The following is a 115,343-nucleotide window of genomic DNA, read 5'->3' on the forward strand; positions in this document are numbered from 1 at the left end:
TCCGCCCAGTGGCAGGCCGAACTCTGGCTCCCCAGCTGGCGCTGACCCCATGCGACGCCCTTGACGCTTGGAAGGGGGCTTTCCTTCACTCGGAGTGGAGGAAAGCCCCCTTCCAAGCGCAAGGGGGTGTGGCGGGGGGCGTCGGGATGGGACCTTCATGACGAATCCTGGTCCAGCAGCGACGCCAGGATCGTGATCACGTCGCCGTGCAGCGCGTCGACGTCGAGGCTGTCATCGCCCTCGATGCGCTGCACGGCGGTCAGCAGCGCGGCCAGGCCGCCGTTGCGGGTCATGCACGTGCGGACGATCGCGCGCACGTCGGTGCGGGCGCGGGGACTGCGCGGGATGGACACGCGGATCTGCATCGGCAGCTCCTCGACCACGTCCCGGCGGGCCAGGTCGTCCACCATGGACGGCACCTTCAGGAACGCCTCGGCCAGCGCGTGCAGGGCCTCGTCGGGGGAGCTGTGCAGCTCGTGCTGGGGCCAGCGGGACCGGGTGGCGTCGAGCAGCGTCGGGGACTGGCGGATCGCCTGCACCAGTTGGCCGACGAGCCGTTCGCCGCCGGGCACGACCCGCACCACACCGTCGTCGGCCTCGATCACCAGCGGCAGCCGGTCCGGCTTGGGGACGACGGCCTGGACGACGCCGCCACGCAGCCAGCCGACGGCCTCGGTCTCCTTGGAACTGACCTGCACCTCGGCGAAGCTGCCCGGGGCGGCGGCGGGCTCGCCGAGCACGACCTCCCGGTAGAAGTGGTCCGACACGATCAGCGCCAGCGGCGCCTCGCCGCGTTTGAGGGCGTCCCGCACCGGGTGGCTGTCCACCAGCCGGCAGGCGTGGATCACCGCCGCCGCCGACGCGCCGGCCTCGTCGAAGAACACCTGACCGTGGTGCAACGCCACCCGCAGGCGGATCTGCGCGCCGTTGGCGTAGCGGCTGTTGTGTTCGCGCAGCAGCTCCTCCAGCGCGGCCGGCAGCCGCCGCACCAGCTGGCTCTCCGGGATGTCGGGCGGGATGAACACGACCACGCCGTCGCCGGTGTCGTTGTGGTAGCCGGCCTGGTAGTCGTGCCCCAGGGCGCCGAGCGTGGCGACGAGCATGTCGCGCAGGCCGGTGCGGACGATCCGGCGGTGGTCCTCCGTGCGGTGGCCACCGCTGAAGCTCTCCACGTCGACCACGAGAATCGCGCGGTACACCGAAGGCTGACGCTGCGACATCCGTGTCGTGCCCTCCCAACAACTACTCTTGCCGAACACCATAGGGGAGGTGATCGCGCTGACCGGTCCGGCCGGCACGTTCTGGGGGCGGCTGTCACCGGCCGAGCAGGCCGCGTTCGCTGCCGCGTCGACGCGCAGCACGTTCGCGGCGGGCGAGGTGATCGTCGGCCAGGGGGAGCAGACCAAGCAGGTCTACGTGGTGCTCTCCGGGCACATCAAGGTCATCGCCGGCGCGGCCGCGGGGCACGGCGTGATGCTGGCCGTCTGCGGGCCCGGCGAGGTGCTGGGGGAGATGTCGGCCATCGACGGCGAGCCGCGCTCGGCGACGATGACCGCCATCGACGCCGTGGATGTGTTGCTGCTGCCCGCGGTGCGGTTGCAGGGGCTGTGCGACGCGCATCCCCGGATCGCCTGGTCGCTGCTGGAGGTCATCGCGCGGCGGCTGCGCGAGACCGACCAGCAGCGGGCCGAGTACGGCGGGGGCAGCACCATGCAGCGGGTGGTGACGCTGCTGCTGGACCTGGCCACCCGGTTGGGCAGGCCGGGGGTGGGCGGCGTGCACATCGCCTCGCCGTTCACGCAGCAGGAGTTGGCGGAAACGGCGTCGACGTCCCGGGAATCGATGGCCAGGGTGCTGCGGGAACTGCGCGAGGAGGGAACCATCACCACCGGCCGCGGCCAGTTCGTCATTCACCGGATCGAACGGCTGCGGGAGCTGGTCCGCTAGGGTTTTCGCAGGTCAGGCCCCAGTTGTGCCGTCGACGGCCTCCCGGATCAGATCCGCGTGCCCGTTGTGGCGGGCGTACTCGTGAATCATGTGGTGCATGACCAGCCGCAGGGAGACCCATTCCTCCCAGCGCGGCTGATACGCGGTGACATCGAGCGACTCGGCCGCCCGCTCGATTCGCCGCGATTCCTCCACCTCGGATTCCCAGGCGGCGAAGGCCTCGTCGCGGGTGGCCGTGGCGGCGTCGTAGGCCACCTGGTAGTCGTGGCTGTCCGAGTAGACCAGCCCGACCGGCTCGCCCTTGATCAGCTTGCGGAACCAGGTCCGCTCGACCTCGGTCATGTGCCGCACCAGTCCCAGCAGCGACAGCGTCGAGGGCGGGCTGGCCTGACGGCGGAGCTGCTCGTCGGACAGGCCCTCGCACTTCATGGCCAGGGTGGCGCGGTGGAAGTCGAGGAAGGCGCGCAGCGTCTCGCGTTCGTCGCCGCGCAGCGGGGGTTCGGGTCGGTCGTCGGTCACCGGGACAGGGAACCACAGCGGCCGGCGAGCCACGGGCCCGACGTGGCGGCGGGCCGGCGAACCGCGGGTGTCCGGCGTGCAAGTGCACGGCGAAATTTCCTCGTGAAGTTCCGTTCTGTGTCATGTGACGCAGAACTCCACGTCAGAGGGGTCTACAACTGTCTTACCGGCCGGATCGGCCGGTGGAGGAGGGGACCAGAGATGAGCACGCTGCACGAGGAGCGCCGACCCTACAACCGAGTCTTCGCCCGAGTCGTCCTGACCGTCTTCTTCACGGCGGTGCAGCTGTGGGCCGCCGTGGTGCTGCTGACCCAGCTGCACGTCGAGGGCGTGGCCGCGGTCGCGCTGGCCATGGTCATGGCGGCGGCCGTGCTGGCGGTCATCTACGGCTGGCAGGAGGTGCGCGCGGCCGGCCGGCAGCAGACCGGCGGCGACGAGCTCTCCCGGCGGGTCCGCCGCAGCCGCGACAACACCCGCTTCATGGACGACTTCTATCCCGTCGAGCAGCGCCAGCGTCGCCAGGAGGAGCGCGACCGGCTGGCGGTCTAGAGCCGGGGGGAGAGGCCACCCGCTTCGAGGTTCGGGGCCCGGGGCGGGTGAGCAGCAAGAGGGGGAACAAGTCCGTGGCGCTTCCTGTCGGGGCAGGAAGCGCCACGGCGTTTCTGCCTTTTCGGCCCCGGTTCGTCGGCAGTTCGTGGAATCCTGCCCGGAATCGGGACCGCCGAGGTTAATCTCCGCCAATGCAGTTGCCGTGGCGGACGTCCGCTCGCACCGGCCTGAGCAGTGGAAGTTCCGTCGTGGTGGCGACGGTGACCGGCCTGCTTCTGGCTTTTGTCGCCGCATCGGCCGTGTTGAGCACGGTGAGCACCGGCAACGCCGCGCTGAGTTACCAGGTCGGCCGGTCGTGCCCGCAGTCGCTGGCGGTGGCGGTCAACGGCATCGCCACCCCCGCGCCGCTGGTCGCCAAAGTGGCGCAGGATGCCCGGGAAGTCGCGGCGCAGCAGGGATTCCCGCAGACGTTGGTCGGCGCGTACACCCGGACGTTCCATCCCAACCTCGGCGACCGCGCCACGCCCTGGCTGCGGTTCGGCTTCCGCGACGACGCGACCGGCAACCTGCGCGTGGTCCAGGGCGGCGCGCCGAACGGCCTGTGGCTGGCCCGGAGTCCGGCCCAGGACGCGCACATCGGCCTCGGCCCGCTCAGCCCGGCGCTGCCGCCGGTGACGGCGATCTACTCCGACATCCAGGAGCCGGTGCCGGACTTCTGGTGCAGCGAGGTCGCCACCGTCTTCTACAACCTTCAGGCCGCCGACGGCGCCAGCTCGACCACCGCCTTCCTGCCGACGCTCGACGACGTCGTCAAGATCGGCCGGCCGTTGGACACATCGGTGCGGTTCCCGGTGGCGATCCCGAAGACGCTGGCCGAGGCCCGGGATCTGGCGGCGCGCAGCGCACGCCTGGCCGACGCGCTGCGGGCGAAGTTCGCCGCCGACGGATTGACCGCCTACGCGCCGGTGCGGCTGCCGTTCGCGTCGGCCCTGGCCGAGGCGGAGAAGGCCCAGGCCAACGTGATCGCGTTCGTGTTGCCGCTGACCGCGATCAGCCTGCTGGTCGGTCTGGTCGGCGTGGCGGCGATCGCCGCGCAGTGGTGCCAGCGCCGCCAGACGGTGCTGCGGCTGCTGTGGGCTCGGGGCAGTTCGCCGATGGCCTTGGGGGCCAAGGGGTTGCTCGAACTCGGTGGGCCGCTGCTGGTCGGCGCGATCGCCGGGCTGGTGGTCGCGCGGGCGGCTTTGCCTTGGTACGCCCCGGTTGCCGCGCTGGATCCGGGCACGACGACGTGGGCCGCCCTGGTGGTGTTGGGCGCCGTGGTGGCGGCGGTCGCGGTCGTGACCCTGACTGCGGCCCTGCGCACGCACCGCATGTTCCAGGCCCGGGCCCGCCGGCGGATGCCGCGGGTGCTCAAGCTGATCCCGTTCGAGCTGCCGGTCGCGGTCGCCGCGGTGTTCTCCTGGCTACGGCTCACGGCCGCGACCCCCAAAGCCGGCGTGGTGACGGTGCCGGTCGACGCCTTCGCGCTGGCGTTCCCGGTGCTGGTGGTCGTGGTGATCGCCGGCATCGCGGCCCGGCTCGGCCGGCTGCTGCTGGCCTGGTCGCACCGGTTGAGCGTGTGGAAGCTGCCGTCGGTGCAGCTGGCTGTGCGGCGGCTGGCGGCGGCCAGCACGGCGGCGACCGGCGTGGTGCTGGTGGGGGTGCTGGCCGTCGGCACGCTGGCGGTCGGCGACAGCGTGAACCGGGCCGAGCAGAACGCGTTGGCCAGCAAGTCCGGCAATCTGTTGGGGGCTGTCACCTCCGTGCAGATCTCCACCACCTTCGGCCAGAGCAGCGCCTCGTTACCGTCCACTATGGACGGTCATGCCACCGTGGTCGGCGTGGTCGACAAGGGCGTGAGCAACATGGTCGCGGTCGACCCGGCGACCTTCGCCGACGGCGCGTGGGTGGATCCCGACCGACGCGCGGAAATGCTGGGCCTGGTCGGTCGACTCGGCCACGGCGCGGCGATCGCCATCGGCGGCGCGCCAACGGGATCCGTGTCCGTGCCGGGGTTCGCGCCGCTGCACACCATCGGCAAGCTGCCGTACTTCCCGGGCATGCCGGGCAATGTCGGCTACGTGGCGGCACGGTCGGACAACACCAGCGCGGCGGAGATCAACTCCTTCTTCCTGTGGTCCGGGCAGGATGCCGACACCGTGCTCGGGCAGTTGGCGGCGGCGCACATCGACCACATCGGGTACCAGACGGCCGCGATGGCCCTGGACGCGCTGCCCTTCTACACGGTGTCCTGGACCTTCGGCTACATCGAATCGGTGGGTGCGCTGCTGGCCGTGATCGCCGCGGCCTCGCTGCTGCTGGCCGTCGGCGCGCGGCGCAAGCAGACGGCCCTGTCCGGCGCGCTGGCGACGCGGATGGGGCTGCGGCCGGCCACGCTCATCGTCAGCCACCTGCTGGAGTTCGGGGCCGTGGCCGGGGCGGTGCTGCTGGCCGGGGTGACGGTCGGGCTGGCGACGGTGGCGGTCTCGGCGGCCCGGCTGGATCCCGCGCCGTGGCTGCGGCCGCTCGTGACACTGCCGGATTCGGCTACGTTTGTGGTGATCGCGGTGGCGGCCGGGCTGGCCGTCGTGGCGGTGGCGGGGTGGATCGCGGTGCGCGGCGTGCGCACGGCCCGAGTCGGGGAGCTCATTCGTGGCTGATGTCCTTGTCGCCCAAGGAGTCGGCGTCGACTACCCGACGCCCGCCGGCGCGGTGACGGCGATCGACGACGTGACGGTGTCAGTGCCGGACGAGGGCATCACCGTGTTCGCCGGGCCGTCCGGCTCCGGCAAGTCGACCTTGCTGCGGGTGCTGGCCCTGGTGGAGCGGCCGACCCGGGGCGTGGTCGAGCTCGGCGGCGAGGCGGTCAGCGGGCGGTCCCACCGTGAGCTGCGGGCGTTGCGGCGCAAGACGATCGCGCTGATGTTCCAGAGCCCGCTGGAGAATCTGCTGCCGGAGCTGACCGCCACGCAGAACGTGATCGCCGCGGCGCAGAGTGCTGGGCGCAAGATCGACCCCGGCCTGCTGGATGTCGTGGGCCTGACGGGCATGGGCGACTACCGGGTGCCGGCGCTGTCCGGCGGCCAGCAGCAGCGGCTGGCGCTGTGCTGCGCCCTGGCCCGGGAGCCCAAGGTGGTGCTGGCCGACGAGCCGACCTCGCAGCTGGACGACACGTCGGCCGGGTTGGTGTTGGAGTCGTTGAAAGTGTTGGTGGAACGGGGAGTTCCGGTCGCCGTGGCGTCCCATGACGACCGGCTGACGTCGTTGGCCGACCGCGTGGTGCGGATGAGTTCTGGTCGAGTGGATTCTGGTCGAGTGGATTCTGGGCGGGTGGCGTGATGGCCCTGGTAGCCAACGGGATCGGCCGGTCCTTCCGGCAGGTCGAGGTGCTGCGTGGGGTGGATCTCGCCGTCGCGCCGGGGGAGTTCGTCACCATCGGCGGGCCGTCCGGCTCCGGCAAGAGCGCGCTGCTGTCCATCCTGTGCGGGTTCGACCGTCCCGATGTCGGCCGTGTGCTGATCGGGGACGTCGAGCTGGACGGCGCGCCGAGCTGGCAGCACTGCGCCGTGCTGCCGCAGGCCCTCGGGTTGGCCGGCGAGCTGACCCTGGCCGAGAACACGGCGTTGCCGTTGCTGCTCACCGGATCCGCGGAGGCCAGGTCGCGCAGCCTGGCCGTGCTCACTGAGCTCGGCATCGGCGATCTCGCCGACCGGTACCCGAACGAGGTGTCCTACGGGCAGCAGCAGCGCGCGGCGCTGGCCCGGGCGATCGTGGTGGAACCGGCCGTGCTGCTGGTCGACGAGCCGACCGCGCACGTCGACCACGTCAGCGCCGAAGTGGTGCTGGGGGTGCTGCGTCGGGTGGCCGACCGGGGCACGGCAGTGATCGCCGCGACGCACGATCCCCGTGTGCACGCGGTGGCCGACCGGCGGCTCCGGCTGGACAAGGGCCGGCTGGTGGCGTAACCAGGAAGGCATGCGGGAGGCGATGCGGCTGGTCGGCGGTTCGCGGCGGATCACCGTGCTGACTGGGGCCGGGGTGTCGACCGCGTCCGGCATCCCCGACTTCCGCGGCCCGAACGGCGTGTGGACCAAGGATCCCGAGGCCCAGCGGCTGTCCTCGTTGCAGGACTACCTCGCCGATCCCGAGGTGCGGCAACGGGCTTGGCGCAGCCGGGCCGTGCATCCGGCCTGGACCGCCGAACCCAACGCGGCCCACCGGGCGCTGGTCGACCTCGAACACTCCGGGCGGCTGCGGTCGTTGCTGACGCAGAACATCGACGGCCTGCACCAGCGGGCCGGCTCCTCGGCCGACCTGGTCGTCGAGCTGCACGGGTCGCTGACCGAGACCGAATGCCTGAGCTGCGGCGATCGCCGGCCGATGGCCGAGGCGCTGGACCGGGTCGCGCACGGCGAGGCCGATCCGCCGTGCCGCGTGTGCGGCGGGATCATCAAGTCGGCCACCATTTCCTTCGGCCAGGAGCTCGACCCCGACGTGCTGCGGCGGGCCCAGCGGGCGGCCCTGGACTGCGACCTGTTCCTGGCCGCCGGCACCTCGCTGACCGTGCACCCGGCCGCCGGGCTGGTCGGGATGGCCGCGCGGGCCGGGGCCCGGGTGCTGATCGCCAACGCCGAGCCGACCCCGTACGACGAGATCGCCGACGCCGTGGTGCGGGCCCCGCTGACCGAGGCGCTGCCCGAGCTGGTGGCCGCTGAAACGATCGAGCCCACGGGTCGGCTGTCGACATGGGGCGATCCCGCCACTTGGTAGATAGGGTGCAGTGATGCGGGTCCCACTCACCGTCAGTGACTTCCTGGACCGTGCTGAGACGGTCCTCGCCGACAGCGTCGCGATCGTGGACGAGCCGGCCCAGCCGGCCGATCCCGTCGCCACCACCACCTACCGCGAGCTCGCCGGGCGGGTCCGCGCCTGGCAGGCCGGCCTGGACGCGCTGGGCGTCGGCGAGGGCGAGCGGGTCGCCGTCGTCAGCCACAACTCCGCGCGGCTGATGGAACTGCTGCACGCCGTGCCGACCAGCGGCCGGATCTGCGTGCCGGTCAACTTCCGGCTGCGGGCCGACGAGATCGCCTACATCGTCGAGCACAGCGGCGCGTCCGTGCTGCTGGTCGACCCGGAGCTGGACGAGTCGCTCAAGGCCGTCACCGCGCGACGCCGGTTCGTGCTCGGGGCCGAGACCGAGCAGCTGCTGCGCTTCGACACCGAGCCGCGGCCGTGGTCGGCGCCGGACGAGGACGCCACCGCGACGATCAACTACACCTCCGGCACCACCGCGCGGCCCAAGGGCGTGCAGCTGACCCACCGCAACATCTGGACCAACGCCGTCACCTTCGCCATGCACACCCGGGCGTGGGAACGCGACGTCTACATGCACACCCTGCCCATGTTCCACTGCAACGGCTGGGGCATGCCCTACGGGCTGACCGGCGTCGGCGCGCGGCACATCGTGCTGCGCAAGGTCGACGGGGCCGAGATCCTGCGCCGGGTCGACGAGCACGGCGTGACTCTGATGTGCGGGGCGCCGGCGGTGTGGAACGCCGTGCTGGACGCCGCCCAGACCTGGACCGGCGAGATCCCCGGTCGGGACAAGGTGCGCATCGTGTGCGCGGGCGCGCCGCCGCCGACCCGGACCATCGCCCGCGTGCAGGACGAACTGGGCTGGGAGTTCCTCCAGATCTACGGCCTGACCGAGACCTCCCCGCTGCTCACGTTCAACCGGACCCGCCCGCAGGACCTCGACCTGCCGCCGCTGGAGCGCGCGGCCAAGCTGTCCCGAGCCGGCGGCGCGGCGCTGGGCGCGCGGATCGCCATCTCCGACAGCGGCGAGGTGCTGGCCCGGTCCAACGTCGTGCTGGAGGGCTACTGGGAGAACCCCGAGGCCACCGCCGACGCGCTGGAGGGCGGCTGGTTCCACACCGGCGACGGCGGCTCCATCGACGAGGAGGGGTATCTCGTCATCTCCGACCGCCGCAAGGACGTGATCATCACCGGCGGCGAGAACGTGTCGTCCATCGAGGTCGAGGACTGCCTGTTCAGCCACCCGGCGGTGGCCGAGGTCGCGGTCATCGGCGTGCCGGACGAGAAGTGGGGCGAGACGATCAAGGCCCTGGTCGTGGTGGCCGAGGGGGCCTCGGTGGACGAGGCCGGGCTGATCGCCCACTGCAAGCAGCGGCTGGCCGGCTACAAGGCCCCCACCTCGGTCGAGTTCCGCGAGTCCATTCCCCGCACCGCCACCGGCAAAATCCAGAAGTACAAGCTCCGCGAGCCCTACTGGTCCGCCCACACCCGCAAGGTCAACTGACCCCACCCCCGGCGAGTCGCGCTCAGGGACAGACCGAATGCCGGCCTCAGGCCGGCATCCGGTCTGGTGGAGAGCGCGGCTCGCGGGGGTTCTGCGCCGAACGCTGGTGTGTGCTGATACTTTCGGTGTATTCGCATTTTCGGTCGATCCTGTCTATTTTACGTCTTGTTGGGCTCAGCTATAGGCATGGTTGACCTCGGGGGTGCTCGCCTTTCCTGAACGCCCTCGGCGACATCAGTGTTTTCCCCAGTCGCCCGTGCCCATTCCTCCTGCGCCGAACCGGTTACGCCGCATGCTCCCGCCGGAAGTGCGAACAACGGGGAGCGGTCTGTGCTGTTATCAGATGGAAGAGCGGCGGACACGTCCGTCGCCGAGACGAGGACGGCGACGGCGGCTTTCGCCGTGCTGCCGGTCACGATCATCGCCGGCGCGCTGGGCGTCGTGCTGCTGGCGATCAGCGGTCGCTACGGCTACTTCGGCGACGAGCTCTATTTCGTCGCCGCCGGACGTCATCTGGACTTCGGTTATGTCGACCAGCCGCCGCTGGTGCCTTTCCTGTCACTGATCGCCGACACGATCGCGCCGGGAAACGTCGCCGTGCTGCGGATTCCCGCAATTCTGGCCACGGTCGCCGGCGTCGTGGTGGCCGCGCTGACCGCCCGGGAGCTTGGCGGCCGGCGCCGGGCCCAGGTCATCACCGCGGCCGCCTACGCCCTGGCGCCGGTGGTCGACGTCGGCGGCCATCTGCTCGCCACCACCAGCGTCGACCTGTTCGGCTGGACGGTCATCACCTGGCTGCTGGTGCGGTGGTTGCGGCTGCGGGAGGACCGGCTGCTGCTGTGGGCCGGCCTGGTCACCGCCGTCGACCTTCAGTCCAAGTACCTGGTGGTGTCCTTCTGGGTGCTGGCTGGCGTCGCGATCCTGTTCGTCGGGCCCCGGGACATCTTCCGCAGCCGGCTGCTGTGGCTCGGCGCCGGCATCGCCGTGCTGACCGCGATGCCGTCGCTGCTGTGGCAGGCCGGCCACGGCTGGCCCCAGGTCGACATGGTGCACGAGGTCGCCCTCGAGCAGGAGAACGGCGGCAGCGGCAACGCGGGCGGGTTCCTGCTCGCGTTCGGCGGGACCGTCGGGGTCATCGGCGTGCCGCTCGGTCTGTACGGCCTGTGGCGGGCGATTCGCCTGCCCCAGTTCAGGTTTCTCGCCATCGTCGCGGTGGCGCTGATCGTCGTGTTCATCGTGATGGCCGGCCGGCCGTACTACGCCGCCGGCATCCTGCCCGTGCTGTGGGCGTTGGGCGCCGTCGGCCTGGACGGCCCACGCCGTCGTTGGGTGCCGTGGGTCGCGTGGCCGGCCGCCGCGCTGTCGGTCGTGATGCTGGCGCAGACGTTGCCGGTCGAGCCGCGATCGCTGCGCGGCGTCGACGACTCCGTGGACGCCCTCGACGTCGAGAGCGTCGGCTGGCCGGAGGTGACCGACGACATCGCCGCCGCCTATCGCGCGCTGCCCGCGGACGTGCGGCGGCACACCGCCATCGTCGGCGACTCCTACTGGGTGGCCAGCGCGATCTCCCTCTACGGGCCGTCGCGCGGCCTGCCCGCGGTCTACAGCCCCAACCGCGGCTTCTGGTACTTCGGCGTGCCGCCGGAAAGCGCTACCAACGTGCTGTACGTGAATTCCGCCTTCGACACCGACACGACCATGCGCCAGCACTTCGCCAAGGCCACCCAGGTGGCCACCGTGGACAACAGGCAGGGCGTGGACAACATCTACGAGGGAGCGCCCATCACCCTGCTGGTCGGCCGGGACGAGCCGTGGTCCGCGCTGTGGCCGCGGCTGCGCAACCTCTGAGGCATTGGGCCGTTCGTGTGACACAAGTGGCTGATGATGGGTGAGTTTTGCACGGGATTTGTGGCGTTGGTGGGGCACGAGTGGCACAGTGATCTCGTGCCCGGTTGACGCCGTTCAGTCCAACGCTGCTGCTCCGAACGGCTCATCCCGTGAGGAGGTGTGCGGTGGTGCGAACATCCGTGGTGGCCACGGTGGTGCTGGCCGTCCTGGTGGGAGCGGCCGCGCCCGGGGCGGCGGCGCCCCCGCCGCCGGGCAACCCGTCGGACTCGGACATCAACGCGGGCAAGGACCAGGTCAGGGACAAGGCGGCCAAGGTCGGCGACCTGACCAACCAGCTGGCGGCCGCCGACGCCCGACTGTCGGACCTCCAGGACCAGGTCGAGGCCCGGATGGAGGAGGTCAACAAGGCCCGGGTCGATCTGGAGACCGCGCAGGCGGCGGCCCAGCAGGCCCAGGACGAGGCCTCGGCGGCCAAGGTGGAGGCCGACGCGGCGGCCAGGTCGATGGACGACGCCCGCAAGCGGCTGGACGAGTTCGCGGCGGCCAGTTTCTCGCAGGGCAGCGCCGTCGGCGGCTTCTCGGCCCTGTTCGACGCGACCAGCCCGGGCAACCTGCTGGCCCGGGTGCAGATGCTCAACGCCGTCAGCGAGTCCGAGCTCAAGGCCATGGACGTGGCCCAGCGGGCCGACGTGGACCGGGCCAACAAGGACTCGTCGGCGCGTAAGTCCCTCGAGGTGGCCAAGCAGAAGCAGGGCGAGGCCGACGCGGCCAAGCGCAAGGTGGACGCCGCGATGGCCGCCGCCGTGGCCGCCCGGCAGCAGGAGGCCGATCAGGAGAAGCAGCTCCAGTCGGCCAAGTCGGACATGGAGAACCAGCTGTCGGCGGCCCAGGCCAACGTCAGCGATCTCCAGTCGCAGCGCCAGCGCTACGACGACTGGGAAGCCGAGAAGAAGAAGGAGGAGGCGGCGGCCGCGGCTGCTGCCGCCGCCGCGGCCGCGTCCCGGCCGGCCCCGCAGCGCCCCGCCCCGCCGCCGGCCTCGGTGTCGGTGTCCGCCCCCGGCCGCGCCGCCGCCGTGATCGCCCGGGCCATGGCCGAGCTGGGCATGCCGTATGCCTGGGGCGGCGGCACGCCCAGCGGCCCCAGCCGGGGCATCAGCGACGGCGGCGGCGACGCCGACTACTTCGGCGACTTCAACAAGATCGGCTTCGACTGCTCGGGTCTGATGGTCTACGCCTTCGCCGGCGTCGGCGTCTACTTGCCGCACTACAGCGGGTACCAGTACTACGCCGGCCGGCACGTGCCGCTGTCCCAGATGGCCCCCGGCGACATGCTGTTCTACGGCAATCCCAGCAACATCCACCATGTGACCATGTATATCGGCGGCGGCCGCATGATCGAGGCCCCGTACTCGGGTTCCTATGTGCGGGTCGTTCCGGTGCGCTGGGGCGAGATCATGCCGTACGCCACGCGGGTGCTCTGACGGCCGATCATCGCCAGCGGCGTGAGCAGGATCAGGCCGCCCGCGGCGGCGATCGCCTCTCGCGGTCCGATCAGCGCGGCCAGCAGGCCCCATCCGGCGGTCATCGCGGCCGTGCTGACCTTGGTCGTGACGGACCAGGCCGACAGGACCCGGGCCACCGTGTCCGGCGTCGAGTGCTCCAGCCGGGCGGTCGCCGACACCGGGGCGTAGACGCTGCACGACGTGATGATGCCGAGTTCGAGGGCGATCACCAGCAGCAGGCCGGGCAGCCCCGGTCCGACAAAGGCCAGCCCTGGCACCCAAAGCACCCGGATCACGCTGCTGGTCAGCAGCACCCGCCGTTGGCCGAACCGCGCCACCAGCGGCCGGGCCAGGCGTGCGCCGATCAGGCCGCCCAGGCTCGGCAGGCCGAACGCCAGGCCGTACTGCCATGGCGTGAAGCCCAGGTCGCCGAGCATCAGCACCGCCAGCAGCGGGGCCGTGGCCATCAGCAAACCGTTGAACAGTCCCGAGTTCAGGAACAGCGGCCGCAGCACCGGATGCCGCAGGATGTGCCGCCACCCGTCGAGGATCTCGTTGAGGCTGATTCGCGCCGCCCGCTCCGGCTTCGGCTCTCGGCCGCGAATGGCCCCAATCCCCAGCGCCGACACCAGAAAGCTCACCGCGTTGGCCGCGATCGTCGTCATCGGCCCGAACGCCCCGATCGCCAGCCCGCCCAGCGGTGGCCCGACCGCGACGGCCGCCCAGTTCGTGGCCTCGAACCGCCCGTTGGCCTGGAGCAGATGTTCCTTGGCCACCAACGACTTCAGGAACGCCCCGCTGGCCGCCGTGAACACGATGTCGGCCGCCGCCGCCACCACCGACACCACCACGAGCTGGCCAAAGGTCAGTCCTCCCACCAGATATGCCGCCGGCAGCGTCAGCAGCGCCAGGAACCGCAGCAGGTCCGCCCCCACCATGACCGGCCTTTTTGGCCGGAACTCCACCCATGGCCCCAGCGGCACCGCCACCAGCGCCCCCACGGTCAGTCCCGCCGCCGCCAGCAGCGAGACTTCCGCCGGTGTGCTGTGCAGCACCAGGATCGCCACCAGTGGAAAGGCGTCGAACGCGAACCAGGTGCCCACCGCGCTGGCCGCGTACGCCGCCCACAGATATCCGAAATCCCTACCCATGGCCGCCATCTTCACGGCCTCGCGCCGTTCTGGCGCGCCGACCACCCTCACCCCGCCCTCCCCGAGCTCCGCCGCCACCTCACCGTCAACTGGACCGCCAGCTGGGCCCGCTAGCCTCAGCCCGCCTTCCGCCACCGCCCGTGTCCGTCGCTGAACACGGGCAGCCCCTCGTTGATCTCCACCGTCCAGTCGCTGTGGTGGACCAGTCGATGACAGGCGCTGCACAGCAACACCAGATTGTCCAGACTGGTCGGCCCCCCGTCAGCCCATTCCACCACATGATGCGCATGGCATTGCCGAGGTTTCCTTCCACATCCCGGAAACGCGCACCCCTTGTCCCGGATGATCAACGCTCTGCGTATCGCGTTGGGGATTGTCCGGCTGGCCCGTCCGATGTCCAGCACCTCGGACCTGGCCCCCAGCACCACCCGCAGGATCGTGCTGTCACAGGCGATCCTGCGCACCGAGGCCGCGTTGAGCGGCCCCATGCCCGCCAGCTCGGCAGTGCCCCGCTGCTCCTGAAAGTCCGTCCACGACATGGTGAGGGCGATGTGCGGCTTCTCCCCGCCCTCCTCGGGCAGGTCCTTGCAGCCGGCCGCCAGCTCGAGGATCTCCACCAGCGCGTCGCCCTGCCGCTCGGCGGTCGTGCGCGGGTCCTCAGCCGATGTCGGCTTGGCCAACGGGCTGATCAACGCCTCCAGCAACGCCAGGCTCTCCAGGTCGAGGAACCCGTCGATGTCCCCGCCGTTGCGGCGCTTGCGGATGGTCAACGTCCGCTTGGGCTGGGCCGACTCCCGGTCATCAGGCGCTTTCCCGTCCTGGTCCAGCAACACCAAGATCCGCTGGGCGACGTCCTTGAACTGGCCGAGGTCGAGCGTCGCCGCGTATCGCACCAGCGCCGCCTCGACCTTCTCCCGGTCCGGCTCCGGCGCCTCGGCGAGCGTCTTGTCCATGACGACCAGATGCTGCCTGCTCAGCAACGCCTCGGCCGCCACCTCCCGGACCGCCTCCCGCTGAAACAACTCCGCGTGCCGCACCAGCTCCCGGGCCTCACCCCGCGTGATCTCCCAGTCCACCGTCAGATCCGCGACCAGCGCCGCCCGATCGTCCTTGGTTCGGTTGGTGCGGTTCCACAACTCCCGCACATCCTCGACCTGCCCCAGGTAGTCGGCCCTACGCCGCCGCTCCCGCCTCTTCCCGTCACTGCGCAGCGCTCCATCGCTCAGCCGCCACCTCTCGGCGTCGACTGGCAATTCCGGGTTCGCTGACATACCCCCATCTTACCACTCCCCAGAGACCAATCCCCTTACCAGACAAGGACTACCCGATCGTGTCCACCCTGAAGATTCCTTCAGGAAAGCGCTTTCCAATCTTGAAAAGCGCCACCCTTAAACGGCAACCGAACAAGGAAAGCCGCGCCCCCTCCCACGTCCCAAGCCCTCTGTAAACCGCACCCCCCACCCCCCTGCCACCGCGCCACGGACCCCACCCCCCGCTTCACTCGCGGCAACCGAGGTCTGCGCGGTGGACGGTTCAGTGACAGCGAGAGTGTGTTCGGCGAGGGGAAGTTTGGCGTGGAGGAAGGGATCGCCGGATTTGGCCCGTGGCGGAGTTGGTTGTGTGGGGGTGGGTGGGGACCAAAAGCCAACCACCCAAACGGCAACGGGTGGGCCCACCTCAAACCCGAAACCCCCCAACCCCGAACCCGAACCCCGAACCCGAACCCCGAACCCGAACCCCGAACCCGAACCCCGAACCCGAACCCCGAACCCCAAACCCCGAACCTCAAACCCCGAACCTCGAACCCGAACCCCAAACCCCGAACCTCAAACCCCGAACCTCGAACCCCGAACCCTGAACCCCAAACCCGAACCCCAAACCCCCAAACCCAACCCCTACAGCGCCCGGACGATGTCCTCCACCCGCTGCTTGGCGTCCCCAAAAAGCATCTTGCTGTTGTCCTTGAAGAACAACGGGTTCTGCACCCCGGCATAGCCAACAGCCATGGAGCGTTTGAACACGATGACGTTCTGGGCTTCCCACACGTGCAGCACGGGCATGCCGGCGATGGGGGAGCCGGGGTCGTCGGCGGCGGGGTTGACGGTGTCGTTGGCGCCGATCACCAGGACGACCGAGGTCTGGGGGAAGTCGTCGTTGATCTCGTCCATTTCCAGGACGATGTCGTAGGGGACTTTGGCTTCGGCCAGCAGCACGTTCATGTGCCCGGGCAGCCGGCCGGCCACGGGGTGGATGCCGAACCGCACGTCGACGCCGCGTTCCCGCAGCTTGCGGGTGAGGTCGGCCACCGGGTACTGGGCCTGGGCCACGGCCATGCCGTAGCCGGGGGTGATGATCACGGATTCGGCTTCGCGCAACAGTTCCGCGGTGTCGTCGGGGCTGATCTCGCGGTGTTCGCCGTCGATGGCGGTGAAGGTGCCGGCTTCGACGCCGAAGCCGCCGGCGATCACCGAAATGAACGAGCGGTTCATGGCCTTGCACATGATGTACGACAGGTACGCGCCGGATGAGCCGACCAGCGCCCCGGTGACGATGAGCAAGTCGTTGTCCAGCAAGAATCCTGACGCGGCGGCGGCCCAGCCGGAGTAGCTGTTGAGCATGGACACCACCACCGGCATGTCGCCGCCGCCGATGGAGGCGACGAGGTGCCAGCCCAGCAGCAAAGCAACAACCGTCACGGCGGCCAGCACGGGCAGGCTTGGGGTGATGACGAAGAGGACCGTCAGCACGAAGAATGCCACGATGGCGCCGAGGTTGAGGAAGTGGCGGCCGGGCAGGGTCATGGGCGCGGACTTGATGCGGGCGGAGAGCTTGAGGAACGCCACGATGGAGCCGGTGAAGGTGACCGCCCCGATGAACACGCCGATGCACACCTCGGCATGGTGGATGCCGGGCAGGTCGCCGGCGTCGCCGTCGAGGTAGCCGTTCCAGCCGACCAGAACCGCCGCCAGACCGACAAAACTGTGCAGCAGGGCGATGAGTTCCGGCATGCCGGTCATCTCGACCACCCGGGCCCGCCACAGGCCGATGCCGCCGCCGGCGGCCATGGCCACCACCAGCAGCACGATGCCGGTGACGGCCATTCCCTGTAGCGCCAACACAATGGTGGCGACCAGGGCCAGGGCCATGCCGGTGATGCCGAACAGCACCCCGTTGCGGGAGGTCTCGTGCTTGCTCAGCCCGGCCAGGCTGAGCACAAAAAGCAGTGCTGCGACGAGATACGCGGCCTGAGCCGCCGTGGCCACGGTCATGGGTCAGCTCCTCGTGAACATGCTGAGCATGCGCCGGGTGACGGCGAATCCGCCGAAGATGTTGATGCTGGCCAGCAGCACGGCGGCCGCGGACAGCACGGTGACGACCACGTTGCTGTGGCCGATCTGGAGCAGGGCGCCGACGACGACGATGCCGGAGATGGCGTTGGTGACCGACATCAGCGGCGTGTGCAGGGCGTGGTGCACGTTGCCGATCACGTAGAAGCCGATCACCACGGACAGCGCGAACACGGTCAGGTGACCGATCAACTCGTTGGGGGAGAAGCCGACCAGCAGGAACAGGGCCAGCGCGGCGGCGGCCACCACGACGTGCCGGGCCCGGCCCGGCTGCTGCTTCTCTTGTTGTGGCTCAGGGGTTTTCGAGACCTGCGGGGCCGGCGCGGCGCTGACGCTGATCTTGGGCGGCGGCCAGGTGGTCTCGCCCTCGCGGACCACGGTCATGCCGCGGATCACCACGTCCTCGAAGTCCAGCACCACTTCGCCGTCCTTGCCCGGCGTCAGCAGCTTGAGCAGGTTGACCACGTTGGTGCCGTACAGCTGCGAGGCCTGGGTCGGCAGCCGGCCGGCCAGGTCGGTGTAGCCGATGATGGTCACCCCGTTGTCGGTGACGACGGCCTCGCCGGCCACGCTGCCCTCGACGTTGCCGCCCTGCGCGGCGGCCATGTCGACGATCACGCTGCCGGACTTCATGCTGGCCACCTGCTCCCGGGTCAGCAGTCGCGGCGCGGGCCGGCCGGGGATGAGCGCGGTGGTGATGACGATGTCGACGTCCCGGGCCTGTTCCGAGTAGATCTCGGCCGCCCGCCGGTCGTACGCCTCCGAAGTGGCCTTGGCGTAGCCGTCGGTGCTGGCCTCCTGCTCCACGTTCACCGCGAGGAATTCGCCGCCGAGCGACTTCACCTGTTCGGCGACCTCGGCCCGCGGGTCGGTGGCCCGCACGACCGCGCCGAGGCTGTTGGCGGTGGCGATGGCGGCCAGCCCGGCGACACCGGCCCCGGCGACAAGGACCTTGGCCGGCGGCACTTTGCCGGCGGCGGTGACCTGGCCGGTGAAGAACCGGCCGAAGACGTTGGCGGCCTCGATCACGGCCCGGTAGCCGGCGATGTTGGCCATGGAGCTGAGCACGTCCAGCGCCTGGGCCCGGGAGATGCGGGGCACGGCGTCCATGGCCAGCACGGTGATCGGCCGCTCGGACAGGGTCTGGACCAATTCAGGCCGTAATGCCGGGCCGATCATGCCGATCAGGGTGGCGCCGTCGTGCAGCGACTCGATCTCGGGCTCGGTCGGCGGGTTCACCTTGATCACGACATCGGCCGCCCAGGCCTCGCCGCGGTCGGCGATCCGGGCCCCGGCCTGCGCGTACGCCTCGTCCCGGAAGCTCGCGGCGATCCCGGCCCCCGACTCGACGAGCACCTCGTAGCCGAGGGCGGCCAGTTGGCGCACGGTCGCCGGCGTGGCCGCCACCCGCGTCTCGCCGGCGGCGGTCTCGGTGACCACGCCCAGTGTCCGACCCATCACGGCTCCCGTCTGTCGCTCGACCCCCCGGTCACGATCCTTGTCGTCATCTTCGTTCAGCATGACCGCTCCGCGGCGGTTTTCGGTTCACACGTGAATGGGATTACCAAGGTTTTCCTCGGTGACGGCGGTTCAATCGTTGCCTGGGCGTGATGTTTCCGTTTACGTTCCTTCTAGCGCGGCCAGTCCTGGTGCCAGCAGCAGTGACGCAGCCAACACCAGGCCGCCGATCACCAGCGGCGCGCGGACGCCCAGCGCGGTGCCGAGAATGCCGCCCAGCGCCGCCCCGACCGGCCCGCCGCCCCACCCGATCAGCCGATAGGCGCTCGTGACCCGGCCCATCAGCTCGCGCGGCACGAGCCGCTGGCGGATCACCACCACCTGCACGTTCCAGAGCATGATCCCGAAGCCGCCGAGGGCGTAGCCGACACCGACCACCGGCGCCGACCAGGCGAAGCCCACCAGCAGCAGGGCGGCGGCGACCACGCCGATGGACAGGGCGAGCCCCGGGCCGAGGCTCAGGCTGCGCCGGACCCAGCCGGCGGCGAAGCTGCCGAGCAGGCCGCCGGCCGCGCCGGCGGCGAGGACGACGCCGTAGACCGCCGCGGGACCGTGCAGGACGTTGACGATGAGCAGCACCAGCACGGTGGTGCCCATCTGGAGCGTGAGGTTGGCCAGGCCCAGCTCCAAAGCCAGCAGGCGCAGGCCCTTGTGCCGCCACAGCCACCGCACGCCTTCGGCGATGTCGGCGCGGATCGTCGTCGTCACGGCGGAACGGACCGGGGCGTGCCGGGCGCGGATGGCGAAAACCAGGCCGGCGGCGGCAATGAAGGTGACCGCGTCGACCACCAGCGGCGCGCCGGCGGAGACGGCGAACAACGCGGCCCCGACCGGCGGGCCGAGGAATTGGAAGCTGACCAGCTGGCCGGCCTGGAGGCGGCCGTTGGCCTGGGGCAGCTGGTCGGGCTCGACGAGATCGGCGATGAACGACGCGGAGGCGTTGTCGAACACCGCGCCCGCGCTGCCCAGCAGGAACGTCATCGCGGCCAGGCCCCACAACGGCGGCGTGGTCGTCAGGACCCAAACGGCGAAGGCGGCGACCACGAGTCCGCGGGCGAGATCGATGCGCCACATCAGGTTCCGGCGATCGTGCCGGTCGGCCAGCGCCCCGCCGAACAGCGAGAACAGCACGATCGGCACGGTTCCGGCGAAGGTCACGATGCCCACGGCGGCCGGCGTCGGCGACAGCGACGCGGCCAGCAGCGGCAGCGCCGCGGTGCGAATTCCGTCCCCCAGCAGGGAAGTCGACGCGGCCGCCCACAACAGGCGGAAGTCGGTGCTACGAACCAGTGCCCCCATGCCGAGTCAGCCTACGTCACGCTGCTCCGAGCTTCCCGGCGCATTGCCGCCGAATCGGGCCGCTGCCCGCCGCGCCGGCCAGGCCGCGCCCACGGCCTCGTAGCGGCGCACCGCCTCGGCCAGGGCGGCCTCGCCCTGGGGACGACTACCGTTGTGGGACAACAGAACGGCCAGATCCTCCAGGGATTGGGCCAGCTCGACCGTACGGCCGACCTTGCGATAGTGGGCCACGGCTTGCTGCACCAACGCCCAGTCCCCGGTCGCCAGGCCACGGCAGCGCAGCAGCGCGGCGGCGGCCCGAGCCGGCACGACCTCCCGCTGGGCCTCGCCCTCGCAGATCTCCAAGGCCCGCTTGACGATTCCGTCGTCCCCGGCCTGCAACGCCAGCCGCACCACGTCCGGCAGCCACTGGTGGCGCAGCATCATCGGCGCGTAGCGGGGATCCAGCACCGGCTCCAGCGCGATCAGGGCGGCGTCGACCCGGCCGTCCCGCTCCGCCGCCTGGGCCTCGGCCATCAGCAGGAAGTCGCAGTTCTCCCGGTCGGCGCTGGTGAGCATGGGCAGCTCGTCGGCGGCGGCGAGATGGGCCGACACCTCGGCGCCGTCGTCCCGCAGGGCGGCGATCAGCGCGGCCACGCCGTGCGAGAGCAGCAGCAGCGGGCTGCTTTCCCGCAGCCCCAGGAAAGCCAGCTCCGGCCCGGTCTGGGTGAGCACCGACAGCTCGACCAGGGCCTCGCTCCAGCGACCGGTCCAGTAGTGGTTGACGGCGGTGGACATCGGCAGGCCGCCGGGCAGCTGGAACCGGTGCACCAGGCCGCGCACCGAGGCCAGCGCCTGGTCGGCCTGGTCGAGCCGGTCCAGGTTCTGGAGGCTGAACACCCGGTTGTCGAGCAGGCTCAGGTGCAGGTGCGCGAGCCCGGGATCCTCGGCCACGACGGCCAAGGCCTCGTCCACGTACCGCAAGGCCTGGGCGTGGTCGCGGGCGATGGACTGGAACAACCACAGCGCCTGCAGGGCATATGCCACGGCGAAGCCGTCGCCGGCCCGCTCGCCCCGGGCGATGGCCGCCGCCGCGGTGGTCTTGGCCAGGTCCATGTCGCCCAGCCCCATGCCTTCCCGGACGGACAGCAGGGCCTGGCAACGGGCCTGCCACACCGGGGAAACCTCGGGCGCGTCGACCGCTTCCCGAAGCGCGGCAACGGATCGGACCTCCTGGCCGCGGCGATAGTGCACCACGGAACGGATCCACTGCATCTCGCCGGCCAGGTCGGGATCCCGGGTCAGCGCCAGCACGGAGCGGACCTCGTCCTCGGGCAGCTCGCCGCGCCAGTACAGCACGCGGGCCAGCGCGGCGGTCAGCTCGATGTGCCGGGGATCGTCCTGCTCGCAACTGGTGACGACCTTGCGCAGCAGGTCCAGGCCGATGTCCGGGGCCCGGTGGGCGACGCGCTCGCCGTGCCGGAGCATCCAGTCGATGACCCACGAGTCGACCGCCACCGGGGCCGCGACCAGCTGGCGCGCAACGGTTTCCATCGACGCGCCGGCCCGGTCCAGCCGCTCGGCGGCCTGCCGGTGCAGCACGGTGCGCACGGTCGGCGAGGTCGCGTCGTAGAGGGCCTGGCGGATCAGGGCGTGCCGGAAGCCGTAGCGATCACCGTTGGCCAGCAGCACTTTCGCCGAGGCGGCTTCCTCCAGCGCCGGCCGCAGCTGCCCGGCCGGCCGGCCGAGGATGACCGACAGGTCGGCGACCACAAAGTCGTTGCCGAGCAAGGCCGCGCGCCGCAACACTTCCGCGGTCGTGGAGGACAGAAAGCCCAGCCGGTGGGTCAAGGCCGACGACAGCGAGGTCGGCACCGACACGTCGTCCCCGGTCGACACCTCGGCGTGCCCGGCGGACACAGCTATATGACGGTCTCGCAGTAAAGCTTCCGCCAGTTCGCCGACGTACAGGGGATTTCCGGCGGCGCGGTCGGCCAGGCCCAGCAGCCCGGCCCCCGGCACGCCGCCGACGATGCCGGTCAGCATCTCGGCCACCTCGGGCTCGGCCAGCGGGGCCAGTTGCAGCACCGCGCCGCCCTGCCGGGCCACGACCTCGCGCACGCCGTCGAGCACCGGGGTCCGCGGCACCGGCCGCAGCGCGCCGACGAGCAGCAGCGGCAGTTCCGTGGTTTCCAGCGCCAGCCGGCTGAACACCAGCAGGCTGGCCTCGTCGGCCCACTGGATGTCGTCGGCCACCAGCGCCAGCGGCCCCTCGGCGCACATCTCCTGCACGATCGCGACGAGCTCGTTGACCACGGCCAGCGTCGGATCGCCGCCACCAAGCGGATCCCGGCTGGATTGGGCCTGCCGCATCATCTCGGCCACCCGGGCCCGCGCCGGATCCGGCGAATCCGCTTCCACGCCAAGGCAATCCAGCATCAGCCGCAACGGGAAGCGACTGGCCAGCTCGTCGCCGGCGCCCCACACCAGCTGCACGCCCTCGTCCTCGCAGCCGGCCATGCCGGTGGTCAGCAGCTCCGACTTGCCGATGCCGGGCTCGCCCTCGACCAGCAGCACGCCGCCCCGGCCCGCCGCCACGTCCTGCACGGCCGCCCGCAATGCCGACAGCTCGTGGTCACGGGCGACGAACGTCCGGGCCCGGGGCCGAGGCCGGGCGGCCCACCAGGCCGCGCGGCGGGGAACCCGGGCCGGCGCGGGCGCGTCGGGCGCGGCCAGCGCCGGGTCGTTGGTGAGGATCTGCTGGTGGATCTCGGCCAGCTCGGGCCCCGGCTGGGTGCCGAGCTCCTCGGCCAGCACCCGGGACGCCGCCCGGAACTGCTCCACCGCGTCGGCCTGCCGGCCGACCCGGTACAGGGCGGTCATCAGCAGCCCTCGCAGGCCTTCGTGCAGCGGGTTCTCCCGGACCAGCGCGGTCAGCTCGGCCACCAGCTCCGCGTGCTGGCCGCCGGCCAGCCCGGCGGCGGCCCGGATCTCCAGCAGGTCGAGCCGGTCGGACAGCAGGCGGTCGCGCAGGCTGGCCGCCCACGGGCCGGGCAGGCCGGACAGCGGTTCGCCGTGCCACAGCGCCAGAGCCTGGTCCGCGGCCTCGACCGCCGCCGCCTGATCGTCGGATTCCGAGGCCCGCTCGGCTTGCCGCTTGAGGGCGTCGAACTCGTGCAGATCGACGGCGTCGACCCGAAGCAGGTAGCCCGGCCCCTCGGACAGCAGCACCGACGAGGCGGCACGGCTGCCGCGATCGGGCTCCATGGCCCGGCGCAGGCCGGAGACGTAGGTGTAGATGCTGCCGTCGGCCGAGGTCGGGGCCTCATGGCCCCAGATCGCGTTGATGAGGTCCTCACGGGACACCGCCCGGCCGGCGCGGGAGGCCAGCACCGAGAACAGCACCCGCTGCCGCGGCGCGCCCAGACGCAGCTCCTCGCCGCCGCGCCGCACGAGCACCGGGCCCAGTAGTTCGGCCCGAAGCGCCTGCTCAGCCACCGTGCTCCTAACCCGCTCCCCGTGAATGCCCGGACACCTTACCCATCAGATCGGGTCGGGAGTCCACTCCCAGCTTCTGCATGATGCGCGAAACGTGCGCCTGCACGACCCGTCGGGACAACGCCAGCTCGGCGGCGATCTCCGGGTTGGAGCGGCCGGTGGCGACCAGTTCCGCGACCCGCAGCTCGTCGCCGACCAGCGAGTCCCAGCCGGCGATGGTGGGCTGGCCGGTGGACACGCCGGCCCGCCGGATGCCGAACTCCCGCAGCCTCGACTCGGCCCGCCGGATGTCCCAGGACGCCCCGAGATCGGCGTAGACCAGCAGCGCCTCCTGGAAGGTCTGGCGGGCCCGGTCGACCTCGCCGCGCCGCCCGAGCAGCACGGCCGCGTCCTCGCAGGTGGCCGCGAACTCCACGCGACGGCCGACCTCCCGGTAGCGCTGGGCGACCGCCAGCAGCGGCTCGGGATCGCCGTCGATCAGCGCCGCGCACCGCTGGGCCGCGTTGGCCGCCCGGATCGGCACGTTCTCCGAGGACGCCTCGGCCTCGGCCACCCGCAGCGCCTCGCGGGCCACGTCGGGCGCGCCGGCGTCCACCGCCAGCCGGGTCAGGTCCGGCAGCCACTGGTGGCGCAAGGTCATCCGACCGTAGGACGAATCCAGGATCGGCTCGTACGCGGCGATCGCGGCGTTCAGGTCGCCGTCCTGCTCGGCGGCCATGGCCCGGGCGGCCAGCGAGAAGTCGCTGTTCTCCTGATCACCCGGGGCGATCACCGGGTACGAGGACGCGGTGTGCAGATGCGCGTGCAGCTGTTCGCTGTCGCCGCGGTGGCCGGTGATCATCGCCGCCGTGCCGTACTGGAGCAGCGGCACCCGGGAGCGCAGGTCGAAGATCGTGATCACCGGCTCGTCGCCGATGATCGAGTCCAGCTCGGCCAGCGCCTCGTCCCAGCGCCCGAGCCAGTAGTAGTGCACCGCGGCCCCGATGTGCACCCGCCCGGACGGCCGCCCGCTGCGGCGGACCATGGCCTGGGTGCGGGCGACGGTGTCGGTGCCGTCGTTGAGCCGGTCCAGGTTCTGCAACGAGAACAGCCGCGCGCCAAGCAGGTTGATCTGGAGGTCGACCAGGTCCTGGTTGCCGGTCGCCGCCGCCAGCGCGTTGTTCACGTGCACAAGCGCGGCGGAATGGTTGCGGCGCACCGATTCCACGTACCACAGCTCGTGTTCGGCGGCGGCGATCGCCGGCGCGTCGTTGGTCTCGGTCGCCTGTTCCAGGGCCGCCGCCGCGGTGGCCTCGGCGGTGTCGAGGTCGTCAAGGCCGGTCCGCTCGAACTGGGCCCGCAGGGTGTCGTGCCGCGCCACCCAGAAATCCGGCGCGGACGGATCCTTCGCCGCCGCACGCAGATCCGCGATCGCCTGCGCCACGTCGCCGCGACCGTAGGTCAGGCAGGCCAGGATCCACCGCATCTCCGCGGCGTGGGCCGGATCCCGGGTCATGTCCAGCAGCGCGCGGGCCGCCGCCTCCGGCTGCCGGCCCAGCCGGAACTCCCAGCGGACCTGGCTCACCATCAGCACTTCCCGCTCCTCGCGGGCCGGCGTCGTGCTCTCCAGGGCGGCGTCCAGCAGTCGCAGCGCCAGCTCCGGATCGCGCCCGGCCACGGCCTCCACGTTGGCCAGCAGCCACTGCACCGACCACGGATCGAAGGCCCCGGCGGCGGCCAGCTGGGCGGCGGTTCGCTCCACCGGCGCGCCGGCGTGGGCCAGCGCCTTGGCCGACTCCCGGTGCAGCGTGGTCAGCACGCCGGCCGACCGCTCGCCGTACAGCGCCTGCCGCACGGCCGGATCCCGGAACGCCAGGCGGTTTCCGGCGTCCACCAGCAGTCCGGCGTCGGTGGCCTCCTCGATCGCGCCGACCAGATCGGCCGGCGTGGAGCCGACGATCGCCGCCAGGTCGGCCAGGTCGAACTCGACGCCGAGCAGCGCCGCCCACCGCAGCCGGTCCAATGCCGTGGGGGACAGGAACTCCAGCCGCCGGGTGGCCACCGCCGCCGTCGCGCGGCGCGTGTCGAAGCCGCTGGACGGGTCGATGTCGGCGACGCCGTCGACCGTGCGCAGCACCTCGTCCCGCAGCAGGCCGGCGACCAGTTCACGGATGTGGAACGGGTTGCCGGCGGCCCGGTCGACCAGCCCGCGCAGCACCGGGCCGAGCGACGCGCCGATCAGATGCGCGACCAGCTCGTGCACGTCGTCCTCGTGCAGCGGGCCGAGCGCCAGCGTGCGGCCGCCGGCCAGGTCCACGTGGTGCGCGGTCGGGTTGGTGCGGCGGGCCCCGACCAGCAGCAGCGGCAGCTGCTGGGTCAGCCGGGACAGCCGGTGCCAGGCCAGCAGGCCGGGCTCGTCCAGCCACTGCACGTCGTCGATCACCAGCACCAGCGGGGCGTCCGCGCACGCCTCGTCGACGAAGGACAGCAGCCGGCTGATCGGGGCCAGCGGCCCCTCGCCGGACAGGTCCTCGCCCAGCGCCCACACCACCCGGCAGCCGGCCACCGGCGCGTCGGCCAGGCCGACCGCCAGCAAGGCTGACTTGCCGATGCCCGGCTCGCCCTCGATCAGCACGCAGCCGCCGGCCCCGTCGGCCAGCGCCACCACCAGCGCCCGCAGCCACCCCGTCTCGCGCTGCCGGCCCACGAACCGGGCCGGCGCCTCCGGCTGCCGGGTCGAGGTGGCCAGCTGCTCATGCTGCGAGCCGATGCCCGGGATCGGCACCTTCTGCCTGGCCCGGATCCGGTCGTGGATGTCCTGGAGCGCCGGGCCGGGATCCAGGCCCAGCTCCGTCACGAGGAACTCTCGGGCGGTCTCGTACTCGGCCAGCGCCTCGTCCCGGCGGCCGGCCCGGTGCAGGGCCACCATCAGCAGGCCGTGCAGGCCCTCCCGGCGCGGGTGCTCGCGGGCCAGTCCGGTCAGCTCGGCGATGGCCGTGGCCTGGTTGCCCAACGCCAACAGCAGCGCGCAGCGCCGTTCGAGGGTGGCCAGCCGCAGCTCGCCGAGCCGGGCCCGGTGCAGCTCCGCGAACGGGCCGGCCAGACCCGAGAGCGCCTCACCTTGCCACAGCTCCAGCGCCGCCGTGACCGCCCGCAGCTGGCCGCCGAGGTCCTCGGCCGAGGTGCGCAGCTCGTCGAAGCGGGTCACGTCGAGCTGCTCGCGGTCCACCCGCAGCGCGTAGGAGGAGCCAACCGACTCCAGCAGGTGGTCGGCCGGCTGCTTGCCCCGGCGCACCTGCTCCTGGAGGGATCGCCGCAGGTCGGAGACGTACGTGTGCAGGATGCCGACCGCGCGGGCCGGCGGGTCCTCGCCCCAGATGCCGTCCACCAGCTCCTCGCGGGTCACCGCCCGCCCAGCCGCCAGCGCCAGGATCGCGAAGACCGCCCGCCGGCCGGCGGAGCCGAGATCGACCTCCTGGTCGCCGCGCCAGGCGCGGACCGGGCCCAGCAGCTGGACCCGCAGTGGAGCGGTCACGCCCGGGCGTCCCCGGGGTGACTGGCGGCGGTGCGACAGAGCATGTGCGGAGTGTAGCCACCGCCCCGTCAATGTCGATGCCGCCCAATGGATTGATCACACCGGACGGGTCCGGCGACGCCCACCCGCGACAAGCAGGCAAAACGCGCGGATGGACGAAACCGGACAACCTTCTGGCCGTGTCGCGCGTGAACCCTCGGAGACTCAACTGATCCAAGGGGGCACTGCATGGGGTGGAAGACGCTCGGCGCCGTGGCGGCGGCCGTGATCGCGACCGTGGCCACCGCGACGCCGGCGCTGGCCGACACGCCGCACTGGGAGGTCAGCGCGCTGCCGCTGCCGGCGGAACTGGAGAACGCGCCGGGCTACGTGCTGGCGTCGGACCGGCACGGCGGCTACGCGGCGATCATGTTCGCGGACAAGGGCCACGACCTGGTCACCTGGAAGAACGGCAAGGTGACCGACCACGGCCTGCTGCCGGAGAGCGGCTTCGGGTTCGTGTTCGGCGAGAGCGACAACGGCACGGTTCTGCTCGGCGCGTCCACCGAGACCTCGGAGACGCACCTCTACACGGCCGATGCCACCGGCTACCACCCGGTGTCGCTGGGGCAGTACAAGGGCGTGCTGTCGGCGGCCATCGGCCCCCGTGGCGACATCGCGGTGCAGGTGGCGGATCCGGCCGGGCCGGTGTCCTCGTCGGTGGTGCTGTACTGGTCACCGCTCGGCCCGGTCGGCCCGAGGCCGCTGCCCGGCGCGTTGCCGAACTCGACCGTGACGGCGATCGACGAGGACGGCACCGTGTTGCTCGCCGACGACGCCGGCCCGTATCTGGTGCGCGCCGGCGCTTCCCGCCGACTGGCGATTCCGTCGGGATATGAGCGCCCGTGGGCGCGCACCATCCGCCACGGGGTCGTGGTCGGCGGCGCGGTTCCGACCGAGCTGCCGGGACCGCAGGCGATGGTGTGGACCGCGCCGGGCTATGCGGCGGCGCTGTTGGACCACGGCGCCTCGGCGAATGACGTCAACACTTCCGGGCTGATCGCCGGTGCGGAGTTCGAGCTGGCGGTGCCGGCCGGTCCGGCGGCGGTGTGGCAGGGCACGACGTTCCTGACCGAACTGCCGGTGCTCGACGGCACTCGCAAGGCGTCGGCCCGATTCGTCGACGAAGACGGCACCGTTGCCGGCTGGTCGTCGCCGGGCGATGTGGACGACGGCGGGCGGCCGGTCGTCTGGCGGCTAGTGTCCTCTGTGTGACGGACTTCGCCGCGGTGCTGCTGGCCGGGGGCCGTGGCCGACGGATGGGCGGGGTGCACAAGCCGGCATTGGTGGTCGCCGGCCGCACCCTGCTCGACCGGTCCGTCGCCGCGGTCCGGCCGGCGGACCCGATCGTGGTGGTGGGCCCGCAGACCCCGACCGAGCATCCGGTGCGGTGGACCCGCGAGGACCCGCCGGGCGGTGGTCCCGTGGCCGGGCTGGCCGCCGGGCTGAAGCTGATCGACGCTCGAACTGTCGTGGTGCTCGCGGCGGATCTGGTGGGTGTCACGGCGGACACGGTGGCGCGGCTGCGTGATGCCGTGCGCGCCGACGGGGCGGTGCTGGACGACGGCCACCGGCAGTGGCTCATCGGCGTGTGGCGGACCGAGGCCCTGCGTAGAGTGCTTCCCGAGAACCCGGCGGACGCGTCGCTGCGTTCGGTGCTGGGGGCGTTGGACTACGCCTGCGTGGCGGCGGAGCCGGGGGAGACCGTCGACGTGGACACGCCCGCCGACCTGGCCAGGGCTGCTTCACAGCACCCACACCGGTGATCGGGTTACCTACCGTCGGAGCACGCCGTTCATCTAGGAGGTCCGCACGTGGCCGAGCCCGTTACCGCCGAGGGCACGCCGCCGAACACCCCGGCTCGGGACGCCCAGCTGCTCGAGCGCACGGTGTTCGAGGTCAAGCGGGTGATCGTCGGCCAGGACCGGCTGGTCGAGCGCATGCTCGTGGGCCTGCTGGCCAAGGGGCACCTGCTGCTGGAGGGCGTGCCCGGCGTGGCCAAGACGCTGGCCGTGGAGACCTTCGCCAAGGTGGTCGGCGGCTCGTTCAGCCGGGTGCAGTTCACCCCGGACCTGGTGCCCGCCGACATCCTCGGCACCCGCATCTACCGCCAGACCAGCGAGACCTTCGACGTGGAGCTGGGCCCGGTGGTGGCCAACTTCGTGCTGGCCGACGAGATCAACCGCGCGCCGGCCAAGGTGCAGTCGGCGATGCTGGAGGTGATGGCCGAGCGGCACGTGTCGATCGGCGGCCAGACCTTCCCGATGCCCGACCCGTTCCTGGTGCTGGCCACCCAGAACCCGATCGAGAACGAGGGCGTCTACCCGCTGCCCGAGGCCCAGCGCGACCGGTTCCTGTTCAAGATCGTCGTGGAGTACCCGACGGCCGAGGAGGAGCGCGAGATCGTCTACCGGATGGGCGTCGCGCCGCCGCAGCCGCAGCAGGTGCTCGGCACCGACGAGCTGGTCCGCCTCCAGGACGTGGCGGCCAAGGTCTTCGTGCACCACGCCCTGGTGGACTACGTGGTGCGCCTGGTGCTGGCCACCCGCTCGCCCGGCGACCACGGCCTGACCGACGTGGCCGGCTGGGTCGCCTACGGCGCCTCCCCGCGCGCCAGCCTCGGCATCGTGGCCGCCGCCCGGGCGCTGGCCCTGGTTCGGGGCCGCGACTACGTGCTGCCGCAGGACGTCGTGGACGTGGTGCCGGATGTGCTGCGCCACCGCCTCGTGCTGTCCTACGACGCCCTGGCCGACGGCGTGCCGCTGGACCACATCGTGGCCCGCGTGCTCCAGACGGTGCCGCTGCCGCAGGTCTCCGCGCGGCCGCAGGCCGGCCAGCCGGTGGTCGGCGCGGGCCCGCAGGGCCAGCCGCCGTTCCAGCCGCACCTCGGGCCGATGCAGCCGCCCGCGCCGGTCGGTAGGCCGTGACCGAACCTCGCCCCCGCTGGGCTCCTCCCGTGCTGCGGGAGGAGAAGCTGGAGTCGGCGCTGCGCACGCTGGAGCTGGACGTGCGCCGCCGGTTGGACGGCCTGTTGCAGGGCAACCACCTGGGCCTGGTGCCCGGGCCGGGCACGGAGCCGGGCGAGGCGCGGCCGTACCAGCCGGGCGACGACGTGCGCCGGATGGACTGGGCCGTCACAGCCCGCACCACGCAGCCGCACATCCGGGAGACAGTCGCCGACCGTGAGCTGGAGACGTGGCTGGCGATCGACCTGTCGGCCAGCCTCGACTTCGGCACCGCCGCGTGCGAGAAGCGCGACCTGGCCGTCGCCGCCGTGGCCGCGTTCACGCACCTGACCGGCGGTGGCGGCAACCGCATCGGCGCCGTGCTGTCGACCGGCGAGGAGATGGTGCGACTGCCGGCGCGGGGCGGTCTGGCCCACGCCCGCACCCTGGTGCGGCGGGTCGCGACGACGCCGCGCGCGCCGGAAGGCGTGCGGGGCGACCTGGTGGCGCTGCTGGAGCAGCTGCGCCGGCCGCCGCGCCGCCGTGGGCTCGCGGTCGTGATCTCCGACTTCCTGGGCGATCTGTCGTGGCAGCGGCCGCTGCGCGGGCTGTCGGCCCGGCACGACCTGGTGGCCGTCGAGATCGTCGACCCCCGGGACGTCGACCTGCCCGAGGTCGGTCTGGTGACCCTGGTGGACCCGGAGAGCGGCCGCCAGCGCGAGGTGAACGCCTCGCCGCTGCTGCGCCGCCAGTTCGCCGCCGCGGCGGACGAGCACCGCTCACAGGTCGCCGCCGGGCTGCGGCAGGCCAACTGCGCGCACCTGGTGCTGCGCACCGACTCCGACTGGATCGCCGACATGGTCCGGTTCGTGGTGGCACGCAAGAGGCGCTGGTCCGGGGGAGTGGCGGGGTGAAGGAGCTTGCGGATTCACCCATCGACACCGCGAGCCGGCGAACGCCGCCGCCGAGCCCCGGCGAGGCGGTGGCACAGTGAGTTTGACGGGTTTTACCGACCCGCTCTGGCTGCTGCTGATCGCGGTGGTGGCCATCTTGGTGGTGGCGTACCTCGTCGTGCAGCGATTGCGCCGTAGGGACGCTCAGCGCTACACCAACCCCGAGATGCTGCCCCGGGTCGCGCCGCGTCGGCCGGGCTGGCCCCGGCACGTGCCGGCGGCTTTGCTGGCCGTCGGCCTGATCCTGCTCAGCATCGCGCTGGCCGGGCCCACGGCCGAGCAGAAGGTGCCGCGCAACCGGGCCACGGTGATGCTGGTCATCGACGTGTCGCTGTCCATGAACTCCAAGGACATCCCGCCGTCCCGGCTGGCCGCGGCCCAGCAGGCGGCCAAGTCCTTCGCCGACCAGCTGACGCCGGGCGTGAACCTGGGGCTGATCGAGTTCGCCGGCTCGGCCACCACCCTGGTCGCTCCGACCTCGGACCGGCAGCAGGTCAAGACCGGCATCGACTCGTTGAAGGCGGCCGAGGGCACCGCCACCGGCGACGCCATCGCCGCGGCCGTGCAGGCCATCCAGTCCTTCGGCAAGCTGATCACCGGCGCCGACGGGCCGCCGCCGGCCCGCATCGTGCTGCTGTCGGACGGCCGGGAGAACAACCCCGCCGACCCCAACGCCCCGCGCGGGGCGTACACGCAGGCCAAGGCGGCCAAGACGGCGCAGATGCCGATCTCCGGCATCTACTTCGGCACCCGCGGCGGCACCGCCGACGTGGAGGGGCAGGCCGAGGACGTGCCCGGCGACCAGCAGGCCATGCGGCAGATCGCCCAGCTGTCCGGCGGGGACGCCTACGACGCGGCCAGCGCCGGCCAGTTGCAGAACGTCTACAGCAACCTGGCCTCGCAGATCGGCTACGAGACCAAGCAGGTCGACGCCAGCCAGCCGTGGCTGGCCCTGGGCACCCTGCTCTCCCTGCTGGCGGTGGCCGGCTCCATCCTGATCAGCCAGCGGATCACCTGACGACGCCGGGAAAGGGCCGTTCCTGGCGCATGGGGGGCGCTGAGGGGCAGGCCAATCTGTCACGTTCACCAGAAAGTCGATCTTGATCTTGCGGCGGCCCGGCTCCGTCTCCGATGATGCCCCGATGGGGCGCTGCCTGTGACGAGATGGAACCGCCCCGGCGGACTTCGCGGCTACTCGATCCTGTGGGCCGGCCAGATCCTGTCGGTCAGCGCCGCCCGCATGGTCAATTTCGGTTTCGGCGTGTGGCTTTTCCTACGCACCCACAGCGCGGTCGACCTGTCGGTGATGACCGGCGCCGCGTTCGTGGCCACGATGCTGGTCAGCCCGTTCGCCGGCGCGGCCATCGACCGGCTGCCCCGGCGGCTGACCATCGCCGTCGGCGACGCCGGCACCGTGGTGGTGCTGGGCACGCTGCTGGCGCTGTTCGCGATGGACGGCGTGCAGGTGTGGCAGCTGTTCCTGGCCAACACGGTCATCGGCGTGCTGGTGGCGTTCGAGGTGCCGGCCTACACGGCCACGATCTCGGTGATGGTGGCCAAGGAGGACCTGTCCCGGGCCAACGCCATGCGAACGATTGCCGACTCGGTGCAGAACGTGGTCGCCCCCACTTTGGGGGCGATTGCCTTGCAGTGGCTGGGAATCGACCTGGTGGTGCTGATCGGCGCGCTGGCCGGCCTGGTCGCCGTGGGCACCGTGTTCCTGGTCCGCATCCCGCAGCCCGACCGCACCGCCGCCCGCGCCGACGGCTGGTGGCACGGGGCGTGGGTCGGCTTCCGCTACATCGCCGCCCGGCCCGGGCTTGTCGGCCTCCAGCTGACGTTTTTCGTGGTCAGCATGCTGTCGGTGATGGGCTGGCAGGTGCTGACGCCGATGGTGCTGTTACGCACCGGCAACGACGAGCTGGCCGCCGGTCTGGTGCAGACCGTCGGCGCCGTCGGCGGGGTCGTCGGCGGGGTGATCATGCTGTTACGGCCGCCGCCGGTGCGGCCCGTGCGCTCGATGCTGCTGGCGGTGCTCGTGTACTACTCGCTGGGCCGGATCGTGCTGGGCATGGGGGACGGCATGGTGTGGTGGGCGGCCAGCTGGTTCTGCTCCTGGATGTGCATGCCGTTCCTGCGCGGCAACATGGACGCCATCTGGCAGGTGAAGGTCGACCCGGCCATGCAGGGCCGGGTGTTCGGGGCCCGGCAGGTGATCGACAACCTGGCCCTGCCGCTGGCCCTTGCGGTGATCGGCCCGCTGGCCGACTCCGTGCTGGAGCCGGGCATGCAGCGCGGCGGCGCGCTGCTGCCGCTGTTCGGCTCGCTGGTGCCGGGCGGCCCCGGCGGCGGCATGGCCCTGGTCTTCTTCGGCACCGGCGTGCTGGGCGTGGTGGTCGGCCTGTGCGGCTTCTTCGTGCGCGTGGTCCGCGACGTCGACATCGACCTGCCCGATCACGACGCCCTCCCGGAGCTGGTGAGCCTCCCTCGATAGGGGGACGCCGGTTGCCGGCCCGTCCGGGCAGGATCACCCTCCGAGACATGACGAAGGCGGAGCGGCGCACGGCGGTGGGCGGATTCCTCTGGATTGTCGCGATGGTCCAGTACTTCGTCGCCCAGGTCGTGGTCGAGGCGCAGTGGCGCACCCCCTACAGCTGGTGGGACAACTACATCAGCGACCTGGGCAACACGGCCTGCGGCCAGTTCATGGCCAACTACGTGTGCTCGCCGCTCAACGGCGTCATGAACGCCTCGTTCATCATCGCCGGCCTGCTCACGGTGGCCGGGATCGGGCTGATGCGGTCGATGTGGCCGGCGACCGGCATGGCCTCGCTCGGCGTGCTGCTGTGGATCCTGGCCGGCGCGGGCAAGGTGCTCGTGGGGGTGGCGCCGGAGAACGAGAACCTGGCCCTGCACATGATCGGCGCGCTCAACCTGCCGCTGGGCAGCGTGGCCATCCTGTTGCTGGGACTGGCTTCCCGGCGCACCGGGCTCGGCGTGTTCGGCATCGTGATGGCCCTGGTCGGGCTGGCCGGCCTGGCCCTGTCGATCTTCGCGCCGGACCTGATCGGCGTCGGCGGGGCCGAGCGACTGGCCGGATATCCCGGGAATCTCTGGCTTTTTGTCGTCGGCGCCGCCGCGCTGCTGCCCCGGCGCGAGCAGGCCTCAGCCGAGGTGCTCACGCAGGTGTCGTAGCTGCCGCTCGATGTGCCCGCGCGGCGTCTCGTGCACGCCGAACGGGGACACCGCGATCTCCTTCGGCGCCCGGATCTCGTTGTACGCCGCGAAAACCGTGGACGGCGGGCAGATCATGTCCATCAGCCCCACGCTGAACAGGGTGGTCGCGGTGATCCGCCGGGCCAGCAGCGCGCAGTCCACGTGGCGCAGCGTCTCCAGCGCCGCCGGCACCATGTCCACGTGCTGGGCCAGGAAGTCCGCGACCTCGGTGTACGGCGACTTCGGCCCGATGCGGATCGCCCGGTGCAGGTCGCACAGGAACGGGATGTCCGCGTGGCACACCCGGACCCGGCCGCCGGCCAGCGCCGCCGCCGCGATCGCCAGCCCGCCGCCCTGGCTGGCCCCGCCGACCGCGATCCGATCCGGATCCACACCGTCCAATTCGGACGCCACGTCGACCGCGCGCACGGCGTCCACGAAAAGCCGGCTGTAGTAATAGGTTTCCGGGTCGGCGATGCCCCGGGTCATCACGCCCGGCACCTCCGGCCCGGCCGGCGACCGCCCCGGGTCGCCGGTCGCGCCGACCGTCCACCGCGCGCCCTGGCCCCGGGTGTCCATCACCAGCACGGCGAATCCGGCGGCGGCCCACAGCGTGTGCTCCAACGGCAGCCCGCGTCCGCCGCCGTAGCCGATGTACCGCACCACGACCGGCAGCCGCTGGCCCTCGGTCCCGGCCGGCCGCAGGTGCCAGGCCCGGATCCGGTCACCGCCGTCGCCGGAGAACTCCACGTCCCACACCGGCGTCGGCCCGTAGGCGAGTTCCTCGTGCCGCACCAGGGTTGTCGGCTGCGCCGCCGCCCGGGCGCGCTCGATCCGGCCCGCCCACCACGCGTCCAGGCCGTCCGGTTCGGTCGCGGTCACCCTGTGCTCGGCCAGCTCCGGTTCCGAGAGGTCGAACAGGGGCATGCGTTCCTCCTACTGGCAGCAGGTCTTGTCCTTGGGCGAGTATCGCAGCAGCACGACATCGCCGACCTGGGTGCAGCCGAGGAGTCTCATCCGGGCCGTCGGCCCGCCGGGATAGTTGGCGGGGCGCAGGAAGCGCGGGGCTTCGGCCTGGCCTACCACCAGCGGCGCCACCGCGACGTGCAGCTCGTCGGCCAGGTTCAGCGCCACCAGTTGCGTGTGGACGGTGCCGCCGCCCTCCACCATCAGCCGGTCGATGCCGCGTTCGCCCAGCCGCGCCAGCACGGCGTGCCAGTCGAACACCGCGCCGGTGCTGACCACCTCGGCCCGCGGGCCCAGCCGGTCCCGGACCTTCTCGGCCGCGGAGTCCACCGTGAACACCAGCTTCTCGCCGCCGCAGCCCCACACCGCCAGATCCGGGTCGAGATCGCCGGAGCCGGTGACGATCACCTTCATCGGGTACGCCGGCAGCCCCCGGGCCTCACGGTGGGCCCGGCGCTGCTCGGAGCGCACGATCAGTCGCGGATTGTCACAGCGGATCGTGTTGGCGCCCACCAGGATCGCGTCCACATCGGCCCGGACCGCGTCCACCCGGTCGAAATCCTCCGGACAGGACAGCAGCAGCCGCTGGCATCCGGTGTCGTCGAGGTAGCCGTCGATGCTCACGGCCGCCGACAGCACGACATACGGCAGTTTCATGGGCCTCAACTCACGAGACTGGACAACGTGATGGTGTGTCCGGTGTGGTCCACCTTGGCCCGCAGGTAGCGCAGGTTGCTGTCGGTGGCGAACACGCCGGTCGGCACGCGGCGGCGCACCGTGACGCCGAGCTCGCGCAGCTGCTCGGCCTTGTCCGGGTTGTTGGAGAGCAGGTCGATCTTCTGCACGCCCAGCGCGGCCAGCATCTGCGCGGCCGCGGTGTAGTCGCGGCCGTCCTCGGGCAGGCCCAGCGCGGTGTTGGCGGCGTAGGTGTCCAGGCCGTTGTCCTGGAGGGCGTACGCGTCGAGCTTGTTGTAGAGGCCGATGCCGCGGCCCTCCTGGCGCAGGTAGAGCAGGACGCCGCCGGCCACCGAGATGCGCTCCACGGCCTCGCGCAGCTGCGGGCCGCAGTCGCAGCGGGCCGAGCCGAACACGTCGCCGGTCAGGCACTCGGAGTGCGGGCGCACCAGGGGAGTGCCGGTCGTCGGGTCGCCGAACACCATGGCCACGTGCTCCAGGCCGTCGGCCAGGCCGTGGAAGGTGACCGCCTCGGCGGTGACGGAGAACCCGTCGCCGAACCGGAGCGGGATCCGCACGCGGGTGCGGACGGTTGCCTCGGCGCCGCTCGTCGACATGGTGGACTCCGATCTGCCAGTGGCCGGGCTACGACCGATTGCATGTTCAAATTTCAACAACATCGCGGCGGCCCGGATGGTTTCCCGGCGGGGTGTGACCTGTGTCGCATTTGTCACGGCCAGGTGAAGCATCGCCGAGCCTAACTCCTCTCTGTCTGTCCAAGGACACGATCACGGAACCCGGCTGGTTCATCCCATGGTCAGGGAATTCACTTGCGCCTGCGCGACGAGTGCGGTCGCGACGGTCCCGCTGGGAGGGTCGTGCGGCCAGGTGGCGGCCGGTTTGCGTGATGTTCGACGGATGTGCCCGGCCCTCGCGCCGCCTACCCGCCTTCCATGCCACATGTGGCCCAAAAAGGGGCTCTTGGTATGCATGTGGGGGGTGGGTGATGGGCGAGGTGGGGGCGGGGGTCAGCGGAGGATGGCGGCCAGCATGACGCCGCGGATCTCGGCGGCGATGTCGGCCACCGGCCATGGCGGCCGGTGGGCCTGCCATTCCCGCAGCAGCCCGGTGATCGCGCCGACCAGGGCGATGGCGGTGAGGCGGTAGTCCCGGTCGGGGGCGACGCCGTTGGCGGCGGCGTGCCGGGCCTCGGCCTCGATGAAGTCGGCCCAGCGGGTGACCCAGTCCTGGTGCTGCCGCTCGAGTTCCTCGCTGACGCCGACCGCCTCCACGTAGTTCAGCCGCGGCAGCCGGGGATCGGCGGTGACGCTGGCGACGAAGGCGTCCAGCAGCACGGTGATGCGCACGACGACGTCCTGCGACTCCAGCTCGGCCAGGGCGGCCCGGACCCGGTCCAGGGCGGTGGAGTTGATCAGGTCGTGCAGGGTGAGCAGCACCTGCTCCTTGCCGGTGAACTCCTCGTAGAAGTTGCGGGTGGACACGCCGGCCTCGGCGCAGATCTGGACGATCTTGGTCTGCCGGTAGCCGAGCGTGGTGAACAGGTGCAGGGCCGCCTCCAGCAGCCGCTGCCGGCGCTGGGCCCGGCGCTGTTCGGAGGCCACTCCGGCGTAGCCGCGTCTGGCGATGGCCGACTCCTCACCCGCGTGACAAAAACTGGTAACCGGGATTGCCAGATTACCGGAGCCACCCCTACCTTGTGAAAATCCTGATTACCACTTCAGCTCGGAGGCAACGATGCTTCGCCGAGTGTTAGCGCCGCTGCTGTGCATGGCCCTGGTGGCGGTCCCCGCCGTCGCCCACGCCGACCCGCGACCGCCGGCGCCGTCCCAGGACCCCTTCTACACGCCGCCCTCGCCGCTGACCGGCGCGGCCGGCGACCTGATCCGGCAACGCCAGGTCGACTGGTACCCGGAGCCGTTCCGCGTGTTCGCGGCCCCGGTCAAGACCTGGCTGGTGCTCTACCGCTCCACCTCCGCCACCGGAGCCGCCAACGCCGTGTCCGGCCTGGTTCTGGTGCCGCCGATCCCGTGGACCGGCCCCGGCCAGCGGCCGATCCTGGCCTACGCCATGGGCACGCAGGGGCTCGGCGACGAGTGCGCGCCGTCCTACCACCTGCGGACCGGCACCGAGGTGGAGATCGCATTCCTGGCGCAGGCGATGCTCAAGGGCTACGCCGTCGCCGTCACCGACTACGAGGGCCTGGGCACGCCGGGCACGCACACCTACGCCGTCGCCCAGTCCGAAGGCCACGCGCTGCTCGACGTCGCCCGCGCGGCCAGCAAGGTCGCCGGCGCCGGGCTCAGTCCGTCCGCGCCGGTCGGGGTGTTCGGCTACTCCCAGGGCGGTCAGGCCGCGGCCGCCGCCGGCGAACTCCAGCCGTCGTACGCGCCGGAGCTGCCGGTGGCCGGCATCGCCGAGGGCGGCGTGCCGGCCGACCTGAGCGAAGTCGCCGCCTACAACGACGGCAACGCCGGCTTCAGCCTCGTCGCCGGCGCGGCCGTCGGCCTCGCCACGGCGTATCCCGAGCTGCCCTTCGCCGATGTGCTCAACGCCAAGGGGCGCGAGGTCGTGCAGAAGGTCGAAACCTCCTGCATAGTCGAGCTCGCGCTGGCCGATCCCTTCGGGCGCCTCAACGATCTCACCACCGTGCCCGACATGATCAAGGATCCGCGCTGGCAGGCCCGCCTGGCCGAGAACCGCCTGGGCGCCCGCCGGCCCGCCGCCCCCGTGCTGCTCTACCACGGCACGCTCGACGAGCTGATTCCCTTCCACGTCGGCGAAGAACTCCGCTCCCGCCTCTGCGCCCTCGGCGCTTCCGTGCAGTGGCAACCGGTTCCGCTCGCCGGCCACATCGTCGCCGTCAGCGCCTACGGCACCGCGGCGCTGAACTGGCTCGGCGACCGCTTCGCCGGCAAGGCCCCCACACCCAACTGCTGATCGTGATAGGCAGTCGGCGTGGAACTGTTCACGCGCACCTGGGGATCGCCGTCCTCCCCGGCGATGGTCCTGCTGCACGGCGTCACCGGCACCGGCGACACCTGGGCGGAGTTCGCGCCCCGGTTCGCCGACCGCTGGCGACTCATCGCCCCGGACCAGCGTGGACACGGTCGCAGCCCGCGCGCCGACGCCTACTCGTTCGACCTGTTCGCCGATGACCTGCACGGCCTGCTCGACGCGTACGACATCGAGCGGGCCGTGCTCGTCGGGCACTCCATGGGCGGTGTCGTCGCCTATCGCTACGCCGAACGGCACCCCGAGCGGGTCGCCGCGATGGTGCTGGAGGAAGCCCCGCCGCCGGTCCCGCTGGGCCGGGAGCTGAGCCCACGGCCGGCGCAGGAGCTCGACTACGACTGGGCGCTGCGGGCCCCGATCCTGGCCGAGCTGAACGACCCCGGGCCCGGGTGGCCGGCCCGGCTGGCCGCGATCGCCGTGCCGACGCTGGTGATCGCCGGCGGGGCGGCGAGCCACCTGCCGCAGGCCGACATCGCCGCCATGGCCGGCCGAATGCCGGCCGCCCGGCTGGTCACGGTCGACGCCGGCCATCTCGTGCACGAGACCAGGCCGGACGAGTTCGCCGCCGCCGTCGAGGAGTTCCTGGCCCACCCCAACAGGTGAATCGCCGTGCCGTCCGAGGGGCGCTCGCCTACCGTGACGCCGGGTGAACAAGGTTCGGATCGCGGCGGTCGGCGTGGTGATCGCGGTGCTGGCGACCGCCGGCATCGTCGGCTACCGGACGGACGCCCAGCGGGGCACCGACGAGTACACGGCGGGCAGCGACGACGTGAACCGCGTCGAGCTGGACGTGACCCTGCAACGGGTCGACGTCACGGCCCGCGAGCTGGACCTGCGGGTCATCCCGCTGATGCAGGGCGCGTTCGCCGAGGACGCCGCGATCGTGCCGGCCAAGGACCTCACCGTGGACACCTCGTCGCTGTCCGCGGGCGCGCTGCACTTCAAGGCCCACGACCGGGTCTCGCAGCAGGACGTGCGGTTCCCGGTGGACGAGGGCCTGGTGTCCGACTACCCGTTCGACACCTACTCGGCCTCGATCGAGTTCTATGTCACCTACGGGGACGAGAACGTGCCGCTCTCGCTGCGGTTCCGGTCCTTCGACGCGCTGTTCACCGGCCGGCTGAACCAGGCGGTGTTCAAGCCCGGGGCGCTGACCGCGCACGCCGTGGCCGGCCGGTCGATCGGGTCCTCGGCGCTGGCCTGGTTCCTGATGGTGGCGATGTGGGCGCTGGCGCTGTCCGTGCTCGGCGCGGCGCTGACCATCGTGTCCAAGGACATGGGCCTGGTGTGGCCGGCGATGGGCTGGATGGCCGCGACCCTGTTCGCCCTGGTCGGCTTCCGCAACGCCGCCCCCGGCTCGCCGCCGATCGGGGCGCTGATCGACTACGGCGCCTTCTACTGGGCCGAGCTGCTCACCACGGTGTCGTTGGTTTACGTGACGTGGCACGGGATCCGGCTGGCCCGGGCCGGCTGATACGTTGGCCGGCATGCTGTTTCTGTCGGCCGCCGAGGTCGAGTCCCTGCTGGCGCCGGACGCCGCGATCGCCTCGCAGCGGCGGGCGTTCGCCGAGCTGGCCGGGGGAGCGGTCGACCTGCCGCACAAGATCATGCACCCCAGCGGCTTCGACGACTCGGTCATGTTCTGTTACGCGGCAAGGATGTCCGGCGACACCGGGGCGGTGGCCAAGGTCGGCAGCATCAACCCCGGCAACCCGGCCCGGGGGCTGGCCAGCATCCACGCCCTGGTGATCGCCTTCGACCCGGTCACCGGGCAACCGGTGGCGGCCATGGACGGCGGCGCGGTGACGACCCTGCGCACCGCCGCCGGCAGCGCCGTGGCGGTGGACCTGTTGGCCGTGCCGGCGGCCTCGGTGCTGGCGGTGATCGGCTCCGGCGTGCAGGCCAAGGCCCACGTCCGGGCCGTCTCCCGGGTTCGGAAGCTGGCCGACGTCCGCATCTGGAGCCCGTCGGACCGGCGTGTGCAGACCGCCGCCGAGCTTGGCGCACGGGCCGTGGACAGCGCCGAGGAGGCCGTCGCCGGGGCCGACATCGTCGTCGCGTGCACCCTGAGCCGTGAGCCCGTGGTCCGCGGCGCGTGGCTGTCGCCGGGGGCCATGGTCGTCAGCGTCGGCTCCTTCGAGCCGACTCGGCGCGAGGTCGACGAGGACCTGGTCCGCCGGGCCGCCGCCGTGGTCGTCGACGACCCCGAGACCGCCGCCGGCCACGCAGGGCCGATCATCGGCGTCGTGCCGAAGGCGGACCTGATCGCACTGGGCGCAGTCGTGACCGGCCTTCGCTCCCCACGCACCTCCCCGGACGACGTGATCTTCTACAACAGCACCGGCCTCGGCATCCAGGACGCAGCCGCCGCCTGGGCCGTGGTCAACGCGCACGCCGCTCGAGCAGCGGAGTGATCCGGTAGCTGACGAGCTCGCGCATGACCAGGGCGGTGTTGGTCCGTTCCACGCCGGGGATCGCCAGCATCTGGCCGGCGATGCGGTACAGGTCGTCGGCGTCCTCGGCCACCACCTGCACGAACAGGTCGGGCTGGCCGCTGATGCCGTGCACCTGGAGCACCTCGGGCACGTCGGCCAGCGCGGCGGCCACCTCGTCCAGGCGCTGCTGGGTGACGACCATCGTGACCAGCGCCGTCAGCGGATAGCCCAGCGCCCGCGGCGGGATGCGCCGTTCGAACGTGTCCAGCACGCCCGGCTCCTCCAGCCGCAACAGCCGGGCCTGCACGGTGTTGCGGGACAGCCCCGTCTGCTCGGCCAGCGCCACGGCGGTGGCCCGCGGCTGCTCGGCCAGCGCCCGCAGCAGCCGGAGGTCGGTCTGGTCGAAGCGGTCCTCGTTGCGCACTCTGCTCGCTTTCCCCGGTCCGCACGGGCACGGATTTGTGCGTTCTGCTCAACCCAATGCCTCCGCATTGTGCGTCGTGAGCGGCGGTGTTGTCATTTGCGCACGATGTGCATCCCGGGGAAGGCGGATCGATGACCAGGCAGAGCCCGGCCGCGCTGGCCGTGCTGACCGAGATCGAGCGGCGCGTGCTGTGGCTGTCCACGGCGGTGATCCACCACGCCAACCTGGTGCGCCCCAATGCCTCCGGCATCAAGGTCGGCGGCCACCAGGCCTCCAGCGCGTCGATGGTGTCGATCATGACCTCGCTGTGGTTCCGGCACCTGCGCCCGCAGGACCGGGTCTCGGTCAAGCCGCACGCCTCGCCGGTGCTGCACGCCATCAACTACCTGCTCGGCGAGCTGGACGAGGCCTACCTGCCGATGCTGCGCGCCTTCGGCGGGCTACAGAGCTACCCGAGCCGCTCCAAGGACCCGGACCCGGTCGACTACTCCACCGGCTCGGTCGGCATCGGCGCGACCGCCCCGATCTGGGGCGCGATCGCCCGTCGCTACGTCGCCAACTCGCTCGGGACGGGCGGCAGCGGTCGCCAGTACTCGCTGCTGGGCGACGCCGAGCTGGACGAGGGCGCGGTCTGGGAGGCCGTGCTCGATCCGTCGGTGGCCGAGCTGGGGGAGATCGTCTGGATCGTCGACCTGAACCGGCAGTCGCTGGACCGGGTGGTGCCGCAGATCGCCGCCGACCGGCTGCGCGACATGTTCGCCGGCGCCGGCTGGCAGGTGATCACCCTCAAGTACGGGCGGCTGCTGGAGGAGCTGTTCGCCCGCCCCGGCGGCGCTGCGCTGCGCCACCGCATCGACGGCATGCCCAATCCCGAGTACCAGCGGCTGCTGCGCTGCGACGCCGCCCAGCTGCGCGAGCGGCTGCCGGCCGGGGACCCGGACGTGGCCGGCCTGCTGTCCGATGTGGACGACGCGACGCTGCTGGCCGCGGTGCGCAATCTCGGCGGGCACGATCTCGCCGCGCTGGACGGGGCTTTCGAGCAGATCGAGGACACCCGGCCGACCGTCGTCTTCGCGTACACGGTGAAGGGCAACGGTTTGCCGACCCAGGGGCATCCGCAGAACCACTCATCGCTGCTCACCGCCGAGCAGATGCTAGAGTTGGCGCAGCGACTTGGCACGGACATGAGCAACCCGTGGCAGGCCTTTGCCGAGGGGACGGACGCCGCGAGGCTGTGTCGGGACACCGCCGACCGCTTGCGGCGCGACAAGGTCACCACAATCGAACCGCCGTCGATCCCGCTCGATCTCGACCGAGCCCATCACGGCACGTCCACCACGCAGGCGGCCCTGGGCCGCACGCTGCTGGACCTGACCCGCCGCGCCCCCGAAGCCGCCCGGCGCGTGGTCACGGTCAGCCCGGACGTCAGTTCCAGCACCAACCTCGGTGGCTGGGTGAACAAGGTCGGCGTGTGGTCGCCGCGCGAGCGGGTCGACTGGTTCGCCGACGACGCGGACACGATCCTGCACTGGAGGGAAAGCCCTGGGGGACAACACATCGAGCTCGGCATCGCCGAGACCAACCTGGTCGGCCTGATCGGGGAGCTGGGCGCCACCTGGAGCCGCTGGGGCCAGCCGCTGCTGCCGATCGGCGTGCTCTACGACCCGTTCGTGTCGCGGGCCCTGGAGCCGTGGTCGTTCGGCATCTACGCCGGCGGACAGTCCATTCTGGTCGGCACGCCGTCCGGAGTGACGCTCGCGCCCGAGGGCGGCGCGCACCAGTCGATCACGACCCCGTCGATCGGCCTGGAACAGCCCGGCTGCGTCACCTACGAGCCGGCGTTCGCCGTGGACGTCGAGTGGACCCTGCTGGCCAGCCTGGCCAAGCTCGGCCGGCCCGACGGCACCTCGGCCTACCTGCGCCTGTCCACCCGGCCGGTGGACCAGACGCTGGCCGACGTGCCCACCGATCCGGCCGCCCGCGAACGCCGCCGCCGGCAGGTGGTCGCCGGGGCCTATGCCTTGCGCCGCAAGGACAATCCCGCGATCACCATCGCCGCCATGGGCGCCGTCGTGCCCGAGGCGCTGCACGCCGCCGAGCGCCTCGCCCAGGTCGGCATCGAGGCCGATGTCGTCTGCGTGACCAGTCCCGGCCTGCTGTTCCAGGCCCAGCAGGCGAGGCAGGGTCTCGCCGACGGTCCGTCCTGGATCCTGGACCAGGTGCTGCGGCCGACGCCGTTGGTGACCGTGCTGGACGGTCACCCGCACACGCTCGCCTTCCTGGCCACCGTCCACCGGGTCGCCACCGTGTCCCTCGGTGTCTCCCGTTTCGGTCAGGCCGGCTCGTTGGAGGACGTCTACCGCTACCACGGCCTCGACGCCGACAGCATCGTGCGAGCCGCCCTCGACCTCAGCTGATCTCCACCACACGGCGGTCGAACGCCACGTAGCCGGCGAAGTCCGAGCCCACCCGCTCCACCGCCGACGCCGGCGGCGCCGGGTAGCTCCAGCCGAGGTCGGCCTGGCCCGCCACGGTGTGATACTGCGCCACGCCCTTCCACGGACAGGTATAGGGCGTGGGGCTGTCGGCCAGCGCACCGTCCACGATGGACGACGGCGGGAAGTACCAGTTGCCCTCGATCGAGACCAGCTCCGACTCGGGCGCTTCGGCCACCACTCGGCCGTTGAGAGTTGCCTTCATGTCCGGGCACAACACCCGCCCGCTTCCCGGAAATTCCGCCTTTCGCGGGGGTTGCGCCCACCCGGTCGGGGACATCCGACATTTCGGGCACGGCCGGTGGTCTCGGCCCACAGTTCCTGCCCCGATGGCCACGCCTGCGCCGCCACCCGCGCACCGCTGGAAAATCCGTCGTGCGCGGGGCGGGCCGCCGATACGCTCGCCCTGGTGACCATGCCTCGGCGACTGTTGGTCGACGCCTCCCCGCTGCGCCGGTCGCCGGCCTTCCGGCGGTACTGGATCGGCTCCGGGCTCTCGGCGGTCGGCACCCAGATGACCCTGTTCGCCGTCACCTATCAGGTCTTCACCCTGACCGGCAGCTCGTTCGCGGTCGGCGCGGTCGGGCTGTGCACGGCGGCGCCGGCGATCGGGTTCGGCATGCTGGCCGGGAGCATCGGGGACGCGGTCGACCGGCGGCGGCTGGTGCTGGTCACCAGCCTCGCCCTCGCCGCGGTGTCGGGACTGTTCGCGGTGCAGGCGCTGCTCGACCTCCGCCAGCTCTGGCTGCTCTACGTGCTCGTCGTGCTGGAATCGCTGATCGTGTCGGTCAACGCCCCGGCCCGGCGCACGTTCACGCCCCGGCTGCTGCCGCCCGAGCTGGTGCCGGCCGGTGCGGCGCTGAACACGATGGTGGCGCACCTGAGCGCGAGCGTGGGTCCGCTGCTGGCCGGTCTGGTCGCGGCGGCCGGCGGCCTCAAGGCGTGTTATCTGGTGGACGTGCTGAGCTTCGGGGCCGCGCTGTACGGAGTGTTCCGGCTGCCCCCGATGCCGCCCGAGGGCACGCTGGCCAAGCCGGGCGTCAAGTCGGTGATGGCCGCGGTCAGCTTCATCAAGGGCTCTCCGGTGTTGACCGGATCGGTGCTTGCCGATCTGTTCGCCACCGCACTGGGCATGCCGATCGCCTTGTTCCCGGCGATCAACGCGGCCTTCTTCGGCGGCGGCCCGCAGACCCTGGGGCTGCTCAACGCGGCGCCGGCCATCGGCGGGGTGCTCGGCACGATGCTGTCCGGCCCGGTCGGCCACGTGTCCCGGCCGGGCCGGGCCATGCTGCTGGCCGGCATCGGCTGGGCGGTCACGCTCATCGGGTTCGGCCTGTCCACCACGCTGTGGCTGTCGGTCGCGATGCTGGTCATCGGCGGCGCGTGCGACTCGATCAGCGTCGTGTTCCGCACGACCATGCTGCAACTGGCCACCCCCGACGGCTATCGCAGCCGGGTCAGCGCCGCCGAGTACGTCGTCGGCTACGGTGGGCCACAGCTGGGCAACTTCCGGGCCGGCGCGATCGCCTCGCTCACCACGCCCGGGCTGTCGGCGGTGATCGGCGGACTGTCCACCATCGCCGGCGCGGTCGCGTTGTGGCGGTGGCTGCCCGGCTTCGCCGCCTTCCGCGTGGAAATCGCCTTTCCGGATGATCAGGCAACAACCCGGTGACAATCGCCCCGAAGATGTTTGAAATGCTCGCGTGCGCGCGTGGTGAGCGGCCGCACCGGCAGCGTGACCAGGGGCGGGATTCGTGACCGTACCGGACTTTCACGCGTCTTACCGGTTGCGGAGCGCCCGCTTTGGCGGTAGATCTCTAACCTGCTCGTAACCCGCCGGCCACATGTGCGCGAACGTTTCGCCCAACGCGCGCGACATCGGGGAGAATTCCATGACAGCTGCCAGTGCCGCCGGGACGGCGACCCCACAGGTGAGCCTCGTACCCGCCAGAATGGACCGGTTGCCGTGGACCCGGTTCCACTGGTCGATCGTGATCGGCCTCGGCGTCTCGTGGATCCTGGACGGCCTCGAGATCCAGATCGTGTCCGCGGGCGGCTTCGAGCAGACCCTGCACATGACCACGTCCGAGGTCGCGCTCACCGGCACGATCTACCTGATCGGGCAGGTGGTCGGCGCGCTCTACTTCGGCCGACTGACCGACAAGATCGGCCGGAAACGGCTGTTCATCCTGACGCTGGCGATCTACCTGCTGGCCAGCGGCCTGGCCGGCCTGTCGTTCAGCGTGTGGTTCCTGTGGATCTTCCGCTTCATCGCCGGCCTGGGCATCGGCGGCGAGTACACCGCCATCAACTCGGCCATCGACGAGCTGATCCCGTCCCGCTACCGGGGCCGGGTGGACATCGCCGTCAACGGCACGTACTGGGGCGGCGCGATGATCGGCGCCACCGCCAACCTGTGGCTGCTCGACCCGAACGTGATCTCGGCCGACTGGGGCTGGCGCATCGGCTTCTTCATCGGCCCGGTGCTCGGCCTGATCATCATCTACCTGCGCCGGCACATCCCGGAGAGCCCGCGCTGGCTGATGACGCACGGCAAGCTCGCGGAGGCCGAGCGCACGGTCGACGAGATCGAGGCCGGCGTGCGGCGCGAGGGCGTGACCCTGAGCGAGGTGCCGGCGTCGAAGGCGATGTCCATTGTGGAGGCGCCACGGCTGGGCTTCCGCACCGTGTCGGGCATCTTCCTGAAGAAGTACCCGAAGCGGTCCTTCCTCGGCTTCTCGATGATGGTCACGCAGTCGTTCCTGTACAACGCCATCTTCTTCACGTATTCCTTGGTGTTGCAGAACTTCTACCACATCAGCAAGGCCGACACCTCGGTGTACTTCTTCCCGTTCGCGGTGGGCAACCTGCTCGGCCCGCTCATCCTGGGACCGTTCTTCGACACCATCGGCCGCCGCAAGATGATCCTGGGCACCTACGGCTTCGCCGGTCTGGTGCTGGCGGTCTCGGCCGCGCTGTTCCAGGCCGGCACGCTGAACGCCACCACCCACACCATCTTCTGGTGCGTGTCGTTCTTCTTCGCCTCCGCCGGCGCGTCCTCGGCGTACCTGACGGTCAGCGAGATCTTCCCGCTGGAGCTGCGGGGGCAGGCGATCTCCTACTTCTTCGCCGTCTCCCAGGCCGCGGGCGCGACCGCGCCGGCCGTGTTCGGCGTGCTGATCGGGGACGGCACCTCCCGGGGACCGCTCACCGTCGGCTACTTCGTCGGCGCCGGCATCATGATCGCGGGTGGCTTGATCGCCTGGTTCTGCGGTGTCAACGCCGAGGGCCAATCCCTGGAGGACGTGGCCGATCCGCTGTCCAAGGCGCCCGCCGCCGAGGCCAGCTAGTATCCGCGACGACGAGGAGGTTGCTGTGGCAGATTTCATCGTCGTGGGCGTGAGCGTCCGCAGTGGATCCCCGACCGCGCTGAGCTGGGCCGCCGACGAGGCCCGTCGGCGTCGGTGCGGCCTGGTCGCCGTTCGCGCGTGGCGGGCCCCTCGGCCCCCGGCCGCTCCCGCCGGCCGGCCGCCGGGGGTCAGCCGGGACGTCGACGCCGCTTTCGCCGCCGGTGAGGAGAAGCTCGCCGCCGACGTCGCCGCCGCCCTCGGTCCGGACGCCAAGGTCGAGTGCCGCCTGGTGAAGGGCACGCCGGTTTCGGTGCTGCTCAAGGAGAGCGAGGGGGCCCTGATGCTCGTGCTCGACGCTCCGCGCAGCACCGACATCAAGGCCAACACCCTGTTGGCGCACCGGTTGATGTACCACGTCGGCTGTCCCGTCGTGGTCATGCCGCCCGCCCTCACCTCGCCCGGCCCCGGCCCCGCCGCGCGACTGGGCAAGCAGGTCGGCAGCCGCCTGGCCAAGGCCGCCGCCAGCGCCGGGCGGCCCGGCATCAGGATCCCCCGCCAGACCGACTGAACCGGTGACGCACCACTGAACCAGGGCCGCCCGGCCTTCCCTCGGCCGGGCGGCCCTGGTTTGTCGGCGTCCCTTCGGCCGGCCGTTTCCCTTCGTGGGCCGTTTCCCTTTGGCCGGCCGTTTTCCTGTGGTTGGGCGGCATCAGCCGACCGGCTGGCTGCTCCTCGGCCGGGTGGGCTGCTTGCCGCCCTCGCCTCCGGCGACGTCGACACCGCGCAGGCCGAGATGCGCGCCCACCTGGCCGGCGCCCTCCGCAACCTGGCCGCCCGCCGTTAATTCGGTTGCCCTCAGTTAGGCGTTCTGCTGGACTCGCGGGGTCGCCTAGCACAGGAGTTGAGATGCGAGCTCGCGTCATGGGTACCGCAGATGGAATCAACCACCTTCTGAAGGACATGACGCGGCATGGCAGTGCTCAACTTGGGAATTCTGGCGCACGTCGACGCCGGTAAGACCAGCCTGACCGAACGGCTGCTGTTCGGGGCGGGAATCGTCGACGAGATCGGGAGCGTGGACGAGGGCAGCACGCGCACCGATTCGCTGGCGCTGGAGCGCCGGCGCGGGATCACGATCAAAGCGGCGGTGGTGTCGTTCCCGGTCGGCGATCGCACGGTCAATCTGATCGACACGCCGGGGCATCCGGATTTCATCGCCGAGGTCGAGCGGGTGCTCAGTGTGCTCGACGGGGCGGTTCTCGTGGTGTCGGCGGTGGAGGGCGTGCAGGCGCAGACCCGGATTCTGATGCGGGTGCTGCGCCGGCTGGCCATTCCGACGCTGATCTTCGTCAACAAGGTGGACCGCGGTGGGGCGCGCTATGACGACCTGATCGCGGAGATAGCCACGAAACTGGCGCCGGCGATCGTGCCGATGGGCAGTGTCGCCGGCATCGGCACAAAAGGCGCGGTCGCCGTTCCGTTCGGCCCTGACGACGTGCACTTCGTCGAGCGGCTGGTGGAGCTGGACGACGAGCTGACGGCCGCCTACCTGGCCGAGTCGGACCTGCCCTACGAGCGAGCCTGGCAGACGTTTGCGCAGCGGTCCCGGCGTGGGCTGGCGCACCCGGTGTTCTTCGGGTCGGCGATCACCGGGACCGGGATGGATGCGCTGGTCGACGGCATCGCGACGCTGCTGCCGACGGCGGTGGCCGACGCGGCGGCTCCCGTCTGCGGCACGGTGTTCAAGGTGGAGCGGGGAGCGGCGGGCGAGAAGATCGCGTACGTGCGGATGCACGCCGGCACGCTTCGCCTGCGGGACCGGCTGCCGGACAGCGGGGACAAGGTGACGGCGATCGAGGTCTTCGCCGACGGCGTCAGCGCCTCACGCCAGGAGGTTTCCGCGGGCTCGATCGCGAAGCTCTGGGGGCTGAACGGAATTCGCATCGGCGACGCCATCGGCGAGTCCCTGTCGACCGCCGAGCGGTATTTCGCGCCGCCGACGCTGGAAACGGTGGTCCTGCCGACCTGCGACAATGAGCGCGGAACGCTGCGCGCCGCCCTCGACCAGCTGGCCGAGCAGGATCCGCTGATCGACGTCCGGCAGGACGAAACGCGGCGTGAGATCAGCCTGTCCCTGTACGGCGAGGTGCAGAAGGAAGTCATCCAGGCGACTCTGGCCGAGGAGTTCGGGCTGGATGTCGCCTTCCGGGAGACGACGACCATCAATGTCGAACGGGTCGTCGGCGTCGGATCCGCCTTCGAGATAATCGCCGTCGCGCCCAATCCCTTCCTGGCGACGGTCGGTCTGCGCATCGAGCCCGGTCCGATCGGGAGCGGCGTGCGGTATCGACTGGAAGTGGAGCTGGGCTCGATGCCGTACGCATTCATGAAAGCGGTGGAGGACACGGTTCGGGAAACCCTGGCCCAGGGCCTCCACGGCTGGCAGGTCATCGACTGCGTGGTCACGATGACTCATTCCGGCTATTACGCCCGGCAGAGCCACGCGCATGGCTCGTTCGACAAATCCATGTCCAGCACCGCCGGCGACTTCCGGGGTCTGACACCGCTGGTGCTGATGGCCGCCCTGGCTCGCGCCGGCACCCGCGTGCACGAGCCGTTTCACCGCTACCAACTGGAAATCCCCACCGAGGCCTTCGCCGCGGTGCTCCCGGTGCTGGTCCGGCTCCGGGCCGCGCCGCTGATGTCGGACATCCGCGGCCGGACACACGTGCTGACCGGGGACATCCCGGCCGCCGAGGTGCACGGCCTGGAGCGCCGGCTGCCGTCCCTGACCAGCGGCGAGGGGGTGCTGGAGTCCGTGTTCGACCACTACCGCCCGGTCGACGGCCCGGCCCCGGACCGCCCGCGATGGGACCACAATCCGCTCAACCGGAAGGAATATCTCCTGCACGTCCAGCGCCGGGTCTGAGGGTTTCCGGCCGCTAGGCCCGATAGCGCCGGTAGCCGACCCACGCGATGTTGACCAGAGCCGCCGCCGACAGCACCGCCAGCAACACGCCCGCCCACGCCATGCCCAGCTGGAAGCAGAGGAACGTCGATGCCGCGCACAGCGCCAGCCCCACCACCGCCAGCCACAGCCGTGTCGTCCGCGTCGGAACCACCCCGCCCATGCCGGCCGTCGGATCGTGGAAGGCCCACGGCCGTCCGCCCCGGGGGTGCCCCATGCTGCCCGCAGTCATGCCTCTCCTGTTCGACGCCGTCCCGGGGACAATTCAAACAGACGCCGCCGGCAACACCCAGCCTCCGGTGGGCCCCATCTCCGACGGAAGGCAAGAGATGTCCCCCTATCGGGAAGCAAAGCACCGTGTCGTGACGGCCTTCCAGCGCCGGATCGGCAATCCGATCCTGCTGCGGATGCCGGGCCGCGTGGTGCTGGAGACGACCGGCCGGCGCTCCGGCCTGCCGCGACGGACGCCGATCGGCGGCCGCCTGGTCGGCCGGGTGTTCTGGCTGGTCTCCGAGTACGGGGAGAAGTCCCAGTACGTGCGCAACATCCGTGCGGACGCCCGGGTCCGCGTCCGGATCCGGGGCCGCTGGCATGCCGGCGTCGCGCACCCGATGCCGGAGGACGACGCGAAGGCGCGCCTGCGCACGCTGCCCACGGTCAACAGCGCCGGGGTGCGCCTGCTCGGCACCGATCTGCTGACGGTGCGGATCGAGCTGACCTAAGGCCGGAGGTAGGCCAGCAGGTCGTCGACGAGGTCCTCGGGGTCGGCGTTGCCCTTGCCGCCGGCGGAGAGATGGCCGGCGGCGGCGAGGTCGGCGGCGCCGTGGGCGAGGGCGCGCAGCAGCGAGGCCAGCCGGACGGGGTCGCCGGCGGGCAGCAGGTCGGCCTGCTGGGCGGCGAGCACGGTGTCGACGAACCGGGCCTGGGCGGCGGTGGCGGCGTGGTGCAGCTCGGGGGAGTCGACGGTCCACGGCCCGAAGATCAGGCGGAACAGCGCGGGCGAGTCGAGGGCCCAGCGGATGTAGCCGCGCAGGGTGTCGGCCAGGCTCTCGGCGGCCCGGTCGGCGCGGCGTTCGAGCTCACGGGCGGCCAGCGCCGCGAGCAGGGCTTCCTTACTGGGGAAGTGTTTGTAGGGCGCGTTGTGCGAAACCCCGGCCTGCCGCCCGACTTCCCGCAGGGTGACCGCCTCCACCCCGCCGCCGGCCAGCAGCCGCGCCGCGGCGTCGAGCAGCGCCTCGCGGGTCCCGGTCACCATCGCCGCATCCTAGCCGTGGTTGACGCTGTCAACCGGAAGGCTTAGGTTGACAGCGTCAACCTAAGGGGGCGGACATGCGGGCGGTGGTGACCGGGGCGACGTCGGGCATCGGCGAGGCGATCGCGACCAGGCTGGCCGAACGGGCCACGGTGGTGTTGGTGGGGCGGGACAACGCCCGCCTCGACGCGGCGGCCCGGCGGATCGAGCGGGCGGCGCCGGGAGCGGACCTGGTGCTGGAGAAGGCGGATCTGGCGCTGGTGAAGGAGGTCCGCGCGCTGGCCGAGCGCCTGCCGCGGGCGGACGTCGTGATCAGCAACGCGGCGGTGATCACGGATCTGCACGACCACACGGCCGAGGGCCGGCAGACGTTGTTGGCGACCAACCATCTGGCGCCGTACCTGCTGCTGCGACTGCTGGCCGAGGCGGCCGACCGGCCGGCGCGGTTCGTGATCGTCGGGGCGGACCCGGTGGCGCTGGCCGGGGCGCCGGTGGACCTGGACGATCTGGAAGCGCACAACCTCTGGCTGCCGGACCCGGATCTCCTGCCGTTCGCGGCGTACGGCCGGACCAAGAACATGAACGCGATGGTCGGCTACGAGCTGGCCCGGCGGTTCCCAGGCATCACGGTCAACGCGGCGCATCCGGGCATCATCGGGGGCACCGGCCTCGGCCGGCATGCCAAGGGCGCGTTGCGGGAACTGGGGGAGCGGCTGGGCCGGACGGCGCCGGGGCCGGAAGTCGGGGCGGACACGCCGGTCTGGCTGGCGACATCGTCCGAAGTGGACGGACGGACCGGCGGCTTCTACGTGGACCGCGTGCTCACGCCGACGGCCGAGCACACCACCGACCGGGCCCGGTGCGCGCGACTGTGGCGGGAAAGTGCCCAACTGGTGGGAATTTCCGGGGAGTGAGCGCTGTCGGGTAGTGTGACGGCACGTGCGTGCCGGCCGCTGGAACCGTGACTTCTCCCTGTTCTTCGTGGCCCGGGCGGCGGCCCGCCTCGGCGACATGATGTTGCCGGTGGCGCTGGCCGCCGGGCTCATCGAGTACGGCTACGGGGTCGGCGCGGTCGGGGTGGCGATGGCCGCCAACAGCGCCTGCTTCGCCGGATTTGTCATCTTCGGCGGCGTGATCGCCGACCGGTTCGACACCCGCACGGTGATGGTGTGCGCGGACCTGACCCGGGTGGTCACCCAGTCCGCGGTGGCGGTCATGTTCTTCACCGGCCACGTCGTGCTCTGGCAGGTCTGCGTGATCGGTGCGGTCAACGGCCTGTGCGCGGCGCTGTTCCAGCCGGGCATCGCCAGCACGATCCCGCGCATCGCCACGGATGTGCAGGGCGCCAACGGGTTGATCCGCATCGCCGAGTCGGTGATGGGCGTGGCCGGCCCGGCCTTCGCCGGCGTGCTGATCGGCGTGACGTCGGTCGGCGGCGTGTTCGCGGCGCACGCGGCGACCTACCTGACGAGTGCCTTGTGCCTGCTGGGTTTGCGGCTGCGTCGGGGCCCGAGACCGGTGCGGCGCGCGCGGTTCCGGGCCGATCTGGTCGAGGGGTGGCGGGAATTCCGGTCCCGGGGCTGGGTGTGGGGCGTGATCCTGGTCTGGATGGCGCTGATGATCACCACCTTCGGCCCGCTCACCCCGCTGGCCGCCACCGAGATCATCACCAATCACGGCGACGCGGCGTACGGCCTGGTCAACTCGATCGGCGGGGTGGGCATGGCCGTGGGCGGCGTGATCGCGCTGCGCCTGCGCCCGCGCCATCCGCTGCGGGCCGGCGCGATCGCCATGCTGGCCTACGGCATCCAGCCGGTCACCGTCGCCCTGCACGCCCCGATCTGGCTCATCGCCGCCGGCTGCGCGGTCACCGGCGGCGTGCAGACGTTCTGGAGCGTCATGTGGGCCACGAGCATCCAGACCCAGATCCCCGGCGCGATCCTCAACCGCATCCACGCCTACGAGGTCGCCGGCTCGCTGGCGATGATGCCGGTCGGCCAGGCGCTGGCCGGCCCGGCCGCCGGGGTGATCGGCGCCGGCCCGGTGCTGGTGGTCGGCGCGATCACCGCCGTGGCCGGCATGGCGGCGCTGCTGCTCGCGCGCCCGGTCCGCGACCTCGGCCGGGCGGAAACAGCGCCGGCGACCGTGCTCAACCAGGTCGCGCCGACTCCGGGCTGATGAAAGGCTGACCGGCATGCGCACCGATCTGCTCTCCGTCCCCGGCGTCCCGGACCACGCCAACGAGGACTTCGCGGCGGTCTCGCCGCTGGGGGCGGCGGTCGTGCTGGACGGGGTGACCCCGCCGCCGGACGGGCAGACGGGATGCGTGCACACGGTGACGTGGTTCGTGCAGCGGCTGGGGCCGGCGTTGCTGGAACGGGCGGCGACGCGGCGTGACCAGTCGCTGGCCGACTGCCTGGCCGACGCGATCGCGCAGACGGCGGCCGCGCACGAGACGACGTGCGACCTGACCCATCGCCGCACGCCGCAGGCGACCGTGGTGGCGCTGCGCTGGGACGAGGACCGGGTCGAGTACCTGGTGCTGTCGGATTCGGTGCTGCTGCTGGATGTCGACGGCACGGTGACGCCGATTCTCGACGGTCGCCTGGACGAGGTGACGGGCCGGCCGGAGCTGCGCGCGATCCGCTACACGCCGAAGTACTTCGGCGCCATGGAAAGTCTCCGCAACGCCGAGGGCGGGTTCTACACGGCGGCGGCCGATCCGGAGGTGGCGAAGCGAGCGGTGGCCGGCCACCTGCCGCGGGCGCGGGTGCGAGCGGTGGCGGCGATGTCGGACGGCGCGTCGCGGTGGACCGAGGTCTTCGGCTTCGGCGACTGGACGGCCCTGTTCGAGCACATCGAGAAAGCCGGCGCGGAGCGGGTGATCGACGAGGTGCGGGCGGCCGAGACCGCCGACCCGGACCGGAAGGCCTTCCCCCGCGGCAAGTCCCGCGACGACGCCTCGATCGTGTTCCTCGATCTGTCCACTTAGGACAATGTGATGGCCGTTCGGGGGTACGGCGTCTGGCGGCTCTTGCCGAACAGGTCGACCCAGAACTCGTTGAACGGCACCACAAGACGCTGGTAGCGGAGCAGGATCTCGGCCGCCGCGGCCGGGAACGGCGTGTCGGCGGTGAAGTCGCGGATGAAGGCGTAGCGCTCCAGCGGGCCGCCGGGCACGTCGCCCAGGCCGCGGACCAGCGAGGTCACCAGATGGGCCAGCACGTAGACGCGGTCGTGGCCGGCGTTGTGGACGAGGAATTCCCGCTCCGGCGGCGACAGGTCGAACCGGGGCGTGGTGGCCAGCCCCAGGTCGCCGACATAGAGCCGCTCACCGTCGGTGAGGATGTTGCCGAAATGGGCGTCGAAATGAAACAGCTCGCGCTGTTCCAGAAATGCGAAGACGCCCAGCAGGTCCCGCTCCACCATCGCCACCGCGGCCATGTCGCCGGCGGCGATCCGGTCGTCCAGCCAGCCGTGCAGGGTGTGCGGGAAGTGCTCCATGAACAACACCACACCGGCCTCGGCGGCCAGCAGCGCCTCGACCCGCTCTCGTACGCCGGCGCCGTGGTGCATGTATTCGACGTACCGGTCGACGTCCCGGATCTCGTCCCACAATCGCGGCGGCGTGTCCACCACCCGCCAGTGATAGAGCAGCGGGAAGTTCTCGCACTCGCCGGCCAGCACCCAGTTGGTGGTCATCACGTGCGCGGCCACCTCGCGCCACGCGCCGAACCCCGGCGAGCGCACCCCGTACTGGGTCCAGGGCGGCAGGCCGAACAGGTTCGCGGTCGACCGCAGATTCTCCGGCCGCAGCTCCAGCGCGGTCAGCGGCACCTTCTTGACGAACACGGTCGTGCCGGCCACGGTCAGCGTCCCGGCGTTGCCGCCGGCGCCGGAGGAGCCCACCGGCGTGGCCGTGTCGACCAGGTCGGCCAGCTGGCGGTCGCTGAGCAACGCCAATGCCGTGGACACGTCCGCGAAACGCCCGGTTCTCGTCACCGGGCCACGCTAGCGGCGGGATGATCGGTTCGCGACCGGGTTTTGACAAGCCTCCTTTCGTCGGGCCGTCATTGTTGATGACTGTTGACGGCGGCCGTCCCAGGGAATGGGCGATTCATCGTTGTTTTGTCCGGTTTGTCGGCCATTTCGTTACCATATGTCTACCGTTGTAGGCGTGTACCTGATCACTCGGTCACGATACGGCCAACGGCGATGGGTGATTCCCGACCTTGGTAGGGAATCCATTCCCCGGCCGATCTTCTGCTGTTAGTGTTCCGGCAACCCCCTCGACGAGGGAATTAACCCCTGCCCATTTCATCTCCCTGTAGGGATGGAGCACATCGTGAAGCTGACCCGTCGCGCCTCGGTGGCGCTGCTGGTGGCCGCGCCGCTGGCGCTGGCGACCGGCGCCGGGTTCGCCGGCGCCGCGCCGTCGACCCCGCAGACCACCCAGCTGGCCAACAGCGCCGCCCCGGGACTCGAGTTCGCCACAAGAACCGGCTCGGTGGCCGCCGACAGCCAGATGACGGTCGCCGTGTCCCTGAACTATCGCGACGCCGCCGGCCTGGACGCCTTCCTGGCCCGGCTGAACAACCCGAGCTCGGCCGACTACCACCACTACCTGACGCCCGAGCAGTTCACCGCCCGGTTCGCGCCCACCCAGGCCCAGGTCGACCAGGTCAAGGCCTACCTGGAGGGCAAGGGGCTGACCGTCACCGACGTGGCGTCCAATCACATGCTGATCGACGCCAAGGGCCCGGCCAAGACGGTGCAGAGCGCGTTCGCCACCTCGGTGTCGAACTACCACGACAACAAGACCGACAAGAACTTCACCGCCAACGACACCGCCCCCTCGGTGGACGCCTCGGTGGCCGGCCTCATCGGCGGCATCTCCGGTCTGAACAACCACTACCAGATGCACAGCTACGCCAAGGCGCCGCAGGCCGGCACGCCCAAGGTCGGCAGCGGCCCCGGCGGCGGCTACACCGCGCAGGAGCTGCGCTCGGCCTACGGCGTGGACAAGCTGGTCGGCGCGGGCACCGACGGCACCGGCCAGAGCATCGCCATGCTGGAGTTCTCGCACTTCAGCCAGACCAACATCACCAAGTACGACCAGCAGTACGCCACCGGCTCGCCCACCCCGACCGTGGTCAAGGTCGACAGCGGCGACGACGACACCGCCGGCGACGGCGTCACCGAGGTCGAGCTGGACATCGAGGTCGCGCACGCGATCGCGCCCAAGGCCAACGTCGCGGTCTACGAGGCCCCGAACAGCGACCAGGGCGAGATCGACATGTGGAACAAGTTCGTCACCGACAAGGTGTCGGTGGTGTCCTCCAGTTGGGGCGCCTGCGAGCTCGACGACACCGCGTCCACCGAGACCGCCGTGGACAACGTGGCCAAGCAGGGCGCGGCCCAGGGCCAGACCTTCCTGTCCGCGGCCGGCGACTCCGGCGCCTACGACTGCTACCGGCACTCCGGCACGCAGTCGCCCAACGCCAACAACCTCGCGGTCGACTTCCCCGGCTCCGACCCGTACGTCACCAGCGTCGGCGGCACCAGCCTGACCGAGGGCAGCGGCGGCGCCTACTCCAGCGAGAGCGTGTGGAACGAAGGTTCCACCAAGTGGGCCGGCGGCGGCGGCGTCTCCAGCAAGTTCGCCCGCCCGTCCTGGCAGACCGGCCCGGGCGTGGGCACCGGCTCGCTGCGCCAGGTGCCGGACGTGTCGGCCAACGCGCAGAACTACTCCATCTACACCGTCGGCCAGTGGACCTATGTCGGCGGCACCAGCGCGGCCACCCCGTTCTGGGCGTCCGTGCTGACGCTGGCCAACCAGCAGGCCGTCGCGGCCGGCCACGCCAAGGTCGGCCAGGTCAACTCCACGCTGTACCAGCTGGGCTCGTCCAGCAACTACGGCACGCTGTTCCACGACATCACCAGCGGCGACAACCTGCACTACAGCGCCACCGCCAACTTCGACCAGGCCAGCGGCTGGGGCTCGCCCAAGGCCGACGCCCTGGTGCCGAACCTGTCCGGCGGCGCCACGCAGCCGGGCGCCCCGGCGGTCACCAACCCGGGCAACCAGTCCAACCTGGTCGGTGACACCGTCAGCATCACCGCGCACGCCACCGGCGGCACCACGCCGTACACCTGGAGCGCGTCGGGCCTGCCCGCCGGCCTGTCCATCGCCTCGGGCACCGGCGTGATCAGCGGCAAGCCCACCACCGCCGGCTCGTACACCGTGACCGTCACGGCCACCGACGCCGCCGGCAAGGCCGGCAGCGCCGGCTTCACCTGGACCGTCAGCACCACCGGCGGCTCCTGCTCCGGCCAGAAGCTGGGCAACCCCGGCTTCGAGACCGGCAGCGCCTCGCCGTGGACCGCCTCCTCCGGCGTGGTCAGCAACGCCTCCGCCGGCGAGGCCGCGCACTCCGGCAGCTACCTGGCCTGGCTGGACGGCTACGGCAGCACCCACAGCGACACCCTGTCCCAGTCGGTGGCCATCCCGGCCGGCTGCCACGCCACGCTGACCTTCTGGCTGCACATCGACACCGCCGAGACCACCACGTCGACGCAGTACGACAAGCTGACCGTGAAGGCCAACTCGACCACCCTGGGCGCCTTCTCCAACCTCGACAAGGCCAGCGGCTACGCGCAGAAGTCCTTCGACGTCTCCGCGCTCGCCGGCCAGACGGTGACGATCTCCTTCACCGGCGCCGAGGACTCGGGCCTGCAGACCTCGTTCGTCATCGACGACACCGCGGTCACCCTGAGCTGACCTGAGCCGTTCCGTCATGAAGGGCCCCTTGCTGACCAACGCCAGCAAGGGGCCCTTCATGACACCGCACCCGCCGCTCATTCCCGCTCGGAAGGGGGCTTTCCTTCACTCGGAGTGGAGGAAAGCCCCCTTCCAAGCGTCTCAGGCTTGACAAGGTGGGGTGGGTGGGTTAGGGCGGTGAGGGCCGTGGCGGTGGCGGAAGGGTCGACGGCGTCGAGGAGTTCGAGGCCAAGGAGGGCGGCGCAGAGGGCTTCGGCCAGGCCGTCGGTGGGGTGATCGGGCAGCAGGCGTCGCAGGGTGGCCCGCAGCGGGGTCAGCCACAGGTGCAGGGCGGCGGCGGTGGCCTCGGCCAGTTGGGGATTGCCCCGGGCGCCGGCCATCAGCTGGGCCAGCACCAGCAGGTTGCCCCGGGCCCGCTCGTCGGTGTGCAGGGTGAGCAGATCGGCGGGGCGGCGCATGGCGGCCAGGCGCTGCTCGAACTGGGGCAGCCGGTCGCGGGTGACGGCCAGGCAGGCGGCCTTGACCAGGTTCTGCACGCTGCCGAAGTGGTAGAAGACCAGCGCCTGGGTGACGCCGGCGGCGGCCGCGATGCTGCGGGCGGTGGTGCCGGCGATGCCGTGCTGACGGATCGTCTCGATCGTGCCGTCGATGAGACGCTGTCGCGTGTCTGGCATGGGATCACCGTAGGGGCAGCGCTCAGCGGCCGGAGCCGCCAAGCGTGTCCGGTCAGCGGTTGTCTGCCTGATCGTGCTGCCATTGGGCGCTTTGCCGCCCCGGTTCCTCGCGCAGGACGGCGGCGTCGAGGAAGCGCTCGGGAATGGCGAAGGCGTCGACCAGGGTGCGGGCGTGCGGGCGCAGCTCGGCGCAGAGAGCGTTCACGGCGCCGTTGACGGCCTTGCCGCGGCCGGTGGTCAGCCGGCCGTGCGCGAGGAACCAGCCCAGGTCCTCGTTGACGACATGCAGCGCGTACAGCGAGCACAGCCGGTCCAGCAGGGGATTGCCGCTGCGCTCGACGGCGTCGGCAAACGCTTGCAGGACAACGCGTTCGGTGTGCGCCCGGCCAGCCCGCAACACGTGGTCCTGGGCGCTGTTGAACACCTCGAACGGGTCGGCGTCGCCGGAGGCGGCCCGGCGCAGCCGGCGGGCCAGGCCGTCGAGCACGTGGGCCTCGCGGTCCTCGAACGCCCGCAGCTGCCAGGCCCGGTCGTGCAGGGCGTCGGCGTCGTCGCGGCCGATGTTGGGCAGCCGCTCGGTGACCATGCCGACGAACTGCTCGGCGACGAAGCGGGCGGTGGCCAGCGTGCCCAGATCCTCGAAGTGGCTGCGGTAGTTGGTCAGCAGCCCCTTCGCGACCAGTTGCAGCAGCACGGTGTTGTCGCCCTCGAACGTGGTGAACACGTCCGTGTCGGCCTTGAGCGTGGTGAGCAGGTTCTCGGCCAGGTAGCCGGCGCCGCCGCAGGCCTCGCGGCAGGTCTGGATGGCGGCGGTGGCGTGCCAGGTGGACAGTGCCTTGATGCCCGCCGCCCGGGATTCCAGCTCGCGTTGCCGACGGTCGTCGGGGTCGGCGGTGCTCTGGAGTTCGTGCAGGGTGGCGGTGAGCTCCTCCTGGGCGAAGTGCATGGCGTAGGTCGTGGCCAGAGCGGGCAGCAGTTTGCGTTGGTGCGACTGGTAATCCAGCAGCACGACCTCACGCGCGTCGTCGGGGCGGTTGAACTGGCGGCGGGTGTCGGCGTAGCGGACGGCGATGGTCAGCGCGCGTTTGGCCGCGCTGCCGGCGCTGCCGGCGACGCTGACCCGCCCGCGGATGAGCGTGCCCAGCATGGTGAAGAAGCGCCGGTTGTCGCTGTCGATCGGGCTGCGGTAGGTCCCGTCGGCGTCGACCTGGCCGTAGTGGTCGAGCAGGTTCTCCCGGGGCACCCGCACGTGGTCGAAGGACAGCCGCCCGTTGTCCACGCCGTTCAGGCCGCCCTTGCGGCCACAGTCCTCAATGGACACACCGGCCAGCGGATTGCCTTCGGTGTCACGGATCGGCACCAGGAAGGCGTGCACGCCCCGGCCGCGCCCGTCGGTGATCAGCTGGGCGAACACGACCGCGGCGCGGCCGTCGCGGGCGGCGTTGCCGATGTAGTCCTTGCGGGCCGACTGGTGCGGCGTGTGCAGGACGAACTCGCTGCCGTCATAGGTGGCCGTGGTCCGCAGGTGCTGCACGTCCGAGCCGTGACCGGTCTCGGTCATGGCAAAACAGCCCGGCAGCGTGAGATCCATGATGTCGGCCAGGTAGCGCTCATGGTGCCGGCGCGTGCCGAGTAGTTGCACGGCCCCGCCGAACAGGCCCCACTGCACGCCGGCCTTCACCATCAGCGACAGGTCACCGAAGCCGAGCGTCTCGAACGCGACCACGGAGCCGCCGATGTCGCCGCCGCCACCGTACTCGCGGTCGAAGCCCAGCCGTGGGCCGTCGGTCTTGGCCAGGGCGTGCAACTGGTCGAACACCAGCGCGCGGTGCTCAGCCGTGCTCAGGTCGCTGGCCTCGCGGTAGTCGACGCCGGCCAGCTGCTCACGGACCGTGCGGCGCAGGTCGGCCCATCGCCCGTCAAGGATCTCGGTGATCGCGCTCGGCTCCACGGGCCGAGCCTAGCCAGGACCGGTGATCGTCGCAGGACAGCCGGGATCACAGCCCGCCGAGGACGCGAGCGGCGGCTTCGGCCGGGGTCAACCGGGTGGTGTCGACCACGGTCCCGGATTCCCGCAGCCAGGGCAGCGCCTGCTCGTACCGCGCCACGTGGTCCAGCCGCCACTGCTTGGCCCCGGCCTCCTCCTGATCGCCCTCGATCCGCCGCAGCAACTCCTCCCGATCCACGTGCAGCACGATGTGGTGCGTCTTCACCCCTTCGGCGTCGAGGCCGTCGAAGATCTCGCGGGCGTACGACTCGGTCAGCACGGTCTGGGGAATGACCAGGGTCCCGCCCACGTGGTCGAGGATCTCGACCGCGCTGCGCACCACCAGGGCCCGCCACGGCGGGTTGTCCTGGAAGTTCTCCACCGGCTCGGTGAGCACGTGCCCCAGCATGAAGCCGACGTGCTCGGTGTCGAAGATCCGGGCCTGCGGCAGTTCCCGCACCAGCAGCCGGGCGGTGGTGGTCTTGCCGGCCCCGAACGTGCCGTTCAGCCAGACGATCATGTGTCAGGGTAGCGCGGAACAATCGGCGGGGAGCGTGGCGTTGCACGTCGTAGCCGACCTTTCGAGGAGTTGACGCAGGTGAGCAAGCCGGTGAAGATCCCGAACGAGCAGCACCCGATCACCGTGACGGCCAGCGGCCGGCACGTGGTGGCGACGGTCGGCGGGCAGGTCATCGCCGACACGAAGGACGCGCTGACGCTCCAGGAGAGCACCTACCCGGCGGTGCAGTACATCCCCCGCAAGGACGTGGACTTCGGCCTGCTGGAGCGGTCCGACCACACGACTTACTGCCCGTACAAGGGCGACGCCGCCTACTACAGCATCCGCGCCGGCGAGACCTCGGCCGACAACGCGGTGTGGACCTATGAGGCCCCGTACGACGCGGTGGCGCAGATCAAGGAGTACGTGGCGTTCTACCCGAATGTGGTGGACGTGCAGGTCAAGGAGGACTGACTTCGCGCGGGATCCTCTGGTAAGACCGAGGTATGGGCGTGCTGAAGGTGCGGTTGGGCGTCGGACTCGGGCCGGGCACGGGCGTGGCCGGGTTCTCGGACCTGGTCGACGAGCTGGAGGCGGCCGGGGTCGACTCGCTGTGGCTGTCGGAGATCGTCTACGGCCGGCAGGTCGAGCCGATGATCGGCATGGCACATGCGCTGGCCCGCACGCGCAAACTCAAGGTCGGCACCGGGGTCGCGGTGCTGCCCGGGCGGAATCCGGTGCTGGTGGCCAAGCAGTTGGCCACCCTGGCCGGTCTCGCGCCGAAGCGGGTGCTGCCGGTGTTCGGGCTGCGCCCGGCGCGGCGCGACGAGTGGAACCTGTTCCCGGTGCCGGAGGGCCGCCGCGCCGCCGTCTTCGACGAGTCGCTGCTGGTGCTGCGCAGGCTGCTCACCGAGGACGACGTCCACGTCGACGGCGAGTTCTTCCAGCTCGACGGCGTCACCCTGCCCGACCGCCCGGCCCAGCCGCTGGACATCTGGGTCGGCGGCAGCGCCCCGGGGGCGCTGCGCAGGGCCGGGCGGCTGGCCGACGGCTGGCTGGGCAGCTTCGTGCCCCCCGAGCAGGCCAAACTCGCCGTCGAGGCGATCAAGGCGGCCGCCGCCGAAGCCGGTCGCGAAGTGGAGGAGGACCACTACGGCCTGGCGCTGGCCGTGGCCCCCGACGGAGTGCCGCCGGAGCTGGTGCGGGCCGCCGCCGACCGCGCCCCGGGCGTCGATCTCGACGATCTGGTGCCGACCAGCTGGGACGACGCCCGCCGGCTGCTGGACCGCTACCTCGACGCCGGCCTGACCAAGTTCGTGCTCCGCGCGGCCGGACCGGTGCCGTGGCGGCAGTTCCTGGACGACTTCCTCTCGCTGGCCCAGGCCCTGCACAACTAGAAACCCAGCCAGCGCAACACTTCCTCGGTGTGCTGGCCCAACGCCGGCACCGCGCCCATCTCGGCTTCCCGGCCACGGAAGGTGGCCGGCGGCAGCAGGGCCCGGATGTCGCCGCCGGGCGTGGAAACCGTGCGCCAGCGGTCACGCTCGCGAAGCTGGGGGTGCGCGGCGAACTCGGCGACCGTGCGCTGCTGGGCGAAGGCCACGCGGGCGGATTCCAAGCGCGCCACCAGTTCCGGCCCGGTCAGGCCGCCGAGCACGGAGTCGATGACGGCGTCCAGCTCGGCCCGGTGGGCCAGGCGGGCGGAGTTGGAGTCGAACCGGGCGTCGGCGGCGACATGGGGCATGAGCAACACGGTGGCGCAGAACGACTGCCACTCCCGCTTGTTCTGGATGCCGAGCTGGATCACGGTGCCGTCGCCGGCCCGATAGGCGCCGTACGGGGCGATGGTCGCGTGGTGGACGCCGCTGCGCGCCGGGGCCGAGCCGCCGTAAGTGGTGTAGTAGAAGGGAAATCCCATCCACTCGCCGAGCGCCTCCAGCATCGAGACCTCGACCGCGCCGCCCCGGCCGGTGCGCTCGCGTTCGTACAGGGCGGTGAGAATGCCGCTGTAGGCGTACATTCCGGCCGCGATGTCGGCGGCGGCGATGCCGGCCTTGGCCGGCTGGTCAGGGGATCCGGTGATCGACACCAGCCCGGCCTCGCTCTGGATGAGCAGGTCGTAGGCCTTGCGGTCACGGTAGGAGCCGTCCGGGCCGTACCCCGAGATGTCGCAGGTGATCAGCCGCGGATGGGTCTCGGCCAGCGAACCGAGGCCGAGCCGGGACACCGCCCCCGGCGCGAGGTTCTGCACGAACACGTCGGCCCGGTCGATGAGCGCCCGCAGCACCGTCGTGTCCCGCTTGACGTCCAGCTCGACGCTTTCCTTGCCCCGGTTGAGCCACACGAAGTGGCTGGACTGCCCGAGCACGGTCCGGTCGTAGCCCCGGGCGAAGTCCCCGGCCCCCGGCCGCTCGATCTTGATCACCCGGGCCCCGAGGTCGGCCAGCTGGCGGGTGGCGAACGGCCCGGCCACCGCCTGCTCCAGGGCGACGACGAGGACTCCTTGCAGCGGTCCTGGCATCACGACCTCCTTCTCGCGGCAATAATGAACCCGTGACGCGAATTCTGATCATCGGCGGGGGCATCGCGGGCACGTCGGCGGCGCTGGCCGCGCACAAGGCCGGCCTCGATGTGACGGTGTGCGAGGCCCATCCGGACAGCGGCGCCGACATCGGAGCGTTCCTCACCCTGGCCAGCAACGGAATGCTGGCCCTGGCCCAGCTCGACGCCGCCGAGGCGGTGGCCAGGGTCGGCTTCCCGCTGACCGCCATGCGCGTCACCGCCGACACCGGCGATGTGCTGGCCGTCACACCGATTGGCGAGCAGGACGACCCGCTCAAGCACTACCGCTGCATCGGCCGCGCCGAGCTCGGGGCCGCCCTGCGGGCCGAGGCGCAGCGGCGCGGCATCGAGATCGTGCACGGCAAGCGGCTGGCCACGGTCGACGACGGCACGGTGACCTTCGCCGACGGCAGCACCGCCACCGGTGACCTGATCGTCGGCGCGGACGGCCTGAACTCCACGGTCCGCACGCTGATCGCCCCGAACAGCCCCCGCTACGCCGGCCAGCGCGTCTTCTACGGCTACACCAGCGACGCCAAGCCCGACCACGAGCCGGCCCGGATCGAGATGGTCCGCGGCAGCAGCGCGGCCATGGGCTACGCCGTGTCCCCGGCCGGCGAGGTGAACTGGTTCTGCCGCGTGGCCGAGCCGGAGCTGTCGGCCGCCGAGATCGCCGCCGGCTCGCCCGCCCGGTGGCGCGAGGCCCTGCTGCCCTTGGTGCGCCCGGACGCCACGCCTGCGGCGGACATCATCGCCGCAACCGCCGACCGGCTGATGGTCACCAATGCCTGCGACCTGCCCGAGGGCATGCCCTGGCGGGCCGGCCGGATGCTGCTGGTCGGCGACGCCGCGCACGCCGCATCCCCGGCCACCGGCCAGGGCGCGTCGATGGCCATCGAGGACGCCGTCATCCTGGGCAAGGCCCTGCGCGACCTGGGCGTGACGACCGAGGCCCTCGACGCCTACGAGCGGCTGCGCCGTCCCCGCGTTGAGCAGAACATCGCCACCAGCGCCAAGTTCACCGCCGCCCGTACCGCCGGCCGGACGCCGCCGCAGGCCCGGCCCGTGCCCTCCGCGGACGCCGAGTTCATGGGCCGGTTGGACTGGGCCCAGCCGATCGCCTAGGTATCTGGCGGACGGACGGGCAGCTCCTGTGGCCCGCGGGGGTCGAGAACTACGCTGATCGGCCTGCTCACGGGGTAGGGTCGGACACGGGGTGCGGGAGAGGACGCAGTTGCGCTGCGAGACGTGTGGTGTGGAGCTGCCGCCGCGCGGTGACGGGCCGGGGCGGCCCGCACGGTTCTGCTCGCGTGCCTGCCGGCAGCGGGCCTACCGCCTGCGCAGCGGCGAGCAGCAGCCGGAGCCGGCCCAGCGGCAGCAGCCGACGGCCGCGCGCCTGCCGGCCAGCCGGGACGCGTTCATTGGGCGGGCCCAGGAGCTGACCGACATCGGCGTGCTGCTGCGCCGCGCCCGCCTGGTGAGCCTGGTCGGCACCGGCGGTGCCGGCAAGACGAGGCTGGCAGGCGAGTACGCGGCCCGGGCGGCGGCGACGTACCCGGACGGCGTGTGGATGGTCGAGCTGGCCCCGCTGACCAGTGATCACCTGCTGGCCCAGACGGTCGCGTCCGCGCTGGGGGTGCGCGAGCAGAGCGACGAGGACACCGTGGCGACGGTCATCGGCGCGTTGCAGGACAAGCGAGCGCTGCTCGTCATCGACAACTGCGAGCACCTGGTGGACGCGAGCGCCGCGCTGGCCGACGCCCTGCTGACCGGCTGCCCGCAGCTGCGGGTGCTGGTCACCAGCCGGGAATCCCTTGAGCTGCCGGGGGAAGCGGTGCTGCGGGTCGGCCACCTCACGCTGCCGGACGACAGCGCCGCGCCGCGTTCCGACGCCGTGCAGCTGTTCGTCGAGCGGGCCAAGCTGCTGCGACCGGACTTCGAGCTCACCGAGGCCAATCGCCCGGTCGTGGCGGAGATCTGCGTGCGGCTGGACGGCATGCCGCTGGCAATCGAGCTGGCCGCGCGCTGGGTCCGGGTGCTGTCGGTGGAGGACATCCTGGCCCGCCTGGACGATCGGTTCGAGCTGCTGTCGCGGGGCCCGCGCACGGCGGCCACCCGGCACCGTGACCTGCGGGCGACGATCGAGTGGAGCTACGAGCTGCTCGACGACACGGAACGGGCGGCGCTGCGCCGGCTTTCCGTGCTGTCCGGGGACTTCAGCCTCGACTCGGCCAGTGCCGTCTGCGGCGCGAGCCCGCAGCGGACCCTGCGGCTGCTGGCCGACCTGGACGCCAAGTCGCTGGTCGTGGCCGTGCCCGGGGTGGTGCAGCGGTTCCGGCAGCTGGAGTCGATCCGCCTGTACGCACGGGAGAAACTGGCCGAGGCCGGCGAGGTCGACGAGACCACGCGGCGGCTGGTGGGCTGGCTGACCTCGCTGGCCGAGTCGCACTACGTGGGCCAGATGCTCTACACCGTGCACGATTCCCCGCGGATCGACGACGAGCGGGACAACTTGCTGCGGGCGGTGGAATGGGCCACTCCCCGGCGGGACGAGCGCCTGGCGGTGCTGGCCGCCGCGCTCGGCTGGACCTGGCGGCGCGAGGGGCACACGGTCCAGATCCGCAAGCTGCTGGAAGCGGCGCTGACCATCACCGCCGCCGACAATCCTTACCGCGGTCTCGCTTTGCTGGAGCTGGCCTGGTTCAACCTCGGCTCGGGCGAATTCGAACGGGCCCGCGAGCTCGCGACCGAGGCCATGGCGCTGGAGGAGACGCGCGACCGGCCGGTGGTGCAGAGCCGTGGCCTGACTCTGCTCAGCATGATCTACCAGGCCGTCGGCGACGCGGAGGGCAGCACCCGCTGCGCCGAGCGCTGCGTGGAGCTGCTGCGCCCGCTGGGCCGGCCCCTGGACACCGCGGTCAGCCTGCACAATCTCGGCTACGCCGCGCTGGCCGGCGGCGACCTGGCCCGGGCGGCCGAGCTGCTGGAGGAGAGCCTGCCGGTCTACCTGGAGCTCGCGGATCCGGTGAAGCAGATGGAAACCCTGCACTCGGCCGGCGCGATCGCCTTGGAGCGCGGGGACATCGAGCAGGCCGACGAGTACTTCTGGCGCAGCCTCGAAGCCTGCCCGGAGGCCGCCGAGCCGTCCACGTACGCGGTGGAGGGGCTGGCGATCGTCGCCGCGCACACCGGCGAGCCCGAGCGGGCCCTGCTGCTGGGCACGGCCGTGGCCACGCACCTGCGGAAGTGGCGGATCCGCCGGGAACCGTTCTGGGAACGGCATGTCGACACCGCGATGGCCATCGCCCGGGCGGCGCTGAGCGCGCGGGCGGCGCGGGCGGCGACCGAGGCCGGCGAGCGGATGACGCTGGTGCAGGCGATCGCGTACTCGCTGCGGGAGCCGGTGGCCGAGGACGACTCGCCGCTGTCGCGGCGGGAGCTGGGCGTGGCCATGCTGACCGCGGAGGGGCTGACCAACCGGGAGATCGCGGTCCGGCTGTCGATCTCCGAGCGGACCGTGGAGACGCATCTGCTGCACATCCGCACCAAGCTGGACCTGCGCACCCGCGCCCAGGTGGCGGCGTGGGCGGTCGAGCAGGGCCGGGTTTCGTCACGCCGCTGAGGGCTGTGGGTTTCCCCGATGCCCCGGGCCGCCGAGTGGTTGAGTCTTGAACCATGGCGAGGGGTGAGAAGGTCGTCCGGGCGTTGTACCAGCAGCACGGGGGTGCGCTGCTGGCGTACGCGATGCGGCTGACCGGCGGTCGGCGGGCCTGGGCCGAGAACGTGGTCACGCAGACCCTGGTCCGGGCCGCCCAGGCCCGTGACCTGGGCAAAGGGGTGCAGACCCGGTTGTGGCTGTTCCGGACCGTGCAGGACGTGGTGGGTCAGGACACCGACAGCGTGGTGCCGGCCGAGCGGCGGCGGCAGCTGGCCGTGGCCGACGCGCTGTTCGCGCTGCCGCCCCGGCACCGTGACGTTTTGGTCGCGTCCGGGGCCGGGGCGGCCGCACCGAAGGCCGCCTTCGCCGCGCTGCACGCGTTCAAGGACGAACTCGCGGCCCGCGGCGTGACGAAATCAGGCCTCGACGATCTCCTTGCCGAGCGGCAGCAGTGACACCGGGATCAGCTTGAAGTTGGCCACCCCGAGCGGGATACCGATGATCGTGACGCATTGCAGGAAGCCGGTGAACAGATGCCCGAGTGCCAGCCACCAGCCGGCCACCACCAGCCACACCAGGTTGCCCAGCACCGAGCCGGCGCCGGCCGTGGGCTTGTCGACCAGGGTCCGGCCGAACGGCCACAGCGCGTAGTTCGCCATCCGGAACGAGGCGATGCCGAACGGGATCGTGATGATCAGCACGCAGCAGATCACGCCGGCGAAGGCGTAACCCAGCGCCATCCAGAAGCCGGACAGCACCAGCCAGATCAGGTTCAGCAGGGTCTTCATGCCTCCATCCTGCCTGCCCGCCGCCGCCGGTGGCGGCCTTCCCGCCGAGGTCCAGGGTCATTTCAGGGTCGGCATCAGGGTCGCGGCTCAGTGGGCGAGCAACTGGTCCACGAACGCCCGGTACCCACGCAGAGCCAGTCGCAGATCCTCGGTCTCGGCGTCCGACCCCTCCCGCCACTGGCCCTCCAGCACCCGTTTGCGCTGGCTGAAGGCTGAGGCGACCTCCCGCATCAGCTCCGCCACCAGCACGTCCGCGTCCTGCACCGCCCGCTTCGGGTCGTCCACGAACCCGGTCTGCACCTCGCGCCACCGCTCCCGGAACCGGGCCGCGTCGGCCTGGTCGAACAGCAGGTCGGCGGTGCTGGCCCCGGCCTCCCGCGGCGAGGCTCCGGTCGTGCGCTGCCCGGTCTCGCCGGAGGTGGCCTCGGTGTGGCGCGATCCGGTCTCGCCCGGCCTGACCTGGCCGGCTGCCTTGGTGTCCGCCGGCCGTGCGGTCTCGTCGACCTCGACCGGGCCCGATGTGTCGGCGCCAGGGACGGTGCGGCCCCGGTCGCTCAGGTCGGTCCTGGTCCGGTCGGCGTCGACCCGCTCGGACTCGACCCGGTCGGCGTCGCTGCGGTCCGAGTCGACCGGATCCGCGTCGAGCCGGCCCGAGGTCCGGTCCGTGTCGGCGCTGCCTGAGTCGGTGCTGCCTGAGTCGGTGCGGCCCGTGTCGGTCGCAGTGGCGTTGGGCCGGCCCTTGTCGCTGCGGCCCGCGTTGATCGGGGTCGGCCGGGGGCGTTCGTCGACCCGCGCGATGTCGTCGGTGGCGATGTCCTCGGTCGTGGTGTTGGGGGCGGCTTCCCGGTGCTGGCGCATCACTTGCTCCGTTCCGTGGTCGCGTGGTCCAGCAGGTCCTCGACCAGCGCCCGGTAGTGGCGCATGGCGTTGCGGAGGTCCTCGGTGGACGGCGGGTCGTCGTCGCCGCGGCTGGAGATGGCGTGCGCGATGCGGTAGTTGTCCAGCGCCTTCCCGTGCTCCACGGACAGGTCGGCGATCTGCTGCTCGGTGCCCTCGACGGGGTAGCCGCGCTCCCGCATGATCTGGCCGATCAGCTGGTCGGCCCGCCGCACCGCGCCGTGCGGCGAGTCCACGAACTGCTCCTGCGCCCACGCCCAGTCACGTAGGTAGCCCTCGCGGCTCTCGGCGGTCAGCGGGCGCAGCTCGAAGCGGTCGTGCCGGCGCTGGCGGTCCTCCAGCTCCTGCTCGGCGGCGCGGCGATCGCCCTTGTCCCGCACCAGGTGGTCGTACTCGGGGCCGAACCTGGCCCGCAGTTGTCTGCGCCGCAGGTAGGGGCGCGCCGCCACGGCGGCCGCCAGCAGCAGCACGACAACCACGACCAGCACGATGATCGCGGTGGTCGACATGGATCCTCCTTCGTTCATGGGACCCACGTCGACTTCCCGGTTCTGCCCGGGCGAAACGCCGTGACGGCGCAGTGCGGCCGCCGGGACCAGCGCGCGCTGGGCCGGCCGGCGGCTTACCGACAGGTACTCACAGCATGCAGGACGCGATCAGCTGGCTGATGCCGCGCACGTCGCTGCGGCCGCGGAACTCGAAGCGCACCCGGCCCAGGCCGCTGAACCACAGGTCCAGCTCGGCGTCCATGTCGAAGTGGCCGGCCGTCTCCACCGAGAAGGCCTGGATCTTGTTGTACGGCAGCGTGGTGAAGTCCTTCTTCTTGCCGGTCATGCCCTGCACGTTCACCGCGATCACCCGCTTGTTGGTGAACACCACGAAGTCCCGCACCGTCTTGAACGCGGCCCGCAGCTCCTCGCCGGGAATGATCAGCGGCCCGACGGTGTCGGCGACCTCCCGCGGATCGATCGGCGCGAGCTTGAGCAGAGCCGCCTTCTCGAAGTCAATCATGCGCCGACTGTAACCACGGCGGCGGTTATCATGGGCGGAAATCGGGACGAACGGGAAGGACCCCGGCGGCCGCGGACCCGGAGGGTGCGGACCCGGCGGGGGAGCCGGACGGGTTCCCGGCGAAGACGGTTCGATGGGCGGAGGGGAAGGAAGACCGGTGGCAGTGCGGGAAGGGGCCCGGATCGACACCGTCCCGGTGGTCGTGCTGGCCGGATTTCTCGGCGCGGGCAAGACAACGCTGCTCAACCACCTGCTGCGGACCAGCGGCGGCACCCGAATCGGGGTGGTGGTCAACGACTTCGGCGCGGTGAACATCGACGCGATGGCGGTGGCGGGCCAGGTCGACGCGATGGTCTCGCTGTCCAACGGCTGTGTGTGCTGCGTGACCGACGAGGGCGGCCTTGACGACGTGCTGGGCACGCTGACCGGCGCGCAGGTGGACGTGATCGTGGTGGAGGCCAGCGGCATCGCCGAGCCGCAGGCGGTGGTGCAGCAGGTGCTGGCCAGCGCCGATCCCCAGGTCGAGTACGGCGGCCTGGTCGAGGTGGTGGACGCGGTCGAGTTCGCCGACACCCGGGCCCGCCATCCGGAGCTGGACAAGCACCTCGACATCGCCGATCTGGTGGTGCTGAACAAGGTCGACCGGGTGGACGCGGCCGCGCTGGCCGAGGTGCTCGCGGTGGTGACGGAGCTGGCCGAGGGCGGCGCGATCGTGACCACCGAGCACGGGCGGCTGGATCCGGCGCTGCTGTTCGACCTGCGGGAGCGGCCCAGGCCGGCGCAGCTGTCCTTCGACGACCTCGAGGACCACTCGCACCACGTGCACGCCCACTACCAGAGCGTGGTCTTCACCAGCGACGAGCCGATGCATCCCGAGCGGCTGGTGGATTTCCTCACCAGCCGTCCCGACGGCGTGTTCCGGATCAAGGGGAACGTCCACTTCGGACGGTCGCAGCGCTACGAGCTCCAGGTGGTCGGCGGCTACCTGCGCTTCCGGGTTGCCCGATGGGGTGAAGACGAGCCGCGGCGGACCAACCTGGTGTTGATCGGCGTGGACATGAGCGGGCTGGAGGAAGCGCTGGTCAGCTGCGTCGGGGAGGGGGATGACCGGGCCATGTTCGCGGTCCACCGGCACACGGAGTCCTAGAACCGTTATTCAACGGCTGTTGAGCTAATGCTCGCCGAGGCTTAACCTCGGCGACATGTCGACGCTGACCCTGGACTTCACCCACATCGACGGGACCATGCTGGCCGCCGTCGGCGGCAAGGCGGCCAACCTGGGAGAGCTGACCGGGGCCGGCCTGCCGGTGCCGCCGGGATTCTGTGTCACCACCGAGGCCTACCGGCGGGTTGCGGCCGGCGTGCCGCTCGACCAGGTGCGGGAAGTGTTGCAGGGCGTGGAGATCCCGGCCGACATCGCCGACGAGATCCGCGCCGGCTACCGGGCGCTCGGCCCGGACGCCCCGGTCGCGGTGCGGTCCTCGGCGACGGCCGAGGACCTGCCCTTCGCCAGCTTCGCCGGCCAGCAGGACACCTACCTCAACATCGTCGGCGAGGACGCGGTGCTGGACGCCGTGCGCCGGTGCTGGGCCTCGCTGTGGACCGACCGGGCCGTGGCTTACCGCGACAGCAACGACATTGACCACGCCGCCGTCGAGCTTGCGGTGGTCGTGCAGCTGATGGTGGACGCCGAGGTGGCCGGCGTGCTGTTCACCGCCAACCCGGTGACCGGCCGCCGGCACGAAGCGGTGATCGACGCCAACGCCGGGCTGGGGGAGACGGTGGTCTCCGGCTCGGTCAACCCGGATCACTTCGTGGTCGACACCGCGACCGGCCGGATCGTGCAACAACGCTTGGGGGACAAGAAGATCGCCGTCCGCTCGGTGGTCGGCGGCGGCACCAGGGAGGTCGCCGTCGACTCGACCGAGCCGTGCCTGACGCCTCGGCAGCTCCGCGAGCTGGCGGCGTTGGGGGACCAGGTCGAGCGGCACTACGGCAGCCCGCAGGACACCGAGTGGGCGATCGACGGCGACGGCCGGCTGTGGCTGACCCAGGCCCGGCCGATCACCACCCTGTATCCGGTGCCGGACAGTCCGTCCAACGACGGCCGCGGCCGCCGGGCCTACCTGTGCGTCACGGTCGCGCAGGGCCTGTATCGGCCGATCACGCCGATGGGGCTCGCCGCTTTCCGGCTCATCGCCAGCGGTGGGCGGCGCATGTTCGGGCTGCCGGTGACCGACGCCCTGGCTGGGCCGGGGTTCCTGTCCGACGCGGGCCAGCGCCTGTACGCCGACGCGACGCCGGCACTGCGCAGCCGCCTGGGCCGGTTTGTCGTCCCGCGCGTCTTCGACGTGATGGAGGCGCGCACGGCCGTCGCGATGCGGTCCCTGTTCGACGACCCCGACCTGACGGTGCGGCCCGGCTCGGTCAAGGCGGCCCTACGCATCGCGAAGGTGGCGCTGCGCATGGGATTCCCGCTCCGCCTGGCCGAGGCGCTGCTGCGGCCGGACGCCGCGGAACGACGTCTGGACGGGCTGGGCCGGCACCTGCTGGCGGCGGCGACCCCGACCGGGCCGCTGGATTCCAGGGCCCGGTTGGAACTGGTCATCCAGGCGCTGCCGGTGATTCCGACCATCCTGCCCAGGGCGCTGCCGGTGCCGCTGGCCGGTTTTGTCACGCTGGCCCTGGCCCGCCGGCTGGTGGGCAGCGGCGAGGGATTGCAGACCGTCCTTCGTGGACTCCCGCACAACATCACCACCGAGATGGACCTGGAGCTGTGGCGGGTCGCCGCCCGGCTCAAGGCCGACGGAATCGGCCCGGCCGATCTCTCCGTCGACGACATTCCGCCGGCGCTGCAAGGATTCCTGGACCGCTGGGGCCACCGCGCCGTCGCCGAGATCGACCTTGGCCTGCCCCGCTGGTCCGACGACCCCAGCCACATCCTGGGCGTGGTGGCCAACTACCTCCGCCTTGACGACCCCGAGGCCGCGCCGGACGCCCAGTTCGCCCGGGGCCGCGACGAGGCCGAGGCGATGATCCAGTCGTTGGCGCACAAGGCCGGCGGCCTGCGCGGGCGGGTCGTGCGCTGGGCCCTTGGTCGGACCCGCCGCCTGGCCGGGCTGCGGGAGAAGCCCAAGTACTTCCTCGTGCAGACCCTGGCCGAGCTGCGGCGCCAGCTCCAGCACGTCGGCGCGGAGCTGGCGGCGGCGCACCGGATCGACACCGCCGATGACGTGTTCTTCCTGACGTTGAAGGAATGCCGGAAAGCCTTGTCGGGCCAGGACTTCCGCGAGGTCGTCGCCGAGCGGCACGAGTCCTACGACCGGGAGTTGCGCCGCCGCAAGGTGCCCCAGATGCTGCTGTCCGACGGCACCGACCCCGAGGCCGTCGCCGCGCCGCCGGCCGACGGCGCGATGGTCGGCACCGCCGCCTCCACCGGCCGCGTCACCGGCATCGCCCGCGTGGTGCTCGATCCCGTCGGCGCGCACCTCGAACCGGGGGAGATTCTTGTTGCCCCGTCGACGGATCCGGGCTGGACGCCGCTGTTCCTCACCGCCGGCGGGCTGGTGATGGAGATGGGCGGGGCCAACTCGCACGGCGCGGTCGTGGCCCGGGAGTACGGGATTCCGGCGGTGGTCGGGGTTCCCGACGCCACGCACCGGATCGCCACCGGCGACGAGATCACCGTCGACGGCGCGGCCGGGACCGTGTCAGCAGGCTGATGCCTCCCGCAGCCTGCCGAACTCCTCGGCCAGCTGCGGCAACTGGTAGTGGGCGTTGAGGCCGCTGGGATTGGGCAGCACCCACAGCCGGGTCTCGCCGATGGTCTCCGGCTGCAAGCCGACCACGGCCTTGGGAGAGGCGAAAGCCGTGCGGTACGCGCCCATTCCCACCACGGCGAGGAACTTCGGCCGCCACTGGGCGACTTCCAGGACCAGTCGCCTGCCGCCGGCGACGAACTCCGGCGGCGTGAGCTCGTCGGCCCGGGCGGTGGCGCGGGCGACCACGTTGGTGATGCCCAAACCCAGGTCCAGCAACAACTTCTGCTCGGACGGGTCGAACAGCCGTGGCGTGAAGCCGGAAAGGTGCAGCGCCGGCCAGAACCGGTTGCCCGGGCGGGCGAAGTGGAAGCCGGTGGCCGCCGACCACAGCCCCGGATTGATCCCGCAGAACAGCACGCGCAGATCCGGTGCGATCAGGTCGTCGATGACGATGCCGTGGGCGGCGGCCAGTTCGGCCTTGGTGGGGCGCTGCACTCCCGTGACTCTAGTTGAACGGATCCAGGGTCATCGTGGCGCTGGCCGGGTTGCCGTTGTTGACCAGCGACTCGAAGTTGCCGACGTCGTCGAAGGCGAACGCGTAGGCCTTGCCGTCGACCATCTGCGAGTGGATCAGCCGGGCGTAGTGGTTGGTGACCGCGTCCTTGTAGAAATCGGCGGAGTTGTTGTCGGGCTGGCTGGCGGTGGTCAGCAGGGTGCCGCGGTTGTAGCCGGCGCACAGCGTCCGCGAGATCGGCCCGCGCACCAGGTCGTTGGGCGCGTCCAGCAGGTTGAAGCAGCCGAAGATGCTGGAGGCGTCCGGCTTCTGGAAGCTGGTGACCACCTGGCCGGCGCTGTTGGTGAAGTTCATGACGTTGCCCGAGACCCGCCCGAAGTACTTGGTGTTGGGCTGGTCGGCGAACGGCGTCACGGTGAGCGTGGAGCTGGTGTACCGGGTCCACACCCGGTTCACGTAGTCGCTCATGGCCGTGTTGGCCAGCGCGCCGGTCTCGATGCCGTGGCCGGGCGACAGGGCGCGCAGGATCGAGCCGTTGGGCGCGGTCTGGATCAGCCCGGCCCAGCCGCCGGCCTGCGCCTTCAGGCCGTTGAGCACGGCGTTGTAGCCGCCGGCCTTGAGATGCCCGGTGGTCTGCGTGCCCACGCCCACCGCGTACGGCGCGGAGAACATGTCCACCTGGGTGCTGTTGATCCAGATCCCGGAGTCGTTGAGCGTGTACTCCGACCAGTTGAACAGGATGTTCCGGTTGGGGTCGCTGGGGTTCTGCACCGCCGGCTGGACCAGGCCGCCGGTGGTCAGCTTGAACACCAGCTTCTGGCCGTAGGAGAAGTAGATCCGGCCGGAGAACTTGGGGATCCGGATGGTGACCGAGCCGCCGTTGCCGGGGCCGGCGATGGAGGCGTCGGGGGCGGGCGTGGGCGGGTTGCCGCCGGCCGGCCAGGCGTGGAACGTGCCGTTGGCGTCGGCCCAGCCCTGCTGGCCGGTGGCCAGATTGGTGCCCAGGTCGTAGAGGTAGACCGCGTCGCCGCGGCCCGAGTTGTTGGTGATCTGGAGTGGGATGGTCGCCGGCACCGCGGCCTGGGCCGGCGTGACAGCGGTCAACGTGCCGACGGCGACTGCCGCCGCCGTGGCGATCGTGCACAACACCCTTGTCGTGCGCATGCGTGATATCCCCTCGTCGGATGCAGGGTGGCGAGGCGGCCGTGCTCTCGCGCAGGGTCGTGAGAGCGCTCTCATGGTTAACCCGGGCGCCATCGGCTGTCAATGTCGGAACCGGTTCCGGGTTTCTTCGGCCAAAGGTCTGGACCTCCGGTACCGGTACCGGGAGGCTGTGGCCATGTTCATCCCCAGACTGGCCGCGGCCGTGGCGCTGACCGCGCTGGCCGCCACCGCCATCCCCGGCAGCGCGGCGGCTGCCGGGCATGGCCATGCCCTCCCCGAGCACGTGTTCGCCCCGTACTTCCAGACCTACAACCCGGGCGACCCGGCCGAGCAGGCGGCGGCCTCCGGCGCCCGCTACCTGACCATGGCCTTCCTCCAGACCCCGGTCGCCGGCTCGTGCGAGGCGACCTGGGATGGCGACCCCAACCGGCCGATCTCCTGGGCCCAGTACGGCGACTCCATCGCCAAGCTGCGGGCCACGGGCGGCGACGTGATCGCCTCCTACGGCGGCGGCGACGCCTCCGGGCACGGCACCGACATCGCCGACAGCTGCACCGACGTGGACAAGATCGCCGAGAGCTTCGAGAAGGTGATCACCACCTACGACATCACCCGCATCGACCTCGACGTCGAGGGTCCGATGCCGAAGAACCTGCCCGGCGTGGACCGCCGCAACAAGGCCATCGCCCAGGTCGAGAAGTGGGCGGCGGCGCACGGCCGGACCATCCAGTTCGACTACACCGTGCCCACCAACGTCGACGGCATCACCCAGGACTCGAAGAACATGCTCGCCAACGCCGTGGCCAACGGCGCCGACGTGCACATCGTCAACATCATGACCTTCGACTACTACGACAACAAGCCGCACGAGATGGCCGACGACACCAGGACCGCCGCCAACTCGCTGCTGGCCGAGCTGCGCGTGCTGCACCCCGGGACCCCGGACCACAAGCTGTGGCAACAGGTCGGCATCATCGAGATGATCGGCGTCGACGACTACGGCTCGGGCGGCGAGACCGGCCCGCTGGAGATCTTCACCCCGCGCGACGCCGTCGACATCACCGTCTGGTCGTGGCTGCACAACATCGGCTCGCTGTCCTTCTGGGCCCTTGGCCGCGACAGCGCCTGCCCCGGCCAGCATTCCGACAAGTGCTCAGGCGTCCAACAGGCCCCGTGGCAGTACACCCGCACCATGACCCCCTTCACCCACAACTAAGTCAACCCTTAGTCGCTTGGAAGGGGGCTTTCCTCCACTCCGAGTGAAGGAAAGCCCCCTTCCAAGCGCCGAAATGGGGGTTAGGCGGGGGTGTAGATCAGTTCGATGGCGCCGCCGGGGTGTAGGCGTTGGCACTGGAGGTGCAGGGCTTGGCTGGTGTCGCCGAACAGGGGGACGCCCCGGCCCAGCAGCATCGGCAGCACGACTACGCCGAGGCGGTCGATCGCGCCGAGGTCGAGGAACGCTCGGATGGTGCGGGCGCCGCCGAGCAGGTGCACGTCGCCCATCAGGCCGGTCAGCTGGAGGTGGCGTAACAGGTCGGCGGGGCTGGCGCAGGGGCGGGCGTCGAGGTCCGAGGGCAGGGGACGGGAGGTGAGCACGTGCACCTCCTTGTCCCGCCACGGCCAGTCACCGGCCCAGCGGGACAGGCCGCGGTCGAAGGTCTGCCGGCCCATCACCACGGCCTCGCAGTGTTCGAGCACCTCGGCGATGCCGTGTGAGCGGTGCTCGTAGCTCGGCAGCAAGTCCCAGGCGGCCACGCCGTCCGCGTCGGCGACGAAGCCGTCCAGGCTCACGCCGACGTGGGTGCGGATCACCATGCGCGGACCCCTTCGCGTTCGGTGTCCCCAGGACACGCATGTGTCTATCGGACACATGGTGTACGGTAGACACACCTGGGGAGGACAGCAAGGGGGCCAAGGTGACAGAACGGCCCGAACTGCTTTGGGGCCTGGAGGATCGGCAGGCACGGCCGCCGCTGACCGTGACTCGGGTCGCCGCCGCCGGCATCGCGCTGGCCGACGAGGCCGGCATGGCCGCGGTGTCGATGCAGCAGGTGGCCGGCCGGCTCGGCGTGACCAAGATGGCGCTGTACCGGCACGTGGTCAGCAAGGCCGAGCTGGTCGCGGTGATGATCGAGATCGCCGTGGGCGCGCCGCCGGACCTGGGCGGCGAGCAGGGCTGGCGGCCGAAGCTGGCCGAGTGGGCCCGCCTGATGCGCGAGACCTGGCAGCGCCACCCGTGGCTGCCGGCGGCCACGGTCGGCGAGCGGGCGATGGGCCCGCGCGAGATCGGCTGGACCGAGGCGGCGGTCGCCGCCCTGGAGGGCACGGGCCTGACCGGCGGCCAGCGCATCGACGCCGTCTTCCTGCTCAGCGGCCACATCCGCAACACCCAGTCGGCCGCCACCGCGGGCACCCAGCCCTGGCATCGGGACCAGCGGCTGCGCGGCCAGATCGCCGCCCACGGGGACCGGTTCCCGGCGTTGGTGGCCGCCACCGCCGACGCGACCGGGGACAGCAGCTGGGAGTTCGGGCTGGCCCGCATCTTCGACGGCCTGACCCAGCTCATCGCTGCGTCTTGAGGCACAGATGCGGGCATGATCGCCGCGGGCCTGATGTTATGGGGACATGACTCTTTTCGTACGCGTGGCGCTCACGGTGCACGACGGCAGGCAGGCCGAGTTCGAGGAGACCGCCAAGGCGCTGGCCGCGCAGGCCAACGCCGAGGAGGGCACGCTGTCCTACCGCTGGTTCTCCGACGGGCCCGGCAGCTACACGGTCCTGGAGGAGTACGCCGACGCCGACGCATCGGCCGCCCACAACAAGGCCGGCCGCGAGCTGCTGGCCAAGCTCAACGAGGTCGCCACCATCACCACGCTGGACATCTACGGCGAGCTCAACGACCGGCTCCGCAGCCTGGTCGACGCGCTGCCGACCGCGACCGCGCACAGCGAGGCGATCTAGCGCTCGGGCGTGACGATGCCGTACTCGTGGATCTTGCGGTACAGCGTCGCCCGGGACATGCCCAGCAACTGAGCGGTCTGCACCTTGTTGCCGCCGCTGTCGGCCAGGCCCTGCACGATGGCGTCGCGCTCCATCGACTCCATCCGGGACAGCGGCCGCCGGGTCAGCGTGCGGAACTCGGCCGGCAGGTCGCCCGGCTGGATCGTGCCCGTCCGCCGGTGCTGCACCGCGAGCTTGAGCACGTGGTGCAGCTCGGCGACGTTGCCGGGCCAGTCGAACCGCATCAGCAGGTGCATGGCCGCCGGCGAGCAGGTCAGCTGGCCGCCGTGGCCCAGCCGGCTCAGGAACAGCGGCACCAGCTCGGACAGGTCCTCCACGTGCCGGCGCAGCGGCGGAACCCGGACCGTGCGGGGGAAAAGTCCGCGCAGCTCGGCCAGTTCCGGCCGGCCCACGTTGTTCTCGGCCATCGTCACGGCCACCCAGGTGGTGCGGGAAGCCAGGCGCAGCAACCGGATCGTGGTGGCCAGCGCCGGACCGGACAGCCGGTCGACGTGCCGGATCACCAGCGCGTCCACCGGATCCTCGACCAGCTCGCGGCGTAGCTGGTCGTGCCAGTCGGCCGCCGCCTCGGCGTCGAGCAGGTGCACGCGGCCGGTCGGGTGCCGGCGCTGGTGCACGCAGCGGGCCAGGGTCGTCTTGCCCACGCCCGGATCCCCGCCCAGCACCAGCCATTCGCCCGCGTGGTACGCCGCGTCGACGTCGTGGGCGCAGCGTAGCCACAGCGGGGCCGAGCCGACCGCGCCGGGCAGGAACATCGGCAGCCGCGGCTCGGGCACACCCGCCCCCTCCGGCTCGGAGTCGATCAGCTTGCCGCACAGCACCACGCCGGCCACCTCGTTGCGGGTCTGGCCGAACACCTTGCGGCACTGGGACCTCAGCTTGCTCCCGGTCGGCAGCGACACGTCGGCGGTGCAGGTGCGCCGCTCCAGCACCGCCTGGGTGGCGTGCCCGATCAACACCGACTGGTCGGCCGGGTCGAGCAGCTGCCGGGCATGGTCGTTCATCATCACCAGGCCGTCGTTGAACGCCAGCACGATGCCGTTGGTCCGCCGGCACGCGCGCAGATAGGCCTGGAACAGCGCCAGTTCCCGCGGATTGCTGTGGGTCAGCAGGGTCTGGCTGATCTGCTCGGCCGCCGACTGGGCCAGCGCCACCAGCAGCCGGCCGGCGTCGCGACTCCAGCACGTCAGGTCGACCGCGCCGACCGTCTTGCCGGTCACCGGATGCTGGATCGGGGCGCCGGCGCAGGCCAGGCTCTCCAGGTTCTCCGCGTAGTGCTCGTGGCCGAACACGTGCGTGGGCCGGCCCTCCTCCAGGGCGGTGCCGATGCCGTTGGTGCCGACGAACTGCTCGCCGTAGCTGAAGCCGGGCACCAGCTCCACCCGTTCCAGCTTGCGGTGCAGGTCGGCGTCGCCGGTGCGCTGGGTGAGCACGACACCCGTCGGATCTGTCAGGATCAAGCTGATCGGCTGGCCGTCGAGCTGGTCGCCCAGCCGCTCCAGCACCGGCGTGGCCGCGCGGATCAGCGGCGAGTCCAGGTCGGGATCGCGGACGTAGGGCAGCACGATCTTGTCGGCGGGCACGCGCAGCCGCCGCGACCGCCACCACGAGTCCAGGATGCTCTTGCGCACCTGGTCGGCGGCGAAGGCCTCGGTGGTAGAGGTCAGAAACCGCTCCCGAGTGGTGGCCAGTCGCCTCTCGTCGGCTGTCGCTGCGTCCTGCACATGGACCTCCTATACCCACGGACAGCCCTGGCCGCGGGCACCCGGCGGTGCCTCCCGCACCACCCAGCCTAGGCCCCCGGCGCTCCCGGCGGGTGTCTCAAATTGAGACAGTCCGCGCCCGCGTATCGGCGTGTGATGAGAGGTCGGAGGTGTGTGGGCAATGACCGATAACGAGTCCTACAACCCGTGGACGATTGTGAACCTGGTTTTCCACCACCTGGTCGAGGAGGGCTACCACCCGGTGCTCGGCGACTCCGGCCACCCGGGCGAGCCGGCCGCCCAGCTGTTGCGGGCGCTGGGAATCCGGCCCGTGGTGGGCGGTACCGACGAACGGGTGACGGAGCAGAACCGCGTGACGCTCGCCGAGATGCGGGAGAAGCATTTCGGCCCGCGCTGAGTGTCTCATTTTGAGACCGGACGTGACCCCGATCACGGGATGTAATTCCTCTCGCAGCTAAGGCGCAACGACGACGCGCTCACCGCCGGCGACGGCGGGTTAGGAGTGACCATGAGCCGCCAGAGCGTGGCGAAAGCACACCAGAAGATCCAGGAGCTGAGCTGGGACCCGGTGTACCACGAGCCGGTCTCCCACTACGGCACCGACTACACCTTCCGCAAGGCCAAGAAGAAGGACCCGCTCAAGCAGGTGCTGCGGTCCTACTTCCCCATGCAGGAGGAGAAGGACCACCGCGTGTACGGCGCCGAGGACGGCGCGATCCGCGGCAACATGTTCCGACAGGTCCAGGAGCGCTGGCTGGAGTGGCAGAAGCTGTTCCTGTCCATCATCCCGCTGCCGGAGATCTCCGCGGCCCGGGCGATGCCGCTGCTGTTCCGCACCGTGCCCAACCCGGAGCTGCACAACGGCCAGGCGATCCAGATGATCGACGAGGTCCGGCACTCGACGATCCAGCAGAACCTCAAGCGCCTGTACATGAACAACTACATCGACCCGGCCGGCTTCAACTCCAGCCTGCGCAACTTCCAGAACGACTACTGCGGCACCATCGGCCGGCAGTTCGCCGAGGGCTTCATCACTGGCGACGCCATCACCGCGGCCAGCATCTACCTGACCATCGTGGCCGAGACCGCGTTCACCAACACGCTGTTCGTGGCCATGCCGGCCGAGGCCGCGGCCAACGGCGACTACCTGCTGCCCACGGTGTTCCACTCGGTGCAGTCCGACGAGTCCCGGCACATCAGCAACGGCTACGCGACGCTGCTGATGGCGCTGTCCGACGAGTCCAACCACCAGTTGCTGGAACGGGATCTGCGCTACGCGTGGTGGAACAACCACCGCGTGGTGGACGCGGCGATCGGCACGTTCATCGAGTACGGCACCAAGGACCGCCGCAAGGACCGCGAGAGCTACGCGGAGATGTGGCGGCGCTGGATCTACGACGACTACTACCGCAGTTATCTCGTCCCGCTGGAGAAGTACGGCCTGACCATTCCGCACGACCTCATCGAGGAGTCCTGGAACCAGATCTGGAACAAGGGCTACGTGCACGAGGTCGCACAGTTCTTCGCCACCGGCTGGCTGGCCAACTACTGGCGCATCGACGGCATGACCGACGAGGACTTCGAGTGGTTCGAGTTCAAGTACCCGGGCTGGTATGACAAGTACGGCAAGTGGTGGGAGAACTACAACCGCCTGTCCGTCCCCAATGGACACCACCCGATCGTCGCGGAGAACGTGGACTACGTGTACCCGCACCGGTGCTGGACCTGCATGGTGCCCTGCCTGGTCCGTGAGGACATGGTGATGGACAAGGTGGACGGCCAGTGGCGGACCTACTGCCACGAGGCCTGCCGCTGGACCGACGCCGAGGCGTTCCGGCCGACCTACCAGGGCCGCAACACGCCCAACATGGGCCAGCTGATCGGCGCCCGCGAGTGGGAGACCCTGTACCACGGCTGGAACTGGGCCGACGTGGTCAAGGACATGGGTTTCGTGCGCGACGACGGCCGGACCATGGTCGCCCAGCCGCACCTTGACCTGAACCCGAAGAAGATGTGGACGCTGGACCACCTGCGCCGCATGGGTCCCGTGCAGAGCCCGAACGTGCTGCTCAACCAGATGACCGACGCCGAGCGGGCCGCGTTCAAGGCCGACTACAACCGGCAGGGCCCCGCCGGCAGGCCGGCTCCCGCCGCCCAGGTCTGACCGCGGTCGGAGGGAGGCGACCTCCGGCCGCCTCCCTCGCCTTCCCTCGAAAGGCAAACCATGGGCGAGAAGCACCGTGTGCGGTTCGAGCCGGTCGGCATCGAGATCGAGGCCGACGAGGACCAGAACATCCTGCGCGCCGCCGCCGAGCAGGGCGTGATGCTCATGCACGGCTGCAAGGAGGGCCAGTGCGGCTCGTGCAAGTCGTTCATTCTGGACGGTGACGACGTCGAGCACGACCGCTACTCCACGTTCGCGCTGCCCGACTACGAGAAGGAGGAGGGCTACACCCTGCTCTGCCGGGCGCACGCGTACGAGGACATCACCGTCGAGCTGATCAACTACGACGAGGACATGATCCGCTCCGGGCTGCCCATCCAGCAGGCCGTGGTCGAGGTGGTGTCCAAGGACCACGTCACCCACGACATGGTGCAGCTGGTGGTGCGGCTGGTGGAGCCGGCCGACCTGAAGTTCTTTCCCGGCCAGTACCTGGATTTCGATGTGCCGGGCGCGGACGCCACCCGCTCGTTCTCGATGGCCACCACCTCGGCCGCCGGCGGGCTGCTGGAGTTCGTCATCAGGATCTACCCCGACGGCCTGTTCTCCGGCTATCTGGACGGCGAAGTCGCGGTCGGCGACCGGATGAGGGTGACCGGGCCGTTCGGGGTGTTCACCCTGCGGGACTCCACCGCCCCGCTGGTGTTCCTGGGCGGCGGGGCCGGCATCGCGCCGATCCTGGCCCTGCTGCGGTCGATGGCGGAGCGTGGCATCGAGCGCAGGGCGGTGTTCTACTACGGCGCCCGGCGGCGGCGGGATCTCTGCTTCGAGAAGGAGATCGCGGAGCTTTCCACCCGGTTGCCCGGCTTCGAGTTCGTGCCGGCACTGTCCGAACCGGACGGTGAGCCGTGGGACGGCGAGGTGGGGCTGATCACCGACGTGGTCCGGCGCCGCGAGTCCGACCTGACCGGGGCCGACGCCTACGTGTGCGGGCCGCCGCCGATGGTGGAGGCGGCGATCGAGTTGTTGCCGGCACTGGGTGTTGCCGACAAACGGGTCTTCTACGACAAGTTCACCACGACCGGCGGCTGAAGGAGTTTAGCCGATGACAACGACCGCAGAACCGAGCACGACCGAGCGCAGTGTGCCCAAGGTGGCGTTCACCGACGCCGAGGCGGGCGCCAAGGTGTTCCCCGACTCCGACGCACGCCGCTACAACTACTTCAAGCCGGCCAAGCGCAAGCAGAGCCACTACGAGGACGTCACCGTCGAGGTGCAGCCCGACCCGCGGCACTACCTGGCCCAGGGCTGGCTGTACGGCTTCGCCGACGGCAAGGGCGGCTATCCCCTGGAGTGGACGGCATTGCGGGCCTGGGGCAGCGACCGGCCGGTGCCCGAGCGCTACGCCGGCTCCGGCGGCCAGGGCTACGAGTGGCCGGCGCACGGCTGGCACGAGTTCCGTGACCCCAACGAGGAGTGGGAGCTCACGCTCTACCGCTACAACTCCAACGTGGTCCGCCAGCTCAACCAGAACATCGAGGCGGCCCGCCAGGCCAAGGCGTTCGACCAGTGGAACCGCAACTGGGTGCAGTTCGTGGCCCAGCACGTGGGCGCGTGGATGCACGTGGACCACGGTTTGGGGCTCTACCTGTTCGCCAACGCCAACCGCCGCGCGCCCACGAACATGCACAACAACGCGATCTCCGTGAACAGCATGCACCGCATCCGCGCCGCGCAGGACCTGGCTCTCTACAACCTGACGCTGAGCGAGGAGATCGAGGGCTTCGACGGCGCCGCCCACCTGGCCACCTGGAACTCCGACCCGGCCTGGCAGGGCGTGCGCGAGACCGCCGAGCAGCTCACCGGCGTGTGGGACTGGTGCGAGGCGGTCTTCGCGGCCAACATCGTGTTCGAGCCGCTGGTCGGGGAGTTGTTCCGCAGCAACCTGGTCCAGCAGGCCGCACCGTCCAACGGAGACTTCATCACGCCGACGCTGATCGGCGCCGAGGAGTACGACTTCGCCGAGCGGGATCTCCGCTACACCAAGCCGATGTTCCACCTGCTGGTCACCGACAAGCAGTTCGGCGCGGAGAACAAGAAGCTGATGCGGCAGTGGCTGGAGACCTGGGTGCCGCGGTGCATCCACGCCGCCCGCACGCTGCAGCCGCTGTGGTCGCAGCCGGACGCCAAGCCGCCGCGCTTCGAGGACGGCCTGGACCGGGCCAAGAGCCGGTTCAGCGCCATCCTGTCCGACCTGGAACTGACGCCACCGAAGGAGCTGGGCCAGTGACCACCTTCACGACGGCCGAGAGTCCGTTCAAGCAGAACAACACCGCGTCCAACATGTGCGGCTTCACCCTGATGAACAACCAGGTCGGGGCGATCGTCGCGGAGGTCATGGCCGCCAAGGACAACGTCACCGTGCTGCCGCTGCCCTCGATGATCCGGGTCGACGCGGTCGGCCGGATGGACGTCGTCTACAGCGAGATCGACGAGGCCGCCGGCGAGGAGGAGGGCTGGTTCAACGCGGCCGAGTTCGAGGAGAGCATGTCCACCCACTACGGGCGCATGATCCACGAGGACGACCGCACGATCATGTTCGCCAATCCCGAGGACGCCGCCGAGTACCTCGACTTCGACCTCGTGGCCCGGTCCTAGGAGGCAGTGTGTACGTCAAGGACGGTGTGAAGTACTTCGTGGTCGACGGCCACACCCACTTCTGGGACGCCAGCCCGGCCAACTGGGTGCCCGGCCAGGAGGAGTACGCCAAGGGCTGGATCGAGTGCTTCCACGCGTACCAGAGCCTCGGCCCGGCCGAGACGCACTGGCCGCTGGAGAAGTTCCAGAAGTACTCAGAAGAGCAGATGATGACCGATCTGTTCGACGAGGGCCACGTGGACGTCGCGATCTTCCAGCCCACCAACCTCCGCCAGTGGTACACGACGGGGTTCAACACCACGGAGGCCAACGGGGAGCTGGCCGAACGGCACCCCGGCAAGTTCGTGGTGAACACCAACTGGGACCCCCGCGACGGCGAGGACGGACTGAAGGCGCTCGAGGAGCGAGCCAGGCGCTGGGGTTGTGTCGGGGCGAAGCTCTACACCGCCGAGTGGAAGGGCGACTCGCGCGGCTGGAGCCTGAAGAGCCCGGAAGCCGCGCGGTACCTGGAGAAGTGCCAGGAACTGGGCATCAGGAACATCCACGTCCACAAGGGACCGACCATCTGGCCCCTGGACAAGGACGCGTTCGACGTGTCCGATGTGGACCACGCGGCGACCAGCTTCCCTGAGCTCAACTTCATCGTCGAGCACGTGGGCCTGCCCCGCATCGAGGACTTCTGCTTCATGGCGACGCAGGAGCCCAACGTCTACGCCGGACTGTCCGTTGTGGTCGGTGGCCTGATGCACGCCCGGCCGCGGTTCTTCGCCAAGGTCATGGGCGAGCTGCTGTTCTGGCTGGGCGAGGACCGCCTGGTGTTCGGCGCGGACTACGCCATCTGGGAGCCCAAGTGGCAGGTGGAGGGCTTCGTCGACTGGCAGATGCCCGACGGCGAGGAGTTCTCCGACTACGCCAAGCTCACGGTGGCGGCCAAGAAGAAGATCCTGGGCCTCAACGCGGCCAAGCTGTACGACCTGAAGGTGCCGCCGGAGTGCGACGTCGACGCGCCCGAGGTCGAGCCGGTCGGCGTGCCGGCGTCATGACCTCCGTGACTCGCACCCCCGACCAGGCCGCCGCGGTGCTCGCGGCGGTCTGGTCGGCCCTGGGCACTGTGCTCGACCCCGAGCTCGACGAGCCGTTGACCCAGCTGGGTTTCGTCTCCCACTGCCTGGTCACCGAGGAGGGGGAGGTTCGCGTGCGCCTGCGGCTGCCGACGTATTTCTGCGCGCCGAACTTCGCCTATCTGATGGTGGCGGACTCCTATGACGCCGTCCTCGCCGTGCCCGGCGTGACGTCGGTGTCGGTGAAGCTGGAGGACCACTTCGCCGCCGACGTGATCAACGACGGGGTGGCCCGGCGGTCCGGCTTCGTGGGCTCGTTCCCCGGCGAGGCCGTGAACGAGCTGGACGGCCTGCGCGCGGACTTCCTGCGCCGGGCCGTGCTCGCCGGCACCGACCGGGTCTGCCGGACCATGATCGCCGCCGGCGTCGACCGCTTCGGACTCGTTGACCTCACTCTCGGCGACGCACCGGAGGGCGCCGATCGAGAGCGGTTGCGTTCCCGCAGAAGGGAACTCGGCCTGCCCCACGGCGACTCGTCGCCGCTGGTGCTGGATCCGGCCACGGGCGAGGCGGTCACCGACATCAGGACACACCTGGGGCTGGCCCGGCTTACCCGGGTCAGTCAGGAAGCCAATTCCGGGGTGTGCCGTGGAATGCTGCTCGGCCGCTACGGAGTGAAGGAGGAGCGATGAGAGCCGTCCGGCTGCACTCCTACCACAAGCAGCCAGTCATCGACGAGGTGCCCGAGCCCCGCGCGCGTGATCCGTTCGACGTGGTCGTGCGGATCGGCGGGGCCGGGGTCTGCCGCACCGACCTGCACATCATCGAGGAGCAGTGGCGCGACAAGTCCGGCGTCACGCTGCCGTACACCATCGGGCACGAGAATGCCGGCTGGGTCCAGGAAGTCGGCTCCGGAGTGTCCACTGTGGCCGTCGGCGACACGGTCATCCTGCACCCGACGCCGACCTGCGGGCTGTGCCACGCCTGCCGGGCCGGCGACGACATGCACTGTCTCGACTCGACCTTCCCCGGCATCAACACCGACGGCGGCATGGCCGACTACCTGCTGACCTCGGCGCGGGCCTGCATCAAGCTGGACCCGGCGACCCAACCGTCCGATGTGGCCGCTCTGGCCGACGCCGGCATCACCGCGTACCACGCCGTGCGCAAGGCGGTTCCGCTGCTGTATCCCGGAACCGTGTGCGTGGTCAACGGGGCCGGCGGCCTGGGGCACATCGGCATCCAGTCGCTGGCCGCGCTGACCGCGACCACGATCATCGTCGTCGACCGCAACCCGGAAGCCCTTGACCTGGCGTCGAAACTGGGCGCGGACGTGACGGTTCTGGCCGACGGCAAGCATGTTGACGCCGTGCTGGACCTGACCGGCGGGCACGGGGCCGAGGTCGTGCTGGACTTCGTCGCCGAGCAGGGCGCCCAGCAGGACGCGTTCGCCATGACCCGGCGCGGTGGCTCGCACTATGTCATCGGTTACGGCAGCAACATCGACATTCCCACCATCGACATCATCTCCACCGAGCGCAACGTGATAGGCAACCTGGTCGGCACCTACAACGACCTGGCCGAGCTGATGGTGTTGGCGCAGAAGGGGAAGGTGACGCTACACACCCGTAAGTACCCGCTGGACGCCGCATTGGACGCGCTGGCCGACCTCGACGCCGGCCGGGTGCGCGGCCGGGCCGTGCTCACTCCGTAGAGAGGCAGGCAACCATGGCCAAGGAACTGCGCTTCGGCGCGCAAGCCCGGGACCTGCTGCTCGCGGGCGTGGACAAGCTGGCCGAGGCGGTCAAGTCGACGCTGGGGCCCAAGGGCCGCAACGTGATCATCGAGAAGATCACCGGCTCGCCGGTGGTCACCAACGACGGCGTCACCATCGCGCGGGAGATCCACCTCAAGGACCAGTTCGAGAACATGGGCGCGCAGCTGGTCAAGGAGGCGGCGATCAAGACCAACGACGTGGTCGGCGACGGCACCACCACCGCCACCGTGTTGGCGCAGGCCATCATCCGCGAGGGCATGCGGGTGATCGCCACCGGCGGCAATCCGGTGCTGATCAAGCGGGGCATCGACCACGCCGTCGGGCTTCTGGTGGAGCACCTGGAAAAGGTCGCCCACCCGGTCAGCTCCCGGCAGGACTTCGCCCGGGTGGCCGCCATTTCCGCCAACGACGACGACAAGGTCGGCGCGGTGATCGCCGACGCCCTGCACACCGTGGGCGAGGGCGGCGTGGTCAGCATCGAGGAGTCGCCGCGGATCGGCATGCGGGTCGACTTCGTCGAGGGCTTCGAGTTCGACAACGGCTACCTGTCGCCTTATCTGGTCACCGATCCCGGCCGGCTGGAGGCCGTGCTCGACGACCCGTACATCCTGATGTGCAGCGAGAAGATCACCAAGGTCCAGGAGCTGATGCCCATTCTGGACAAGGTGATGCGGGATCCGCGGCCGCTGCTGGTGATCGCCGAGAACGTCGAGGGCACCGCGCTGAGCATGCTGGTGCACAACCACGTCAACGGCGTGTTCCGGGCCTGCGCCGTGCGGGCTCCCGGCTTCGGCGACCGGCGGCTGCACAAGCTGGAGGACCTCGCCGCCATCGTCGGCGGCTCGGTGCTGTCCCGCCAGGCCAGTTTCTCCCTGGAGACCATGACCTTGGCCCACCTGGGCCGGGCCCGGCAGGTCCGCGTCACCGAGAACTCCACGACCATTGTGGACGGCGCCGGCTCCACCGCCGACGTCGAGTTCCGTGTCACCCAGCTTCGCTCCGAACTGGAACGCGCTGTCAACGGCACCGACGAGGACGTGCTCACCGAACGCATCGGCGCCCTCACCGGCAAGGTCGCCCTCATCCGCGTCGGCGCCGCCACTCCCGCCGAGCTCAAGGAGTTGCAGCACCGGGTCGAGGACGCCCTGTCCGCCACCCGGGCCGCCATGGCCGAGGGCATCGTGCCCGGCGGCGGCGCGGCGCTGCTGCACTCCGAGAAGGTCCTCGACGACCTCGACCTGACCGGCGACTACGCCACCGGCGCCGACATCGTGCGCCGGGCCCTGTCCGAGCCCGCGTTCCTCATCGCCGCCAACGCCGGCCTGCCCGCCGCGCAGATCCTCCAGCGCTCCCGCGAGCTCTCCGACGACGAGGGCTTCGACGCCCTGCACGAGCGCTACGGCAACATGGTCGAGATGGGCATCGTCGATCCCCTCCGGGTCTGCCGCTCCGCCCTCCAGAACGGCGCCTCGGTAGCCGGGTTGTTGTTGACCACCAACTCCCTCATCGCCGAGGAGCAGACCCCCTGGGGCGGCAGCCCCGCCCTCATGACCGAGTTCGGCCCCTTGGACGAGGGCCTGCACCAGCCCTCGCCCGACGCCAGCACCCCCCAATCCCTCGGCATGGGCCCCTCCGTCGCCTGATTTCACGCTTGGAAGGGGGCTTTCCTGCACTCCGAGTGGAGGAAGGCCCCCTTCCTAGCATCTAATCCTTGACTTGAGGAGGTGGCTGTGCTTGAGCGCGATCCGGCGACGGTGACGACCGCGCGGCCGGCTGTCTCCGCGAAGCTGGTCGGGCCGGCCTTCGTGGCCGCCGTGGCGTATATCGATCCCGGGAACTTCGCCACCAACATCACCGCCGGCGGGCTGTTCGGGTTCCGGCTGCTGTGGGTGATCCTGGCCGCCAACGTGATGGCGATGCTCGTGCAGTACCTGTCGGCCAAGCTGGGCATCGCGACCGGGCGGGACCTGCCGGAGCTGTGCCGGCAGCATTTCCCGAGGCCGGTGTCGCGGGGCCTGTGGGCGCAGGCCGAGTTGGTGGCCATGGCGACCGACCTGGCCGAGCTGGTGGGTGCGGCGGTGGGACTGAATCTGCTGTTCGGGGTGCCGCTGCCGATCGCCGGTGTGCTGACCGCCGTGGTGGCGTTCGGGGTGCTGGCGTTGGAGCAGCGCGGCCGTCGGCCGTTCGAGCTGGCCATCGCGGCCATGTTCGGCGTCGTGTTCCTTGGCTTCGCCTACGACCTGGCCACCGTCGGGGTGCACCAGAACGTCGCGGCCGGCCTGGTGCCGGGGTTCGCCGGCTCCGACAGCGTGCTGCTGGCCGTGAGCATTATCGGCGCGACCGTCATGCCGCACGTGATCTACCTGCACTCCGCCCTGACCAAGAAGCGCGCCCACCACCGCAGCGACCTCTCCCGGCATACCTTGCTGCGCTCGCAGGCCGTGGACGTGCTGTTGGCGCTGGGCACCGCCGGCTTGATCAACATGGCGATGCTGGTGCTGGCCGCCTCGCTGCCGATCACCGGCGACCCGATTCTCGCCGCCCATGATTCGCTGGGCCGTTTGGTCGGCGGGGGAGCGGCGCTGGCGTTCGCCGTCGCGCTGTTGGCTTCCGGCGTGTCGTCGTCCAGTGTCGGCACGTACGCCGGGCAGGTCGTGATGCAGGGCTTCATCCGTCGCCGTATTCCGCTGTACGTGCGGCGGGGCATCACCATGCTGCCCGGGCTGACCGTGTTGGCGCTGGGCTTGCCGACCACCGACAGCCTGGTGATCTCCCAGGTGGCCTTGTCGTTCGGCATTCCTTTCGCCTTGGTCCCACTGGTGCTGCTGACTCGTCGACGGGATGTCATGGGCTCGTTCGTGAACCGCCGGGTCACCACGTTCGCCGCCGCCGGCTGCGCCGTGTTGATCACCTTGCTCAACGGCTACCTGATCGTGGCGGAGGTGATGGGCGCGTGATCGAGCTGATCGTGTTCGGCGCGACGCTCACCTTGGCGCTGCTGGTGTTCCGGTCCGCCGAGCTGCACTCCGTGCCCGCGTGCGTGCGGGCTCGGGTGCTCTGGCTCAGCGCCCATGCCCCCGCGCTGCTCATGCTGGGCGCGGCGGCATTGATCATCGGTATCGTGGGCCTGGCCCACACGACAGGAGGCTCGCCTTGATCTTCATCGTGGTCAAGTTCACCGTCCGCCCCGAGGTCGCCGACAGCTGGCTCGACCTGACCGCCGAGTTCACCGCCGCCACCCGCGCCGAGCCCGGCAACCTTTTCTTCGACTGGGCGCGCAGCGTCGACGACCCCAATGTCTTCGTGCTCACCGAGGGCTTCCACGACGACGCCGCCGAGGCCCATGTCACTTCCGAGCACTTCAAGCAGGCCATGGCCGTGCTCCCGAAGGCCATCGCCACCACCCCGCAGATCATCAACTTCACCATTCCCCAGGACGACTGGTCCGAGATGGCCGAACTCAAGCCGGCCTGAGCGCCGTTTCCCCGACATGGTCCGCCGCCGTCCGCCCCGGTCGGCGGCTGGCCCTTGCTCGGGGTCAGCGGTGAAACTCCGGCAGCCCCTCGTTGATCTTCACCTTCCAGTCGCTGTGATGAATCAGCCGATGACAGGCGCTGCACAGCAACACCAGATTGTCCAGGCTGGTCGGCCCCCCGTCAGCCCATTCCACCACGTGATGCGCGTGGCATTGCCGAGGTTTCCTTCCACATCCCGGAAACGCGCACCCCTTGTCTCGGATGATCAGTGCTCTGCGTATCGCGTTGGGGATTGTCCGGCTGGCCCGTCCGATGTCGAGGACTTCGGACTTGGCCCCCAGCACCACCCTCAGGATCGTGCTGTCGCAGGCGATCCTGCGCACTGAGGCGGCGTTGAGCGGCCCCATGCCCTCCAGGTCGGCGGTGCCGCGCTGCTCCTGAAAGTCCTTCCACGACATGGTGAGGGCGAGGTGCGGCTTCTCCCCGCCTTCCTCGGGCAGGGCGTCGCTGCCCAGGGCGATCTCGACGATCTCGGCGAAGGCGTCGCCGTGCCGCTCGGCGGTGGTGCGGGTGTCTTCGGCGGTGGTGGGCTTGGACTTGGCGGCGATGGCCGCTTCCAGCATGGCTCCGGTCTCCAGGTCCAGGTGGCCTCGGATGTCGAAGGATCCGTCGGGTCGGCGGGTGATGTAGAGCTCCCGCGTGGGTCGGGCCAACTCTGGGTCGTCGGGGGCTTTGCCGTCTTGGTCGAGCAGCAGCAGGATTCGCTTGGCGATGTCGCTGAAGTCGACGGTGTCGAACTGTGGCGCGTTCTCCACCAACGCCGCCTCGACATCGTCGCGATCCGCTTCCGGCGCCGCGCTCAGGGTGGTGTCGATGATGGTCAGGTGCTGCTTGCTCAGCACCGCCACATTGGCTACGTCCCGAACCGCGTCGCGCCCGAACAGCTCGGCGAACCGCACCAGGTCTCGGGCCTCGCCCCGGGTGATCTTCCATGCCACGGTCAGCGACGCGACCAGTGCCTTGCGGTCGTCCTTGGTCCGGCTGGTGCGGTTCCACTGCTCTCGCACCACCGCGATCTCGCGCAGGTAGTCGTTCTTGCGTCGCTGCTCGATCAGCACACCGATCTCGCCCAGCGCCCCGTCACCCAGTCGCCACCATTCGGCGTCGACCGGCATATCCAGGTTCACTGACATGTCCTCATCTTACCACAGTATGGGTATGGATTTCTGTTGCCAGGAAACGGTTATCTCTTCGTTTCCCACCTGAAGAAAACTTCAGGAAAGCGCTTTCCAACACCACCCTCGCGCCCACCCTGCCAAACGGCAAGCAAACCACGAAAGCCAGACCCCTCCCACGTCCCAAGCCCTCTGTAAACCGCACCACCCACCCACCTCACGCCGCGCTACGAACCCCATCCACCCACCCGACCCGCGACAACCGACCCAGGCGAGGGCTTGGTGATGGTGTGGAAGGGAAGAGTGCGGCTACGGGCGGGTTGGTGAAGGGGAGGAGGAATGCGGTGAGGAGCAACCGTCCGACCCGGCGGGTGATCGCCACCAACCAAAGCCATCCCCGGAACCACAGACAACCGACCCAGGCGAGGGCTTGGTGATGGTGTGGAAGGGAAGAGTGCGGCGAGGGCGGATTGATGAAGGGGAGGAGGAATGCGGTGAGGAGCAACCGTCCGACCCGCCACCAAAGCAACTGCCCGACCCGCCACCCAAGCAACCATCCGACCCGACGGGTGATCGCCACCAACCAAAGCCACCCCCCGGAACCACAGACACCCACCCCCCGAACCACAGAAAGCCCCCCCCGGAACCACAGACACCCTGTCCTCGAAACACAGACACCACCCCCCGAACCACAGCAAGCCCCCACAGAACCTCAAGAACACCGCAGTAGCCCCGACTTGGCGGCCACGAGGTCGAGCCGTTGCTGGATGTTGTGTTTGTAGCTGGGGCATGCCGGGGCGCCGTCGTCCCAGCGTTTGGGGCAGCGGCCGCCGCAGGTGGGGAGGAAGGGGCACGAGGAGCAGGGTTGTTGCCCACGGTTGACGCGGTCGTGCCAGTCGTCGTAGCGGCCGGCGGGGCGTTGGCGGTTGTGGTCGGCGTGGGCGACGAGTTCGAGGATGTCGGCCTGTTCGTGGGCGGGGACGAGGGGGTGTTCGGTGCACGAGAAGATGGCGCCGCTGCTGCTGATGACTTCGGCGGTGCGGGTGACGGCGGGGCAGAGGGGGCGGGCAAGCGGCGAGGGGATCAAGGTCCCGCAACCGAGCCCGGCCTCCTGCATGCGGCGTAGCCAACGGGGCTCCGCGGCGGCGAATCGGGCCCGTGGCCAGGTCGCGGCCGCGCGGAGCTCGAACTCGAACATGGGGCGGTTGAGCCCAGCGGCCAGAGCGGCGTCGATGAAGGCGTCGACCTCGGCGACGTCGGCCAGGTCGCAGCGGATCGTCATGCGCAGGAGGGGAAACTCCTCCGGCATGAGACCGGCGAGCACCGAGAGGATCCGCTGGTACGGCCGGGCCGGATCGATGACGGCCTGCACGGCGTGGATCCGGCACTCCTCGTACAGCGCACGCAGCCGGCGAGGGGTCAAAAGCGCGCCGCCGGTGGTCATGGTGGAGGTGTAGCGCACGCCGCGATCGTCGGCGGCCGTGACGAACTGGGCGGCGAGGCCGCGCACGATCTCGTACGACAGCAGGGGTTCGTTGCCGAACCAGCCGACGTGGACCTCCTCAGTGCTGGGGCGGCTGATGCCCCGCAGGACCCGATCACGCACGGCGTCGCGGTGGTTGGCGGTGGACTTGCCGCGAACGTGCACCTGCCCGCAGTATTCGCAGCCCATGTTGCAGAAGCCGGCTGGCACCAGCGCATAGTTCAGCGACGCCAAGGATCGGGCCCGGGCGCGTTGCTCGTCCAGCACGTCGGTGAGCTCGTCCCGGCTGTCGGGCACCAGGATGTCCAACTCGGTGAGCTGCTCGGCGACATCGTCGGGCAGCGGGCCGCAGTCGCCCGCGCGCAGGGTGCACGCGACGGCGTCGCCGACGGGGCTGACGCGGGAGGTGCGGGTGTTGAGCACGAGCCGGACGGGCCGCTTGTCGCCGTCGGTGTAGAGCGAGTCGCTGACGACGAGGTATCTGCTTGCCTTCTGAACCACGGCGTCATCCTGTGGCCACCACCCCGTGCGCGCGTATACGCACAACTGCGTAGAACGAATCTGTATCTGTTGTCGCGCAAGGACTTCCAAGCCGAAGGATTGCCCGAGAGTCTCCACTGCCCGGGTAGGATCGGGCAACCGGCGGGGTAAACTGGCGGCGTGAAGATCGAGCCGGTCACCGTCACGACACCGCGGCCGCTGCGGCGCAGGGTGCTCACGCAGGCCTGGCGCGAGCTGACCTTCCTGCACTGGCCGGCGGATCCGGACCTGATCGCTCCGCTGCTGCCGCCCGGCACGGCGCCGGACACGCTCGACGGTGTCACCTACGTCGGCCTGGTGCCGTTCCGGATGAGCAATGTGCTGCGTATGCCTTATCTGGGCACGTTTCCGGAGACGAACGTGCGACTGTACTCAGTGGACGGTCACGGCCGGCGGGGCGTGGTGTTCCGCTCGCTGGACGCGGCCCGGCTGCTGCCGGTGCTGATCGCCCAGGCCGGCTTCAGCCTGCCGTACAAGTGGGCGTCGATGCGGATCCGGCGTGACGGCGACGTCGTCACGTACCTGTCGCAGCGGCGCGGCAGCGGCCCGAGCAGCCGGATCCGGGTGCTGCCGGGCGCGCCCATCGCGGAGCCGAGTGACCTGGAGCACTTCATGACCGCCCGCTGGGGCCTGCACGTGTCCTGGCGCGGCCGCACCGTCTACCTGCCCAACGAGCACCCGCCCTGGCCGCTGCACCGGGCCGAGCTGCTGGACCTGGAGGAGGGCCTGTTGGCCGCCGCCGGCACGCCTCGGCCGGCCGCGCCGCCGGTGAGCGTGCTCTGGTCACCGGGTGTGCCAGTCCACTTCGGCCTCCCCCTTACCCAATGAGGTGACGTCATCACGTAGCGTAGTGGCGAATCGCGAACTAACGAACCTCTTGTCTGTGTGTCTCGCACGGACGGGCGGTCCCCGCCACGGCCCTGGCAACGGCAAGGCACTATGGACGTCCTAGGGACAGTGGTCGCACCACCGGGCGACCCCGTTGGAGCACACGAAGGGGAGGGGTCGCCCGATGTCGGAGCGCCTCGACGTGCGGCGGACGCCGCAGCCGGCCGGACAGCCCCGGCCGACCGCCGCGCGCCGCGCCCGCCCGGCCCTGCGCACCTTCCAGGTGCTGATGGTCGTGGTGTCGATGGTGGTCTTCGGGGGCACCTGGTACGCGTGGTCGCAGCTGGCCAAGCTGAACGGCCTGACCACGGCCGACGTGATCGGCAAGACCGTGCCGCCGGCCGACGAGCAGAACATCCTGATGGTCGGCCTGGACACCCGGACCGACGCCCAGGGCAACCCGCTGCCGGCGGACGTGCTCAACCAGCTGCACGCCGGCGGGGGCGACGACGGCGGCGACACCACCGACACCATGATCGTGATCCACATCCCGGCCGGCGGCGGGGCGGCCAGCGCGATCTCCATCCCGCGCGACTCCTACGTGCAGATCGTGGCCAGCGACGGCTCCAGCTACGGCAAGCACAAGATCAACTCGGCCTACAGCTACGGCCGCAACGACGCCTACCAGACGCTGACCAAGCAGGGCGTGACCGGGGCCGACCGGGAGACCAAGGCGGCCGAGGCCGGGGCCAAGACCTCCATCGCCACCGTGCAGAAGTTCACCGGCCTGACCATCACCCACTACGCCGCGGTCAACCTGGCCGGCTTCTTCTTCATCAGCCAGGCCATCGGCGGCGTGCCGGTGTGTCTGATCAACCCGGTCAAGGACGTCTACTCCGGCGCGAACTTCCCGGCCGGCCAGCAGACCGTGGAGGGCTCGGCCGCGCTGGCCTTCGTGCGGCAGCGGCACGGCCTGCCCAACGGCGACCTGGACCGCATCCGCCGCCAGCAGGCCTTCATGTCCAGCATGGCCAAGACCGTGCTGTCGGCCGGCACGCTGGCCAACCCGGGCAAGCTCAACGACCTGATCGCCGCGGTGAAGAAGGCCGTGGTCATCGACCAGGGCTGGGACGTGCTCCAGTTCGCCCAGCAGTTGCAGGGCATGAGCACCGGCAACATCAAGTTCGTGACGATCCCGATCGTCAGCATCACCCTGCAGACGCCCAACGACGGCGACGCCGTCGAGGTGGATCCCCAGCAGGTCCAGCAGTTCGTGCGGCAGACCATCGGCGCGGCCACCTCCACCAGCGGCGCGCCGACCAGCGGGGCCGGCTCGAACTCGGTGAACTACGCGGCGACCACTGTGGACGTTCGCAATGCCTCCAGCGTCTCCGGTCTGGCCGCCAGTGTGCTGGACAAGTTGGTGGCCAAGGGATTCGGCCGCGGCGAGGTCGGCACCGCCACTGCCCGCAAGGCGTCCTCGGTCAACTATCCGGCCAATGCCAAGGCCGCCGCGCAGGCCGTGTCCGACGCCCTCGGCGGCGTGCCGCTGATCGCCGACGACACCCTGACCGCCGGGCATGTCCGCGTGTATCTGGGCACGGACTACAACACCAAGTACGGCTTCACCGGCGCCGCGCCGATGCAGCTCAACACCTACGCCGCCGCCGCGCCGACGTCGTCGTCGTCCTCGTCGGCCGCGTCCTCCAGCAACACGATCACCGCCGACGGCGTTCCCTGCATCAATTGACACAGCATCAACTGACACAGCATCAACTGACACAGCATCGACAAACCCACGATGCCGGCCCTGTCACGAGCCGCGCGGCCCAGCTGTCCCTGTCCTTCCGACCGGCTCACAGATCCAGGACGAGCCGGGGCGAGCGGGCCCGCGACACGCACACCATCATCGTGTCGTCGCGGGCGCGCTCGTCCGGGCTGAGCACGCTGTCCCGGTGCTCGACCGCGCCTTCGAGGACGGAAGTCTCGCAGGAGCCGCAAGTTCCGGCACGGCAGGTGGACGGCGCCAGCACGCCGGCCTCCTGGAGCGCGTCGAGCAGCGAGCAGCCGGCCGGGACATGAACGCTGCGGCCGGACCGGCGCAGCTCGACGTCGAAAGGCTTGTCAGCGCTGGCATCGGTTCGCCGCCGCTGCCGCGGTGCGAATCGCTCGACCCGAAGCGTCAGCCGTGACCACACGCCCTCGCCGGAAAGGCGCCGCTGTTCGATCTCGTCCAACAGCGACGCCGGGCCGCAGCAGTACACCGCGGCGCCGTCGGGGAGATCCTTGACCAGCTCGTCCAGTGCCGGGCGGCCGACGGTTCCGGTCGGCCACAGGGTCGTCTCGGGCCCGTCGAGCACGTCGCGGAACGGCATCTCGGCAACGGATCGCGCCAGGTAGTGCAGCCGCCACGGCCGGCCGTCGCGTCGCAGTCGGGCCACCATCGGCACGATCGGCGTGATCCCGATGCCGCCGGCGATGAACACGTGCGCTGGGGCGTCCACCAGCCGGAAGTTGTTGCGTGGCCCGCCGATCCGCAGCATGTCACCGGCCTTGACGTGATCGTGCAACCACTCCGAGCCATGGCCGCCCGGTTGCCGGCGCACGGCGATCTGCCAGTGATCGCCGGTCAGCGAGTACTGCCGCGTCGCGTCGCCGGCGATCTCGACGTCGATGTGCGCGCCCGGTTCGACCGTCGGAAGTGGTTGCCCGTCAACGGATTCGAGCGTGAGCAGCCGGACATCGGGCGTCACCGTCTCGGCCCGACCGACCCGCAACGCCCGCGCGTTCGAGGTCGTGGGCCGCCGGGTTGCGCGTCGCCCGAGCGCCACGGGTATCGACACCGGGCCGCGGAACTCCCAGCCCCGCACGGTGATCGGCGCGAGCAGCTTGACGTCATCGAACCGGTCGATCAGGGCCGTGACGGCCAGCCGCGCCTCCAGCCGAGCCAGGCTCGCGCCGACGCAGGCGTGTGCGCCGGTGAAGAACGCGAGATGCTGGAAGTCGGGCCGGTCGAGGTCGAAGTCGTCGGGGTTGTCCCAGTGCCGCTCGTCGCGGTTGGCCGAGCTGATCACGCCCACCACCATCGCGCCGGCCGGAATGTCCACATCGGACAGTGTGACCGGGCGGGTGGTGCGCCGGGTCACCGTGCCCAACGGCGATCCCCAGCGCAACGCCTCCTCGATGAGCGGACCGGACTCGGCCTGGTCCTCCCGCAGGCGGTCCCGGACGTCGGGCCGGCGCAGGTAGTGGCCGACCGCGAAGCCGAACAGGTCCCGGGGTTCCTGCATGCCGCCGATGATCAGCAGCTTCACCGTCGCGGCCAGGTGGGCGAAGGTGATGGGCCGGCCATCGACCGGGGTGGCCAGCAGCGCGGCCAGGATGCTGCCGTCCGGCACGCCGTCGCGCAGCTGGAGCTCGAGCATGGCGTCCACCTCCCGGTTGGCCTCGGCCGCCAGGCGGGCCTTCGCCGGATCGCGCTCGTAGTTCGACACGCCCGCGGCGAGGCCGTCGAGCCAGCGCAACAGGGTGGCCGGGGCGACCGGCGGCAGCCCGGTGACCTCGGTGAGGACGCGGATCGCCAGCGGCTGCGCGTAGTCGGCGATGAGGTCGACCTCGGGATCCAGGCGGTCGAGCGCCTCGTCGACCACCCGCTCGACGACCGTCCGCACGCGGGCGGCGATCGCCGCCGGGCGCAGGCTGGCGGTCAGCGGCGCCCGCAGCTCACGATGCCGCTCGCCCTCGCTGTGCAGCAGATTCGGGCCGAGCGTGGCCGTCACCGGCGAGTCGTGCACGGCCGCGCTGTAGATCGTCGGATCGGCCAGGGCCCGGACGTCGTCCCACCGGGTGACGAAGTAGGACCGCGCCCAGGGCATCCAGGCCACCGGGGCATCGCGGCGCAGCCGGGCATAGGTGGGATAGGGGTCGAGGTCCAGCTCGGCGACGATGTCCATGAGACGCAGCGTCGCCGCCGGCCGAGACGACAGTCCAGCTCGGGGCCTGAAGTCCAGACAAAAACGCCCCATCGACGTAGGTGTCTGGATAGCTGTCGCCGAGCTGGGCACGATGCTGGGCATGAGTCCAGATGCCATCGACCTAGCGATCATGCAGGCCCTCGACCGGGACGCCCGCACCCCGATGGGCGCGGTCGCCGACGCCGCCGGCGTCTCCCGGGCCACCGCGTACAGCCGGGTCAACCGCCTGGCCGAGTCCGGGGTCCTGCGCCGCTACACGATCGACGCCGATCCCCAGCAGCTCGGCTGGCAGTTCAGCGCCCTGGCCGTGGTGAGCGGCGGGCAGCTCAACTGGCGTCAGCTGCGCGAGGAGCTCGTGGACAACCGCCACGTGCAGTGGGCGGCGTTCCTGGCCGGCGGGTTCGACGTCGCGCTGCTGCTGCGCGGCCGCACCATGGAGGAGATCCGCCGGGTGCTGATGGAGGAGATCCACCAGCTGCCCGGCGTTCGCGGCATCCAGACGTACTTCGTGCTCGACGAGGTGGTCGAGCACCGCAACCTGTTCCCGAACTGATCGGGCCTCAGCGCTCCCCGAACAACGGCGCCACACGGGAGGAGTGGGGCTGCGCGGGGTCGAAGTTCGGCGGCGCCTAGGACAGCGCGGCCAGCTCCCGCAGCCGGTCCTCCACGAGGTCGGCGGCCTGGGCCGCGCCCCGGGTGTCGATGATCTCCTGCCGCAGCGCCGCGACCGCCGCCCGCATGTCCTCGTCGGCGGCCACGTCCAGCACCGCCTGCCGGAGCTCGGCCGCGGTCAGCCCCGTGAGGTCGATCCGCCGGGCCACGCCGGTGCGGACCGCCGCGTCCGTCGTGTCCTGGTGGTCGATCAGCTCCGGCGCCAGCAGCAGGGGAGTGCTCTCGCGGACGGCCGTCATGATCGCGCCCATGCCGCCGTTGTTCAGGCACACGGCGGCGTGCTTGAGCACCGAGCGCTGCGGCACCCAGGCCAGCACCTCGAAGTTCGGCGGGTACTCGCGGTCGCCGTCGTCCTCGCCGCCCAGCGTGATCACGATGTGCCAGTCGAGGTCGGCGAAGGCCGCGACGCACAGCTCCGTGAAGTCGGTGTCGTGCCGGACCATCGACCCCAGCGACACCAGCAGCACCGGCTTGCCGTCGGCCGGCGGCTGCCAGTCGCCGGCGTACGACGCGCCGTCCACCGCCGGCCCCACGAACCGCATGTGGGGCCCGAACTTCTCCCGGTCGGGCTGGAAACTGGGCGGCAGGAAGCACAAACCGAGCTCACGGGTGGCGCCGGACTCGTCCTCGCCCAGCCCCAGCTCGGCCCGGGCCCTGCCCACCCGGCCGGCCAGCTCGATCAGCTCCGGGTCACTGAAACCGGGGAAGGCGCGGGCCATCCGGTGCGGCCGCCAGTCCACGTTCCCGTCGTACGCGAAGTGCAGGTGGGTCACCACCGCCGGCACCTGCCAGCGCCGGGCCAGCGCCGTCGCCACGTCGAACAGCATCGCGTCGGCGACGACCAGATCCGGCCGCTCCTGCTCCAGCCCGGCCGCCAGCTCGTCGATCAGCAGCAGGCTGTGCTCCACGCACCGCAGGTCCATCAGCGTCGCCTTGACCGTGGTCACCTCGCCCATGCCGGCGAAGGTGGCGTTGCGGGACATGGCATCCGGGTAGGCGAGCAGCCGCGCCCCGGTCCTGCCCACCGCCGCCGCGTGCGACTCGCTCGTGGCGTAGGTGACGCGGTGCCCGCGCCGCACCAGCTCCTCGGCGAAGTTCAGCGTCGGGTAGACGTGGCCGTACAGGGGCAGACTCAGATAGGCGATGTTGGCCATACCCCATGCTCACGCCGACGCCCGTGCCGCTCGGGGCACGGGCCGGCACTACTGATGATTCACCTAGGCCACAGATTCGCCGACGTCAGTGGGCGAGGAGTTGGTCGAAGGGGATGAAGGTGTCAGCGGGCTTGGCGGTGGTGCGGATCCCCGTGGCGCGGTCGGCGAGCTCGGCCCCGGCGCGGCGCACGCGGTCGTGCAGCGAGGGGCTGCCGAAGTCCGACGAGGCGGCGAACACGCCGGTCGGCGTGACCTCGGCCCGCAGGTAGGCGAACATCGGCCGCAGCTGGTAGTCCAGCACCAGCGAGTGCCGCTCGGTTCCGGCGGTCGCGGCGATCAACACCGGCTTGCCGACCAGGGAATCCTTGTCCAGCACGTCGAAGAAGGACTTGAACAGCCCGCTGTAGGAGGCGGTGAACACCGGCGTGACCGCGATCAGCGCGTCGGCGGCGGTCGCCGCCTCGATGGCGGCGGACAGCTTCGGGCTGGGGAAGCCGGTCAGCATGTTGTTGGTGACGTCCACGGCGATGTCCCGCAGCTCGATCACCGTGATCTCCGCGTCGCCGCCGAGCGCCTCCTTGGTCGCCGCCGCCAGCTGGTCGGCCAGCAGGCGGGTGGAGGAGGGCTGGCTCAAACCGGCGGTCACGACCGCGATGGCAGTCATGCGGACACCTTCTTCTGCTTCAGCGACTCGTGGGTGGGGGCGTCGGGCACGTTGGCCGGCCGCTTGGCGTCAAGCTCCTTGCGCAGCACCGGAACGATCTCGCCCAGCAGGTCCAGTTGCTCCAGCACGGTCTTGAGCGGCAGGCCGGCGTGGTCCATCAGGAACAGCTGCCGCTGGTAGTCGCCGAAGTGCTCACGGAAGGTCAGGGTCTTGTCGATGACCTCCTGCGGGCTGCCGACGGTCAGCGGCGTCTGCGAGGTGAAGTCCTCCAGCGACGGCCCGTGCCCGTACACCGGGGCGTTGTCGAAGTACGGCCGGAACTCGCGCACCGCGTCCTGGGAGTTGCGGCGCATGAACACCTGCCCGCCCAGGCCGACGATGGCCTGGTCGGCGGTGCCGTGGCCGTAGTGCTCGAACCGCTGCCGGTACAGCTGGATCAGCTGCTGGAAGTGGTAGGTGGGCCAGAAGATGTGGTTGGCGAAGAAGCCGTCGCCGTAGTAGGCGGCCTGCTCGGCGATCTCCGGGCTGCGGATGGAGCCGTGCCACACGAACGGCGGCACGCCGTCCAGCGGGCGGGGCGTGGAGGTGAACTCCTGCAACGGGCTGCGGAACTTGCCCGACCAGTTCACCACGTCCTCGCGCCACAGCCTGTGCAGCAGCGCGTAGTTCTCGATCGCCAGCGGGATGCCCTGGCGGATGTCCTGGCCGAACCACGGGTACACCGGGCCGGTGTTGCCGCGGCCCATCATCAGGTCCACCCGGCCGTCGGCCAGGTGCTGGAGCATGGCGAAGTCCTCGGCGATCTTCACCGGGTCGTTGGTGGTGATCAGCGTGGTCGAGGTGGACAGGATCAGCTTCTCGGTCCTGGCCGCGATGTAGCCGAGCATGGTGGTGGGCGAGGAGGGCACGAACGGCGGGTTGTGGTGCTCGCCGGTGGCGAACACGTCCAACCCGACCTCCTCGGCCTTGAGCGCGATCGTGACCATCGCCTTGATCCGCTCGGCCTCCGTCGGCGTCACGCCGGTGGTGGGGTCGGTCGTCACGTCGCCGACCGTGAACACTCCGAACTGCATGTCCGCTGCTCCTCTCGAAACGCCTTGTACTTGAACTCTCAACTACATGGCTGGGGAGAGTATTCCACGGCCGGCGGCGGCCATGGGCGAGGTGTCGCTCACAAGGCCTGGGCGTGCGGGTCGGGGCGCTGGTCAGCAGGGGTCGGTCGGGGCGTCCTCGCTCACGTAGGTGTGCCACTCGGCCTCGCTGAGCGGCGTCCCGCGCACGCTGCACACCTGCCGCGCCACTGCCTCGGGATCGGTCTGCCACAAGGAGATCGGCGCGTCGGCCACACCGGCGGCGACGCTCCCGCCGCGCGGGTCGAAGGCCACCGCGGTGACGTTGCCGGTCGGCCCGGACAGGCTCGCCGACTGCTTCGGACGGCGCGGGTCGCTGATGTCCCAGGTGGACACCGTGCGGTCCCAGCTGGCGCTGGCCAGGGACTTGCCGTCGGCGCTCAGGGCCACTGAGGTCACCGTGTTGGTGTGGTCGGTCAACGTGCTGAGCTGCGACGGCGCGCCGCTGACGTCCCACAGCTCCACGGCGTGGTCCTCGCCGCCGACGGCCAGCAGCTTGCCGTCGGCCGACAGGGCGATGCCGCGGATCGCCGCCGGCCGGGCGGCGGTGATCGGGGCCTTGCTGACCGGGTGCACCGGGTCGGAGACGTCCCAGATCCGGGCGGTGCCGTCGTAACTGCCGCTGGCCATGGTCTTGCCGTCGGCGCTGAAGGCCAGCGAGCTGACGCCGTCGGTGTGCGCGGTCAGCGGCTGCCCGATCGGCGTGACGTGGCGGGGGTCGGACACGTCCCACAGTCTGATCAGGTGATCGTCACCACTTGTGACTATCATCTTCCTGGACGGATCGAAGACAACCGACTCCAGCTGCCCGGTGGAGGCGGCCACGGTCGACAGCAGCGTCGGATGGGCCGGGTCGGCGACGTCCCACAGCTTGGCGGTGTGGTCATAGCTCACGCTGGCCAGGGTCTTGCCGTCCGGGCTGAACGCCACCGAGGTCACCGGGCCGGTGTGCTCGGTCAGCGTGGCCAGCGCCGTCGGCCGCCGCGGGTCGCCCATGCCCCACAGCCGCACCGTGCCGTCGTAATGGCCGCTGGCCAGCACCTTGCCGGTCTTGTCGAAGGCGATGCCCCAGCCGGACTGGGCGTGCCCCAGCACTTCGTCCGCGCTCACGTCCCACACCGTCACGGCCCAGTTGGCGGCCCCGGTGGCCAACGACGAGCCGTCCGGGCTGAACGCCACCGCGCGGATCGTCGCCGGCGCGGTGAACGAGGCCACCGGCGTGCCGGAGGTGATGTCCCAGACCCGGGTGATGTGGTCGTCGCCGCCGGCCGCGACCATCCGGCCGTCCGGGCTGAAGGCCACGGCCTCCAGGAAGCTCGTAGCGGGCGGCAGCGTCGCCACCGTGGCGCCGGTCGCGGTGTCCCAGATCCGGACCGTCTCGTCGTAGCTGGCGCTGGCCAGGCGGCTGCCGTCGGGGCTGAAGGCCACGCCGGTGACCGCGTTGGCGTGGCCGGCGAGAACTCCGGCCGGGGCCCCGGTGGCGGCGTTCCACAGCCGCACGGTGTTGTCGTAGCTGCCGCTGGCGACCAGCTTGCCGTCCGGGCTGTAGGCGATCGAGGTGACGGTCTTCTCGTGTCCATTGAGGACGGCGAACGAGGCCAGCTGCTGACCGTCCACATGCCACAGACGGACCGTCTTGTCGCCGCTGCCGGTCGCGAGCTGCTGGCCGTCCGGGCTGAAGGCCAGCGAGAACACGCTGTCGGAATGACCCCTGCCCGTGGCCAGCGGCCTGGGGCTGCGGGGATCGCTTACGTCCCAGAGGATGACCGAGCCGTCGGCGATGCCGGCGGCCAGCCGCTTGCCGTCCCGGCTCAGCGCCACACCGTAGGCGGCGCTCGACACCGGCAGGGTCGCCAGCTCGCTGCGGGAGGTCGCGTCCCACAGCCGAACCGACTTGTCCTTGCTGGCGCTGGCGAGGAGATTTCCCCCGTACGACAAGGCAGTCACGCCGTCGCTGTGCCCCAGCAGCCGGGTCGCCGCCGGCACGCCCGAAGACGTCAGCAGGCTGCCCGTGGCCTCGGTGGTCGGCGAAGTCCGATACGCCACCAGGCTCAGCTGCGCCGCCAGCGCGGGATCGGCGGCCAACAGCGAATTCGACCGCAGCGCAACCTGTCTGGACAGCGCGTCGGCCCGCTGCTGCGACGTCGTGTTCCACTCGATCAGCGCGAACACCATCGAGCCCACGGCCACCAGCAGCAGCGCCGTCAGCGCCGCCACCAGCTGCCGCAGCCGCCGGGTCCGCCGCACCGCCGACTCGTGCTCGGCAGCCTCCCGCTCGGCGCTGACCTCCAGCAGCTCGCGCTCCACCGGCGCCAGCGCGTCGTCGTCCGCCCACTCGCGGGCGATCGCCAGCTTCGCACCCCGGTACAGCCCCGAATCGTCCCGGCCGGCCTGCTGCCACGCCCGAGCGTCCTGGGCCAGCTGCTGGTGCTGCCGCAGGCCTTCGCGGTTGGCCGCCACCCACTCGCGCAGCCGTGGCCACGACCGCAGCAGCGCCTCGTGGCTGATCTCGGCCGTGGTCTCGTCCAACGTCACCAGCCGGGCCCGGGCCAGCGCGTCCAGCACCGCCGCCGCCGTCTCCGGATCCGACGAGCCCTCGATCAGGCCGGCCCGGTCCGCCCGCGCCCGCGTCACCTCGACGCCCTCGCCGACGTGCACCAGCCGCAGCAACAGCCGGCGCACCAGATCCCGGCCGACCGGATCGAACCGGGCATACGTCGCGTCGGCCGTGGTGGCGATGGCCCGGTGCACGCCGCCGACCTCGGCGTATCCGTGCAACGTCAGGCGATTGCCCTCGCGGACCTGCCAGGTCGCCAGCAGCGTGTGGGCCAGCAGCGGCAGCACGCCGCCGGTGTCCTCCTCGGCCCCGAGATCGCGCAGCAGCACGTCGCTCAGGCCCGGCTCCAACTCCAGCCCGGCCAGCGCCGCCGGCCGCTCGATCGCCTCCCGCAGCCCCGCCGCCGTCATCGGGCTGACCACCACCGCCCGCTCCAACGACGCGACCAGCTCCGGGAACCGGGCGCAGTGGCCGTAGAAGTCGGCCCGCACCCCGTACACCACGGCCGCGTTGAGCGCGGTGATCGCCTCGACGAACATCCGGCGCTCGGCCTCGTCCTCGCAGAGCGTGAACAGCTCCTCGAACTGGTCGATCACCACCACCAGGCGCTCCGAGCCGTCCAACACCCCGGCCAGCTCGGTCGCTTCGTCGCGGATGATCGCCAGCAGCTCCGACGGCGGCTGGCCGGTGCCCTGGGCCAGCGCCGAGGCCAGCGCCTCCACCGGCTTGTTGCCCGGCGTCACCAGCAGCCAGGTCCAGCGGCGGGTGGCCAGGTCCATGCCCTCGATCGTGGGGACAAGGCCGGCCCGCAGCAGCGAGGACTTGCCCGAGCCGGACGCGCCGACCACCGCCACCGGGCCGTCCCGCCGCGGATCGCCCAGGCGGTCCACCAGGGACGCCGTCAGCTGCTCCCGTCCGAAGAAGTACTGCGCGTTGCCGACCGAAAAGGACATCAGGCCCGGATACGGGCTGCGCCCCTCGCGGGCCGGCGTCGGCGGCTCCTCCTTGGGCAGCGTCACCGTGACCCGCTGCTTCGGGCGGCCCAGCGCCGGGTCGTTGGCCAGGATCTGCTGGTAGACCGCCTGCACCTCGGCGCCCGGGTCCACCCCCAGCTCCGCCGCCAGCATGCGGCGCAGCCGGTCGTGGTGCTCCAGCGCCTCCGCCTGCCGGCCGCCCCGGTACAGGGCGATCATGTGCAGGGCTCGCAACCGTTCCCGCAGCGGGTGGTCCTCGACATACGTCCGCAGGTCGACGACCACTTCGGACTCACGGCCCAGCGCCAGCAGGGTCTCGGCCCGATCCTCGATCGCCGCCAGCCGCAGCTCGGCCAGGTGCTGGCGCTCGCTCTCCGCGAACGGCCCCGGCACGCCCGGCAGCGGCTCGCCCTGCCACAGCCGCAGGCCCCGGTCCCAGTGCTCGATCGCCCGCTCCACGTCGTCGCCGGCGCGGGCCTGCGCCGCCTGCTGGAAGGCGTGCTCGAACCGCCAGAGGTCCACATTGTCCGGCTCCAGCGTCAGCCGGTAGCCCGAGCCGACACTGGCCAGCAGCGACTCCCGGGCCGCCGCCTTGCGTTCCCCGGCCAGGGTCTGGCGCAGCTTGGAGACGTAGGTGTGGATGATGCCGCGGACGCTGTCCGGGGGTTCCTCACCCCAGACGCCGTCGATCAGTTCGGTGCGGGACACCACCTGGTTGCGGCGCACCGCCAGCTGTGCGAACAGGGCCCGCTGTTTCGGCGGCCCCAACTCCAGTTCGCGTCCGTCGACTTCCGCGTGCAGCGCGCCCAGGAGCTTCACGGCCAGCATTGGCGCAGTGTAGCCGTGGCACTTTCTCCAGTAGGTGGCCGAAGTCGACGGCATGTCCTGCCGGCGTGGCGCGGCGTTCGGGGTTATCGTCCGCCGGTGCAGACGGTGCGGGTCGCGCGCGTGTACGACGAGCCCGGTCCCGATGACGGGACCCGGGTGCTCGTCGATCGGCTCTGGCCGCGGGGCCTGCGCAAGGAACTGGCCCAGTTGGACCACTGGTGCCGAAGCGTCTCTCCCTCGACCGAGCTCCGGGTCTGGTACGGGCACGACCCGGACCGCTTCGAGGAATTCGCCGAGCGGTACCGGGCCGAACTCGCCGACCCCGAGCACCAGGCCGCTGTGGACGGTCTGCGCGCAATGGACGGTGTCGTCACGCTGCTGACCGCCACCGCAGCCCTCGACATCAGCCACGCCGTGGTGCTGGCCGAGGTGCTCAGGGCGTGACGCCTTTTCGCAGCGTCACTTCGAACGGCTCGAATCCGCGCGAACGGTAGAATCCGATCGCCCCCTCGTTGGCCGCGAATGCCGTGACCCGGAATTCCGTTGCCCTCGCCCGAGAAGCCCACGCCGTGAACTCCCCGACGAGTGCCGATCCGACGCCGTCACGCCGAACCGACTCGTCGACGCGCATGCTTTCCAGCACCGCCACCGTCGCCCCCGGGCGGAGCTCGCTGCTGCCGAGCCGGCCGACCAGGTGGCCGACGGTCCGGCCATGTTCTCTGGCCAGCAGGCATAACTGCCCGTCAAGCCGCCCCCGGTAGTAGGCGGCGCCCGCTCGATCGGGCCAGCCGGTGTCCATCCACGGATCATGCCGGCCGCCGTCCTCGGCGAACAGCGCGGCCACCGACGTCACCAATGCGGGAATCAGGTCCTCAGTCACGGCAACAATGTCCATGCCGTCGACGGTATCCGACCCTTTTTTCGGTGTAAATTTCAATCAGGCGTGGATCTTGTTGCAGGCGTTGCCGCGCTGCCGGTAGCCGCCGTCGATGTGCTCCCAGCCGGCCACGCAGACCAGGGCCTGGTCGGGCAGGTTGTGGCCCACGGTGAGGCGCCAGTGGTCGGGGGATCCCCAGCTCTGGGTGGGGGAGTTGGCGTTGAGCCCGCCGCCGGAGATCTGGAAGTGGCCGTAGAAGCGGCTGTTCCAGGTCAGGCCGGCCTCGACCCACTCCACCTGGAGGCCGGTGCCGTTGATCTCGTTGCACACCAGCACGTGGCAGGACCGCGCGGAGGCCTGCGCGGGCCCGCCGACGGCCAGCGTGGCGGCGATGACGGACGCGGCCACCAGGACAACGCGAACGGCTTTCACGGCAGCTCCTCAAGTCGAGTGTCGCTCGACTTCCTGCCTAGGGCACGGCCCGGCCGGCCGCAACTCGATCACTCCTCGAACGTGACCTCCGGCGGCGGGCGGCGGAAGCCGCGGGTGAGGTAGGCGAGGTAGCAGACGCCCAGGGCCAGCCAGATCAGCCCGAGGGTGACGGCGATGCCGTCCAGGTGCACCAGCAGCCAGATGTCGACGGCGGCCCCGATGACCGGGAACACCAGATTGCGCAGCACCGAACCCCGTTGGCGCAGCCACAGGGCGATCACCGAGATGTTGACGAAGGTGAAGGCGGTGAACGCCCCGAAGTTGATGAACGACGTGGAGGTGGTGACGTCCAGGGCCAGCGCCCCGAGGCCGACGAGTCCAATGAGGACGATGCCGAACACCGGCGTCTCGAACTTCGGTTGCAGGTAGGAGAAAAGCCGCTTGGGCAGCACGCCGTCCCGCCCCATGGCGTACATCAGGCGGGACGCGCCGGCTTGCGCGGCGATGCCGGAGGCGAACTGGGCGACCATCAGCCCGGCCAGGAACACCGCGGCGAAGACGTTGCCGCCGATGTCGGTGGCGATCTCGAACGCCGCCGAGGAGGTGTCGTGGAAGGTGGAGCCGGGATGCGCGAGCTGCGTGGCGTAGGACAGGATCACGAACAGCACGCCGCCGAGCAGCGCGGTCAGCAGGATGGCCCGCGGAATGGTCCTGCGGGGCTCGAAGGTCTCCTCGGTCAGCGTGGTCACGGCGTCGAAGCCGAGGAACGCGTACGCGGCCAGCGCCGCCCCGGCCGAGATGCCGCTGAACGAGGATCCGTTGTGGTAGAAGGGAACCGTGCTGAACAGGCCGCCGGAGCCGACGTGGCGCAGGGACAGGATCACGAAGAACACGATCACCAGCAGCTGGAAGGCCATCAGCAGGAAGTTGGCGGTGACCGCGACCCGGATGCCCAGCACGTTCAGCACGGTGGTGACCACGATGAACGCCAGCACCCACACCCAGCTCGGCACGCCCGGGAACTGCGCCGACATGTAGGCCGCGCCGATCAGCCAGATCACCATGGGCAGGAAGAAGTAGTCCAGCAGCACGGCCCAGCCGACCAGGAAGCCGACCCGGGAGTCGATCGACTTGCGCACGTAGGTGTACGCCGAGCCGGCGACCGGGTAGACCGACGCCATCCGGCCGTAACTGGCCGCGGTGAACAGCATCGCCACCGTGGCCAGCAAATACGCGGTGGGCACGGTGCCGTTGGTGTTGTCGGCGACGATGCCGTACGTGCCGAGCACGATCAGCGGCGCCATGTAGGCGAGTCCAAAAAGGACAACACCCCGCAGGCGCAGGTGCGGCGTGAGCTTCGCGGTCGTAGTCGGCGCGGTCATCGCGGGTCACCTCCGCCCGGCCGCCACCGGCCGGGTTCGATTCGTCCCTGGTACAGCGGAAGCTCGATGGGCGCGTCGGTCTCCCCGAACTGCTGCCACATCCGGTTCAGCCCGGCGGTGCCGTGCTTGCGCACCCGTGCCACCTCGGCCAGGTCCAGCTCCAGCGCGAGCACCGCCGGCTCGGCCCCGGGCGTCTCGGCCAGCACCTGCCCCTCCGGCCCGACCACGATGCTGCACCCCATGCCGAACGGCCCGGCCACGTTCAGGCTGGCCACGAACACCTGGTTGACGATGGCGTTGGCCCGGGCCAGCACCAGCTCCTGGGCCCGGTCCCGGGTGGTGGTCTGCACCGGGTTGAGCACCAGCTCGGCCCCCATCCAGGCCAGGTGCCGGGTGATCTCCGGGAACCACGCGTCGTAGCAGATGGAGAAGCCGACCCGGCCCTCCGGCAGGTCGAAGACGACAAAGCGGTCGCCCGGGTCGTACGGCTCGTACGGCCGCCACGGGAAGACCTTGCGGTAGGAGGCGACGAGCTCGCCGCCGGGGGAGTAGACCACCGCGGTGTTGAACAGCTCGCCGGCCGGCCCGCGTTCGCACACGCTGCCCGGCGCCAGCCAGATCCCCAGGTCGCGGGCGATCTCGGCCAGCTCCCGCCCGCGGGGGCCGTCCAGCGGCTCGGCGGCGTCGGCCGGCTTCGGGGCCCGGCACAGGTGCAGCTCGGGGTACATCACCAGGCGGGTGCCCGGATGCTCGGTGAGCAGGGCCTCGACCTCGGCGGCGAAGGCGGACAGGGGCCGGTCGAACGGCACCGGTTCGGCCTGCGCCAACACGACGGGCAGGGACACCGCGACTCCTTCCGTCGGTGACGGTAGGCGCAAAATAGTCCAGCCTGAACAGTTTTACAATACTGCTCATGATGAGCGGTTTTGGCCGGTATGGTGGCCGGCATGGACCGCCTGAGCGCCCCCGCGTTGACCGGCCCCGCGCTGACGACACTGCGCCGGCTTTCGGCGCTGGACACGGTGCGCGCGCGGATCGCGCTGGCGGTGGACCTGGGCCTGCTCGCCCCGGGCGAGTCGCTGCCGCCCGGCCCGGAGATCGCCATCGCGCTCGGGGTCGGGGAGATCACCGTCCGGCGGGCGCTGGAGTCGCTGTGCGTGGACGGTGTGCTGGAACGCCGGCGCGGTCGCGGCGGCGGGACCCTGGTCGCGTCGGAGCCGGCGATGGGGGTGGTGGCGGAGATCGCCGCCTACACCGGGGCCGCGGCCGAGGTGCACGAGCTGATCGACCACCGGCTGGCCTTGGAGGCGGGCCTGGTGCATCTGGCGTCCGTGCATCGGACCGACGAGGCCGTGGTGGAGCTGCGAGACCTGGTCTCCTCGATGGACAAGGCATCGGGCTGGGCCGAGTTCCACGAATTGGACGCCCGGTTCCACATGGCGGTCGTCGAGGCCAGCGGCCTGGCCGTCGGCGTGGGCCGGTACGCCGCGGTGGTGCGGGAGCTCTACCGCTACTACCTGCCGTATCCCTTGGAGTATCTGCGTGAGTCCAATCGGGAGCATGGTGAACTCGTGACGGCCATCGAGCGGCGGAACGCGGTCGAGGCGGTGGCGGTCACGTGCCGGCACGTCGAGGTCCTGCACCGCACGATGCTGTCCAGCCACTCCGCCTAGTTCCCACACTCTGAACGCGCTTCCGTTGCTGGGCAACGTGTTCTAGCGTCGCCAGCCATGCGCCAGTACATCCTCGCGGCGGCCGCCGTCACCGCCGCGGTCGTTCTGCCCGCGGCTCCGGCCGCCGCAGACCCGCAGTTGCCGCCGCTGACCGTGCTCACAAATGCCGCAGGGGCCGGCAAAGGCGACATCTTCATCACGCCGAGCTCCGGCGCCTATGCCAACGGCGTGGAGATCCTCAGCCCCGACGGCAAGCAGGTCGTGTGGTCGCGGACCGTGCCGGCCGGGCAGGCGGCGACCGACTTCCGCAAGCAGACCTATCACGGCCAGCCGGTGCTGACCTGGTGGCAGGGCACCGGATTGGGCGGCCTGGCGGTCGGCGTCGACGTGATCTACGACGCCCACTACCGCAAGATCGCCGAGGTTCGGGCCGGCAACGGCTACCAGGCCGACGGGCACGAATTTGTCATCACGCCAAGGAACACGGCCCTGGTCCTGGCCTACCGGCAGTCCACCGCCGACCTCACCGCGATCGGCGGCCCGGCCGCCCAGCAGGTCGTCGACGGCGTGGTGCAGGAGATCGACATCGCCACCGGCAAGGTGCTGTTCCAGTGGAACGCCGCCGATCACGTGCCGTACGCGCAGAGCGAGCAGCCGCTGCCGGCGTCCACCTCCACGCCGTGGGACTGGTTCCACATCAACGCCGTCAAGCAGGACGGCGACAACCTGCTGGTCGACGCGCGCGACACCTGGAGCGCCTACGAGATCTCCCGCCATGACGGCCGGATCCTGTGGCAGCTGGGCGGAAAGGCGAGTTCGTTCAAGGTCGAGGGTCAGGAGCTCAACAGCGCCGGCGCTCTCGTCGCGTGGCAGCACGACCCCGAACCGCTCGGCGGCGGCTACTACACCTTCTTCGACAACGAGGCCGCCGGCGCGGCCAACACCGGCGCCGGCGCGGTTTCCCAGTACCCCAACAGTCGTGTCGTCACCGTGAAGCTCGACTTCGCCAAGCGCACGGCAACCTTGGTGCGCACGGAAAATCAGCCCGCCGGCCTGCTCGCCACGTCGCAGGGCAACGCGCAGCCGGGGCCGGGCGGGCGGACGTTCGTGGGCTGGGGCGCGCTGCCCTACCTGTCCGAGTTCGACCGGTCCGGGGCCGTGGTGTTCAACGCCAAGTTCCCGGCCGGAGTCAACACCTACCGCGCCTACCGCTTCGACTGGCGCTGATTCGGGTGCGCGCCGGCCGTCGCCGTTGACGGCCGGCACGCGGCTAGTGGCTCAGCCGCCCGCCTGGGAGGCGGCGGTCCGAGCCCGGGACATGTACTGGTTGTAGGCACCGTTGTTGTAGGTGGTCCACGGCGTCCAGTCGGCGCCGTTGGACGAGATCCGGGCCGTGGCCTGGGCGCAGGTCACCGGGTTGAACGCCTGGGCGTCGGTGACCTCGCTGTGCCAGAACGAGTTGATCTGCCACACGCCGCGGTCGCGGCTGCAGTCGGTGTTGATCAGCACGGCCTGGGTCCAGCCCTGGCTCTCGGCCAGCGCGACCGCGATCGAGATGATCAGGCCGTTGCCGTGCAGGCCGCCGTTGTTGCGGGCGTACTGGGCGATCTGCAGGTCGGACAGGTGGGTGCCGGCCAGCGTGCTCTTCTGGGTGCAGGTCGCCGACGGGCTCATCGCGGCGTCGGCCGGCCGGGTGCCGGCGGTGGCCAGCGGCGCCGCGGCCAGCAGGCCGCTGAGCACGAGTGCGGACAGTGCTGGGATTTTTGGCCAGGCCAGACGCAGGGGTGTCTTCGCCATCGTGTTTCCTCACAGTCATCGCAGGGGTAATGACGTGATGGGCGTGGCGGCGTCCGACCATCCTGACAGCGAACGATCCTCGGGTGAAACATTCACCCTTGACAGTTCTGGTCTAGACCAGAATGGGAAACGCCGCCCCGGCCGGGCCGGGGCGGCGTCGCGGGTGCTCCTCGGTCAGGCGGCGCACTCCGTGTCGGAGACGTTGCCGGCCTTGCGGGCCGGCAGGGTCCCGCTGCTGAGGTAGTTGCCCAGCACGGTGTTCAGGCAGGCGTTCGCGCCCGGCACGACGCCGTTGGTGATCGCCCCGTTCACGGTCGCCAGCGCCGAGTGCGGATACCGCTGGCGCACGGTCAACGCGCCCGACAGCGGAGTGACAGCATCCAGCGAGTTCTCCAACAGCAACACGCTGCGCACCGCGAGACCCAGCACCGGCACGGCGGTTCCGGCCTTGGCCGGCCACACCCGACACGGCGCGTTGGCCCAGGTGTTGCCCCACGCGGTGTCCGGCGCCTGCGCGTCGCTGGCCACGGTGTCGGCCCGCCAGGTCGCCCAGTCCGTCGGCCACGGCGCGTCGGTGCAGGTCTGCGCGAGCAGCGTGGCGAACGTGTTGTCGTTGCCGTGCTGGAAGAACTGCGAGTACGTGGCCTGCACCTCGGTGGCGTCGCCGCTGGCCACGTAGCGGGCGAAGATGCCGGCGAACAGCGGCCAGGTGGCCTGGAAGTACGGCGTCACCAGGAAGGTGTCGGCCAGCTCGGACGGGCCGATCACGCCGTCGGCCGGGTGCGCGGTCACCTTCGCGATCTGGTCGGCCCACACCTGCTGGATCGCCGCCCGGGTCGTGCCCAGGTGGTAGGTGCCGTCATTGGCCGCGAGGTAGTCGAACCAGAGCAGGAAGTTCCGCTCCAGCCCCGAGTTCTGGTCGAAGTTGGCCGCCCGGTACCAGACCTCGTCCGGGTTGATCGGGCTGTCCAGCACCATCCGCTGCACGGTCAGCGGGTGCAGCGTGCCGTAGACCTCCGCGACGTAGGTGCCGTAGGACTGCCCGTACAGGCTGAGCTGGGTCACGCCCAGCGCCTGCCGGATGTCCTCCATGTCGGCCACGATGTCGGTGGTTTTCATGTGCTGCAACAGATCCGGCTGGGCCTGGCCGCACGCGTCGGCGTAGCCCTGCACCCGGGTGAGCCACTGGGCCTCGATGTCCGGCGTGGTCGGCCGGTACGACGGGCGGTCGAAGTCCTGGTAGTTCGGC

General features: G+C 70.9%; 101 protein-coding genes (1 of these 101 running past the window's edge). 58 read left to right on the plus strand and 43 right to left on the minus strand.

The features are described 5' to 3' along the window. Nucleotides 1-155 precede the first annotated feature (155 nt). Nucleotides 156-1,220, minus strand: a complete 1,065-nt coding sequence (locus ACIG5F_RS20495; RefSeq protein WP_396519604.1) for a hypothetical protein — start codon at nt 1,218-1,220, stop codon at nt 156-158. A gap of 49 nt (nt 1,221-1,269) precedes the next feature. Between ACIG5F_RS20495 and ACIG5F_RS20500 the strand changes: the two genes are divergently transcribed. Next, nucleotides 1,270-1,947: a Crp/Fnr family transcriptional regulator gene (locus ACIG5F_RS20500; RefSeq protein WP_396519606.1), complete on the plus strand. Its 678-nt coding sequence runs from the start codon at nt 1,270-1,272 to the stop codon at nt 1,945-1,947. A 12-nt stretch (nt 1,948-1,959) separates the two neighbouring features. Here the strand turns inward: ACIG5F_RS20500 and ACIG5F_RS20505 are convergent, their stop codons facing one another. Then, nucleotides 1,960-2,466 (minus strand): DinB family protein, encoded by a 507-nt coding sequence (locus ACIG5F_RS20505; protein ID WP_396519608.1) that lies wholly within the window; start codon nt 2,464-2,466, stop codon nt 1,960-1,962. A 201-nt stretch (nt 2,467-2,667) separates the two neighbouring features. Here ACIG5F_RS20505 and ACIG5F_RS20510 point away from each other — a divergent pair, with 201 nt between their 5' ends. The 8 genes from ACIG5F_RS20510 (at nt 2,668) to ACIG5F_RS20545 (ending at nt 12,702) form a co-directional block, all read left to right on the plus strand. After that, complete coding sequence (locus ACIG5F_RS20510) at nt 2,668-3,015, plus strand: hypothetical protein (RefSeq protein WP_396519610.1); 348 nt, start codon at nt 2,668-2,670, stop codon at nt 3,013-3,015. Between the two features lie 191 nt (nt 3,016-3,206). Beyond that, nucleotides 3,207-5,714, plus strand: a complete 2,508-nt coding sequence (locus ACIG5F_RS20515; RefSeq protein WP_396519612.1) for a hypothetical protein — start codon at nt 3,207-3,209, stop codon at nt 5,712-5,714. Continuing rightward, nucleotides 5,707-6,393: an ABC transporter ATP-binding protein gene (locus ACIG5F_RS20520; RefSeq protein WP_396519614.1), complete on the plus strand. Its 687-nt coding sequence runs from the start codon at nt 5,707-5,709 to the stop codon at nt 6,391-6,393. The genes ACIG5F_RS20515 and ACIG5F_RS20520 overlap by 8 nt, the downstream gene beginning before the upstream one ends. Then, nucleotides 6,393-7,019 carry an ABC transporter ATP-binding protein gene (locus ACIG5F_RS20525; RefSeq protein WP_396519616.1) on the plus strand — a complete coding sequence of 209 codons (627 nt, stop codon included), beginning with the start codon at nt 6,393-6,395 and terminating at the stop codon, nt 7,017-7,019. Before ACIG5F_RS20520 ends, ACIG5F_RS20525 begins: the two co-directional genes overlap by 1 nt. A 10-nt stretch (nt 7,020-7,029) precedes the next feature. Next, nucleotides 7,030-7,824, plus strand: coding sequence for an SIR2 family NAD-dependent protein deacylase (locus ACIG5F_RS20530; protein WP_396519618.1), 795 nt, complete (start codon nt 7,030-7,032; stop codon nt 7,822-7,824). Between the two features lie 13 nt (nt 7,825-7,837). Next, nucleotides 7,838-9,373, plus strand: a complete 1,536-nt coding sequence (locus tag ACIG5F_RS20535; protein WP_396519620.1) for an AMP-binding protein — start codon at nt 7,838-7,840, stop codon at nt 9,371-9,373. Nucleotides 9,374-9,703: 330 nt separating this feature from the next. After that, entirely contained in the window at nt 9,704-11,221 is a 1,518-nt protein-coding gene (locus tag ACIG5F_RS20540; protein WP_396519622.1) for an ArnT family glycosyltransferase, read from the plus strand. A 164-nt stretch (nt 11,222-11,385) separates the two neighbouring features. Next, entirely contained in the window at nt 11,386-12,702 is a 1,317-nt protein-coding gene (locus tag ACIG5F_RS20545; protein ID WP_396519624.1) for an NlpC/P60 family protein, read from the plus strand. Here ACIG5F_RS20545 and ACIG5F_RS20550 read toward each other — a convergent pair. From ACIG5F_RS20550 to ACIG5F_RS20580, 7 genes are all read right to left on the minus strand, one after another. Then, entirely contained in the window at nt 12,639-13,874 is a 1,236-nt protein-coding gene (locus ACIG5F_RS20550) for an MFS transporter (RefSeq protein WP_396519626.1), read from the minus strand. The genes ACIG5F_RS20545 and ACIG5F_RS20550 overlap by 64 nt on opposite strands. A 116-nt stretch (nt 13,875-13,990) precedes the next feature. Then, nucleotides 13,991-15,145 (minus strand): DUF222 domain-containing protein, encoded by a 1,155-nt coding sequence (locus ACIG5F_RS20555; protein WP_396519628.1) that lies wholly within the window; start codon nt 15,143-15,145, stop codon nt 13,991-13,993. A 624-nt stretch (nt 15,146-15,769) separates the two neighbouring features. Beyond that, entirely contained in the window at nt 15,770-17,143 is a 1,374-nt protein-coding gene (pntB, locus tag ACIG5F_RS20560; RefSeq protein WP_396519629.1) for a Re/Si-specific NAD(P)(+) transhydrogenase subunit beta, read from the minus strand. A 3-nt stretch (nt 17,144-17,146) separates the two neighbouring features. After that, nucleotides 17,147-18,679, minus strand: coding sequence for a Re/Si-specific NAD(P)(+) transhydrogenase subunit alpha (locus ACIG5F_RS20565; RefSeq protein ID WP_396519631.1), 1,533 nt, complete (start codon nt 18,677-18,679; stop codon nt 17,147-17,149). Nucleotides 18,680-18,841: 162 nt separating this feature from the next. Beyond that, a complete protein-coding gene (locus ACIG5F_RS20570) occupies nt 18,842-20,038 on the minus strand; it encodes an MFS transporter (protein WP_396519633.1) in 1,197 nt (398 codons plus the stop codon). 6 nt (nt 20,039-20,044) lie between these two features. Next, a complete protein-coding gene (locus ACIG5F_RS20575; protein ID WP_396519635.1) occupies nt 20,045-23,515 on the minus strand; it encodes a BTAD domain-containing putative transcriptional regulator in 3,471 nt (1,156 codons plus the stop codon). Between the two features lie 7 nt (nt 23,516-23,522). Further along, the gene (locus tag ACIG5F_RS20580; protein WP_396519637.1) at nt 23,523-27,029 is read right to left on the minus strand and encodes a BTAD domain-containing putative transcriptional regulator; all 3,507 of its coding nucleotides are present in this window, start codon (nt 27,027-27,029) and stop codon (nt 23,523-23,525) included. A 228-nt stretch (nt 27,030-27,257) separates the two neighbouring features. On the opposite strand from ACIG5F_RS20580, the gene ACIG5F_RS20585 reads away from it, so the two are divergent. The 7 genes from ACIG5F_RS20585 (at nt 27,258) to ACIG5F_RS20615 (ending at nt 34,161) form a co-directional block, all read left to right on the plus strand. After that, on the plus strand, nt 27,258-28,283 hold the full coding sequence (locus ACIG5F_RS20585; protein WP_396519639.1) for a hypothetical protein: 1,026 nt from the start codon (nt 27,258-27,260) through the stop codon (nt 28,281-28,283). Beyond that, nucleotides 28,280-28,834 carry a molybdenum cofactor guanylyltransferase gene (locus ACIG5F_RS20590; protein ID WP_396519641.1) on the plus strand — a complete coding sequence of 185 codons (555 nt, stop codon included), beginning with the start codon at nt 28,280-28,282 and terminating at the stop codon, nt 28,832-28,834. Before ACIG5F_RS20585 ends, ACIG5F_RS20590 begins: the two co-directional genes overlap by 4 nt. A gap of 48 nt (nt 28,835-28,882) precedes the next feature. Then, entirely contained in the window at nt 28,883-29,995 is a 1,113-nt protein-coding gene (locus ACIG5F_RS20595; protein WP_396519643.1) for an AAA family ATPase, read from the plus strand. Next, nucleotides 29,992-30,927: a DUF58 domain-containing protein gene (locus tag ACIG5F_RS20600; protein ID WP_396519645.1), complete on the plus strand. Its 936-nt coding sequence runs from the start codon at nt 29,992-29,994 to the stop codon at nt 30,925-30,927. The genes ACIG5F_RS20595 and ACIG5F_RS20600 overlap by 4 nt, the downstream gene beginning before the upstream one ends. 76 nt (nt 30,928-31,003) lie before the next feature. Next, complete coding sequence (locus ACIG5F_RS20605) at nt 31,004-31,984, plus strand: VWA domain-containing protein (RefSeq protein WP_396519646.1); 981 nt, start codon at nt 31,004-31,006, stop codon at nt 31,982-31,984. Between the two features lie 138 nt (nt 31,985-32,122). After that, the gene (locus tag ACIG5F_RS20610) at nt 32,123-33,460 is read left to right on the plus strand and encodes an MFS transporter (protein WP_396519648.1); all 1,338 of its coding nucleotides are present in this window, start codon (nt 32,123-32,125) and stop codon (nt 33,458-33,460) included. A 47-nt stretch (nt 33,461-33,507) separates the two neighbouring features. Next, a complete protein-coding gene (locus tag ACIG5F_RS20615; RefSeq protein WP_396519650.1) occupies nt 33,508-34,161 on the plus strand; it encodes a DUF998 domain-containing protein in 654 nt (217 codons plus the stop codon). Here the strand turns inward: ACIG5F_RS20615 and ACIG5F_RS20620 are convergent. The 4 genes from ACIG5F_RS20620 to ACIG5F_RS20635 form a co-directional block, all read right to left on the minus strand. Then, on the minus strand, nt 34,132-35,109 hold the full coding sequence (locus ACIG5F_RS20620) for an acetylxylan esterase (RefSeq protein WP_396519652.1): 978 nt from the start codon (nt 35,107-35,109) through the stop codon (nt 34,132-34,134). The genes ACIG5F_RS20615 and ACIG5F_RS20620 overlap by 30 nt on opposite strands. Before the next feature lie 9 nt (nt 35,110-35,118). Next, on the minus strand, nt 35,119-35,805 hold the full coding sequence (locus ACIG5F_RS20625; protein WP_396519654.1) for a RibD family protein: 687 nt from the start codon (nt 35,803-35,805) through the stop codon (nt 35,119-35,121). 5 nt (nt 35,806-35,810) lie between these two features. Continuing rightward, nucleotides 35,811-36,440, minus strand: a complete 630-nt coding sequence (gene ribA / locus ACIG5F_RS20630; protein WP_396519656.1) for a GTP cyclohydrolase II — start codon at nt 36,438-36,440, stop codon at nt 35,811-35,813. Nucleotides 36,441-36,851: 411 nt separating this feature from the next. Further along, the gene (locus ACIG5F_RS20635; protein WP_396519658.1) at nt 36,852-37,445 is read right to left on the minus strand and encodes a TetR/AcrR family transcriptional regulator; all 594 of its coding nucleotides are present in this window, start codon (nt 37,443-37,445) and stop codon (nt 36,852-36,854) included. A gap of 145 nt (nt 37,446-37,590) precedes the next feature. Between ACIG5F_RS20635 and ACIG5F_RS20640 the strand changes: the two genes are divergently transcribed. From ACIG5F_RS20640 to ACIG5F_RS20655, 4 genes are read left to right on the plus strand one after another with little or no spacing between them, the layout of a single operon-like run. After that, nucleotides 37,591-38,781, plus strand: coding sequence for a lipase family protein (locus ACIG5F_RS20640; RefSeq protein WP_396519660.1), 1,191 nt, complete (start codon nt 37,591-37,593; stop codon nt 38,779-38,781). Between the two features lie 18 nt (nt 38,782-38,799). Then, nucleotides 38,800-39,459, plus strand: a complete 660-nt coding sequence (locus tag ACIG5F_RS20645; protein ID WP_396519662.1) for an alpha/beta fold hydrolase — start codon at nt 38,800-38,802, stop codon at nt 39,457-39,459. A 43-nt stretch (nt 39,460-39,502) separates the two neighbouring features. After that, a complete protein-coding gene (locus ACIG5F_RS20650) occupies nt 39,503-40,330 on the plus strand; it encodes a DUF4436 family protein (protein ID WP_396519664.1) in 828 nt (275 codons plus the stop codon). A 13-nt stretch (nt 40,331-40,343) separates the two neighbouring features. Next, the gene (locus ACIG5F_RS20655; protein ID WP_396519666.1) at nt 40,344-41,270 is read left to right on the plus strand and encodes an ornithine cyclodeaminase family protein; all 927 of its coding nucleotides are present in this window, start codon (nt 40,344-40,346) and stop codon (nt 41,268-41,270) included. On the opposite strand, the gene ACIG5F_RS20660 is transcribed toward ACIG5F_RS20655, so the two are convergent. Beyond that, entirely contained in the window at nt 41,239-41,715 is a 477-nt protein-coding gene (locus ACIG5F_RS20660; protein ID WP_396519668.1) for an Lrp/AsnC family transcriptional regulator, read from the minus strand. The two genes, ACIG5F_RS20655 and ACIG5F_RS20660, sit on opposite strands and share 32 nt — an antisense overlap. A gap of 131 nt (nt 41,716-41,846) precedes the next feature. Between ACIG5F_RS20660 and ACIG5F_RS20665 the strand changes: the two genes are divergently transcribed. Next, nucleotides 41,847-44,132: a transketolase-like TK C-terminal-containing protein gene (locus tag ACIG5F_RS20665; protein WP_396519670.1), complete on the plus strand. Its 2,286-nt coding sequence runs from the start codon at nt 41,847-41,849 to the stop codon at nt 44,130-44,132. On the opposite strand, the gene ACIG5F_RS20670 is transcribed toward ACIG5F_RS20665, so the two are convergent. Then, entirely contained in the window at nt 44,125-44,415 is a 291-nt protein-coding gene (locus ACIG5F_RS20670) for a DUF427 domain-containing protein (RefSeq protein WP_396519672.1), read from the minus strand. The two genes, ACIG5F_RS20665 and ACIG5F_RS20670, sit on opposite strands and share 8 nt — an antisense overlap. Nucleotides 44,416-44,625: 210 nt before the next feature. Here ACIG5F_RS20670 and ACIG5F_RS20675 point away from each other — a divergent pair, with 210 nt between their 5' ends. From ACIG5F_RS20675 to ACIG5F_RS20690, 4 genes are all read left to right on the plus strand, one after another. Further along, a complete protein-coding gene (locus ACIG5F_RS20675; protein WP_396520158.1) occupies nt 44,626-45,882 on the plus strand; it encodes an MFS transporter in 1,257 nt (418 codons plus the stop codon). Between the two features lie 220 nt (nt 45,883-46,102). After that, the gene (locus ACIG5F_RS20680; protein ID WP_396519674.1) at nt 46,103-47,560 is read left to right on the plus strand and encodes an MFS transporter; all 1,458 of its coding nucleotides are present in this window, start codon (nt 46,103-46,105) and stop codon (nt 47,558-47,560) included. Between the two features lie 25 nt (nt 47,561-47,585). Then, on the plus strand, nt 47,586-48,128 hold the full coding sequence (locus ACIG5F_RS20685) for a universal stress protein (protein WP_396519676.1): 543 nt from the start codon (nt 47,586-47,588) through the stop codon (nt 48,126-48,128). Between the two features lie 402 nt (nt 48,129-48,530). Continuing rightward, nucleotides 48,531-50,489, plus strand: coding sequence for a GTP-binding protein (locus tag ACIG5F_RS20690; RefSeq protein WP_396519678.1), 1,959 nt, complete (start codon nt 48,531-48,533; stop codon nt 50,487-50,489). A 13-nt stretch (nt 50,490-50,502) separates the two neighbouring features. Here the strand turns inward: ACIG5F_RS20690 and ACIG5F_RS20695 are convergent, their stop codons facing one another. After that, nucleotides 50,503-50,760 (minus strand): hypothetical protein, encoded by a 258-nt coding sequence (locus tag ACIG5F_RS20695; RefSeq protein WP_396519680.1) that lies wholly within the window; start codon nt 50,758-50,760, stop codon nt 50,503-50,505. Nucleotides 50,761-50,890: 130 nt separating this feature from the next. Between ACIG5F_RS20695 and ACIG5F_RS20700 the strand changes: the two genes are divergently transcribed. Beyond that, nucleotides 50,891-51,250 carry a nitroreductase/quinone reductase family protein gene (locus ACIG5F_RS20700; protein WP_396519682.1) on the plus strand — a complete coding sequence of 120 codons (360 nt, stop codon included), beginning with the start codon at nt 50,891-50,893 and terminating at the stop codon, nt 51,248-51,250. Here the strand turns inward: ACIG5F_RS20700 and ACIG5F_RS20705 are convergent. Beyond that, complete coding sequence (locus ACIG5F_RS20705) at nt 51,247-51,783, minus strand: TetR/AcrR family transcriptional regulator (protein WP_396519684.1); 537 nt, start codon at nt 51,781-51,783, stop codon at nt 51,247-51,249. The two genes, ACIG5F_RS20700 and ACIG5F_RS20705, sit on opposite strands and share 4 nt — an antisense overlap. Nucleotides 51,784-51,857: 74 nt before the next feature. Between ACIG5F_RS20705 and ACIG5F_RS20710 the strand changes: the two genes are divergently transcribed. Genes ACIG5F_RS20710 through ACIG5F_RS20720 form a run of 3 tightly spaced genes read left to right on the plus strand, consistent with a single transcriptional unit; the run spans nt 51,858 to nt 54,772 of the window. Next, nucleotides 51,858-52,694: an SDR family NAD(P)-dependent oxidoreductase gene (locus tag ACIG5F_RS20710; RefSeq protein ID WP_396519686.1), complete on the plus strand. Its 837-nt coding sequence runs from the start codon at nt 51,858-51,860 to the stop codon at nt 52,692-52,694. 25 nt (nt 52,695-52,719) lie between these two features. Continuing rightward, nucleotides 52,720-53,958, plus strand: coding sequence for an MFS transporter (locus ACIG5F_RS20715; protein WP_396519688.1), 1,239 nt, complete (start codon nt 52,720-52,722; stop codon nt 53,956-53,958). Nucleotides 53,959-53,974: 16 nt separating this feature from the next. Next, nucleotides 53,975-54,772, plus strand: a complete 798-nt coding sequence (locus tag ACIG5F_RS20720) for a hypothetical protein (RefSeq protein WP_396519690.1) — start codon at nt 53,975-53,977, stop codon at nt 54,770-54,772. On the opposite strand, the gene ACIG5F_RS20725 is transcribed toward ACIG5F_RS20720, so the two are convergent. Next, a complete protein-coding gene (locus ACIG5F_RS20725) occupies nt 54,769-55,782 on the minus strand; it encodes a hypothetical protein (protein WP_396519692.1) in 1,014 nt (337 codons plus the stop codon). The two genes, ACIG5F_RS20720 and ACIG5F_RS20725, sit on opposite strands and share 4 nt — an antisense overlap. Nucleotides 55,783-56,125: 343 nt before the next feature. Here ACIG5F_RS20725 and ACIG5F_RS20730 point away from each other — a divergent pair, with 343 nt between their 5' ends. Then, nucleotides 56,126-58,561, plus strand: coding sequence for a protease pro-enzyme activation domain-containing protein (locus ACIG5F_RS20730; protein ID WP_396519694.1), 2,436 nt, complete (start codon nt 56,126-56,128; stop codon nt 58,559-58,561). 77 nt (nt 58,562-58,638) lie between these two features. On the opposite strand, the gene ACIG5F_RS20735 is transcribed toward ACIG5F_RS20730, so the two are convergent. Genes ACIG5F_RS20735 through ACIG5F_RS20745 form a run of 3 tightly spaced genes read right to left on the minus strand, consistent with a single transcriptional unit; the run spans nt 58,639 to nt 61,742 of the window. Then, nucleotides 58,639-59,235 (minus strand): TetR/AcrR family transcriptional regulator, encoded by a 597-nt coding sequence (locus tag ACIG5F_RS20735; RefSeq protein ID WP_396519696.1) that lies wholly within the window; start codon nt 59,233-59,235, stop codon nt 58,639-58,641. Between the two features lie 52 nt (nt 59,236-59,287). After that, nucleotides 59,288-61,186 (minus strand): acyl-CoA dehydrogenase, encoded by a 1,899-nt coding sequence (locus tag ACIG5F_RS20740; RefSeq protein WP_396519698.1) that lies wholly within the window; start codon nt 61,184-61,186, stop codon nt 59,288-59,290. A 46-nt stretch (nt 61,187-61,232) separates the two neighbouring features. Beyond that, on the minus strand, nt 61,233-61,742 hold the full coding sequence (locus ACIG5F_RS20745; protein WP_396519700.1) for an AAA family ATPase: 510 nt from the start codon (nt 61,740-61,742) through the stop codon (nt 61,233-61,235). Between the two features lie 78 nt (nt 61,743-61,820). Between ACIG5F_RS20745 and ACIG5F_RS20750 the strand changes: the two genes are divergently transcribed. Beyond that, entirely contained in the window at nt 61,821-62,195 is a 375-nt protein-coding gene (locus ACIG5F_RS20750) for a DUF427 domain-containing protein (protein ID WP_396519702.1), read from the plus strand. Between the two features lie 38 nt (nt 62,196-62,233). Continuing rightward, the gene (locus tag ACIG5F_RS20755; protein ID WP_396520160.1) at nt 62,234-63,118 is read left to right on the plus strand and encodes a TIGR03854 family LLM class F420-dependent oxidoreductase; all 885 of its coding nucleotides are present in this window, start codon (nt 62,234-62,236) and stop codon (nt 63,116-63,118) included. Here ACIG5F_RS20755 and ACIG5F_RS20760 read toward each other — a convergent pair. After that, nucleotides 63,115-64,242, minus strand: coding sequence for a CaiB/BaiF CoA transferase family protein (locus tag ACIG5F_RS20760; RefSeq protein WP_396519704.1), 1,128 nt, complete (start codon nt 64,240-64,242; stop codon nt 63,115-63,117). The two genes, ACIG5F_RS20755 and ACIG5F_RS20760, sit on opposite strands and share 4 nt — an antisense overlap. Nucleotides 64,243-64,274: 32 nt before the next feature. Here ACIG5F_RS20760 and ACIG5F_RS20765 point away from each other — a divergent pair, with 32 nt between their 5' ends. The 3 genes from ACIG5F_RS20765 to ACIG5F_RS20775 all read left to right on the plus strand — a co-directional run bounded on the left by ACIG5F_RS20765 (nt 64,275) and on the right by ACIG5F_RS20775 (nt 68,396). Continuing rightward, the gene (locus tag ACIG5F_RS20765; RefSeq protein WP_396519706.1) at nt 64,275-65,408 is read left to right on the plus strand and encodes an FAD-dependent oxidoreductase; all 1,134 of its coding nucleotides are present in this window, start codon (nt 64,275-64,277) and stop codon (nt 65,406-65,408) included. Nucleotides 65,409-65,499: 91 nt separating this feature from the next. After that, the gene (locus ACIG5F_RS20770; protein WP_396519708.1) at nt 65,500-67,905 is read left to right on the plus strand and encodes an ATP-binding protein; all 2,406 of its coding nucleotides are present in this window, start codon (nt 65,500-65,502) and stop codon (nt 67,903-67,905) included. Between the two features lie 53 nt (nt 67,906-67,958). Then, nucleotides 67,959-68,396, plus strand: coding sequence for a hypothetical protein (locus ACIG5F_RS20775; protein WP_396519710.1), 438 nt, complete (start codon nt 67,959-67,961; stop codon nt 68,394-68,396). Here ACIG5F_RS20775 and ACIG5F_RS20780 read toward each other — a convergent pair. The 4 genes from ACIG5F_RS20780 to ACIG5F_RS20795 all read right to left on the minus strand — a co-directional run bounded on the left by ACIG5F_RS20780 (nt 68,358) and on the right by ACIG5F_RS20795 (nt 70,637). Next, nucleotides 68,358-68,729 (minus strand): YccF domain-containing protein, encoded by a 372-nt coding sequence (locus ACIG5F_RS20780; RefSeq protein ID WP_396519712.1) that lies wholly within the window; start codon nt 68,727-68,729, stop codon nt 68,358-68,360. The genes ACIG5F_RS20775 and ACIG5F_RS20780 overlap by 39 nt on opposite strands. A gap of 87 nt (nt 68,730-68,816) precedes the next feature. After that, nucleotides 68,817-69,587 carry a hypothetical protein gene (locus tag ACIG5F_RS20785; RefSeq protein WP_396519714.1) on the minus strand — a complete coding sequence of 257 codons (771 nt, stop codon included), beginning with the start codon at nt 69,585-69,587 and terminating at the stop codon, nt 68,817-68,819. Beyond that, nucleotides 69,587-70,135: a hypothetical protein gene (locus ACIG5F_RS20790; protein ID WP_396519716.1), complete on the minus strand. Its 549-nt coding sequence runs from the start codon at nt 70,133-70,135 to the stop codon at nt 69,587-69,589. Before ACIG5F_RS20790 ends, ACIG5F_RS20785 begins: the two co-directional genes overlap by 1 nt. Nucleotides 70,136-70,262: 127 nt before the next feature. After that, nucleotides 70,263-70,637 carry a PH domain-containing protein gene (locus ACIG5F_RS20795; protein WP_396519718.1) on the minus strand — a complete coding sequence of 125 codons (375 nt, stop codon included), beginning with the start codon at nt 70,635-70,637 and terminating at the stop codon, nt 70,263-70,265. Between the two features lie 157 nt (nt 70,638-70,794). Here ACIG5F_RS20795 and ACIG5F_RS20800 point away from each other — a divergent pair, with 157 nt between their 5' ends. Both ACIG5F_RS20800 and ACIG5F_RS20805 read left to right on the plus strand, forming a co-directional pair. After that, on the plus strand, nt 70,795-71,784 hold the full coding sequence (locus ACIG5F_RS20800; RefSeq protein ID WP_396519719.1) for a CobW family GTP-binding protein: 990 nt from the start codon (nt 70,795-70,797) through the stop codon (nt 71,782-71,784). Between the two features lie 55 nt (nt 71,785-71,839). Further along, nucleotides 71,840-74,359, plus strand: coding sequence for a PEP/pyruvate-binding domain-containing protein (locus tag ACIG5F_RS20805; RefSeq protein WP_396519721.1), 2,520 nt, complete (start codon nt 71,840-71,842; stop codon nt 74,357-74,359). On the opposite strand, the gene mug is transcribed toward ACIG5F_RS20805, so the two are convergent. Together mug and ACIG5F_RS20815 are read right to left on the minus strand one after the other, a co-directional pair. After that, nucleotides 74,348-74,893 (minus strand): G/U mismatch-specific DNA glycosylase, encoded by a 546-nt coding sequence (gene mug, locus ACIG5F_RS20810; protein WP_396519722.1) that lies wholly within the window; start codon nt 74,891-74,893, stop codon nt 74,348-74,350. The two genes, ACIG5F_RS20805 and mug, sit on opposite strands and share 12 nt — an antisense overlap. Nucleotides 74,894-74,903: 10 nt before the next feature. Further along, nucleotides 74,904-76,076: a glycoside hydrolase family 64 protein gene (locus ACIG5F_RS20815; RefSeq protein WP_396519724.1), complete on the minus strand. Its 1,173-nt coding sequence runs from the start codon at nt 76,074-76,076 to the stop codon at nt 74,904-74,906. Nucleotides 76,077-76,251: 175 nt separating this feature from the next. On the opposite strand from ACIG5F_RS20815, the gene ACIG5F_RS20820 reads away from it, so the two are divergent. Further along, nucleotides 76,252-77,292 (plus strand): glycosyl hydrolase family 18 protein, encoded by a 1,041-nt coding sequence (locus ACIG5F_RS20820; protein ID WP_396519726.1) that lies wholly within the window; start codon nt 76,252-76,254, stop codon nt 77,290-77,292. Nucleotides 77,293-77,372: 80 nt separating this feature from the next. On the opposite strand, the gene ACIG5F_RS20825 is transcribed toward ACIG5F_RS20820, so the two are convergent. Next, nucleotides 77,373-77,891, minus strand: coding sequence for a dihydrofolate reductase family protein (locus ACIG5F_RS20825; protein WP_396519728.1), 519 nt, complete (start codon nt 77,889-77,891; stop codon nt 77,373-77,375). A 101-nt stretch (nt 77,892-77,992) separates the two neighbouring features. Here ACIG5F_RS20825 and ACIG5F_RS20830 point away from each other — a divergent pair, with 101 nt between their 5' ends. After that, nucleotides 77,993-78,655, plus strand: a complete 663-nt coding sequence (locus tag ACIG5F_RS20830) for a TetR/AcrR family transcriptional regulator (protein WP_396519730.1) — start codon at nt 77,993-77,995, stop codon at nt 78,653-78,655. A gap of 46 nt (nt 78,656-78,701) precedes the next feature. After that, the gene (locus ACIG5F_RS20835; RefSeq protein ID WP_396519732.1) at nt 78,702-79,037 is read left to right on the plus strand and encodes an antibiotic biosynthesis monooxygenase family protein; all 336 of its coding nucleotides are present in this window, start codon (nt 78,702-78,704) and stop codon (nt 79,035-79,037) included. On the opposite strand, the gene ACIG5F_RS20840 is transcribed toward ACIG5F_RS20835, so the two are convergent. Next, nucleotides 79,034-80,821 (minus strand): sigma-54-dependent Fis family transcriptional regulator, encoded by a 1,788-nt coding sequence (locus ACIG5F_RS20840; protein ID WP_396519734.1) that lies wholly within the window; start codon nt 80,819-80,821, stop codon nt 79,034-79,036. The genes ACIG5F_RS20835 and ACIG5F_RS20840 overlap by 4 nt on opposite strands. A gap of 160 nt (nt 80,822-80,981) precedes the next feature. Here ACIG5F_RS20840 and ACIG5F_RS20845 point away from each other — a divergent pair, with 160 nt between their 5' ends. The 12 genes from ACIG5F_RS20845 (at nt 80,982) to ACIG5F_RS20900 (ending at nt 91,952) form a co-directional block, all read left to right on the plus strand. After that, entirely contained in the window at nt 80,982-81,218 is a 237-nt protein-coding gene (locus tag ACIG5F_RS20845) for a hypothetical protein (protein ID WP_396519736.1), read from the plus strand. A 111-nt stretch (nt 81,219-81,329) separates the two neighbouring features. Further along, complete coding sequence (locus tag ACIG5F_RS20850; protein ID WP_396519737.1) at nt 81,330-82,985, plus strand: methane monooxygenase; 1,656 nt, start codon at nt 81,330-81,332, stop codon at nt 82,983-82,985. Nucleotides 82,986-83,045: 60 nt separating this feature from the next. Beyond that, a complete protein-coding gene (locus ACIG5F_RS20855) occupies nt 83,046-84,074 on the plus strand; it encodes an NADH:ubiquinone reductase (Na(+)-transporting) subunit F (protein ID WP_396519739.1) in 1,029 nt (342 codons plus the stop codon). A 13-nt stretch (nt 84,075-84,087) separates the two neighbouring features. Continuing rightward, nucleotides 84,088-85,272, plus strand: a complete 1,185-nt coding sequence (locus tag ACIG5F_RS20860) for a toluene hydroxylase (protein ID WP_396519741.1) — start codon at nt 84,088-84,090, stop codon at nt 85,270-85,272. Further along, complete coding sequence (gene mimD, locus ACIG5F_RS20865) at nt 85,269-85,640, plus strand: propane 2-monooxygenase effector subunit MimD (RefSeq protein WP_396519743.1); 372 nt, start codon at nt 85,269-85,271, stop codon at nt 85,638-85,640. The genes ACIG5F_RS20860 and mimD overlap by 4 nt, the downstream gene beginning before the upstream one ends. Nucleotides 85,641-85,648: 8 nt before the next feature. Beyond that, nucleotides 85,649-86,683 carry an amidohydrolase family protein gene (locus ACIG5F_RS20870; RefSeq protein ID WP_396519745.1) on the plus strand — a complete coding sequence of 345 codons (1,035 nt, stop codon included), beginning with the start codon at nt 85,649-85,651 and terminating at the stop codon, nt 86,681-86,683. Next, a complete protein-coding gene (locus tag ACIG5F_RS20875; RefSeq protein ID WP_396519747.1) occupies nt 86,680-87,393 on the plus strand; it encodes an iron-sulfur cluster assembly protein in 714 nt (237 codons plus the stop codon). The genes ACIG5F_RS20870 and ACIG5F_RS20875 overlap by 4 nt, the downstream gene beginning before the upstream one ends. Then, nucleotides 87,390-88,415 (plus strand): NAD(P)-dependent alcohol dehydrogenase, encoded by a 1,026-nt coding sequence (locus ACIG5F_RS20880; protein ID WP_396519749.1) that lies wholly within the window; start codon nt 87,390-87,392, stop codon nt 88,413-88,415. Before ACIG5F_RS20875 ends, ACIG5F_RS20880 begins: the two co-directional genes overlap by 4 nt. Before the next feature lie 14 nt (nt 88,416-88,429). Next, nucleotides 88,430-90,121 carry a chaperonin GroEL gene (gene groL / locus ACIG5F_RS20885; RefSeq protein WP_396519751.1) on the plus strand — a complete coding sequence of 564 codons (1,692 nt, stop codon included), beginning with the start codon at nt 88,430-88,432 and terminating at the stop codon, nt 90,119-90,121. Nucleotides 90,122-90,202: 81 nt separating this feature from the next. Next, nucleotides 90,203-91,435, plus strand: coding sequence for an Nramp family divalent metal transporter (locus ACIG5F_RS20890; protein ID WP_396519753.1), 1,233 nt, complete (start codon nt 90,203-90,205; stop codon nt 91,433-91,435). Next, nucleotides 91,432-91,635, plus strand: coding sequence for a hypothetical protein (locus ACIG5F_RS20895; RefSeq protein ID WP_396519755.1), 204 nt, complete (start codon nt 91,432-91,434; stop codon nt 91,633-91,635). The genes ACIG5F_RS20890 and ACIG5F_RS20895 overlap by 4 nt, the downstream gene beginning before the upstream one ends. Continuing rightward, a complete protein-coding gene (locus tag ACIG5F_RS20900; RefSeq protein WP_396519757.1) occupies nt 91,632-91,952 on the plus strand; it encodes a putative quinol monooxygenase in 321 nt (106 codons plus the stop codon). Before ACIG5F_RS20895 ends, ACIG5F_RS20900 begins: the two co-directional genes overlap by 4 nt. A gap of 64 nt (nt 91,953-92,016) precedes the next feature. Here ACIG5F_RS20900 and ACIG5F_RS20905 read toward each other — a convergent pair whose 3' ends face one another. Further along, nucleotides 92,017-93,147 carry a DUF222 domain-containing protein gene (locus ACIG5F_RS20905; RefSeq protein ID WP_396519759.1) on the minus strand — a complete coding sequence of 377 codons (1,131 nt, stop codon included), beginning with the start codon at nt 93,145-93,147 and terminating at the stop codon, nt 92,017-92,019. Between the two features lie 694 nt (nt 93,148-93,841). Beyond that, complete coding sequence (locus ACIG5F_RS20910; RefSeq protein ID WP_396519761.1) at nt 93,842-95,113, minus strand: SPASM domain-containing protein; 1,272 nt, start codon at nt 95,111-95,113, stop codon at nt 93,842-93,844. A gap of 159 nt (nt 95,114-95,272) precedes the next feature. Here ACIG5F_RS20910 and ACIG5F_RS20915 point away from each other — a divergent pair, with 159 nt between their 5' ends. Then, nucleotides 95,273-95,980, plus strand: coding sequence for a YqjF family protein (locus ACIG5F_RS20915; protein ID WP_396519763.1), 708 nt, complete (start codon nt 95,273-95,275; stop codon nt 95,978-95,980). A 184-nt stretch (nt 95,981-96,164) separates the two neighbouring features. After that, nucleotides 96,165-97,730: an LCP family protein gene (locus tag ACIG5F_RS20920; protein WP_396519765.1), complete on the plus strand. Its 1,566-nt coding sequence runs from the start codon at nt 96,165-96,167 to the stop codon at nt 97,728-97,730. 106 nt (nt 97,731-97,836) lie between these two features. Here ACIG5F_RS20920 and ACIG5F_RS20925 read toward each other — a convergent pair whose 3' ends face one another. Beyond that, nucleotides 97,837-99,933, minus strand: a complete 2,097-nt coding sequence (locus ACIG5F_RS20925) for a cytochrome P450 (protein WP_396519767.1) — start codon at nt 99,931-99,933, stop codon at nt 97,837-97,839. Nucleotides 99,934-100,054: 121 nt separating this feature from the next. Between ACIG5F_RS20925 and ACIG5F_RS20930 the strand changes: the two genes are divergently transcribed. Beyond that, nucleotides 100,055-100,507: an Lrp/AsnC family transcriptional regulator gene (locus ACIG5F_RS20930; protein ID WP_396519769.1), complete on the plus strand. Its 453-nt coding sequence runs from the start codon at nt 100,055-100,057 to the stop codon at nt 100,505-100,507. Between the two features lie 76 nt (nt 100,508-100,583). Here ACIG5F_RS20930 and ACIG5F_RS20935 read toward each other — a convergent pair whose 3' ends face one another. The 4 genes from ACIG5F_RS20935 to ACIG5F_RS20950 all read right to left on the minus strand — a co-directional run bounded on the left by ACIG5F_RS20935 (nt 100,584) and on the right by ACIG5F_RS20950 (nt 107,933). Then, nucleotides 100,584-101,780: a macrolide family glycosyltransferase gene (locus ACIG5F_RS20935; RefSeq protein WP_396519771.1), complete on the minus strand. Its 1,197-nt coding sequence runs from the start codon at nt 101,778-101,780 to the stop codon at nt 100,584-100,586. 85 nt (nt 101,781-101,865) lie between these two features. Further along, a complete protein-coding gene (locus ACIG5F_RS20940) occupies nt 101,866-102,444 on the minus strand; it encodes a CE1759 family FMN reductase (protein WP_396519773.1) in 579 nt (192 codons plus the stop codon). After that, nucleotides 102,441-103,517, minus strand: coding sequence for an LLM class flavin-dependent oxidoreductase (locus ACIG5F_RS20945; protein WP_396519775.1), 1,077 nt, complete (start codon nt 103,515-103,517; stop codon nt 102,441-102,443). The genes ACIG5F_RS20940 and ACIG5F_RS20945 overlap by 4 nt, the downstream gene beginning before the upstream one ends. 132 nt (nt 103,518-103,649) lie before the next feature. Beyond that, entirely contained in the window at nt 103,650-107,933 is a 4,284-nt protein-coding gene (locus tag ACIG5F_RS20950; protein WP_396519777.1) for a BTAD domain-containing putative transcriptional regulator, read from the minus strand. Between the two features lie 96 nt (nt 107,934-108,029). Here ACIG5F_RS20950 and ACIG5F_RS20955 point away from each other — a divergent pair, with 96 nt between their 5' ends. Beyond that, a complete protein-coding gene (locus ACIG5F_RS20955; protein ID WP_396519779.1) occupies nt 108,030-108,377 on the plus strand; it encodes a DUF488 domain-containing protein in 348 nt (115 codons plus the stop codon). Here ACIG5F_RS20955 and ACIG5F_RS20960 read toward each other — a convergent pair. The 4 genes from ACIG5F_RS20960 to ACIG5F_RS20975 form a co-directional block, all read right to left on the minus strand. Then, nucleotides 108,367-108,870 carry a GNAT family N-acetyltransferase gene (locus tag ACIG5F_RS20960; protein WP_396519781.1) on the minus strand — a complete coding sequence of 168 codons (504 nt, stop codon included), beginning with the start codon at nt 108,868-108,870 and terminating at the stop codon, nt 108,367-108,369. The two genes, ACIG5F_RS20955 and ACIG5F_RS20960, sit on opposite strands and share 11 nt — an antisense overlap. Beyond that, nucleotides 108,871-109,242 (minus strand): hypothetical protein, encoded by a 372-nt coding sequence (locus ACIG5F_RS20965; protein ID WP_396519783.1) that lies wholly within the window; start codon nt 109,240-109,242, stop codon nt 108,871-108,873. A gap of 68 nt (nt 109,243-109,310) precedes the next feature. After that, on the minus strand, nt 109,311-110,624 hold the full coding sequence (locus ACIG5F_RS20970; RefSeq protein WP_396519785.1) for an APC family permease: 1,314 nt from the start codon (nt 110,622-110,624) through the stop codon (nt 109,311-109,313). Next, nucleotides 110,621-111,469 (minus strand): carbon-nitrogen hydrolase family protein, encoded by an 849-nt coding sequence (locus ACIG5F_RS20975; RefSeq protein WP_396519787.1) that lies wholly within the window; start codon nt 111,467-111,469, stop codon nt 110,621-110,623. The genes ACIG5F_RS20970 and ACIG5F_RS20975 overlap by 4 nt, the downstream gene beginning before the upstream one ends. A 102-nt stretch (nt 111,470-111,571) precedes the next feature. Here ACIG5F_RS20975 and ACIG5F_RS20980 point away from each other — a divergent pair, with 102 nt between their 5' ends. Then, the gene (locus ACIG5F_RS20980; protein ID WP_396519789.1) at nt 111,572-112,297 is read left to right on the plus strand and encodes a FadR/GntR family transcriptional regulator; all 726 of its coding nucleotides are present in this window, start codon (nt 111,572-111,574) and stop codon (nt 112,295-112,297) included. A 57-nt stretch (nt 112,298-112,354) separates the two neighbouring features. Continuing rightward, nucleotides 112,355-113,524, plus strand: a complete 1,170-nt coding sequence (locus tag ACIG5F_RS20985; protein WP_396519791.1) for an arylsulfotransferase family protein — start codon at nt 112,355-112,357, stop codon at nt 113,522-113,524. A gap of 51 nt (nt 113,525-113,575) precedes the next feature. Here ACIG5F_RS20985 and ACIG5F_RS20990 read toward each other — a convergent pair whose 3' ends face one another. Next, complete coding sequence (locus tag ACIG5F_RS20990) at nt 113,576-114,094, minus strand: hypothetical protein (protein WP_396519793.1); 519 nt, start codon at nt 114,092-114,094, stop codon at nt 113,576-113,578. Nucleotides 114,095-114,268: 174 nt separating this feature from the next. Continuing rightward, nucleotides 114,269-115,343 carry the 3' portion of an alpha/beta fold hydrolase gene (locus ACIG5F_RS20995; protein ID WP_396520161.1) on the minus strand. Its footprint extends 389 nt past the window's final position, so 1,075 of the gene's 1,464 nt are visible here — the last part of the coding sequence; the start codon falls outside the window, past its right edge; the stop codon is at nt 114,269-114,271.

The organism is Kutzneria sp. NPDC052558, from assembly GCF_044547355.1.
Lineage (GTDB): Bacteria > Actinomycetota > Actinomycetes > Mycobacteriales > Pseudonocardiaceae > Kutzneria.

Coding starts and splice junctions, on each gene's coding strand:
- ACIG5F_RS20535 (WP_396519620.1), top strand. CDS start 7,838: ATGCGGGTCCCACTCACCGTCAGTGACTTCCTGGACCGTGCTGAGACG.
- ACIG5F_RS20670 (WP_396519672.1), bottom strand. CDS start 44,415: ATGAAGGCAACTCTCAACGGCCGAGTGGTGGCCGAAGCGCCCGAGTCG.
- ACIG5F_RS20510 (WP_396519610.1), top strand. CDS start 2,668: ATGAGCACGCTGCACGAGGAGCGCCGACCCTACAACCGAGTCTTCGCC.
- ACIG5F_RS20735 (WP_396519696.1), bottom strand. CDS start 59,235: ATGCCAGACACGCGACAGCGTCTCATCGACGGCACGATCGAGACGATC.
- ACIG5F_RS20745 (WP_396519700.1), bottom strand. CDS start 61,742: ATGATCGTCTGGCTGAACGGCACGTTCGGGGCCGGCAAGACCACCACC.
- groL (WP_396519751.1), top strand. CDS start 88,430: ATGGCCAAGGAACTGCGCTTCGGCGCGCAAGCCCGGGACCTGCTGCTC.
- ACIG5F_RS20820 (WP_396519726.1), top strand. CDS start 76,252: ATGTTCATCCCCAGACTGGCCGCGGCCGTGGCGCTGACCGCGCTGGCC.
- ACIG5F_RS20775 (WP_396519710.1), top strand. CDS start 67,959: ATGGCGAGGGGTGAGAAGGTCGTCCGGGCGTTGTACCAGCAGCACGGG.
- ACIG5F_RS20585 (WP_396519639.1), top strand. CDS start 27,258: ATGGGGTGGAAGACGCTCGGCGCCGTGGCGGCGGCCGTGATCGCGACC.
- ACIG5F_RS20550 (WP_396519626.1), bottom strand. CDS start 13,874: ATGGGTAGGGATTTCGGATATCTGTGGGCGGCGTACGCGGCCAGCGCG.
- ACIG5F_RS20760 (WP_396519704.1), bottom strand. CDS start 64,242: ATGCCAGGACCGCTGCAAGGAGTCCTCGTCGTCGCCCTGGAGCAGGCG.
- ACIG5F_RS20710 (WP_396519686.1), top strand. CDS start 51,858: ATGCGGGCGGTGGTGACCGGGGCGACGTCGGGCATCGGCGAGGCGATC.
- ACIG5F_RS20905 (WP_396519759.1), bottom strand. CDS start 93,147: ATGTCAGTGAACCTGGATATGCCGGTCGACGCCGAATGGTGGCGACTG.
- ACIG5F_RS20665 (WP_396519670.1), top strand. CDS start 41,847: ATGACCAGGCAGAGCCCGGCCGCGCTGGCCGTGCTGACCGAGATCGAG.
- ACIG5F_RS20860 (WP_396519741.1), top strand. CDS start 84,088: ATGACAACGACCGCAGAACCGAGCACGACCGAGCGCAGTGTGCCCAAG.
- ACIG5F_RS20620 (WP_396519652.1), bottom strand. CDS start 35,109: ATGCCCCTGTTCGACCTCTCGGAACCGGAGCTGGCCGAGCACAGGGTG.
- ACIG5F_RS20555 (WP_396519628.1), bottom strand. CDS start 15,145: ATGTCAGCGAACCCGGAATTGCCAGTCGACGCCGAGAGGTGGCGGCTG.
- ACIG5F_RS20655 (WP_396519666.1), top strand. CDS start 40,344: ATGCTGTTTCTGTCGGCCGCCGAGGTCGAGTCCCTGCTGGCGCCGGAC.
- ACIG5F_RS20615 (WP_396519650.1), top strand. CDS start 33,508: ATGACGAAGGCGGAGCGGCGCACGGCGGTGGGCGGATTCCTCTGGATT.
- ACIG5F_RS20790 (WP_396519716.1), bottom strand. CDS start 70,135: ATGTCGACCACCGCGATCATCGTGCTGGTCGTGGTTGTCGTGCTGCTG.
- ACIG5F_RS20625 (WP_396519654.1), bottom strand. CDS start 35,805: ATGAAACTGCCGTATGTCGTGCTGTCGGCGGCCGTGAGCATCGACGGC.
- ACIG5F_RS20935 (WP_396519771.1), bottom strand. CDS start 101,780: ATGGCCAACATCGCCTATCTGAGTCTGCCCCTGTACGGCCACGTCTAC.
- ACIG5F_RS20695 (WP_396519680.1), bottom strand. CDS start 50,760: ATGACTGCGGGCAGCATGGGGCACCCCCGGGGCGGACGGCCGTGGGCC.
- ACIG5F_RS20825 (WP_396519728.1), bottom strand. CDS start 77,891: ATGGTGATCCGCACCCACGTCGGCGTGAGCCTGGACGGCTTCGTCGCC.
- pntB (WP_396519629.1), bottom strand. CDS start 17,143: ATGACCGTGGCCACGGCGGCTCAGGCCGCGTATCTCGTCGCAGCACTG.
- ACIG5F_RS20985 (WP_396519791.1), top strand. CDS start 112,355: ATGCGCCAGTACATCCTCGCGGCGGCCGCCGTCACCGCCGCGGTCGTT.
- ACIG5F_RS20805 (WP_396519721.1), top strand. CDS start 71,840: ATGTCGACGCTGACCCTGGACTTCACCCACATCGACGGGACCATGCTG.
- ACIG5F_RS20950 (WP_396519777.1), bottom strand. CDS start 107,933: ATGCTGGCCGTGAAGCTCCTGGGCGCGCTGCACGCGGAAGTCGACGGA.
- ACIG5F_RS20795 (WP_396519718.1), bottom strand. CDS start 70,637: ATGATTGACTTCGAGAAGGCGGCTCTGCTCAAGCTCGCGCCGATCGAT.
- ACIG5F_RS20530 (WP_396519618.1), top strand. CDS start 7,030: ATGCGGGAGGCGATGCGGCTGGTCGGCGGTTCGCGGCGGATCACCGTG.
- ACIG5F_RS20680 (WP_396519674.1), top strand. CDS start 46,103: ATGACAGCTGCCAGTGCCGCCGGGACGGCGACCCCACAGGTGAGCCTC.
- ACIG5F_RS20565 (WP_396519631.1), bottom strand. CDS start 18,679: ATGGGTCGGACACTGGGCGTGGTCACCGAGACCGCCGCCGGCGAGACG.
- ACIG5F_RS20525 (WP_396519616.1), top strand. CDS start 6,393: ATGGCCCTGGTAGCCAACGGGATCGGCCGGTCCTTCCGGCAGGTCGAG.
- ACIG5F_RS20920 (WP_396519765.1), top strand. CDS start 96,165: ATGTCGGAGCGCCTCGACGTGCGGCGGACGCCGCAGCCGGCCGGACAG.
- ACIG5F_RS20845 (WP_396519736.1), top strand. CDS start 80,982: ATGACCGATAACGAGTCCTACAACCCGTGGACGATTGTGAACCTGGTT.
- ACIG5F_RS20855 (WP_396519739.1), top strand. CDS start 83,046: ATGGGCGAGAAGCACCGTGTGCGGTTCGAGCCGGTCGGCATCGAGATC.
- ribA (WP_396519656.1), bottom strand. CDS start 36,440: ATGTCGACGAGCGGCGCCGAGGCAACCGTCCGCACCCGCGTGCGGATC.
- ACIG5F_RS20925 (WP_396519767.1), bottom strand. CDS start 99,933: ATGGACATCGTCGCCGAGCTGGACCTCGACCCCTATCCCACCTATGCC.
- ACIG5F_RS20690 (WP_396519678.1), top strand. CDS start 48,531: ATGGCAGTGCTCAACTTGGGAATTCTGGCGCACGTCGACGCCGGTAAG.
- ACIG5F_RS20495 (WP_396519604.1), bottom strand. CDS start 1,220: ATGTCGCAGCGTCAGCCTTCGGTGTACCGCGCGATTCTCGTGGTCGAC.
- ACIG5F_RS20970 (WP_396519785.1), bottom strand. CDS start 110,624: ATGACCGCGCCGACTACGACCGCGAAGCTCACGCCGCACCTGCGCCTG.
- ACIG5F_RS20785 (WP_396519714.1), bottom strand. CDS start 69,587: ATGCGCCAGCACCGGGAAGCCGCCCCCAACACCACGACCGAGGACATC.
- ACIG5F_RS20720 (WP_396519690.1), top strand. CDS start 53,975: ATGCGCACCGATCTGCTCTCCGTCCCCGGCGTCCCGGACCACGCCAAC.
- ACIG5F_RS20570 (WP_396519633.1), bottom strand. CDS start 20,038: ATGGGGGCACTGGTTCGTAGCACCGACTTCCGCCTGTTGTGGGCGGCC.
- ACIG5F_RS20705 (WP_396519684.1), bottom strand. CDS start 51,783: ATGGTGACCGGGACCCGCGAGGCGCTGCTCGACGCCGCGGCGCGGCTG.
- ACIG5F_RS20940 (WP_396519773.1), bottom strand. CDS start 102,444: ATGACTGCCATCGCGGTCGTGACCGCCGGTTTGAGCCAGCCCTCCTCC.
- ACIG5F_RS20930 (WP_396519769.1), top strand. CDS start 100,055: ATGAGTCCAGATGCCATCGACCTAGCGATCATGCAGGCCCTCGACCGG.
- ACIG5F_RS20675 (WP_396520158.1), top strand. CDS start 44,626: ATGCCTCGGCGACTGTTGGTCGACGCCTCCCCGCTGCGCCGGTCGCCG.
- ACIG5F_RS20515 (WP_396519612.1), top strand. CDS start 3,207: ATGCAGTTGCCGTGGCGGACGTCCGCTCGCACCGGCCTGAGCAGTGGA.
- ACIG5F_RS20880 (WP_396519749.1), top strand. CDS start 87,390: ATGAGAGCCGTCCGGCTGCACTCCTACCACAAGCAGCCAGTCATCGAC.
- ACIG5F_RS20780 (WP_396519712.1), bottom strand. CDS start 68,729: ATGAAGACCCTGCTGAACCTGATCTGGCTGGTGCTGTCCGGCTTCTGG.
- ACIG5F_RS20850 (WP_396519737.1), top strand. CDS start 81,330: ATGAGCCGCCAGAGCGTGGCGAAAGCACACCAGAAGATCCAGGAGCTG.
- ACIG5F_RS20815 (WP_396519724.1), bottom strand. CDS start 76,076: ATGCGCACGACAAGGGTGTTGTGCACGATCGCCACGGCGGCGGCAGTC.
- ACIG5F_RS20990 (WP_396519793.1), bottom strand. CDS start 114,094: ATGGCGAAGACACCCCTGCGTCTGGCCTGGCCAAAAATCCCAGCACTG.
- ACIG5F_RS20875 (WP_396519747.1), top strand. CDS start 86,680: ATGACCTCCGTGACTCGCACCCCCGACCAGGCCGCCGCGGTGCTCGCG.
- ACIG5F_RS20835 (WP_396519732.1), top strand. CDS start 78,702: ATGACTCTTTTCGTACGCGTGGCGCTCACGGTGCACGACGGCAGGCAG.
- ACIG5F_RS20980 (WP_396519789.1), top strand. CDS start 111,572: ATGGACCGCCTGAGCGCCCCCGCGTTGACCGGCCCCGCGCTGACGACA.
- ACIG5F_RS20945 (WP_396519775.1), bottom strand. CDS start 103,517: ATGCAGTTCGGAGTGTTCACGGTCGGCGACGTGACGACCGACCCCACC.